Source organism: Pseudomonas sp. MEJ108, assembly GCF_030208985.1.
Lineage (GTDB): Bacteria > Pseudomonadota > Gammaproteobacteria > Pseudomonadales > Pseudomonadaceae > Aquipseudomonas > Aquipseudomonas fragariae.
In genome coordinates, this window is record NZ_JARVSW010000019.1 from 1 (window position 1) to 111667 (window position 111667).

Below are 111667 nucleotides of genomic sequence, written 5' to 3' on the forward strand. Positions count from 1 at the left end.
ACTGCATTCCCACGCTGGAGCGTGAGGAACGATAATCTTAACTTCGTGCTGAAGCTCTGCGTCGGTAATTCAACTCTCGTGCGACGCTCCGCGTCGTCATGCCGTTCCGGACGCTCTGCGTCCTCTTGGCACGCTGAGGTGCTAGCCTCTGTCATGCACCAATCGCCCACCCGACCAGGTCTGCTTCACCGTCCGGTCGTCACCGATGGTCATCAGCACGAACAGAATCTCTTCGATAGTCTTCGCCTGCTTCAAGCGATACGACAGCAGTGGGGTGGCGTTGTAGTCGAGCACCAGGAAGTCGGCCTCGTTGCCGGGCTTCAGGCTGCCGACCTTGTCTTCCAGGCGCAGCGCCCGCGCGCCGCCCAGTGTCGCCAGGTACAGTGATTTGAACGGATTGAGCCGTGCGCCCTGCATCTGCATGACCTTGTAGGCCTCGTTCAGGGTCTGCAGAATCGAAAAGCTGGTGCCGCCGCCCACGTCGGTGCCCAGACCGACATTCACCTTGTGCTTCTCGGCCATCGGCAGGTTGAACAGGCCGCTGCCCAAAAACAGGTTGGAGGTCGGGCAGAAGGCAATCGCCGAACCGGCCTGCGCCAGTCGGGCGCATTGTTCGTCGCACAGGTGAACGCCATGGGCGAACACCGAGCGCTCGCCTAGCAGGTTGAAGTGATCGTAGACGTCCAGGTAATGCTTGCGCTCCGGGAACAGCGCCTTGACCCACTCGATCTCCTGAAGGTTCTCGCTGATGTGGGTCTGCAGGTACAGGCCGGGATACTCGGTGAGCAACTGGCCGGCCAGGCTCAATTGCTCCGGGCTGCTGGTCGGCGCGAATCGCGGCGTCACTGCGTAACTCAAACGACCTTTGCCATGCCAGCGCTCGATCAGTGCCTTGCTGTCGGCATACCCGGATTCTGGCGTATCGACCAGATAATCCGGCGCATTGCGGTCCATCATCACCTTGCCGGCGATCATGCGCAGATCAAGTGCCTGGGCCGCGCTGAAAAACGCCTCGACCGATTCCTTGTGCACGCTGCCGAACACCAGCGCCGTGGTGGTGCCGTTGCGCAGCAGCTCCTTGATGAAGATGTCGGCCACCTGCGCCGAATGCGCGGGGTCGGCGAACTGGCTTTCGCAGGGGAAGGTGTAGGTGTTGAGCCAGTCCAGCAATTGCTCGCCGTAGGAGCCGATCATGCCGGTTTGCGGCAAGTGGATATGGGTGTCGATGAACCCCGGTGTGATCAGTGCGTCCGTGTACTCGATCAGCTCGACATCGTCGTCGAGCCGCTCCAGCAGATCGGCAGCGTGACCCACCGAAACGATCGTGCCGTCCTCGACCAGCAACAGACCGTCGGCAAAGTATTCATAGGATGCTTCCAGCGCCACTTCGGCCGGGTCGGCGAGGCTGTGAACGATGGCGGCGCGGTAGGCTTTACGGCGGGAAACTGAACTCATGGCACTCTCGTTGTAACTCATTGCGACTGACTGCGGCGCGATGCAGGCAGCAGTCTGGCGATAGGTTCGGCGTTGGCGGTGTGTTGGCCAAAGCTGACATTGTAAGTGGCGATTATTTCCGCGGCGATCGACACCGCGATCTCGATGGGCAGCTTGCCTTTGACCTCGGCCAGGCCCATCGGGCAACGCATGCGTTGCAGCAGACTGGCGTCGAAACCGCGTTCCCGCAAGCGATGTTCGAACTTGACCCGTTTGGTTTTCGAGCCGATAAGCCCGAAGTAACCAAAGTCGCCACGCGTGAGGATGGCGGCTGTCAGTTCCAGATCCAGCTGATGGTTGTGGGTCATCACGATGCAATAGGTGCCGACCGGCAGTTGCGCGACCTCGTCGACCGGCTCGTCATTGATGATCTTCGTCACGCCCTCGGGCATCTGTTCGGGGAATTCCTGCTCACGGCTGTCGATCCAGCGTACCCGGCAGGGCAGGCTGGCCAGCAACGGCACCAGCGCGCGGCCGACATGACCGGCACCGAATACGGCGATCTGCGCGACGGGCTCGCCCATCGGTTCGAACAACAGCACGTTCACGCCGCCGCAGCACTGGCCCAGGCTTGCACCCAGGTTGAAACGTTCCAGGCGCGTCTGCCGGGTGCCGCTGGCAAGCATCTCGCGGGCGATTTCCATGGCCTTGTATTCCAGGTGGCCGCCACCGATGGTGTCGTGGATGTGCTCGGCGCAGACCACCATTTTCGATCCGGCATTACGTGGCGTGGAGCCCAGCTCCTCGATGATCGTCACCAGAATGCCGGGTTCTCCACGGGCCTGCAGCTCGGCCAGGGCGCTGATCCAGTTGTTCATTTCTGCTCCAGGACAGAGTGATCCAGGCCAGGCGCCTTCGCGAGCAAGCTCGCTCCCACGGGGGCATCCTGAATAGGTGAAGGCGAGCCTGGCGAAGCTTCACTTGCCCGTGAAGAGGCAGAAACAATCGGCTCGGCGCCTTCGCTGGATGCGCGACGCGCAGCGCTGTTCTGGCGCATCTGTTCACAGCCCCACAACACTTTTTCCGGTGTCGCCGGGGCGTCGATGTTCGGTTGATGACGGTAGTCGCCCAGACTCGCCACGGCGTCCTTGATCGCGCACCAGGCGGCGATGCCGAGCATGAACGGCGGCTCGCCGACGGCCTTGGAATGGAACACCGTGTCTTCCGGATTCTTGCGGTTCTCTACCAGCTTGATGCGCAGATCGAGCGGCATGTCTGCCACTGCCGGGATCTTGTAGGACGCCGGGCCGCTGGTCATCAGCTTGCCCTTGTCGTTCCACACCAGTTCCTCGGTGGTCAGCCAGCCGGCGCCCTGAATATAGCCGCCTTCGACCTGACCGATATCGATGGCCGGGTTCAGCGACGCGCCGACGTCGTGCAGGATGTCGGTGCGCAACATCTTGTATTCGCCGGTCAGCGTATCGACGATGACCTCCACGCAGGCTGCGCCAAAGGCGTAGTAATAGAACGGCCGACCACGCGCCTGGCTGCGGTCGTAAAAAATCTTCGGCGTCTTGTAATAGCCGGTGCTCGACAGCGACACCTGGCCCATCCATGCCAATTGCGCCAGTTCGGCGAACGGCAGGAACAGCTCGCCGATCCGCACATGGCCGTTGCGGAATTCGACCTCCGCTTCGCTCACCTGATGGTGCCTGGCAGCAAACTCCACCAGCCGTTGCTTGAGGATTTCAGCGGCATTCTGTGCGGCTTTGCCGTTCAGGTCCGTGCCGCTCGAAGCCGCAGTCGGCGAGGTGTTCGGCACCTTGTCGGTGTTGGTCGCGGTGATCTGGATGCGCTCGATGTCCACCTGAAACACCTCGGCGACCACCTGCGCGACCTTGGTGTTCAAGCCCTGGCCCATTTCAGTGCCGCCATGGTTCAGGTGGATGCTGCCGTCGGTGTAGATATGAATCAGCGCACCGGCCTGATTGAGAAAGCTGGCGGTGAACGAGATGCCGAACTTGACCGGCGTCAGCGCCAGGCCTTTTTTCAGAACCGGACTGCCGGCATTGAACGCACGAATCGCTTCGCGGCGCTCGGCGTACTGGCTGCTTTGCTCGAGGTCGGCGGTCATCTCTTCCAGCAGGTTGTGTTCGACCGTCTGGTAATAGTGGGTGACGTTACGCTCGGTCTTGCCGTAATAGTTGGCCTTGCGCACGTGCAGCGGGTCCTTGCCCAGGAAACGTGCAATGCAGTCCATGACCTCTTCGATGGCGACCATGCCCTGCGGGCCGCCGAAGCCCCGGTAGGCGGTGTTGGACGCGGTGTGCGTCTTGCAGCGGTGGCCGTTGACGGTGGCTTCGCCCAGGTAATACGCGTTATCGGCATGGAACATGGCGCGGTCGACGATGGACGCCGACAGGTCCGGCGAATAGCCGCAGTTGCCGGCCAGATCCAGCTGTATACCCTGCAGACGACCGTCATCATCGAAACCCACGTCGTACTCGATGTAGAACGGGTGGCGCTTGCCGGTCATCTGCATGTCTTCGAAGCGTTGCAGGCGCATCTTGGTGGGCTGGCCGGTCAAACGGGCAATCACGGCGCACAGGCAGGCCGGGCTGGCCGCCTGGGTTTCCTTGCCGCCAAAACCACCGCCCATGCGGCGCATGTCGACCACGATGCGGTTCATCGGCACGCCCAGTACCTCGGCCACCAGCTTCTGGATTTCCGTGGGGTTCTGGGTCGAGCAATAGACGATCATGCCGCCGTCTTCGGTCGGCATCACCGAGGAGATCTGGGTTTCCAGGTAAAAATGTTCCTGGCCGCCAATGTGCAGGTTGCCCTGCAGGCGGTGGGTTGCGCGCGCCAGCGCAGCGGCAGAGTCGCCACGCTTGTGGGTATGGCTGTCGAGCACGAAGTGTTTCTGGTGCAGGGCCTGGACCACATCCAGCACCGGTTGCAGGTCTTCGTATTCGATGATCGCCGCCATGGCCGCCTGGCGTGCAATGTCCAGGTCGCGAGCCGCCACCGCGAGCACCGGTTGCCCGACGAACTCCACCTTGTCGATGGCCAGCAGCGGGTCGCCGGGCAGCAACGGCCCGATGTCCTTGAGCCCCGGAATATCCTGATGGGTAATCGCGATGCGTACACCTTCGAAGGCGTAGCAGGGCGAGGTATCGATGCTGATGATGCGCGCATGGGCGCGGTCGGAAAGGCGTGCGTACACGTGCAGCTGGTTGGGAAATTCCAGGCGATCATCGATGTACACCGCTTCGCCGGACACGTGTTTGTCGGCACTGTCGTGCTTGACGCTGCGGCCCACGCCGGTGTTCAGACCCTGCTGAAATACCGCCAGCATCTCCGCCTGGGTGCTGTTTGAGGAATGCTCAGACATAGTCAGTCACCCGCGTTGGAACGGCTGGCGTCTGTAACTCGATGAAGTACTTGCGCAGCAGGTTTTGCGCGCTCAACAGGCGGTATTCCTTGCTCGCCCGGAAATCCGACAGCGGGGTGAAATCCTCGCTCAGTGCCGCGCAGGCGCGCTCGACGGTTGCATGGTTCCATGGTTGCCCGATCAGCGCCTGTTCGCAGGCCGCTGCACGCTTGGGAATCGCTGCCATACCACCGAACGCTACGCGAGCCTCGTGGATGACGCCGCCTTCCAGGGTCAGACGAAAAGCCGCGCAGACCGCCGAGATGTCGTCATCCAGCCGTTTGGAGACTTTATAGGCGCGGAAAATCTGTCGCGAAGAGGCAGTGGGCACGATGATCTTTTCGATGAACTCGCTTTCCTGGCGGGCCGTGACCTTGTAGTCGATGAAATAGTCTTCCAGCGCCAGGGTGCGTTGACTGTTGCCTTTGCGCAGCACGATCTGCGCACCGAGGGCGATCAGCAGCGGCGGGGAGTCGCCGATGGGGGAGGCGTTGCCGATGTTGCCGCCCAGCGTGCCCTGATTGCGGATCTGCAACGAGGCGAAGCGCTGCAGTAACTCGCCAAAGTCCGGGTATTCGGCCTTGAGTGCTGCATAGCAATCGGTCAGCGGGGTTGCCGCACCGATCTCCAGGCGGTCATCGAAACGCTTCACGCCCTTCATTTCATCGATGTGTCCGACGTAAATCATCACCGGCAACTGTTTGTGAAACTGCGTGACCTCCAGGGCCAGATCGGTACCGCCGGCCAGCAGGCGCGCCTGTGGATGGCTGTCGTAGAGGTCTGCCAGATCCGCCACGGTCAGCGGAATGAAGCAGCGTTTTTCGCCGTCATTCAGTTCATCGGTGCCGGCCGGGGCGATGGCGCGCAGGCGTTCGACGGTTTGCGTCTGGCGCTGATCGAACTGGTCCGGCAGGCGCTGCGCGCAAGACTGCTCGGCGGCGGCCAGAATAGGGCGATAACCGGTACAACGACACAAGTTGCCGGCCAGGGCTTCGTGGGCCTGATGGGCATCGGCTTCGCTGCTGTTCTTTTGCAGGGCAAACAGCGACATCACAAAGCCGGGGGTACAAAAGCCGCATTGCGAGCCATGACACTCGACCATCGCCTTCTGCACGCAGTGCAACTGCCCCTGATGCTTGAGGTCTTCGACGCTGATCAATTGCTTGCCGTGCAGCGACGCCATGAACGTCAGGCACGAATTGAGGCTGCGATAACGCAGCGTTTGCTCGCCGTCGGTGTCACTGTGCAACTCGCCCACCACGACGGTGCAGGCACCGCAGTCACCACTGGCGCAACCTTCCTTGGTACCGGGCTTGTGTGCCTGCTCACGCAGGTAGGTCAGCACGGTCATGTTCGGATTCAGGCTGCGCTCGGTTTTTAGCTCTTGGTTCAAAAGGAACTGAATCACGGCGCAAAGCCCTCACGTTTATTGTCATCAGACATGTCGATGAATCTATCAGCTCTGTTTATTGGGTCAATTTGTTTCTGACTTCCGAGTCAGGAAATTGAGTTTTTCGGCAATCTGCCGATCAAAGAGCCTCTGGTTCTTGAATCGCCTGTCGGCTGTGATTCAAGGTTTTGCGTATTTCGTGCCAGTTTCCGCGTTTATGGCCCTGCGCCACCCGTGCCGGTTGAGATACACTCCGCGACTTGCATGCGGAACTGGTTTTTTCTGAAGGATAGTCATGACGTTCAAGGCCCCGGACAGCCTCGCTGAGCAAATTGCTCATCATCTTGCCGAGCGGATCATTCGCGGTGAGCTCAAGCCTGGAGAGCGTATCCAGGAACAGAAAGTCACGCAGGCGTTGAACGTCAGCCGTGGCTCCGTGCGCGAAGCATTACTGATTCTGGAGCGCCGCCACCTGGTAGTGATCCTGCCGCGTCGTGGCGCACAGGTCACGGTGCTCAATGCGCACAATGTCATTAGCCTGTGCAGCCTGATGAGCGAGCTGTACATTCTGCTGGCCAATGCGGTGGTCGAGCGCTGGAAGACCGAAGAGGATCTTGCGCCGTTTCTGCAGATACAACAGCGCCTGCAGGCCAGTTTCGAGCAGCAGGACGTCAATGCATTCGTCGAAGAGAGCTTCAATGTCATGCGCGCGGCTTACCCGTTCGCCAGCAACCCGTACCTCGAAGAAACCGTCGAGAACCTGCAGCCTTCCATGAGCCGCAGCTATTTCATCGCGCTCGAGCAACGCAAGGCTGACATGGGTGACTACCTGGCGTTGTTCGGCGATCTGCTTGGCGCAGTGGTGGCGCGGGATATGCCGAAGATTCGTGTCGTGCTGGTCAGCTACTGTCAGCGCAGCTGCCAGCTGGTGCTGGCCGCCCTGGCAGCGGGCTGACGCCGTGCGCCTGAAGTGCATCAAGCTGGCGGGGTTCAAATCTTTCGTCGACCCCACCACGGTGAACTTCCCCAGCAACATGGCGGCTGTCGTCGGCCCCAATGGCTGTGGCAAATCCAACATTATCGACGCCGTGCGCTGGGTCATGGGCGAAAGCTCGGCCAAGAACCTGCGCGGCGAGTCGATGACCGACGTCATCTTCAACGGCTCCACCAGCCGCAAGCCGGTGAGCCAGGCCAGCATCGAGCTGGTCTTCGATAACTCCGACGGCACGCTGGTGGGCGAGTACGCGGCGTATGCGGAAATCTCCATTCGCCGCAAAGTGACCCGCGACAGCCAGAACAGCTACTACCTCAACGGCACCAAATGCCGCCGTCGCGACATCACCGACATCTTCCTCGGCACCGGCCTGGGGCCACGCAGTTATTCGATCATCGAACAGGGCATGATCTCCAAGCTGATCGAAGCCAAGCCCGAAGACCTGCGCAACTTCATCGAAGAAGCCGCAGGGATTTCCAAGTACAAGGAGCGGCGTCGGGAAACCGAAAACCGCATTCGTCGTACCCATGAGAATCTGGCGCGCCTGACCGACCTGCGTGAAGAACTCGAGCGTCAGCTGGAGCGTCTGCACCGGCAGGCTCAGGCGGCCGAGAAATATCAGGAATACAAGGCCGAAGAACGCCAGCTGAAAGCGCAATTGTCGGCCCTGCGCTGGCAGGCGCTGAATGATCTGGTGGGTCAGCGCGAGGCGGTGATCAGCAATCAGGAGGTCGGTTTCGAGGCGCTGGTGGCCGATCAGCGCAGCGCCGATGCCAGTATCGAAAGGCTGCGCGACGGCCACCATGACCTGTCCGAACGCTTCAACCTGGTGCAGGGCCGCTTTTATTCGGTCGGCGGCGATATCGCCCGTGTCGAGCAGAGCATTCAGCACGGTCAGCAGCGGCTGCGCCAATTGCAGGATGACCTGCGTGAAGCCGAACGTGCCCGCCAGGAAACCGAATCGCACCTTGGGCACGACACCACGTTGCTTGCCACCCTAGGCGAAGAGCTGGAGATGCTCGAGCCCGAGCAGGAAATGACCAGCGCCGCCGCCGAGGAGTCGGCCATCGCCCTGGAAGACGCCGAAGCGGCCATGCAGGGCTGGCAGGAGAAGTGGGACGTCTTCAATCAGCAATCCGCCGAGCCGCAGCGTCAGGCCCAGGTCCAGCAGTCACGCATTCAGCAACTGGAACAGAGCATCGAACGCCTGGCCGAGCGCCAGCGGCGTCTGGCCGAAGAACGTCAACTGCTGGCCGCCGACCCGGAAGATGCGGCCATTCTGCAATTGAGCGAAGACCTCGCCACCCGCGACATGACCCTTGAAGAGCTGCACATGGGCGAAGAGCAGGCGGTCGAGCGTCTTGAGCAATTGCGAGAGGCGTTGCAGCACGCCAGCCAGGCACAACAGCAGGCGCAGGGCGAGCTGCAACGTCTCAATGGCCGGCTGGCGTCCCTCGAAGCGCTGCAGCAGGCGGCACTTGACCCGGACACCGGCACCGCCGAGTGGCTGCGTGATCAGCAACTGGCCGAGCGACCGCGTCTGGCCGAGGGGCTGAGCGTCGAAGCCGGCTGGGAACTGGCCGTGGAAACTGTGTTGGGTGCCGATTTGCAGGCCGTGCTGGTCGATGACTTCGACGGGCTCGATCTGGCCAATTTCGAACAGGGCGATCTGCGTTTGCTCAGCGCGGGTGCCGACACGATTCGCGCGCCGGGCAGTTTGCTGGAAAAGGTCGACAGTACGGTTGATCTGTCGGCCTGGCTGGGCCAGGTGATTCCGGTCGAGAACCTGGATGAGGCGCTGGCGCGACGTGCACAACTCAGCGCCGGGCAAAGCTTGATCAGCCGAGACGGCTACTGGGTGGGCCGGCACTTTTTGCGTGTACGCCGCGCCAGTGAAGCGCAGAGCGGTGTGCTGGCGCGCGGTCAGGAATTGCAGCGGCTGAGTCTGGAGCGCGATGAGCGCGAAGCGACGCTGGCCACTTTGGAAGAGCAATTACTGGTCTTGCGCGAGCAACAGTCGCAGGAGGAAGACGCGCGTGAGCAGCTGCGCCGTCGCGTACAGGACGAAACCCGCCAGCAAAGCGAACTGAAAGCACAACTGTCGGCAGTCCGGGTAAAAGTCGAGCAGTTGACCCTGCGCCGCACCCGCCTTGATGAAGAACTGGCCGAGCTGGGTGAGCAGCGCGCGGTCGAGCACGAACACCTTGGCGAATCGCGCCTGCAATTGCAGGACGCACTGGACAGCATGGCCCAGGATACCGAGCAGCGCGAAGTGCTGCAGGCCCAGCGTGATGCGCTGCGTGAGCGTCTGGACCGGATACGTCAGGATGCGCGGCAACACAAGGATCACAGTCATCAACTGGCGGTGCGTCTGGGCTCGATCAAGGCGCAATACGATTCGACCCGTCAGGCGCTGGAGCGCCTGCGCATGCAGTCCGAAAGGCTTACCGAGAAGCGCGAGCAACTGAGCCTGAATCTGGAGGAGGGCGAGGCACCGCTCGAAGAACTTCGCCTCAAGCTTGAAGAGCTACTGGAGCGGCGCATGGTGGTCGATGACGAAATGCGCATTGCCAAGAACGCACTCGAAGACGCTGATCGCGAATTGCGTGAGGCAGAAAAGCGCCGCACCCAGGCCGAGCAGCAATCGCAACTGCTGCGTGGCCAGCTGGAACAGCAGCGTCTGGAGTGGCAGTCGCTGACGGTGCGTCGCAAAGCCTTGCAGGACCAGTTGCATGAGGACGGCTACGACCTGCATGGCGTGCTCGCCACGCTGACGCCGGAAGCCAGCGAACAGGCTGCCGAGCAGCAACTGGAAAGCATCGCCGGGCGTATTCAGCGCCTGGGCGCAATCAACCTCGCGGCCATCGACGAGTACCAGCAGCAGTCCGAGCGCAAGCGCTATCTGGATGCGCAGGATGCCGATCTGGTCGAAGCGCTGGACACTCTGGAAAACGTCATCCGCAAGATCGACAAGGAGACCCGAAACCGCTTCAAGGATACCTTCGATCAGATAAACAGCGGAATTCAGGCACTTTTCCCAAAAGTTTTCGGTGGTGGCTCCGCTTATTTGGAACTGACAGGCGAAGATTTACTCGATACTGGGGTGACAATCATGGCGCGTCCCCCTGGCAAGAAGAACAGCACCATCCATTTGCTCTCGGGTGGTGAAAAAGCCCTGACCGCGCTGGCACTGGTGTTTGCCATTTTCAAACTCAATCCTGCGCCGTTTTGCATGCTTGACGAGGTGGATGCGCCGCTGGATGACGCCAACGTGGGGCGCTATGCACGATTGGTGAAAGAAATGTCACAAACGGTGCAGTTCATCTACATCACCCACAACAAGATCGCCATGGAAATGGCCGATCAACTGATGGGGGTGACGATGCACGAGCCCGGTTGTTCGCGGCTGGTAGCGGTGGATGTGGAGCAGGCGATGGCGCTGGTGGATGCCTGATTCGACGCCTCGTTCTGCGGGCAAATGGCCGCCCGGAGGCCTGAAAATGAGACGCTGGTACATGAGATGGCAATTTGGGCGGCGAAGAGACGTAACAGACGGTGTAAAGTTACCTTTGGTCGTGCTAGTTTAGTGACCACTTTTTATTTTCGCGTGGGCGAATTGCCAGTCAGAACATAGACTTGGCACCACGTATTAAAGGGGTTTAGGCCCTTATTTTCAGATTTCTTCATTAGAGGCACTGGATTACATGGAAATCGGTCTGCGCGAGTGGCTGATCGTCATCGGCATAATAGTCATCGCCGGTATTCTCTTTGATGGCTGGCGCCGTATGCGCGGCAGCAAGGGTAAATTGAAATTCAGACTGGATCGGAGCTTCTCCAACCTTCCGGATGAAGAAGAAACCACGTCTGCTGAAGTGCTGGGGCCGCCCCGTGTGCTGGATACGCACAAGGAGCCGCAGCTCGACGAGCACGATCTGCCGTCCATGAGCGCCAGCCCGCGTGAAGGCAAGCGTAGCAACAGCGACAAACGCAGTGACAAGAAGCGCAAGGACGAGCCACAGCAGGGCGACCTGAACCTGGATCTCGACGGCCCGAGCCTGTTCACGGGCCGCGACGACGATTTCCCGGATGACAAGCCGACCCAGCGCATCACTGAAGACAAGGATCTGCCTCCGGTGGAGGAAGTGCTGGTCATCAGCGTGATCTCGCGCAGCGAAGGCGGTTTCAAGGGCCCGGCACTGTTGCAGAACATTCTGGAAAGCGGCCTGCGTTTTGGCGAGATGGATATTTTCCACCGTCACGAGAGCATGGCTGGCAATGGCGAAGTGCTGTTCTCGATGGCCAATGCGGTCAAGCCCGGCGTGTTCGACCTGGACGATATCGACCATTTCAGTACCCGTGCGGTCAGCTTCTTCCTCGGCTTGCCAGGCCCTCGTCATCCCAAGCAGGCCTTCGACGTGATGGTTGCCGCGGCTCGCAAGCTGGCTCACGAGCTGGATGGCGAACTGAAGGATGATCAGCGCAGCGTCATGACCGCGCAGACCATCGAGCATTATCGCCAGCGCATCGTCGAGTTCGAGCGTCGTGCGTTGACCCAGCGTCGCGGTTAAGCAAGCCCTTGGGCGGGTCCCCGATTATGAGCGTGCTGCGGCACGCCTTGTCGGGACCTGACCTGAACAGAACAGAGCCAACAGATTGAGCAGCCTCGGCTGCTTTTTTGCTTTTTGAGAGAACACCGTATGAAGGCCGTCGAAACCCGAATCCTGGAACTGCGTGCAGAGCTGGATCAGCACAACTACCGCTACCACGTTCTGGATGAACCGAGCATTCCGGATGTCGAGTACGACCGCCTGTTTCACGAGCTCAAGGCCCTGGAGGCGGAAAACCCCCATCTGGTCACCCCAGATTCGCCGACGCAGCGGGTCGGAAGCGCGGCCTTGTCGGCGTTCACCCAGGTGCGTCACGAAATGCCGATGCTCAGCCTGGGCAACGCGTTCGAAGAAAACGACATGCTCGAATTCGATCGGCGGGTCACCGAGGGGCTGGATCTGCCGGCCGGCGACCTGTTTGGCGAAGGCGGCAAGGTGCAGTACAGCTGCGAGCCCAAGCTGGACGGTCTGGCCGTCAGCCTGCTGTATCGCGACGGCGCACTGGTGCGGGGCGCGACGCGTGGCGACGGAACCACCGGCGAAGACATCAGTGTTAACGTGCGCACAGTACGCAACATCCCGCTCAAGCTGCAGGGCAAGGGCTGGCCGGATGTGCTGGAAGTGCGCGGTGAAGTGTTCATGTCCAAGGCCGGTTTCGAGCGCCTCAACGCCAGCCAGCTGGAAATCGGCGGCAAGACCTTCGCCAACCCGCGCAACGCAGCCGCAGGCAGCCTGCGTCAACTGGATTCCAAGATCACCGCCAACCGGCCGTTGGAGTTCTGCTGCTATGGTCTGGGTCAGACGTCCGCAGAGATCGCCGACACTCACATCGGCGTGCTTGAAGCGCTGAAAAAATGGGGCATGCCGGTCAGTCGCGAGCTGAAACTGGCGAATGGCGTCGAGGAGTGCCTGGCCTATTACCGCGATATCGGTGAGCGGCGCCTGACGCTGACTTACGAGATCGACGGTGTAGTGTTCAAGGTCAACAACCTGGCAGCCCAGCGCGAACTGGGCTTCCGCGCCCGTGAGCCGCGCTGGGCGATTGCCCATAAATTCCCCGCCATGGAAGAGCTCACCGAACTGCTGGATGTCGAATTCCAGGTGGGCCGTACCGGCGCCGTCACGCCGGTCGCACGCCTCAAGCCGGTCAAGGTGGCAGGCGTCATGGTCGCCAATGCCACGCTGCACAACATGGACGAAGTGGCGCGGCTGGGGCTGATGATCGGCGACACGGTGATCATCCGGCGTGCCGGTGACGTGATTCCGCAGGTGGTGCAGGTGGTTGCCGAGCGCCGCCCCGAGAATGCCAGGGCAGTGCAGGTTCCGCAGACCTGCCCGGTGTGCGGCTCGCACGTCGAGCGCACGCAGCTGATCAAACGCAGCAAAGGCAAGGAAACCGTCACCGAGGGCGCAGTGTATCGCTGTGTCGGCCGTCTGGCCTGCGGTGCGCAACTCAAGCAGGCGATCATCCATTACGTGTCGCGTCGCGCCATGGACATCGAAGGGCTGGGTGACAAAACCATTGAGCAACTGGTCGATGAGAAACTCATCGGCTCGCCTGCCGATCTGTACAAGCTGAAATACGAACAGATCATCGACCTCGAAGGCTTTGCTGAAATCTCCAGCAACAAGCTGCTCAATGCCATCGCCGACAGCCGACAGCCGACCCTGGCGCGCTTCATTTATGCGCTGGGCATTCCCGATGTGGGTGAAGAGACGGCCAAGGTCCTGGCGCGTTCGCTGGCTTCGCTGGAGCGTGTCAAACAGGCCTTGCCGGAAGTCTTGACCTACCTGCCGGATGTTGGCCTGGAAGTCGCTTACGAGATTCACAGCTTCTTCGAGGATGAGCACAACCGTAGCGTCATCGATGCGCTGCTCGGTGAATGCGGTCTGCAATTGCAGGATCAGGGCGAGCTGGGCGCCGAGTTCGCGGCCAGCACCACGCTGGAAGGGCTGATCGACAAACTGCACATTCCGTCGGTAGGACCGGGTGCTGCGCAGAAGCTGGCGGACCGGTTCGGTACGCTGGAGGCCATCATCAGCGCCGACTGGCTGGACATGCGTCAGGCACTGCCGGAGAAACAGGCCAAGTCGGTTCGTGACTTCTTCGACGACAGCGCAAACGCAGAGCGCGCCCGCGCCATCGAAGCCCAGCTCAAGGACTTCGGCATGCACTGGCGCAGCGAGAAAAAAACCGTCGAAGGCTTGCCGCTGGCTGGCCAGACCTGGGTGCTGACCGGCTCGCTGGAGCGCATGAGCCGCGATGTCGCCAAGGAAAAACTCGAAAGCCTCGGTGCCAAGGTGTCCGGCTCGGTCTCGGCCAAGACCCACACCGTGGTGGCGGGGCCGGGTGCCGGCTCGAAACTGACCAAGGCCAACGAACTGGGCCTTACCGTGCTGGACGAAGATGCACTGCTCAAACGCCTGGCCGAGCTGGGCGTGGCGGTTGATTGAGGAAGGCCGACGCTGCGTATGCCCTGATGATCGTGCGACGCTCCGCGTCGCATGCAGTTCTGGACGCTCTGCGTCCGATCTTGAGTGTGATGGTGCGGCGTAGATCTGTGACGCGGAGCGTCACGCACTGCATTCCCACGCTGGAGCGTGAGGAACGATAATCCCGACTACCGTGCGACGCACCGTTTTGGTCCATGAACACGCCGTCAGCCTCATCATCCATGCCGCTCGATAATATTTTTGAACCCCTTAAGCGTCGGCATGATCTAGTCCATGCAAGGTCAACGGGAGATCGCCATGTATCGCTTTTTCGAGCAACTGAGTTCACGCATCACCGCCCCATTTGTCGGCGAATCCAAACGTAACAGCAAGGTCTGGCAGTGCACCTGTGGCCAGTCGGTGTTTTTCCCCAATACCCAATGCCTGGCCTGTTCGGCAGCGCTGGGCTACCTGCCTGAGCAGGGACGCGTCGCTACGCTCGAAGCAGGGCCTGACCCCACTACCTGGCGCTTGAGCGATGAGCCGGGTGCCGGGCTGTATCGGCGTTGCGCCAACCTCGGCACTCCGGCAGCCTGTAACTGGCTTTTTCCAGAGCACAATGCCGGCGAATTCTGTGTCGCGTGCAGCCTCAATCACACCATTCCCGACCTGTCCGTGGTTGAAAACGGCGAGCGCTGGCGCAAGGTCGAGACCGCCAAACGTCGCCTGGTCGCACAGCTGATTTCCCTGGGGCTGCAGGTCATCCCCAAGACTATCGACGAAGAAACCGGCCTGGCCTTCGATTTTGTCGGTGTCGATCTGGAAGGCAACCTGCCAACCACAGGCCATGCCAACGGCCTGATCACCCTGAACATCGAAGAAGCCGACGACGCACACCGCGAAGCGATGCGTGTACAGATGCACGAACCCTATCGCACCTTGCTCGGCCATTTCCGTCATGAAGTCGGTCATTACTACTGGGATCGGCTCATCGCCAATACCCACTGGCAGGACAGCTATCGCAACCTGTTCGGCGACGAGCGCGCCAGCTATGCCGACGCGCTCGATCACCACTACAAGAACGGCGCGCCGGACAACTGGCAGGAAAGCTTCGTCAGTGCCTACGCGACCATGCATCCGTGGGAAGACTGGGCCGAAACCTGGGCGCATTACCTGCACATGATGGATGCGGTCGACACCGCGCTGGGGTTTGGCATGAGCGCTCGCGACATGGAGCTCGATTACCAGCCGTTTCCGCTGGAAGTGCTCTACGATCCACAGCATCCGGGCGGCCCGGCGTTCCTGTCGTTCGTCAATGCCTGGATCGAGCTGGCGAGCATGCTCAACGAGCTGTCACGCAGCATGGGGCAGCCGGATTTCTATCCGTTCGTGCTGCCTCCAGCAGTCATCGCCAAGCTGCACTTCATCCATCTGGTGATTCAGGATGCCGGTGGCAAGGCCGATGAGGTTCTGCAGGCCCAGTAACGCGGGTCGTGCCTGACACGCTTCGGCGGCGTGTCAGGCGTTTGTTCAAAAACGGTTCAAAGCGTCAGGGTCAGTCTGCGCTCGAAGCCGATGCGCCCGCGGTACGCCTCACCGGTATCGATCCAGCCCTGGCCTGTATAAAGCCCGATGGCGGCCGAGTTGTCCGCATCCACCGACAGCATCAATTGAGTGATGTCCGGCCATTTCAGACGCAACGCCGCAGGCAGCGCTTGCAGGCACGCCTTGCCCAGCCCCTTGCCCTGTTCACGGTGATCGATCTGCAACGCATGCAGTGTTGCCGTCAGATCCTCCTGAGCCCAATGCGGCAGACAATCATCGCGCTTGAGCAGGAAAAACCCCACCGGCTTCTCGTCACCGAGCAGCGCGAAGCCGCAAATATTCGGACTGGGTCTGACCAGAAGCGTATTGAGCGCGGTGTAGATGTCGCCGGAAAACTGTATCTGTTCCTGCGTAACCTCAAGGTATCCGAGCTGCTGGCGTTGAGGGGCGGTGAGGTCGTGGTAGTCGACCAATCGAGTCTGCATGAGCAACCTGCTGGCTGATTATTGTTGAGGCGGGCAGGGTACAGGATCGAATGGGGTCGTTTCGAGGATTTGTAACGCTGATGACCGGTACGCATTTGCCGTTCAGCCCCGGCACACAAGTGCTTGAGCCCCCTCGAAATTTTTATCCGCAGCAACGGTTGTAAACTCGCGCAAGACCGGTACAATGGCGCGGCTCACCAACTGGTGAGTGTCGTTATGGTGACCCCATCGGTCCCCCCGCAACGATTACCCGTGAACCTGGTCAGATCCGGAAGGAAGCAGCCACAGCGGGAACATTGTGTGCCGGGGTGTGGCTGGTGGGGGCACCACCTTAACGAATCTTCAGTCGGTCCTCGACGCAGTTGCACTGCAATCCCCCTATCTCCCAGTACCTCCGAACCCTCGCCATATGCCGAACGCGCTTTAGCTATTCCTGCTTTTGTGTCCGCGCATGGATACCTTTTGCAACGCGTGTGGCCATCCTGATGTAGAGCGGCCGGTAATGCGATCCGAATTCGTCTGAACCCTCCGCGCCATGTGCCACCTAACCCCTTACGCGTCGCTTGAAACCGTTTTACGGCAAGGGGCAATTCAAGTCGCTGCGGGTGTCACAGGCTTTTCGGTCAGGCGTCTCGCAGCAGTGGAGCCGGGGGCCGGATGGAACAGGACATCATCAGATTTTTCACAGACTCGCAATTTCTGGGCATATCGCTCGCTAACTGGATACTGGCTATTTTTGCCTCGACCCTGAGTTTTATTCTGGTCAGGGGCGTGATCGGTTTTGTGCTCAGAAAGATGCGTTCGCGTGCCCAGGCGCCCAGCACGCATATGCGATACATCGTGGTTCAGGTGCTGTCGGGCACCAGTAATACGTTATTGCTGCTGGCTTCGATCCTGATCGGCATCGGCATGCTCGATCTGCCGGAACGCTGGCTCGGGCGGGTCAGCAGCCTATGGTTCGTGGTCGCCGCATTGCAGGTCGGGTTGTGGGCGAACCGGGCGATCGCGCTGGCGTTGCAGCGCTACTTCGTGCGTCACAACGCCGGCGGCACCTTTCAGGGCAGTGCGCTGGCCACGTTGAGTCTGTGGGGCGCGAAGGTGTTGCTGTGGGCCACGGTGGTCATGGCGATGCTGTCCAACGTCGGGGTCAATATCACCGCGTTTGTCGCCAGCCTCGGGATCGGCGGCATTGCGGTCGCGCTGGCGGTGCAGAACATTCTGGGCGACGTGTTTGCCTCGCTGTCCATCGCAGTGGACAAGCCTTTCGAGGTCGGCGACTTCATCGTCGTCGGTGCGCTGTCCGGTACGGTCGAACACGTGGGCCTCAAGACCACGCGAATCCGCAGCCTGGGTGGCGAGCAGATCGTGATGGCCAACGCCGACATGATCAACAACACCATTCAGAACTACAAACGTTTGCAGGAACGACGCATTGTCTTCGAGTTCAGGCTGACCTATGACTGCTCGGTCGATCAGATAAGGGAAGTGCCGAAGAAAGTCGAAGCGATCATCAACGCGCAGAAACTGGCACGTTTCGACCGTTCGCATTTTCGGGGTTTTGGCGAGACATCGCTGGAGTTCGAGACCGTTTTCATCGTGCTCGACCCCAGCTACAACGTCTATATGGATGTGCAGCAGGCGATCAATCTGGACATCATGGAAGCCTTTGCCGAACTGGATGTGCGTTTCGCGTTCCCGTCCCGCACGGTGTACGTGGCGTCCCTGCCACCGGTTAAAACCGCTCGTCCGACTGCGCTTGAAGCAGCCGACGCGACGACCTGATCGAATCAGGCCGGAAACTGCAGCGCGTTGGTCAGGTCGCCCATTGGCGTCTGGCCACGCGCGATCATGGCCTCGTCGCGGCGTTTCAGGCCGTCGAGCTTTTCCAGGCCATGCACGCGGGTGATCAGGCGCAGGATCGAGGCCGTGTCGTAAACCGTGTGGTCGACCTTGCCCTTGCGGGCGAAAGGGGAGATGACCAGGGCGGGAATGCGCGTGCCAGGACCAAAGCGGTCGCCTTTTGGTGGTGCAACGTGGTCCCACCAGCCGCCGTTCTCGTCGACGGTGACGACGATCACCATGTTGTCCCACTGCGGGCTCTTGCGCAGCACCTTGATCACCCGGTCGATGTGCCGGTCACCCGCAGCCACGTCGGCGTAACCGGCGTGCATGTTCAGGTTGCCCTGGGGTTTGTAGAAGGTAACGGCAGGCAACTTGCCCGCTTCGGCATCGGCGAGGAAGCGATTGGTGCTCGACTCGTCACCCAGGCCACCATCACGCAGGCGCTTCTTGCGCTCTTCAGGGTGCTGCGGACCCTGCTGCTTGAAGTAGTTGAACGGCTGGTGATGGTATTGAAAGTTGGGGATTTTCGGGATCCCGGTGGAGTCCTTGAATTCATCCAGCGTCACTTGCCAGGCACCGGCATACCAGGCCCAGTCGACATTCCTTTTCGACAGTTTGTCACCGATGTGCTCGTGGCTTTGCGGAACCAGCACGTTGGGCAGATCCGGTTTCGAGTAATCAGGGTTCTGCGGGTCACGCAGCCAGGTTGGCCAGTACGGCGGGGCCATGGTGTTGACGGCGTAGTTGTCCGGCGTGATGGCACTGGGGCCGAATTGTGGCGGCCCGTCCATGGCGCTGGCTGGCGACTTGTCCAGCGGTTTGAGGCGCGGGTCCTGCGGGTTGAAGCTCTGCAGGGTGGCGATTTGTGACTTGGCCGGCGATTCGGCGGCGTTCGGGTAAACAGGCGCCGTGGCTGAAATCAGGTACTGGTGGTTGAGGAACGAGCCGCCGAAAGCACCCTGAAAGAAGTTGTCACACAGTACGAACTCCTCGGCCACATCCCACAGGCGCAACGAGTACTGAGTCTGTGCGTAGTTGCCCATGGTCAGGCCGCCTGCATCGGCCCAGGCCACGAAGCGGTCGTTCTTGCCGTCGTTGATCTGCATCTGGTTCTGGTAAAAGACGTGCCACAGGTCGCGGGTCACCAGGCTCAGCGGCAGGTCTTCACCGTTTGGTCCCTTGAGCGGGAACGGCGCGTTGGGCAGGTCTTGCTGAAATTGCTCGCCCACCGGATAGGTCACGCCATCGACGGTTTGCGGTCCGACCTGCAGCACGCCGCCCCAGGCCGGGGGCAGTTTGGACAAGCGCGTGCCGTCGCGGTCGCGCTGCTCGTAATCGGAAGGCCTGAGCGAGGAGAGCGGCTTTTCGACACCGGGGAAATCGCCGAACAGGTTATTGAAGCTGCGGTTCTCGGCGTAGATCACCACAATGGTTTTCACATTTTCGCGCAAGGCGCGATCCAGCGCGGGTCCGGCAAGGTGATGATGCCGTTCGTTGTCGCCAGGCGGCTTCTCGTGGGCAGAAACGTAACTGCTAAGGGTGACACCTGCACCCAGGGCAGCCATCCCGCCCAGAAAACGACGGCGGCTGGGGTTTTCGTTGGTCTCTTCGTCGTCTGGTCTGTCGCTCATCGCCAAATACTCGCGCTGGTTAATGTGTTACCAAAGATTTCACGCGAGCGTAACCATGGAATATGACGCTATTGCGACAGCGCAGATCAAGGATCAGGGTGCGGTGGGTGTGGTGTAGTGATCGATGATTTGCTGGATCTCGCCCGACAGACGCATCTGCACCAGCGTGCGCAAAATTCTGCCCACTGGCAGTTCGGGGTTATTGCGGATCATGCAGGCGGCCGGCTGTTCGGCGACCAGTGAGATCGGCTTGAGTTTCTTGCCGTCAGGCAGGTTCCGGTTGGTCCATTCGAGGATCAACTGATTGGTCACCGCGTAGTTGTAGCGCCCGGCCATCAGCTTGCCGAGCGTCTGGTTTTGCGTGCGTGCATCTTCACGGACCAGTTGATGAGTTTCGAAAAGGTGCTCGAGGGCCGGGTAGGTGTAGCCCAGCACGGTGCCGACGGTTTCGTTGTCGAACTGCTCGGGGTAGGGGCCGGCAGCTGTTGCGGCCGAAGCGACCAGCCAGTCGCGCTGATAGAGAATCGGCAGGCTCCACAGGTAGTCGCCGGAAAGGTCGGGGTACCACGCCTGGGCGCTGTAACAGTGCATGTCGACTTCGCCGCGCTCGAGCGCCGACTGGATACGCAGGCGCGGCATCACGTGATAACGGGCTTCGAGGCCCACCTGGTGCGCAAGGCTTTGCATGATGTCGAACAGAATGCCGGATTCGGGACGAAAGTCGGTGATGTGCATCATCGGCATGGTCCAGCCTTCGTTGACCGCAAAGCTCAAGGTCCTCTGCGCCGCGCTGCCGTTTTGCGGCAACAGCAATAGCAGGCAGACCGCCGCTGCACGAGGCAGCCGCGGCGTGGTAAAGGCCCGGATAAAGCGCGTCAATAGAGTCATTTGCACAGCTTAGCCACAATAGAGGCGGACACCAGATGCAATTTTGCCCCTGCTCGGCTAGCATTGGCGGTCTTCCGCTTACCAGTTGCGACGGTTTTAAATGAGTTATCAGGTTCTTGCACGTAAATGGCGTCCGCGCTCGTTCCGCGAAATGGTCGGCCAGGCTCATGTGTTGAAGGCCCTGATCAACGCGCTGGACAGCCAGCGCCTGCACCATGCCTATCTGTTCACCGGCACACGGGGCGTCGGCAAGACGACTATCGCGCGGATCATCGCCAAGTGCCTGAACTGTGAAACCGGCATTACTTCGACGCCTTGCGGCACCTGCTCGGTGTGCAAGGAGATCGACGAGGGCCGTTTCGTCGACCTGATCGAAATCGACGCCGCCAGCCGCACCAAGGTCGAAGACACGCGCGAGCTGCTGGATAACGTGCAGTACGCGCCCAGTCGCGGTCGCTTCAAGGTCTACCTGATCGACGAAGTGCACATGCTTTCCAGCCACTCGTTCAACGCCTTGCTCAAGACGCTTGAAGAGCCGCCGCCCTACGTCAAGTTCATCCTGGCCACCACCGATCCGCAAAAACTGCCGGCGACCATTCTGTCGCGCTGCCTGCAGTTCTCGTTGAAAAACATGACGCCTGAGCGCGTTGTCGAGCACCTCACCCACGTGCTGGGCGTCGAGAACGTGCCGTTCGAAGACGACGCGCTGTGGCTGCTCGGGCGCGCCGCCGACGGTTCGATGCGTGATGCGATGAGCCTCACCGATCAGGCCATTGCCTTCGGTGAAGGCAAGGTCATGGCTGCCGATGTACGTGCCATGCTCGGCACGCTGGACCACGGCCAGGTCTTCGATGTACTGACCGCGTTGCTGGAAGGCGATGCCCGCGGGGTGCTGGAGGCGGTACGCCATCTGGCCGAGCAGGGCCCTGACTGGAATGGCGTGCTCTCGGAAATTCTCAACGTGCTGCACCGTGTGGCGATTGCCCAGGCGCTGCCGGAAGGCGTCGACAACGGTCACGGCGATCGTGACCGGGTGCTGGCCCTGGCGCAGGCCCTGCCTGCCGAAGATGTGCAGTTTTACTACCAGATGGGCTTGATTGGTCGTCGTGACTTGCCACTGGCCCCTGATCCGCGTGGCGGCTTCGAGATGGTCCTGCTGCGTATGCTGGCGTTTCGTCCTGCCGACAGCGAGGACGCGCCGAGGCAGCCGCTAAAGCCAGTGGGGATCAGCCAGGCCACGGTTGATTCCCGAAAAGCAGTGGCTGATGCGACACCTGTTGCATCGGCAGCTCCCGCAGTGTCGAGCGCTCCGGTGATGGCTGCGCCCGATCCGGCCTTCGAAGCGCTGCCGCCTGCAGCGGCGCCGAAGCCGCCCGCCGCCCGGCCAGAGCCCGCGGTGCAGCCGGAATCGAAGCCAGAGCCACAAGCCGCGCCAGTCGAAGACCTCGACCTGCCGTGGAATGAGCCGAAATCCCCGGCTGCCGAACCCGCCGCCGAAACTGCGCCTGATACCGATACCGATACCGATACCGAGCCAGTCGCCGAGCCGGTTCTGGAGACCGTTTCCGAGCAGCCTGACCTGACGCCCATGCCGACGCCTGCGCCCGCCAGCCCGGTGCCGGCCGCACCCGAGGCCGAGCCTGAGCAGCCGGTTGCCGGGCAGCAGGACGCGCCGGCAATGCTCGAAGCCATCCCGGACTCTGCGTATCTGTCCACGCACACCGATTCGATGTCTTCCGACTCCGGGCCGATGGGGCGTGATGACGAACCGCCAGCGGATGATGATTACGTCGAGCCGGATATCGACATAGACCCGGCGTCCTACAGCTATCTGGACGAGCTGGCCCACGAAAGTGTCGTCGAGCTTGAAGCGGTCGAGCCGGAGCCTGCTCCGGCCGCCAAACCGGCCACCGGTCTTGCGGCCGAGTGGCTGGACGTGTTCCCCAAGCTGCCGATCTCCGGCATGACCGGCAGCATCGCGGCCAACTGCACATTGATCTCGGTCGATGGCGATAACTGGCTGCTGCACCTGGACCCGGCGCACAGCGCGCTGTTCAACTCGACTCAGCAGCGGCGTCTGAACGATGCGTTGAACCAGTACCATGGGCGCACGATCAATCTGAGTATCGAGCTGATCAAGCCCGAGCAGGAAACCCCTGCGCAGGCCGCTTCACGGCTGCGTGCCGAGCGCCAGCGCCAGGCCGAAGCCTCGATCCAGGCCGACCCGTACATCCAGCAGATGCTGCAACAGTTCGGCGCTGTGATCCGGGAAGACACGATCAAACCCGTTGACGCGCCTGCGGTGCAGGCTCAATAACTGAATACAGGGTGCCGCTGGCGCCACGCAAACGAACCATCCATTTTCGAGGAGATATCCCATGATGAAAGGTGGCATGGCTGGCCTGATGAAGCAGGCGCAGCAAATGCAGGAAAAAATGGCCAAGATGCAGGAAGAACTGGCCAACGCGGAAGTCACCGGTCAATCGGGCGCAGGCCTGGTCAGCGTGGTGATGACCGGTCGTCATGACGTCAAGCGTATCAACCTGGATGACAGCCTGATGCAGGAAGACAAGGAAGTGCTGGAAGACCTGATCGCCGCCGCCGTCAACGACGCCGTGCGCAAGATCGAGCAGGCCAGCCAGGACAAGACGGCTTCCATGACCGCTGGCATGCAGTTGCCGCCCGGTATGAAGCTGCCGTTCTGACGGTCGCCCGGCTCATGATCAATGCCAGGCCCTGTGCCTGGCATTTTTCTGTCTGCTGTCTGGCCGCGCGCCGCCATCAGCATTTGGCCTGATCGACTGAATTGAGCGACAATCCTCCCCCGTCTCTGGAGTGCCCCATGTCTGAGCCCATTGAAAACCTCACTGTCGACGCCGAGCTGGACGCCGTAGGGCTGTTTTGTCCGGAACCGGTGATGATGTTGCACCAGAAGGTGCGTGATCTGCCTGCGGGCGGTCTGCTCAAGGTCATTGCAACCGATCCGTCCACGCGTCGCGATATTCCGAAATTCTGTGTATTCCTCGGTCACGAACTGGTTGCCGAGCAAGCCGAAGAGGGCACGTTCCTCTACTGGATCCGCAAGAAGTCCGACTGATCGCCATATCGCTGCAACCCGCGCCTGTTCACGACACGCCTGTTCCCGATTCGAGCAGGTCCTTGTTCGCCAGACCCAGAGAGTCTTCCATGCGCATTGTTGCCGACGAAAATATTCCCCTGCTCGACGCCTTTTTTGCTCACTTTGGTGAAATCCATCGCTTGCCGGGCCGCGCCATGGACCGCGCCGCGGTGGCGGATGCCGACATCCTGCTGGTTCGCTCGGTCACCGCAGTGACCCGCGAACTGCTTGAAGGCAGCCCGGTACGTTTTGTCGGGACCTGCACCATCGGCACCGATCACCTGGATCTGGACTGGTTTCAGCAAGCCGGTATCCAGTGGGCCAGTGCTCCGGGCTGCAATGCGCGTGGCGTGGTGGACTACGTGCTCGGCAGCCTGCTGACCCTGGCTGAAATCGAAGGTGTCGACCTTGCGCAGCGCACCTATGGAGTGGTCGGTGCAGGGCAGGTGGGCGCTCGGCTGATCAGCGTATTGAGGGCCCTGGGCTGGAACGTGCTGGTCTGCGATCCGCCACGCCAGGCTGCCGAAGGCGGTGACTTCGTCAGCCTCGACGAGATCCTGCATCGCTGTGACGTCATCAGCCTGCACACGCCGCTGAGCAAAACCGGAGCGTCACCGACCTGGCATCTGCTTGACGACGCGCGCCTGCGTCAGCTTCGGCAAGGCGCCTGGCTGATCAATGCCAGCCGTGGCGCCATAGTGGATAACGCGGCGCTGCATGACGTCCTGCTTGAACGGGAAGACCTGCAGGCCGTGCTGGATGTGTGGGAAGGCGAGCCGCAGGTCAACGTCGCACTCGCTGATCTGTGCGTTCTGGGGACACCGCATATCGCCGGCTACAGCCTGGATGGCAGGCAGCGCGGCACGGCACAGATCTATCAGGCGCTGTGCGGCTTTCTTGATCAGCCTGCGACGATCGAGCTGGACGATCTGCTGCCAAAACCCTGGCTGGCCCAGGTCAGTCTCGACGCGGCCTGCGACCCGGTCTGGGCACTTAACATGCTGTGCCGCGGCGTGTATGACCCGCGACGTGACGATGCGGACTTCCGCCGCAGCCTGACCGGTGACACCGCCAGCCAGCGTCTGGCCTTTGATGTATTGCGCAAGCAGTACCCGCCACGCCGGGAAATAGAAGGGCTGAAGGTGCGCCTGGAGGGCGAGTCCGAGGCGTTGGCGCAACTGGTGCGCGCGCTGGGTGCGGTGCTGGTCTGATCGCCAGCCGGGCTGGCGGACAATAAAAAACCCGACCAAGTGGTCGGGTTTCAACTGTCTGGTACGGCTCGGTTTTATTTTTCCGGGGTTACCCAGTTCTTATCGCATTCCTGGCAGGCAGCCTGAACCATTTCTTCGGTGATCAGGACTTCTTCCCCGTGCTGGTCGAGAACTGCACCGCCAACCGGCAGATTGGGCGTGGCTCGAACGACTTGAACTTCGTTGCTGCGCTCTTGCGGGTTCATGGTGTTTCTCCTTTCATCAGGTAACGGCGTTAAGTTAACCGCGCTTGATGACCGGTCCGTGACACGTACTGTCAGCCGCTCAAACGCGCTCCAAGTGCAACAGATATGATGCAAATCTGCCAGCAGACGCTTAGATCGATGTCTTATAGCGGCCTCTGTAAAGCAGTCATAACCTGACTCTGGAAACCGGCCGCAAGTTCATTCGAAATGATGTTCGGCGCGCCCGGCAACACAGGTGTAGGCTTTGCAATTCAGACAGATCGGGCAGACAGGCAGGTTCATCGTTCATGATTTCACGGATTACCCGACGTCATCGCCAGGCCTTGCGTCTGGCTGCGAGTTTCATCGCGCCGTATCGCTGGCAGGCGCTCGGCGCATTGCTGGCACTGGTCATTACCGCGGGCATCACCCTGTCGATCGGGCAGGGCATCAAACTGATGGTCGATCAGGGTTTCATGACCCGTTCACCGCAGTTGCTCGAGCGCTCGATCGGGTTTTTCATGCTGCTGACGGTCGGCCTCGCCGTCGGAACCTTCGCCCGTTTCTATCTGGTGTCATGGATCGGCGAGCGTGTGGTTGCCGACTTGCGCAAGAAGGTGTTCGATCACCTGATCGAGCTGCATCCGGGCTTCTACGAGAACAATCGCAGTTCGGAAATCCAGTCGCGACTGACCGCCGACACCACGCTGTTGCAGTCGGTGATCGGCTCGTCACTGTCGATGTTCCTGCGCAATGCGCTGATGGTCATCGGCGGCATCGTGCTGTTGTTCATCACCAATCCCAAACTCACCAGCATCGTGGTGGTGGCGTTACCGCTGATCATCGCGCCTATTCTCATGTTCGGGCGGCGGGTACGAAACCTGTCGCGCGAGAGTCAGGACCGGGTCGCCAATGTGGGCAGCTACGTGGCCGAGGCCCTGGGGCAGATCAAGACGGTGCAGGCCTACAATCACCAGCAGCAGGACAAGCAGCGTTTCTCGTATACGGTGGAGCAGGCGTTCGAGACCGCTCGCAAGCGCATCCTGCAGCGTTCCTGGCTGATCACGCTGGTGATCGTCCTGGTGCTGGGGGCGGTGGCGGTGATGTTGTGGGTGGGCGGCATGGACGTGATCAGCGGCCGCATTTCCAGCGGTGAGCTGGCAGCGTTCGTGTTCTACGCGCTGATGGTCGGCATGGCGTTCGGCACGTTGAGTGAGGTGATTGGCGATCTGCAGCGCGCCGCCGGTGCCGCAGAGCGGATCGGCGAGCTGCTTCAGGCGCGCAGCGAGATCAGCGTGCCCACCACCGACCTGCAGAGCCTGCCACCGCGCATCAGCGGGCGTCTGGCGCTGGAGAATGTCACCTTCGCTTACCCGTCGCGTCCCGAGCGCAATGCCCTGGATAATTTGACCCTGAGCGTCGAGCCTGGTGAAACCTTGGCGCTGGTCGGGCCCTCCGGAGCAGGCAAGTCGACCATCCTCGATCTGCTGTTGCGTTTTTACGACCCGATTCAAGGGCGCATCCTGATCGAGGGCGTGCCGATCGCGCAGCTCGATCCCCATGACCTGCGCCGCTGCTTCGCGCTGGTTTCACAATCGCCCGCGCTGTTTTTCGGCACTGTCGAGGACAACATTCGTTACGGTAACGCCACTGCGAGCCTCGAGCAGGTGCAGGCGGCGGCGCGCATTGCCCATGCGCATGAATTCATTCTCGACATGGCCGACGGCTACCGTACGCATCTGGGTGAGGGCGGGGTGGGCTTGTCCGGCGGACAGCGGCAGCGTCTGGCGATTGCCCGAGCCTTGCTGGTCGATGCGCCGATTCTGTTGCTGGACGAGGCGACCAGTGCGCTGGACGCGCAGAGTGAGCACTTGATTCAACAGGCTCTGCCGAGCTTGATGCAGGGGCGTACCACGCTGGTCATCGCCCACCGGCTGGCCACGGTGCAGAATGCCGACCGGATTGCCGTCATGGATCAGGGGCGGTTGGTCGCGGTGGGCACCCATCAGCAGTTGATCGCCAGCAACCCGCTTTATGCGCGACTGGCGGCGTTGCAGTTCAATGCCGGGGTTGAGTAGGAGAGGGCGAGAAGGGCTTGTGGGGAACGTGGGAGGTCAAGCCTCCCACTCGCTGAGCCTCAGCGATATTCGCACAGGTAGGCGGTATCGACTTTGACCTTGATCTGGAACTTGCTGTTGGCCGGTACGTTGAACTGGTTGCCGGTGGCAAAGGTTTCCCAGTCAGTGCTGTCCGGAAGCTTCACGCTCAACTCGCCGGAGATCACGTGCATGATTTCCCGTTGCGCCGTACCGAACTCATATTCGCCCGCTGCCATGACACCGATGGTTGCCTCACCATCGGCCTGGGTGAAGGCGATGGATTTGACGGTGCCGTCGAAGTACTCGTTGACCTTGAACATGGGCGGTTCCTTTTGAAAGGGCTGAAAATGGCTCGCCAGTATGCCCAACACGGTAAAACTCGTCACGCCCCTTGCACGTCGACGCTGACGAAACGTCGACCTGCAGTAGCATTCAATTGGGCAGGATCAACGGCAGCAGCCTGGCAGTATTGCGCGCATCGACCAGGGCGCGGTGTTGTTGCCCGCTGAACTGCATGCCTGCCAGTTGCAAGGCACTGTTCAGCCCTATCGGTTTCTGCAAGTGGCGGGCCTGGGCGAAACGCTGTTTGAGATTGACGTGCGGCATGCTGGACAGCGCACTGTCGAGGTGGTGGTGGCGCCATTCCTCTTCCAGTTGCTGACGATCGTAGTCCCCCCAGCTGGCCCAGCCCACGATGCGTGCCCGATGATGGCTCAACCAGCGCTCGAACTGCGGCCACACCGTCGTCAGCGGCGCGGCGCTGTCGATGCTGCTCTGGTTGATATGGGTCAGCTCGCGGCAGAAATGGGTCAGCAACGGCCTGCGTGCCGGGCGCACGAAGCGTTCGAAATGGTCCAGCTCGCGTCCGTCCTGATTGACCAGCGTCGCGCCTATCTCGATGACTTCCATTTCTGCGACCGGCCATCCACCTTCTTCGGTCGTGGCCTCAAGATCAATCACCAGCCAGTGCGGCATCATCCAGCTTCCTTACGATAGTCAATGGCTTGAGCGTAGCCAGATTAACCCGTTGCGCACACTCAGGGCTTTGCATCGGCATTCTTGTTGTTACAACTGCCCCTACAGTGACCACAGGTGATTGCATTGGTGCCTAGCAGGCGGCGTTCACTTGCCTGTTCGAATACTGCAAGCGCACCGCAGAGCGCTGACGCTGTCGATTTGACAGTTGTTTAAATCCTGGAAACCGCATAGTTTGAATGGCTTTGATTGATGTCGTGTTTTATGAAAAGACTTGCAGTGTTAATTGACGGTATGGCGCGCACGATCGTTACCGGTGTCATGCTCTTCATTCCGTTGATGGCAACGCCGCAGGTCTTCGCCGCGCAGATCGTGCGGGTGGCCGCAGTGCATTTCCCCCCTTATATGGTGCGTCCTGAAAAAGGTGAAGACACCGGTCTTTTACCCCAACTGATCAATGCCCTGAATGGCGAGCAGGACGCCTATGAATTCGTGATGGTCCCCACTTCAGTGCCTCGGCGTTTTCGTGACTTCACGGAAGGGCGTTTCGATGTTGCAGTCTTCGAAAACCCCGGCTGGGGCTGGAAGGACATTCCCCATGAACAGATCGATATGGGGCTCGAGGATGCCGAGGTCTATGTGGCGCGCCGAGTGGAAGGACGTGGGCAGGATTACTTCGACACCCTGGCTGACAAACGTCTGGCACTGTTCAGTGGCTATCATTATGGATTTGCCAACTTCAATACCGATCAGAAGTACCTGAGCGAGCACTTCACCATTACCTCCACGTACTCCCACGACAGCAATTTGCTGATGGTGGTGCGTGGCCGCGCCGATGTTGCGCCCGTTACCCGTTCGTATCTGATTGATTTCATGGCGCGTAACAAGGAAGAAGCGGCGCAACTGATGGTGTCCGAGCGTGTCGATCAGGTCTACCGTCAATACGCGTTGTTGCGTCCGAATGGCAATATTGATGTGCCGCACTTCAAGCAGCTACTGGAAAGGCTGCGTGCAGATGGGCAACTGGCGAAGATTTTCGAGCCGCTGCACATCAAGGTGCTTCCGGTGAATGCCGGGATGCCCGGCAACTAGCAGAGGGGCAGGTTTTGCGCCTGCCACCCGGAGGCACTCAGCGGTCGTTGGTGTCCTTGGCATCCATTTCTGCGTTGCGCTCGTGGACGCGCTTGAGCTGTTCTTCGGTGAGGGGCAGTTTCTTGGCTGTGTCGCGCAGCATCATCAGACCGCCGACGATCGAGCCAATGGCTACGAGCAGAATTAACCAGGCATACCAGGGCATAGCGCTCTCCTTATTGTGATACCGCTTTGAGCAGCACGGCTGCCTAATGGTTCAAGAGTATGCGCCCTGAAGGGTTGCGTGCGAAAGCATTCGCCCGCAACCCCTTGGAACCTGGCAGTTACTCCCCGGTCAGCATCGCGTCGGTCGGCGCGTCGGCACGCAATTTGGCGGTCAGGCTGAAGTAGATGAAGCCGATGGCCATCAGGCCGAGGAAAATCAGGCCGATCAATGCGTTGAACCAGGCCATTGCCACCAGACACACGACGGCCAGCGCCAGGGCGATGCCGGGCACTACCGGATAACCGGGGGCGCGGAACGTGCGCTCCAGGCCAGGCTCGGTCTTGCGCAGTTTGAACAGGCTGAGCATGCTCATGATGTACATGACGATGGCGCCGAACACGGCCATGGTGATCATCGCAGCGGTCAGCGTCATGCCACTCAGGTTGATCAGGCCGTCGCTGTAGATCGCGGCGATGCCGATCAGACCGCCGGCGATGATTGCCCGGTGCGGCGTCTGGAAGCGCGAAAGCCTGGCCAGCGAGGCGGGCAGGTAGCCGGCGCGGGCGAGGGCGAAGAACTGGCGCGAGTAACCCATGATGATCCCGTGGAAGCTGGCGACCAGACCGAACAGGCCGATCCACACCAGCATGTGCAGCCAGCCGGAACTGTCACCGACCACGGCTTTCATGGCCTGCGGCAGCGGATCGTTGATGTTGGCCAGGGTGCGCCAGTCGCCCACGCCACCGGCAAACAGCATGACGCCGATCGCCAGTATCACCAAGGTCAGAATGCCACTGATGTAGGCCTTCGGGATGGTGCGTTTCGGGTCCTTGGCTTCTTCGGCGGCCATTGCAGCGCCTTCGATGGCCAGGAAGAACCAGATGGCGAAGGGGATGGCAGCGAACATGCCGGCAATGGCTTCGGGTCCGAAGGTCTGCGAGCCGGCCCAGCCGTTGAGGGCGAAGTTGCTGAAACTGAAGGCAGGCGCGACGACGCCCATGAACACCAGCAACTCGGCGACGGCCAGAATGCACACCACCAGCTCGAAGGTTGCGGCGAGCTTCACGCCCACGATGTTGAGCGCCATGAAGACGATGTAGGCGCCGACTGCCGCATGCTTGGGGTCCAGCCCCGGGTATTGCACATTAAGGTACGCACCGATCGCCATGGCAATGGCCGGTGGCGCAAAGACGAATTCGATCAGGGTGGCCATGCCTGCGATCAGTCCGCCTTTTTCGCCAAAGGCACGACGGCTGTAGGCGAACGGACCGCCGGCGTGCGGGATGGCGGTGGTGAGCTCGGTAAAACTGAAAATGAAACAGGTGTACATGGTGGCAACCATCAGGGCTGTTACCAAAAAGCCCAGCGTACCCGCAACGCCCCAGCCGTAGCTCCAGCCGAAGTATTCGCCGGAAATCACCAGCCCTACCGCGATCCCCCATAAATGAATCGTGCCGAGCGTCGGCTTGAGTTGTGTGCTCATTGTTCTCTCCCTGGGATTCGATAAACGTTGAAACATCCTGTTGCAGAGGCCGTGCCAGTGCACGGATCACTGTCGTGATGCTTCAAAACGGGTCGTTTACAGAACGTCAGGGTGAATCGATTCAACTCGTTGTACAGGTTTGATCCGGTTTGGTGCGGCGATGACCGCCAGGGGTGCATGGAATTCAGAAGTCTCAGGACGCTGTTCGGGCAAATGCCGATCGATGGGTCCCGCCGGTGCGCCGGTTCGGCTACAATGCGCGCCGATTTCGACTTACCTGAGACCACGCTCATGTCCGCCTGCCAGACTCCTGTCATCGTCGCCCTGGATTTTCCGACCCGCGAAGCCGCCTTGCGCCTGGCTGATCAGCTCGATCCCGAACTGTGCAGGGTCAAGGTCGGCAAGGAACTGTTCACCAGCTGTGCATCGGACATCGTCGAGACCTTGCGGGACAAGGGTTTCGAGGTGTTTCTGGATCTCAAATTCCACGACATCCCCAACACCACGGCGATGGCGGTCAAGGCAGCGGCCGAGATGGGCGTGTGGATGGTCAATGTGCACTGCTCGGGCGGCTTGCGCATGATGGCGGCTTGTCGGGAAGTGCTTGAGCAGCGCACCGGTCCACAGCCGTTGCTGATCGGCGTGACCGTTCTGACCAGCATGGAACGTGAAGACCTGGCCGGTATCGGCCTGGACATCGACCCGCAGGTACAGGTGCTGCGCCTTGCGGCTCTGGCCGAGAAGGCCGGAATGGATGGTCTGGTCTGCTCGGCACTGGAAGCGCAGGCCCTGAAAGCCGCTCACCCGTCGTTGCAACTGGTGACGCCCGGCATCCGTCCGGCGGGCAGTGCGCAGGACGATCAGCGTCGTATCCTGACCCCTCGTCAGGCACTGGATGCAGGCTCTGACTACCTTGTCATCGGTCGCCCGATCAGTCAGGCGGCAGATCCGGCGAAGGCCCTGGCGGCGGTGGTTGCCGAGCTGGCTTGAGTAGATGGATGCGTAACATCACGGCTCTACCCACAGAGTGGCGAAGAGCTGTGACGCTGCGAAAAGCCCGCGGGTTTATTCCACTTTCAGGATCAGCTTGCCCTGATTCTCACCGCTGAACAGCATCTGGAAGGTCTCCGGGAACGTCTCGAGGCCTTCTACGATGTGCTCCTTGCTCTTGAGCTTGCCTTCCTTGATCCAGCCGGCCATGACCTGACCCGCTTCTGCATAGCGTTCCGGATGGTCCAGTACGATGAAGCCTTCCATGCGAGCGCGGTTGACCAGCAGCGACATGTAGTTGGCCGGGCCTTTGATCGCCTTGGTGCTGTTGTACTGGCTGATGGCACCACAGATCACCACACGAGCGCCGACCGCCAGCTGGCTGAGCGCCGCATCGAGGATGTCGCCACCGACGTTGTCGAAGTACACGTTCACACCATCCGGGCAGTGGCGTTTCAGACCGTCCATGACGTCTTCGGATTTGTAGTCGATGGCTGCGTCAAAGCCCAGCTCCTCGGTCAGCAGACGGCATTTTGCCGTGCCTCCCGCGATGCCGACCACACGGCAGCCCTTGAGCTTGGCAATCTGCCCGGCGATGCTGCCGACAGCGCCAGCCGCACCGGAAATCACCACGGTGTCACCGCTTTTCGGTTGGCCGACGTCCAGCAGCGCCAGATAGGCGGTCATGCCGGTCATGCCCAGTGCCGATAGATAAAGGGGCAGGGGCGCAAGGTTGGTGTCCACCTTGTAGAAGCCCTTTGGTTCACCGGCAAAGTAGTCCTGCACGCCCAGGCGTCCCTGAACATGGTCACCTACGGCGAACTTGGGGTTTTTCGATTCTATTACTTCACCCACGCCGATGGCACGCATCACTTCGCCCAGCTCTACGGCTGGAATGTAGGATTTGCCCTCATTCATCCAGCCACGCATTGCCGGGTCCAGTGACAGGTATTTGCTCCTGACCAGAATCTGCCCGTCGGCAAGTGCGCTGACCGGGACTTCCTGATAGGTGAAGTCTTCACGGCGCGCATCGCCCGAAGGGCGTTTGGCGAGCAGGAACTGGCGGTTGGAAAGATCGGTCATGGCAGGGTCTCCTGAAAAGGGTTCAAGAATGGATTCAAACGCTCATCGCGCCATTCGGGCAAGAAGCGATCACCCAGCGAATGCCGTTTGATCCATGTGGTTGATAGGAGTACGTTGCGCCACTGGCGTTCAGACGGATCTGCGGATGAAACATTCTGACGACGGATATGGCTTGAGTCGCCCACCCTCAGTGCTCTAGATTCCTTGTTCGATCAACACTTGGAAGACATCATGCCTGCTACCTCTTCGAACACTCTCCACCCCCGGGCTCTGCGACCTGGCGACGCCGTTGCGCTGGTATCTCCGGCAGGGCCTGTGGACCCCGGCAAGATCCAGGCGGCGGTGGCGGTGCTTGAGGGGTGGGGGTTGCGTCCTCGGGTCTATCCGCATGCGCTGGGCAGCTACTCGTTCTATTCCGGGACCGATGAACAGCGGCTCGCCGACCTCAACGCCGCGCTGGCCGATCCGGAAATCCGTGCGGTCATCTGCACTCGCGGTGGTTATGGCGTGCAAAGGATTGTCCAGCAGGTGGATATGGACGCGGTGCGTTGTGACCCCAAGCTGGTGACTGGCTTTTCTGACATCACCGCGTTGCACGGTGCGCTGTGGAACCACGCGCGCCTGGCGACCATCCATGGACCGGTCGCTTCGCAGCTGGAACGTGGTGGCCTGTTCGTCAGCGGTATGCGCCATGTGCTGATGAGCACCGAGCCGGTCTTGCTCAAGGCTGATCCGGCCTCGCCAACCGCCAGGGTAAGAACCGCTGGCAGCGCACAGGGCCTGCTGCTGGGTGGCAACCTGAGTATCCTCGACACCTCTGTGGGTACGCCGTTCATGCCTGACCTGAGCGGCGCAATCCTGCTCATCGAAGAGGTCAACGAACCCGCCTACCGGGTTGACCGCATGCTCACCCACCTGGGCAACTGCGGGATTCTTGCGTCTCTGGCCGGCATTGCCGTCGGCGAATTTACGCCTGCCGCGAACACTGGCCGCACCATCAGCCCCGCCGATGTGCTGATGGAGCGGCTGGGCAGTCTTGGCATTCCGGTGCTCGGCGGTGTGCCGGTAGGGCATGGAAATCCCAATCAGGCCGTGCCACTGGGCACTCAGGCGATACTCGATGCCGACGCCGGAACTCTGCTGGTAGCCCCCGCCGCGCGTAGCTGATGTCTCTGTCGTGCTGCTGGCGGCTGGCCTAATCGGTCTTGCGTGTGTTCAGGATCAGCAAGGTCAGCAAGCCTGCGACGATGCCCCAGAATGCCGAGCCTATGGAGAACAGCGTCAGTCCCGAAGCGGTCACCATGAAGGTGATCAAGGCGGGTTCGCGCTCCCTCGGTTCGGCCATCGCAACAGTCAGGCCATTGATGATCGATCCGAGCAGCGCCAGTGCGGCAATCGAGAGCATCAGTTCCTTGGGGAACGCACTGAACAGACCCGCCAGGGTTGCACCGAAAATGCCGGCTATCGCATAGAAAATCCCGCACCAGATCGCCGCTGTATAACGTTTTGACTTGTCCTCATGGGCATGAGGGCTGGTACAGATGGCGGCACTGATCGCCGCCAGATTGATCCCGTGGCAGCCAAATGGCGCTGTGAGCAATGAGGCGAAGCCGGTCACCGATATCAGCGGCGAGGTAGGCGGGTAGTAGCCGTCGGCTCGCAACACGGCCACACCGGGCATGTTCTGCGAGGTCATGGCCACCACGAACAGCGGGATGCCGATGCTGACCGTCGCCGCCCATGAAAACTCGGGCGTGGTCCAGACCGGTATGGCGACTTCCAGCGCCAGGCCATCAAAGTTCAGCAAGCCCAGCAGGCCGGAGATGCCGATGCCGACCAGTAGCGCGAGCAGCACCGAATAGCGTGGCGACAGGCGCTTGACCAGCAGGTACGTGAAAAACATGCCCAGCACCAGGCTGGTGTGGTGCTGTGCGGCAATAAAGATCTCGCTGCCGATCCGGAACAGAATCCCTGCCAGCAAGGCCGCGGCCAGCGAGGCTGGGAGGCGTCGCACGATGCGCTCGAAACTCCCGGTCACTCCGCACAGAATCACCAGCAGCGCACTGGTCATGAATGCGCCAATGGCCTGTGGGTAGCTGACACCGCCCAGGCTGGTGATCAGCAGGGCGGCGCCGGGTGTCGACCACGCCACGGTAATCGGCATGCGGTAGCGCAGCGAGAGGCCGATGCTGCACACCGCCATGCCCATGAACAGCGCCCACAGCCAGGATGAAATCTGCACGCTGCTCAGCCCTGCCGCCTGGCCCGCCTGGAACATCAGCACCAGCGAACTGGTGCAGCCGGTCATCATGGCGATGAAACCGGCAACAACCGCCGACGGCGATGAGTCTGTCAGCGGGCGCAATGGCACCTTGAGGGATTGGTTCATGCTGGGCGTTCCTTGAAGCGGGCAGGTAGCAAAGGGCGCCAAGCCTAAACGCATGGCTGCCCGGCCTTGCAATACAGCGACACGAGTAAACGCCAGCACAGTTGCAGCCGTGGCGTTTACTCGGCGTCAGCCCCGGCCGGGCAAGCGCCGGACTGCAGGGTCTGCCCCAGCGCCCGATTGACCATCAGCCAGCCGTCCACGGCATCCTGACCCGCTTCGGCGAACACCCGCTGCAGCAGTTTGACCTGTTCGCGACGCAAGCCCTGTTCAAAAAGGGCGCCTTCATCGGTAAGGCCCAGCAGTCGTTTGCGCTTGTCATTTTCGGGGACCGCGCTGTGCACCAGGTTCATGGCGATCAGCTGGCGCAGCGGAGCATTGAGGGCCTGTTTGCTGACGCCCAATACGGTGAGCAGCTCCTTGACGCTCAGGCCGGGGTAACGGGCGATGAAAAATACGATGCGCTGGTGCACGCGACTGAAGCCGCGTCTGGCCAGCATTTCATCAGCCTTGGCAGTGAATGCCTGATAGCCGAAGAAGAAGGCTTCCATGGCCATTTGTTGATTGGCAGGTTTTTTAAGGTCAAGCATGTTGACGTATCCGGGTTGATCGTCGTAATTTGAGTCAATCAGTTTGACGTATTTCCAATTGTCTCGGCTACAGGTAACTGCCATGGCTTTCTCCGAACGCGTTTCCCGTCTGAAAAGCTCTCTGATTCGCGAGATCCTCGCCGCCGCTCAGCGTCCGGAAGTGATGTCGTTCGCCGGTGGTCTGCCCGCCGGGTCGATGCTGCCCAAAGTGGAGTGGGCCGACATGCCTGTTGCGCTGGGTCAGTACGGCATGAGCGAGGGCGAACCTGCGCTGCGCGAAGCGCTGGCCGCCGATGCTCGCGCCCTGGGTATCGACTGCGATGCCCGTCAAGTCATGGTGGTCAGCGGTTCTCAGCAGACACTGGACCTGGCGGCCAAGCTGTACATCGACAAAGGCACCGAAATTCTCCTCGAGGCGCCCACCTATCTGGCGGCGCTGCAGATATTCCAGCTGTTCGGTGCCGACTGCATCACCGTGCCGCTGCAGGCCGAAGGCCCGGATTTGCTGGCCATGCGTCAGCGTCTGGAACAGCACAAGCCAGCCTTCGCCTACCTCATCCCGACGTTCCAGAACCCCTCGGCGGTGCGCTACAGCCAGGCCAGTCGCGATGCCGTTGCGGCCTTGCTCGACGAGTTCGGTGTCACGTTGATCGAGGACGAGCCCTATCGTGAGTTGAGCTTTGACGGCGGCAGTGCCAGGCCGATCGTCAGCGGTCTGAAGACGGCCAGCTGGATTTACACCGGCACGGTTTCCAAGACGCTGCTGCCGGGCCTGCGAGTGGGCTATCTGATCGCCAGCCCCGATCTGTTTCCGCACTTGCTGCGCCTGAAGCAGTCGGCCGATCTGCATACCAATCGCCTCGGCCAGTGGCAGGCCTTGCAGTGGATTGGTACTGAGCACTATCGTGAGCATCTGGTGACGCTGTGCGAGTTTTACCGGGGCCGTCGTGATGCGTTCGAAAGTGCCTTGCAAACGCATTTTTCCGACCTGGCCACCTGGAACAGCCCGCAAGGCGGACTGTTCTTCTGGTTGACGCTGAAGCAGCCGCTGGACACGCGCACCTTGCTGGATACAGCGCTGGCGCACGATGTGGCGTTCATGCCGGGCGAACCTTTCTTTGCCGATCCGGACGCCAATCACGGTCACTTGCGGCTCAATTTCAGCCATATCGACCCTGCACGGCTCGATGAGGGTATAAAACGACTGGCGTCGGTGGTCCGCGCAGCACACCTTCTGCAAGCCGCCTGATTCAAGACGTCAACATAGACGCAGCAAGGGAGCAGTCTGATGTACAAGGTTTATGGCGATTACAACTCGGGCAACTGCTACAAGGTCAAGCTGATGCTTAACCTGCTGGGCAGCGAGTACGAGTGGGTGCCGGTGGATATTCTCAACGGCGAAACCCAGACCTCGGCGTTTCTGGAAAAGAACCCCAACGGCAAGATTCCGGTGCTGGAGCTGGAAGATGGCACTTGCCTGTGGGAGTCCAATGCGATTCTCAACTTTCTGGCTGACGGCTCTTCGTACCTGCCGAGCGAACCCAGGCTGCGTACCCAGGTGCTGCAGTGGCAGTTCTTCGAACAATACAGCCATGAGCCGTCGGTTGCGGTGGCCCGTTTCATCCAGTTCTATCTGGGCTTGCCGGCCGAACGCATGACCGAGTATCGCGCCATGCAGAAGGCCGGCTATCGCGCACTGGCGGTGATGGAGCAGCAGCTCGACCGTACGCCGTTTCTGGTCGGCGAGAATTTTTCCATCGCCGACATTGCCTTGTATGCCTACACCCACGTCGCGCATCAGGGCGGTTTCGATCTGGCACCCTACACCGGGATCCGCCGTTGGCTGGATCGGGTCAAGGCACAGCCGGGTTATATCGGTATGCTGGACTGACACATCCGTCATTTGAACAAAGGGAAATGTATGCGCGTTCCAATCGTACTGCTGGGTGCTTTCATTGCGCTGGGTATCGGCTGCTCGGCCCAGGCCGAGGACTGCGACGCCAATCAGGCCAGCATGAACCGCTGCGCTGCCAATGAGCAGGCAGCGCTCGATGCCGATCTCAACAAGCAGTACAACGCGCAGATGGCGTGGTTGAAGACCCCGGCGAAAAAGCAGGCACTCAAGGATGCGCAACGAAAGTGGATAGCCCTGCGTGACGCCGATTGCCTGTATCAGACGGGCAAGCCCGAGGATTCAGGCTCTATCTGGCCCTTGCTGCAGTCGCAATGCCTGGCCGAGCAGACCCGCGTACGACTGAAGCAGCTGCAAGCCTATGTGGCCTGTCGCGCGGAAGGTTGCCCGCGCTGAGAGGCGCCGGGCAAACGGCGGTCAGATCGCGCCGAAGCGCTGGTTCAGGTAGTCGATGATCACCTTGGATTCATACATCCATACGGTTTTGTCACCTTCCTCGATGCGCAGGCAAGGCACCTTGATCCTGCCGCCCTCGTTGAGCAGGGTCTGGCGATCAAGCTCGTTGTTTTTCGCATCGCGCAACGCGACCGGAACATTAAGGCGGCGCAGGGCGCGACGCGTCTTCACACAGAACGGGCAGGCATGGAACTGATACAGCGTCAGGTTCTGAGCCGCTTCAGCGACAGCCGCCTGGGCCTGCGGATCACGTTTCTTCCTGCTCGGGCGAGTCAGGAAATCGATGCCGATGACGAGTTGGCCGAGGCCGACTCTTAACGCTTTCATGAACAAGGTCATACCTCTTGCGGGCGGTGGCGTGCCCAGCCGTGCGTTCAGCGTGCCTCACGGCAGGTGAACGCAGGCTGAACGATCACTTGATCAGGCTGAGAAACTCACTGCGGGTGGCCGCGTTTTCACGGAATTCGCCCAGCATCACCGAGGTGATCATGGCCGAGTTCTGCTTCTCGACGCCACGCATCATCATGCACATGTGCTTGGCTTCGATCACCACCGCAACGCCCAGCGCGCCGGTGACCTGCTGGATGGCTTCGGCGATCTGGCGGCTGAGGTTTTCCTGGATCTGCAGACGGCGGGCATACATGTCGACGATACGCGCCACTTTCGACAAGCCAAGCACCTTGCCCTGCGGGATGTAGGCCACATGTGCCTTGCCAATGAACGGCAGCAGATGGTGCTCGCACAGCGAGTACAGCTCGATGTCCTTGACCATCACCATTTCACTGGCATCGGAGCTGAACAGCGCGCCGTTGGTCACTTCTTCCAGGGTCTGCGTGTAACCGCGACACAGATACTGCATGGCCTTGGCGGCGCGCTTGGGGGTGTCCAGCAGACCTTCGCGCGAGACGTCCTCGCCCAGTTGCCCGAGGATGGCGGTGTAATTCTGTTCCAGTGTCACAGAGGGTGATTCCGTATAGGTTTCAGAGCGGTACGTTTGGGTCTGTACCGATTTTTTACCAATCGAGCTGGTGTCCCGTTTGCCGATCCCGCTCCAGTGGAGTTGGGCGATTGCGCATACGTAACCTGCGGATCTCGTCGATTGGCGATGAAAGCGAGGTTTATCCCGGCGATTGGGCACATGTTAGCGTAGGTGTGCTCGCAGTTGTACTGCCGTGGCCTCGTAATGCTTTCGCAATCAGCGCCGGTTTTTAGACTTTGCCCTGCATTGCGCTATAGCCAGGTGCTTTTCAGAGCCGCAGAAAAGCGAATGCAGGGAGCATGTGTTTTGGCTTGGGCTCTCCGACATGCGTTTCTGTTGCCTTGATTGGAGTGCTGGAATGACATATGTCGTAGCTTTTTCAAGCGTTTGCAAAGCAGATCTGAAGCGTATCCTTGCTTCATGAAGGCGGCTTGTGAGATTAAGGTCAGACTCTGATAGGAGGTTGGATGCCGAGTCAAAAGGACGAGCTGGAACTTGAGAAACTCCAGGCTGAGGTTCACAAGTTTGTGGCTGAGGCACGAAAAATGATCGCAGAGACCAATAAGCTCCAGCGCGAAACGAGCTTTTATCCATTCGTGGCGGCTGGTGGGTTGATCACCGTAATAGTTACTGCTGCCGCTTTCATTCACAAGCTCCAGGCAGCCAGTATCCAGTAGCGGACAGCGACTTGCAGCGCTTGAGATTCAGGCTGGACCAAGCGAAAGTGTGTACGCAACGCATGAATCGGCATTTCGAGAGAAGATGAGTATGAGTCACGATCAAGTCATAAAGCGGATGCGCGAAGACCTCGAGCAGTTGGGCAACGAGGTCCGCAACATGCCTGCCCATGAACCACGAAACGTTCTGGTGTCTGCTGCATCCGGTGCAGTATTTGCTCTGGTTTTTTCATGGCTTGCATTCAAGGTCTGGTTCTGAAGGCCTGCGATAGCTATGTCAGGGCAGTTAGTCGCCTGAGTCAGGTCCAAAGTCGTATGGCTTTTTTGTGTCTGGCTGGCTGTTGTTTTGTTTGCCCTGAAAAATCCGCTTTTACAGCTTTTGTATCCTCTCGCTTACACGTTGGCGACCAGATCGCTACCCACTTCCGAGGTCCATTGCGGTCTGAGTAGGCAGGTCATCAATCCATTGCCTGTCTAGAGAGTAAACCCGGATGTTGAGTCGAGTAGCAAAAATAGCGTTGTTCGCGATTGTACTGTCGTCGGTTTCCGGTTGCTGGCCGTTCTGGCCTGGTCCGGGCGGACATGGCGGCGGTGGCGGGCATCATGAGGGCGGTGGTCCTGGTCCTGGCGGTCCTGGCCCGGGTCGCTGAGTCACCAGCGGGGCGGCAACATGCAGCCCGACGACGAGTCTGACTGACTGGAAGGGCGCGGCGGGTTCTACTCGTCGCGCCCTTCCATCATGGTGCGCCTGAGGATCACGTACACCGCACCTGCACCGCCATGTTTGGCCAGGCAGGAGCAAAAGCCCAGTACCTGCGAATGCTGACGCAGCCAGGTGTTGACGTGGCTCTTGATCATCGGCCGCTTGCCGTCCAGGCGTACCGCCTTGCCATGGGTGACGCGTACGCAGCGTATTTCCAGACGGGTTGCTTCAGCCAGAAATTCCCACAGCGTCTCGCGCGCCACTTCCACGCTCATGCCATGCAGGTCCAGGCTGCCCTCGAAGCTGATCTGCCCGAGTTTGAGCTTGCGCATCTGACCTTCCTGCACACCGTCACGCGACCAGCTCAGAACATCTTCAGGACCGACGTCGATCACGAATTGATCCGACAAGCCGTCGACGGTCACCGAGTCGGTGCGCAAGGTCGCCGACTGGCGCAGGCGGGCCAGCATTTTTCGATCGGTCTTGGGTTTGCCGACATCGGCGTGTTCATGCTTGAGCGGCTTGACGCCACGTGTCTCGCTTCTGAACAGGGAAAAATCGTCGTCTTGCATGGGGCCTCCGCGAAGGAGGCCATTCTAACCGGTCCGGCGAGAGGGTCAGTTGTGTTTTTTCATCAGATGCGAAGAGATACTCAAGCCGCCAGCACTGCGCTGACGACGGCAGCGGCGCCATAGCCAGACACCCATGTACAGCACCAGCAATCCGCCGATGGCGACAAACGCCGCGCCGCCGGGACTGGCGTTGAGTTCACCGAGCATCTGCGGATGAACCGTGAGGCTGGATGCACCGGCAATCGTCAGCAACAGGCCCGCGACCACAAGGAGCAGTGCGATCAGCGTGCCGATGCGTTTGCCCCAGTTGCCCTGACCCCTGGGGCGCAGGCGACGTGCATCGAAACCATCTGACGTTTTCATGCCTTTTCCTCAACAGGTATCAGCTCAATGGAGTATCGGCGCTCTGACCCGGGGAAGGAGGGGTGGTTCCCGCCTCCGGGACGATCCATGACGGCACAGGATGGGCGGTTATGTGAACGCTGTCACACGCTTCCTCGCCTGTGTCGCGTCAGACAAGATCTTTGGTCAGTGCCAGGGTGGCGAAGTTGTCGGCCATGATTGCCATCTCGGTTCGGTGCACGACCTCTGCTCTGACCACGCCGTGCGGGCTCGGCAGGTCGCGGGTTGCGCAGGCATCGTCGACCAGGGTGCAGCGATAACCGTAGTCCTTGGTGGCGCGAACCGTGGTGCTGATACTCGAATGACTCATGAAGCCACAAACGATCAGGTCCAGGTGCCCCAGACTCTGCAGCAGTTCATGCAGCCCGGTGCCATTGAAGGCATTGGGCAGGCGCTTCTCGACCAGATGTTCATCGCCCTGCGGCAACAGCTCCGGCACCAGTTCACCGCGCTCGCCATGGGGGTCGAACGGGCCGCCCACAGTGCCCAGATGGCGGATGTGAACGATCGGGCACTTGACCGCACGTGCCTTCTCGACCAGCCGGCCGATGTTGGCCATGGCTTCTCTGACGCCGGTCAGGGCCAGCGGGCCGCGGAGGTATTCTTTTTGCGCGTCGATGATGATCAGCGTCGCGTTACTCAGATGGGCGGGCGCATGCACCCTGCCACTGAGTTGAAACATGGTCTTTAAATCGGACATTCACGGGCTCCTTGGTGTGGGGCTTTTGCGACATTGTCCTCTGGCTGAAGCGTTCTGGGAATGGCAACCATCGCAGGCCACGGTTTTTATGGCCTGCAGGGCAGTTGCAGGAGGGGGTGGCTGGCGGTTTGCCTTGATGGCGGTAGACGAATCATGGAAACTTCCCCGCCTATCGGGTACGAAGAATGCACGTTGTTCGTAACCAGACTGTTCACCGAGGCTCGTCTTACAGCAGTTCGTTGCCTTTCAAGGAGTTTGTCCATGATCACTTCCCGTCTGCGTACCGTGCGCGACCATATACGCTGGGCCGTCAGCCGCTTTCACGAGGAAGACGTATTTTTCGGTCATGGCACCGACAATGCCTGGGATGAAGCACGGCAACTGGTGCTGGGCGCACTGCACCTGCCTTGGGAAATTGCCGACAGCTACCTGGATTGCCGTATGGAAGTCGATGAAATATCCGAACTGCAACGCTTGATCAAGCGTCGCATCGATGAGCGTGTGCCAACTCCTTATCTGCTGGGCGAGGCCTGGTTCTGTGGCATGTCGTTCATTGTCGATGACCGCGTCTTGATCCCGCGTTCGCCCATCGCCGAGCTGATCGAAGAGCGTTTCGCCCCCTGGCTGGCCGACGAGCCGGCGCGGATTCTCGACCTGTGCACAGGCTCCGGTTGCATCGGTATCGCCTGCGCCGAGGTGTTTCCCGAAGCCGAGGTGGCCCTGGCCGACCTGTCCTACGACGCACTGGAAGTGGCCAATCAGAACATCGAACGTCACGGCATGGAGGATCGCGTCTACACCGTTCAGGGCGACGGATTCGACGGCCTGCCGGGTCAGCGCTTCGACCTGATCGTGTCCAACCCGCCCTATGTGGACGCCGAAGACTTTGCCGATATGCCCGACGAGTATCAGCATGAGCCGGAGCTGGCGCTGGCCTGTGGCAGCGACGGTCTGAACCTGGTCCGCCGCATGCTCGCCCAGGCCGCCGATCATCTGAACGAGAAGGGCCTGTTGATCGTCGAGGTCGGCAATAGCCAGGTGCACGTGCAGGCGCTGTACCCGGAGGTCGATTTCGCCTGGCTGGACTTCCAGCGCGGCGGGCATGGTGTGTTCATGCTCACGGCAGAACAGTGCCGCGACCATCAGGCACTGTTCCAGTCGAAGGTTTGAGCTCAACAGCCGCGATAAGCGGCTGAGGCTGAGACAAAAGGGAGGCTGATATCAGCCTCCCTTTTTTATCGGCTTTATCGGCGCGTCTCTTATCGGTGCGTTGCGATCCAGATCAGCAGCCCGGCCTGGAATACCGCGAAGGTCACCAGGCAGGCAATCGTGAAGCGCAGGCCGCTGTCTTCACGCTTGTATTTGCTGACCCGGTCTTCATGCTGGCGAATCGTCACTTCCTGCTCGATCAGATTTTTCTCGGCCTTTTCCAGCATCTGCGAGGCTTCGAGAATCTCGATGATCTGCACCTTGTCGTTGTTCCAGGTGCTGTGCAGGTTGCCAACGTGTACATCCTTGATCGCGCCTTTCATGTGCTGGGCATCGGCATACGTCACTTCAAAGCCCAGCGTGCGCAGAAAGTGATCGCGACGCAGACGTGTGTCTTCGTTCAGACCGTCCTTGCTGGCCAGCGCCACGCCTTCAATCTTGTAGGAAGACCATCTTTTCTGCGCCCAATGCACCGCATGAGCAATCATGAAGCGTCCGATACCGCGGTTCCATGGCTCGATCTGCAAGCCTGACTCGGGACCGAAGCGCACCATGCGTTTTTCGTGGTCGGCCCAGATATCCAGATGGTTCTGTTCCTTGCGCACCCGCTGACCTGGCAATTGCACAGTGATGCGCAGCAGGCTCAACGCCTTGCTGTGCCGCTCGGCACGGCCAAACTGTACGAAGCGCAGGGGGCGGCCGCCTGTGGCTCGGTCGGTGGGCAGTGGCGACAGACGCAGCATCTGAAAGCTTTCGGGCAGAACGTCTTCCCACGGCTGCGGGGGCACCGGCACTGCGACTTCTGCGCTGGCCGGTTCTGCGGGGGGTTCAGTCATGGTAGTTGCGTCTGTCATAAGGGTGTCCTTTCCTGGGCCTTGCCCCGGAGCACGTTCGCCGGGGCATAAAGGTGCCGAAACACTAAGGTGCCGGAACACAGGGCCAGCAAATCGCTATCGGCCAGATTCGCTAGGACTGAAGGGCTTTTGACTAACGCGCGTCAGATCTTTTTCCCGGGTGTGGCATCCGGGTGAGGCAGCGCCTTGATGAAGCTCAGGATCCGCTCGGTCACTTCACTGGCCAGCGGCTGGGTCGGATTGCGGTAGGAGAGCAGTTGTTGCTGCAAATCGTCCGGGACGATGCGCAGCACATGATTCATGCCGTCGATCAGGGACAGCTGTGCATCCGGCTTGGCCTTCTGCAACAGCAGCGCATCACCCACACCGACCTGAATGTCGTTGCGACCCTGAACGATCAGCGCCGGAATGTGCAAGGCACCGAAAGCCGCCGCCGGGTCCTGGCGGAACAGCGAGATCAGGTACGGCTGGACACTGGGGCGGAACACCACTTCCAGCTCGGCGGGCACGTTGTCATCGGTCTTGCCGGCCTTGAGTTCGTCGAGCAACTGATCGCTGCGCTGCAGCAGGTCCGGTGGCAGGCGCTCCTGAAACTGTTCGCGCAGCACCTGATCCACCGGTCGCCCGGTGCCGGCCACGGAAATCAGCGCCGCTGCACCTACCTTTTCAGCCGCCAGCGTCGCCACCAGCGCACCTTCGCTGTGGCCCAACAGAATCAACTGGCCCAGGCGCGGGTTGGCTTTCAGCGCTCTGGCCCAGAGCTGCACATCGGCCACGTAGCGCTCGACGCTCAGGTTGCGTTCATCCGGCGTGACCGCCTTGCTGGCCGCGACGCCGCGTTTGTCGTAGCGCACGCTGGCGATATTGTTGCTGGCCAGGATCACCGCCAGGCGTTTCATGCTGTCGTTGCGTCCACCCTCCGGGTTGTTGCCGTCGCGGTCGGTGGGGCCGGAACCGGCGACGATCAGCACCACCGGCACCGGTTTGTCGGAACGCGGCATGAGCAGCGTGCCGTACAGCTTGCCGTTCTCGGTATCCACGCTTATCGGCCGCTGCACCGTACCGGGCGCCGCAGCGCTGGCGGTTGCGGCGGCCAGGCTCAGGATCAGGGTTATCGGCAGGGCCAGCAGACGCAGCGCGTTGGGAACTCGAAGCAGGGAAATACCGGATAACATCGCAAGGCCATCATTGGGGGAGTCACGCTTGGACGCACGCGGTGACAGAAGGTTCGAGGATGAACTGAACCGCGAGCCTGCGTATACTGGCGCGCTTGGTTTAACGATCTGGTTTTTTGGCTGATTTTTCGGAGCGCCCGCATGTCCGGCAACACTTTCGGCAAGCTGTTCACTGTCACCACCGCCGGCGAAAGCCACGGCCCGGCGCTGGTCGCTATCGTCGACGGCTGCCCGCCGGGGCTGGAGCTGGACCTGCAAGACCTGCAGCGCGACCTGGACCGGCGCAAGCCGGGCACCAGCCGCCATACCACGCAGCGTCAGGAAGCCGATGAGGTCGAGATACTCTCGGGTGTCTTCGAGGGCAAGACCACCGGCGCGTCCATAGGCCTGCTGATCCGCAACACCGATCAGAAATCCAAGGACTATTCGGCGATCAAGGACCTGTTCCGCCCGGCCCACGCCGATTACACCTATCACCACAAGTACGGCATCCGCGACTACCGCGGTGGCGGACGCAGTTCGGCAAGGGAAACCGCCATGCGTGTGGCTGCGGGGGCCATCGCCAAGAAGTATCTGGCAAGCCAGGGCATCGTCATTCGCGGCTACATGAGCCAGCTTGGCCCGATCCAGATCCCGTTCAAGACCTGGGATTCGGTAGAAGACAACGCGTTTTTCTGCCCCGACCCTGACAAGGTGCCGGAACTGGAAGCCTACATGGACCAGCTGCGACGTGATCAGGACTCGGTCGGTGCGAAAATCACCGTGGTCGCAGACGGGGTAATGCCGGGTCTCGGCGAGCCGATCTTCGATCGTCTGGACGCTGAGCTCGCGCACGCGCTGATGAGCATCAACGCGGTCAAGGGTGTGGAAATCGGTGCCGGTTTCGACTGTGTTGCCCAGCGCGGCACCGAGCACCGCGACGAGATGACGCCACAGGGTTTCCTGTCCAATCACGCGGGCGGCATTCTCGGCGGCATTTCCTCCGGCCAGCCGATCATCGCGCATCTGGCGCTCAAGCCGACCTCCAGCATCACCACGCCAGGGCGTTCGATCGATGTCGATGGCAACGCCGCCGATGTCATCACCAAAGGTCGGCATGACCCGTGTGTCGGCATCCGTGCCACACCGATTGCCGAGGCAATGATGGCCATCGTTCTGCTCGATCACCTGCTGCGCCATCGCGGTCAGAACGCCGACGTCAGCGTCAACACACCTGTGCTGGGGCAGGTGTAATGCACGCCGTCACGGTTGCGGATTGCTAGCGTGGCGCAACCTGGCGGCGGACAGCTGCCTTACTGGCGGCTGTCCGGGTTCTACGTATGCTATTTCGCCTTGCTGGGCCTGTCGGCGCCGTTCATGGCCCTTTACCTGCATCATCTGGGTTTTTCCAGCGCACGGATCGGCGAGCTGGTCGCCATTCCCATGCTGATGCGCTGCGTCGCGCCCAATCTCTGGGGGTGGCTGGGTGATCACACCGGTTGGCGTCTGACCATTGTGCGGTCTGGCGCCATCTGCACGTTGCTGGCGTTTTCGCTGATTCTGGTCGAAAAAAGCTATGCCTGGCTGGCGATGGTCATGGCGCTCTATGCGTTCTTCTGGCACGCCATCCTGCCGCAGTTCGAAGTCATCACCCTCGCGCACCTGCAAGGCCAGGCCTCGCGTTACAGCCAGGTTCGGCTGTGGGGTTCGATCGGTTTCATTCTGGCCGTCGTGGTGCTGGGGCGGGTGTTTGAATGGTTCAGCCTGGACCTGTTCCCCTACATCGCGCTGACGATCATGTCCGGTATCGTTATCAGCAGCTGGTGGGTGCCGAATGCGCAACCCTCACCGTCGAGCCGCGAAACCGGGTCGGGCGGCTTTCTCAGGCAACTGGCGCGCCCCGGTGTATGGGCGTTCTACCTCAGTGTTGCGCTGATGGTGCTCAGCCATGGGCCGTATTACACCTTTTTGACCCTGCACCTCGAAGCGCTCGGTTACAGCCGCGGCCTGATCGGCCTGCTATGGGCGGTCGGCGTGGTGGCTGAAGTGCTGATGTTCATGGTCATGAGCCGGATTCTGCAGCGCTTCACCGTGCGCCAGGTACTGTTCGCCAGTTTTCTGCTGGCCGCACTGCGCTGGCTGCTGCTGGGGCTGTTTGCCGATCACCTCACCGCGCTGCTGATTGCCCAGGTGATGCACGCCGTCACGTTCGGCAGCTTTCACGCCGCTGCCATTCATTTCGTGCAAAGTAGCTTCGGTCCGCGTCAGCAAGGTCAGGGGCAAGCGCTTTATGCTGCCTTGTCCGGGGTCGGCGGGGCGTTGGGCGCTCTGTATTCCGGTTACAGCTGGAACGCGCTGGGGCCGACCTGGACCTTTGCCATCGCCAGCCTTGCAGCCTTTGCCGCTGCCGTCATGATTGTCACACCCAAGAAAGAGGAAGGTGTATGAGCCGCGAACAATTGAGCCTGGAAATCATTGAGGCCGGGCGTTTTCTGTACGGCCGTGGCTGGTCGCCTGCCACCAGCAGCAATTATTCTGCGCGCCTTTCTGCCAGTGAGGCGTTGTTGACCGTATCCGGCAAGCACAAGGGCCAGTTGGGCCCTGACGATGTGCTGGCCACCGATCTGGCTGGCAACAGCCTGGAGCCCGGTAAAAAGCCGTCTGCCGAAACCTTGCTGCATACCCAGTTGTACAGCTGCAGGCCGCAAGTCGGCGCGGTGCTGCACACCCATTCGGTGAACGCGACCGTGTTGTCGAGGCTGACCACGGCCGATCATCTGGTGTTCGAGGATTACGAACTGCAGAAGGCCTTTAGCGGCGTGGTCACTCACGAGTCGCAGGTCGTGGTACCGATTTTCGACAACGATCAGGACATTGCCCGTCTCGCGGCAAAGGTGCAGCCTTGGCTGGACACCCATCCCGAGTGCGCCGGCTACCTGATCCGCGGTCATGGCCTCTACACCTGGGGGGCTAAAATGAGCGACGCCTTGCGCCAGATCGAAGCGTTCGAGTTCCTGTTCGAGTGCGAACTGAAAATGCGCGCGGTAATGAACCGCTGACAACGTCTTGCCAAACCAGTCTGTAAGCCTGACCGGCCTGTAAAAGCCGGAAGGCGTTGCACCAAACCGAGGATTCACGCATGAGCAGCCTGTCCGTTTATCACGTTTCAAGCCCTGATATGCCCAACAAGGTGCTGACCCATCTGGAAGACATCGCGTCGACACTGGCCGAGCACGGCGTGGCGTTCGACCGTTGGGAAGCCGCGACGCCGATCACTCCCGGTGCCAGTCAGGAAGAGGTGATCAGCGCCTATCGCACGCAGATCGACACGCTGATGACCGAACGCGGTTATGTCACCGTGGACGTCATCAGTCTCAACAGCGATCACCCGCAAAAAGCCGAATTGCGCGCCAGGTTTCTTGAAGAGCACCGCCACGGCGAAGACGAAGTACGCTTTTTCGTCGCCGGGCGGGGCTTGTTCACCTTGCACATCGACGACTATGTGTACGCCGTGCTGTGCGAAAAGAACGACCTGATTTCCGTACCGGCCGGCACGCGGCACTGGTTCGATATGGGCGAAAACCCGCACTTCGTGGCCATCCGCCTGTTCAACAACCCGGAAGGCTGGGTGGCCAATTTTACCGGTGAAGACATTGCCGGCCGTTTTCCACGGCTGGAAGACTGACAGGAGCCCGATTCTGATGCCCATCAAAGCTATCCTCACGGATATCGAAGGCACCACCAGTGCAGTGAGTTTCGTTTTCGACGTGCTGTTTCCGTTCGCCAGAAAGCACCTGCCCGCATTCGTTCGCGAACATGCCGAGCAACCGGCCGTGGCGCAGCAGTTGCAGGCGGTGCGCGACCTGGCCGGTGAGCCGGACGCCGATGTCGAGCGCGTCATTGCACTCCTGCTGGAATGGATCGCCGAGGACCGCAAAGCCACACCGCTCAAGGCCCTGCAGGGGATGGTCTGGGAGCAGGGTTACAACGCCGGACAGCTAAAGGGGCATGTTTATCCGGATGCTGTCGATGCCTTGAAACACTGGCATCAACAGGGCTACCGGCTTTACGTTTATTCCTCGGGCTCTATTCAGGCTCAGCAATTGATTTTCGGCTGTTCCGAGGCGGGCGATCTGTCCGGCCTGTTCAGCGGTTACTTCGATACGACCTCCGGCCCCAAGCGCGAAGCGCAGTCCTACCGGACGATTGCCCAGGCAATGGACTGTCCTGCCGGGGACATTCTGTTCCTGTCGGATATCGTCGAAGAACTCGATGCCGCACAGGCCGCCGGCATGGCCACCTGTGGTCTTGCGCGTGATGGCGGGGCACTTGCCGGGCACCGGTATGTGACCAGTTTTGCGCTTATCGACCCAGCCGCTTTCTAGAAGACTCCCGCCTGCTGTGCGCGGCATCGTCCTGATGCCGCTGCATTGAAAACTGCCTGCCGCAAGGCTCACGCACTACGTCTGTAGGACTTTTCCTGCTTTCTGGTGAGCTGTTGCCGGGTTGAAAGTGCGTTGAATCTGTTTGTTCTGTTCGCCGTTTTTCAACGTGATTATTCGTGTAAGTTCTGCGCCATCGCCAACGGGGTCACGGACAACACCTGTACCGATTCACGGGCGAACAAGGAGCGGCAGCGATGTGCAGTGCCATGACAGAAAGCGCAACCAGGGACTTATTGATACAGCAGATGGTGAGCACGATTACCGAGCTCGATGGGCAGACCGCCATCGAAAATGCACTCGAGTGGTTACGGCGCGAATGCAACAGCGAGCGCGCGATGTTCTTTCAGTTCAAGGGGCCGCTGTTGCTGACGTTCATCACCTCCAACGTCGACGAAGCGTGGGGCGATGCCTACCGTCAGCACGATCTGATCATGCAGGACCCGGTAATCCGTTGTTATCGCAATCAACTGGGCTTCCTTAACTGGCAGGATGCGTTCAGGCAATACCCGGTATCCGCCTTTTATGACGAGCTGGTCGATGCCTGTGAACTGCTTCCGGCCATCTCCTACGGCTACACCAATCATTGCCGCGGTGCCGACAGCGTGACATCGGTGTGTAGCCTGGGCGAAGTGGCGCGGCCCATCAGCGCTGAACAAAAGTACCTCATGAGCAGTCTCATGCCGGTGCTGCACAGTGTCGCGCGGGGTCTGAAGTTCTGTTCGCGCGGTCTGACCCATCGTGAGCTGGAAGTCTTGCAGTGGGCCAGAGACGGGAAGACGGCCTGGGAGATCTCGATGATCCGCGACGTGTCGGAGTCGACGGTGAAGTATCACCTCAAGACCATCTACTCCAAGCTCGGCGTTGCCAACAGGGCACAAGCGGTGGGCGAAGCACTGTGTCGTGGCCTTATCAGATAGTCGGCGGACAAAACGCAGGCAAAAAAAAGCCGCGAGAACAAGGTGTAATCGCGGCAAACAAGGGATGAGAGAGCGTACAGCGGGTGCCACCCAAGAGGGTGGCGGGCAAATCAACGTGTGTGATACGTCGGCAGATCAAAACGGTGCTGGCTTTGCAGCATCGAGATGGCTGGCAACTCGCTGGCTTGTGCAGCCAGGTCACGGCGGATGGCACTGATTACCCATTCCAGTTGAACCGGAGTGTGCAACTGAGCATAAGAGACTGAGCGACGGATCTGCTTACCATCCTGGGTACGCAGTGACAACAGAACACCACCATCGGGACGCGGTTGAGTGGTGACGGTGTAGTCGGAGAATACGGAAGCGAATTTTTCTTGAATAAAAGTCATGTGAGGCGGCTCCATTGCTCATGGGATAACAAGCTTGCAAGTACTATTGCAGTGTCTGTGCCAGACTTTCCTTGAAATTTAATCCTTTAAAATCAATAACTTGAAATATCTCTTGTTTTCAGGCTTCGTGCATTTTGCATGAACGCCCGTCGTGCGCCCTGCATTTTGCCGTTTCTTGCACGATGGGCATCGGGCAGAAGGGCGATTGCATGCATTGCGGCGATCATGAGCAGGCATTGCGCATGGGGATCGATGCCAATCGAACAGCTGGCGAGAGTTGAGGTCAGTGTGTTTATCGATGCCGGGTCAACGCATACCCGGAGTACCGTGCGCCAAGGAGTAGTTAATGACCGATACAGATATCAGCGCTTCGAAAACCATGACTGAAGACGAAGCTGCCGAGTTCGCCGAGCAGGTATTCGATGTGGCTCGCCAGGGGAATGCCGTCATGCTTGAGCGTCTGCTTGAAAAGGGCCTGCCGGCAGATCTGCGCAACCACAAGGGCGATACGCTGCTGATGCTGGCCAGCTATCACTGCCATGCGGATGCGGTCCGTGTGCTGCTGAACCACAAGGCTGATCCTGAAATCCGCAACGATAATGGCCAAAGCCCCATCGCCGGCGCAGCGTTCAAGGGCGATCTGGCAGTGGTCAGGTTGCTGGTCGAGGCGGGTGCCGATATAGACGGTGCCTCTGCTGATGGGCGTACCGCATTGATGATGGCAGCGATGTTCAATCGCAACGAAATAGTCGATTATCTGATCAGTCAGGGCGCGGACCCGCATGCCACCGATGCCAAGGGCATCACTGCACTGGGCGCCGCTCAGGCAATGGGCGCGACCGTCACCATCGAGCAGTTGAGCAAAATGGGCGTGCAGCCAGCCCGGTCCTGACGGCGAGTGCATTGACCGCAAGGCATGAACACATAGAGGCGCGATGGATTTACCGTTATCCTTCGCGCCTCTTTTTTTGCCCGCTATCAGGATCGCCCCCATGAAAGACTCACTGGTCGAATTAATCAGCAAAGTCAGCTCCGGCTGCATGGGCGACGATGAGATCGTGCATATCGCCGATGAAGCCGCGCAGGCGTATGCCGATCCGCAGGCATTTCTGGCGGCCAACCCTGATATCAACTACGACGATACATTCCCGATCCCGCTGGGCGAGTGGGTCGTGGTGGGCAGCCTGCCGGAAACCGTACTGTTCCAGGCCGACAGCTACATGGACCTGTTCGAGCAGATCGTGCAGTCGTTTGGCAAGGACGTGACCTTCAACATCAAGCCCAGGCAGCTGGCCAAGGTAGAGCCGCTGGTCGCGCTCAATCGCATTCAGATTCAGTTGAGCAGCATGAACAAGGAGATGGGCGGCTATGTGCTGATGAACTTCAGCCAGCCACTGGATGACGAGTTGCAAGCGGTGCTGGTGTATGGCCGTGACGAAGCACGCGTAGTCGAGCTGGCAGCAACGGCCGGCATCCATGCCGCACCTGCACTGCAAGCCTTGCGCGGTTAGCCCAGCGCCGTATCGAGAAACATCATCACCGCAAAGCCGCCCATCAGGCCCAGGGTTGCCGAGGTCTGATGGCCATTGCGGTGGGTTTCCGGGATGACTTCATGAGAGACCACGAAGATCATCGCGCCTGCCGCCAGCCCCATGCTCAACGGGTAGGCGATGGCAAAGCCGCTGGAGATGCCCAGGCCCACCAGTGAGCCCAGCGGCTCCATGAGGCCGGAACCGATGGCCACCAACATCGCCTTGAAGGCCGACAGGCCGGTCGCACGCAGGGCCAGCGCAATGGCCAGACCTTCGGGAATGTCCTGAATGGCGATGGCCGTGGTCAATGGCAGGCCGACGTTCATGTCGCCGCTGGCGAAACTGACGCCAATCGCCATGCCCTCGGGCAGGTTATGCAGGGTGATCGCCAGCACGAACAGCCAGACCCGACTGATTCGATCCGAATGAGGCCCCTGGCGGCCTACGCTTTCATGTTCGTGCGGGGTGAACCTGTCCAGCCCCAGCATCAGCAGCACCCCCAGCCCCAGGCCGGCGACAACCGTCGCAGCTGCCCACGGCCCGCTGTCGGTAATGTCCCGGGCGGCTTCCAGGCCTGGAAGAATCAGCGAGAACGAACTGGCCGCCAGCATCATCCCCGCAGCGAACCCGAGCATGATGTCCTGAGCGCGTTGCGAGACGTTGCGCAGGGCAACCGCCATCACTGCGCCTAGCGCCGTCGCCAGAAAACCAGCGATACCGCCCAGCAGGGCGTGATTGAAGTTGACCTGACTGGTGCCATAGAAGGCGTTGTAAAGGCTGATGCCACCGAGGCCGACGACGATCAGCAGGGCGAGGGCGAAGCCCAGGCTTACCAGCGGGCTGCCCTGAAGCTGGTTTAACCAGGCCGCCCAGGGCGTTCGGGATGATGCGGGCGTAGGCATTGATAGGGCTACCTTTGTAAAGGGGGAGAAGCAAGGGTGACTGAAATATAAAGTCGACCCCGTCTGGGAGCCCGAGAATATAAGGTTGGTTCAACGGAACCCCCGAACGGCGCGACTATCCTAGGAGGGTAAGCATTTAATTTAGGGGCAACACCATGGGTTCTAGCTTCAACGGCCTGGTCGGCTTGATCATTCTGGCGCTCGATATCTGGGCCATCATCAACGTCTTGAAAAGCGGTGCCGAGACGGGCAAGAAAATCCTTTGGGTATTGCTGATCGTACTGCTTCCCGTGGTGGGCCTGATCATCTGGGCAATCCTCGGGCCGCGTGGTAACGTACGCATGTGATACGTCCATACGCTGGGCAAATAACGCTTGATTACCTTGGGTAGTCAGGCGTTTTTCGTTTCATGCGGCGGGCATTTGCAGCGGCAATGCCACGCCAGGCTGCATAGAGGTTCGACCTGTCATGTTCCTCGACGTAGAATGCGCGCCTTTGTTGTGGGCGGTCGGCCGTCCTGTCATCAGTACCCAGCGGGAGCTTACCCATGAGCGATTATCAGGAAACGTTATACGAAGGCTACGGCCAACGCTTTCGTATGGAAAAAATGCTTCACGAAGTACGTACCGATCACCAGCACCTGGTGATCTTCCAGAACCCGCGCATGGGCCGCGTCATGGCGCTGGACGGCGTCATTCAGACCACCGAAGCGGACGAATTCATCTACCACGAAATGCTCACCCATGTGCCGATTCTGGCGCACGGTGCAGCCAAGCGCGTACTGATCATCGGCGGTGGCGACGGCGGCATGCTGCGTGAAGTCGCCAAGCACATGAGCGTCGAACATATCACCATGGTCGAGATCGATGCGACCGTGGTCGAGATGTGCAAGGAATATCTGCCCAATCATTCCAGCGGTGCCTTCGACGATTCGCGTCTGAACCTGGTGATCGACGACGGCATGCGCTTCGTCGCGACCACCGAAGAGAAGTTCGACGTGATCATCTCCGACTCCACCGATCCGATCGGCCCGGGTGAAGTCCTGTTCTCGGAAAACTTTTATCAGGCCTGCCATCGCTGCCTCAATGAAGGCGGCATTCTGGTCACCCAGAACGGCACGCCTTTCATGCAGTTGAGCGGTGTGCAGACCACGGCCGGGCGCATGAACGGTCTGTTTGCCGACTGGCATTTCTATCACGCAGCGATCCCGACCTACATTGGCGGCGCAATGACTTTCGCCTGGGGTTCGACCGACAAGAGCTATCGCAAACTGCCGCTGGAAACCCTGCGTCAGCGTTTCTCGGGCAGCGGTATTGTTACGCGTTATTACAATCCGGAAGTCCACATCGGCGCATTCGCCTTGCCACAGTACGTTCTGCAGGCCGTAGGCAAGGCCAGCAACGACTGATGAGTCGGTCCGGCTCCTCGAGCCGGATTTTCTCGAGCGTGGCCTGTGAGGCTTTATAAGCGCTTAATTCGCGACAGAAATTTCACACGGTCTGTCACAAAATTGCGCGCGAAGCTGAACAGGCACGCGTCTTCATGGGCCGACCTGGCCCCTGGCGACCCGCAATCAAGTAATATCTGCGCCCTGTCGCGCGCCGTCTCCCTCAAGAGGAGGGCGGCGCTGCACTCTGAACCTACCCCTGAATCCACCGGATCCTGACAACCATGGCCAAAACGGACGCCCAGATTCATCGGCAAGCCCGCCTGCAAAACCCCACTGTCAAATCGCATCTGGCGTACATCCTGCTCAGCGGCTTCGCCCTGATGGTGATGTACACGCTGTTGCGTATCGGTCTGCTGGTCTACAACCGCGAGATGATTGGCGACACGCCTGCCTCGACGTTCCTTGAAGCACTGTTCAACGGCACGCGCTTCGACCTGCGCCTGACCATGTACCTGTTGATTCCGCTGGTGCTGTCGCTGTTCAGCGCACGCGCCATGGCGGCCCGCGGGTTCTTCCGTTTCTGGCTGACCCTGGTCGGCAGCATCACGCTGTTCTTCGGCTTGATGGAAATGGACTTCTACCGTGAGTTTCACCAGCGCCTGAACGGCCTGGTGTTTCAATACGTCAAGGAAGACCCGAAGACTGTTCTGAGTATGCTCTGGTACGGTTTCCCGGTGGTCCGCTACCTGCTGGCATGGGCCGTGGTGACCTGGCTGCTGAGCCTGGTGTTCAAGGGCATTGACCGTGCAACCCGTCCACGTGTCGCTGCAAAAACCGGTCCGCAAGCCACTCGCTCCGTTGCGCCGTGGTATGTGCGCGCCGGCGTATTCGTGCTGGTGTTGCTGGTCATGGTGGTCTGCATCCGTGGCACTTTGCGCCAGGGCCCGCCGCTGCGCTGGGGCGACGCTTACACCACTGATTCCAATTTCGCCAACCAGTTGGGCCTCAACGGCACACTGACGCTGATCACTGCGGCCAATAGCCGTATGTCCGAAGATCGCGACAACATCTGGAAAGCCACGCTGCCACAGAACGAGGCCCAGCAGACCGTGCGCGACATGCTGCTGACCCCGAACGACAAGCTGGTCGAGCCGGATATTGCGGCTGTGCGTCGTGACTTCACGCCACCGGCAGAGAACACCTTGCCGATCCGCAATGTGGTCGTGATCCTGATGGAAAGCTTCGCCGGTCACTCGGTGGGCGCGCTGGGCAACGATGCCAACATCACGCCGTACTTCGACAAGTTGTCCAAGGAAGGCCTGTTGTTCGATCACTTCTTCTCCAACGGTACCCACACCCACCAGGGCATGTTCGCCACCATGGCGTGCTTCCCGAACCTGCCGGGCTTCGAGTACCTGATGCAGACGCCGGAAGGCAGCCACAAGCTGTCGGGTCTGCCGCAATTGCTGAGCACGGGCCGCAACTACGATGACGTCTACGTCTATAACGGCAACTTTGCCTGGGACAACCAGTCGGGTTTCTTCAGCAACCAGGGCATGACCAACTTCGTCGGCCGTGAAGACTTCGTCAACCCGGTGTTCTCCGATCCGACCTGGGGTGTTTCCGACCAGGACATGTTCGACCGTGGCGCGCAGGAGCTCAAGGCGCGTCAGGACGGCAAGCCGTTCTATGCGTTGCTGCAGACCCTGTCCAACCACACGCCGTATGCGCTGCCGGATCCTCTGCCGGTCGAGCGCGTCACCGGACACGGCTCGCTGGACGAGCATTTGACCGCCATGCGTTATGCCGACTGGGCGCTGGGCCAGTTCTTCGAGAAGGCCAAAAAAGAGCCTTACTACAAGAACACGTTGTTCGTGGTGCTGGGTGACCATGGTTTCGGTAACGACAAGCAACTGACCGAAATGGACCTGGGCCGTTTCAACGTGCCTCTGCTGCTGATCGGCCCTGGTGTGCAGGAGAAGTTCGGCCAGCGCAGCAGCATCGTGGGTACGCAGGTCGACGTCGTGCCGACCATCATGGGCCGTCTGGGTGGTCTGAACCGCAACCAGTGCTGGGGCCGCGATCTGCTGAACCTGCCTGAGGGTGACAAGGGCTTCGGCGTGATCAAGCCGTCGGGCAGTGAGCAGGTGGTCGCTATCATCAGCGGCAACCGTATCCTGATCGAACCGACCGAGATGCCTGCCAAGCTGTTGACCTACACCCTTGGCGCCAAGCCGCATGCCGAAGAAGTGCCTGATGCGCCCGACACGCAGGAGCTCAAGCGCAAGCTGGAAAGCTTCCTGCAGACGGCCACCAAGAGCCTTCTGGACAACACGGCAGGTGTAGAAGCCAGCAAGAACCGCAACTGATGACAACTGACTCGTCCGGCTGACCGGCGAGTCGGATCAGTCAAGCGACGAAGGCCCTCGGCATTGACTGCGAGGGTCTTTTTTTTTGCCCGGCATGGCTGGCCCGGCGGCGTAATCGGTTGAACGAATACGCGGGCCAAAAGGTCCAGATCACATAAGCCAGAGTGCCTGGCTTCGTACGGGAGGCATTGATGAAACAGTGGGCCATTGTGTATCTGGACAAGGATGGTGTGCAGCAACGCCGCGAGGCTGGTTTTGATCAGCGTCCCAGTGAGGAGGAGGCCGCGCGTTTCCTGCGCAAGGACCTTTACCCGGTCACCGACGAGCTGGATCTGAATGATCTTGATGGGCGCACTGAGGAACCTACCGTGAAGACGCTCAAGGACCATAACAGTGTGCAGATCGTTTCCATTACAGAAGTCGCCTGATCTGCGCTGATCAAAAACCTTTTCGTGGCAACCACTTGGCATCCGGCCCACGATAGGGCTACTCTGCAGATGAGGCTGTTCAGGCAGCCTCTGACATCTCGATACCCGACCGGCGCCAAGCCTGGTCCGGTCAGCTACATGCTTGATTCCCCGCGCCGGATTATCTGTCGTGAGGCGACCTCCGAAGACTCGGCGGTCGCTCTGGAAGAGTTGAAACTCTATCTATCGTTGCATAGGAGGACGTTTCATGAGCACAGCCTATCAAGAGGACATCAGCAGTAATGTACTGCGCCGCATGAAAGAAGGCGGTTTTGACTTCGCACGAATCTATCCCATCGAGTTCTACGCCATCTTCCCGGACGAGGAGCGGGCACGGCAGGCCGCAGAGCAATTTCGCGGCGAATCCCTCAACACTCAGGTAAACGTACGTGATGACGGCCATTGGCACCTGCAATTGAGCAAGGTCATGTACGCGACTTATCACGGCATTGGTGACTTCGAGCAGGACTTCCAGACGGTCATTTCACCTATGGACGGCGAAGTCGAGGGATGGGGCGTTACTCAGGAGATCAGAAGACTGCACGCTTGATGGCTGCGGATTGTCAGGCAATACACCACCGGCTGATTCGGGACACGTTCCGGATCGGCCGGTTCTGTTTCTGGTCCTTGTTCATGAACAGTGGTCAAAAAAAAGCCACTCAAATGAGTGGCGCAAAGGGAAGTCTGTTTAAAATCCGCAGGCATTTCTCGCCTGCTGGACAAAATATCGGTTGCGGCAAAAGCGGCGTTTGGTGCCCTGTTTGCTCGGTTGCTATGGAGTGTGGCGAACTAATGTCGTTGGCGGAAATCAACTCTGACTATGCTGATCATAGATTTCACGGTTGAATGACGCCTCCGAATGAAGCGCGAAAGAATTGGCTTGGGCGTTTAGTGCACAGGAATGGTGCATGGAACGTCGAGTGTTTACCTAACCTTTTGAAATCAAAGCGTTTATGCCGGTGGCACGGGCTTTGCGATGGTCTTGGTGTCCATGGTGACAAGGAGTACGGCATGATCCGCACCTTTTATGACGAGATGTACGATGCGGGCGGCGTAGTCCGTCCGCACTATCGGGAGTTCGCCCGCTGGCTGGGTGATACACCTCCCGAGCTTTTGGCTCAACGCAGGCGCGAAGCTGATCTGCTGTTTCACCGTGCCGGGATCACGTTCACACTCTATGGTGATGAGCAGGGCACCGAGCGGCTTATCCCTTTCGATACCATCCCGCGCAGCATCCCGGCCAGCGAATGGCGGGTTGTCGAGCGTGGCTGCATTCAGCGCGTCAAGGCGCTGAACATGTTTCTGGCCGATCTGTATCACGACCAGCGGATCATCAAGGCCGGGATAATTCCCGCCGAACAGGTGCTGGCCAACGAGCAGTACCAATTGGCAATGCAGGGCCTGAATCTGCACCGCGATCTGTACTCGCATATTTCCGGCGTCGATCTGGTGCGCGACGGTGACGGCACCTATTACGTGCTGGAAGACAACCTGCGCACCCCGAGCGGCGTGAGTTACATGCTCGAAGACCGCAAGATGATGATGCGCCTGTTCCCGGAGCTGTTTTCCGCGCAGCGCATTGCGCCGATTGACCACTACCCGAATCTGTTGCTCGACACGCTCAAGAGTTCCAGCCATCTGGACAACCCGAGTGTCGTGGTGCTGACGCCTGGCCGCTTCAACAGCGCTTTTTTCGAGCATGCATTTCTGGCTCGCGAGATGGGCGTCGAACTGGTGGAAGGTGCTGATCTGTTTGTCCGCGATGACCGCGTGTTCATGCGCACCACTGATGGCCCGAAAGCCGTTGACGTGATCTATCGTCGTCTCGATGACGCATTCCTCGATCCGCTGGCCTTCAACCCTGACTCGATGCTGGGCGTCCCGGGGCTGCTGTCTGCCTATCGATCCGGCAACGTGGTGCTGGCCAATGCGATTGGTACCGGCGTTGCGGATGACAAGTCGGTTTATCCCTACGTCACCGATATGATTCGCTTCTATCTGGACGAAGAGCCGATTCTCAAGAACGTGCCGACCTGGCAGTGCCGCAAGCCCGAAGAGCTGTCGCATGTGCTGGCCAACCTGGGCGACCTGGTCGTCAAGGAAACCCAGGGCTCCGGCGGCTACGGCATGCTGGTCGGCCCCGCAGCGACCGCCGCCGAGATCGAAGCCTTCCGGGCGCGCCTCAAGGCCAAGCCGCATGCGTACATCGCCCAACCCACCTTGTGCCTGTCGACCTGTCCGACCTTTGTCGAGAACGGCATCGCCCCGCGACATATCGATTTGCGCCCGTTTGTTCTGTCCGGTCGTGAAACCCGCGTTGTGCCTGGCGGGCTTACCCGAGTGGCCTTGCGTGAAGGCTCGCTGGTGGTCAATTCGTCACAGGGTGGCGGAACCAAAGACACCTGGGTGGTCGAGGATTAAGGATGCCTGCCAATGTTAAGTAGAACTGCCTCTGATCTTTTCTGGATGTCGCGTTACCTGGAGCGAGCGGAGAACCTCGCCCGCATGCTGGACGTGAGCTATTCGCTGTCGCTGATGCCGCAGGACGGGCGGGGCGACGGGCTGGATGAAATAGCCATGCCGTTGCTGATCACCGGAACGCTGGAAACCTATATCGAGCGTCATGGCGAGCTGCATGCCGAGCGCATGCTGCATTTCTTTGCTCTGGACGCCACCAACCCGGCCAGCATCTACAGCTGCCTGGGCGCAGCAAGGGTCAGTGCGCATGCCGTGCGCGGTCGCATCACCGCAGACATGTGGGAGAACATCAACTCCACCTGGCTGGAGATTCGCGGCATCGCCCAGCAGGGGCTGACCCGCTACGGCATGAGCCGTTTCTGCGAATGGGTCAAGGAGCGTTCGCACCTGTTCCGTGGCGCGACCTACGGCACCATCATGCGTAACGATGCGTTCCGCTTCATCCGTCTGGGTACGTTCATCGAGCGCGCCGACAACACCATGCGCATGCTCGATGCCCGCTATGAAATGCTTGAATTACGCGGGCCACAGGCTAACGCTGCGGCGGACAACTCGGCGGCCGGTTATTACCAGTGGAGTGCCTTGTTGCGCGCACTGTCTTCGTTCGAGGCTTACACTGAAGTCTATCGGGATGCGCCAGGCGCGCGTCAGGTTGCCGAACTGTTGCTGCTGCGTGCCGACATTCCGCGTTCGCTACGCGCGTGTCTGGAGGAGATGGACGTCATTCTGGCCAGCCTGCCCGGCGTCAACGGTCGACCTGCGCAGCGCATGGCGGCCGAGATGGACGCGAGATTGCGCTACACCAGCATCGACGAGATTCTGGCTGAAGGCCTGCACGAGTGGTTGAACGAATTCATTCCGCTGCTGGCTCAACTGGGTGATGCCATTCACACTTCGTACCTGGAGGCTGCATGAGACTTTCGATAAGCCATGAGACCACCTATCACTATGATGACCAAGTGCGCTCGAGTATCCAGTATCTGCGTCTGACGCCTCACGACAGTGAACGTCAGCAAGTGCTCAGCTGGCAGTTGACGTTGCCACGTCCGGTGCGCGCGCAGATCGACCCCTTTGGCAATATCCTGCATGTTCTGAGCCTGGAAGAGCCGCACGAAGCGATCATCATTGGCGCGCGCGGGCAGGTTGAAATCGACGAGACCCGCGAGGCCGAGCACGAAAGCCAGTCGGCATTGCCGTTCTTGCGCGTGACCCGACTGACCGAGCCTGACGAGGCGATTCGCAGTTTTGCGGCCATGGAGTGCCGCAAGCGCGCTGACCGCACGGGGTTGATCGACCTGATGCAGGCGCTCAACCAGCACATGACCTACACCCAGGGCGCAACCGAAGTGGACACCAGTGCCGCGCAGGCCTTCGCCGGACGCTCGGGCGTGTGTCAGGACCATACCCACGCGTTTCTTGCCTGTGCCCGTAGCCTTGGGGTACCGGCTCGTTATGTCTCCGGCTATCTGTGCAGCGAAGACAGCGAGCATCTGTCCAGCCACGCCTGGGCCGAGGCCTGGATAGACGACGCCTGGTACAGTTTTGATGTCACCAATCAGCTGGCCATCCCCGAGCGTCACTTGAAACTGGCGGTAGGGCTGGACTATCTGGACGCCTGTCCGGTACGCGGCATGCGGCGCGGCGGCGGATCCGAGCAGATGCACGCCAAGGTCGTGGTGTCGCCCATGACCGGCACGCCGAAAGTGAAAACCCGCGTGCAGGTCCAGACGCAGCATCAGTAATCCGCAGCGGGTCTGCGCATCATGAAGTGGCCGGGCTCAATTGCCTGGCCATTGTTCATTCGGCGGGGTCGTCGGTGATGTCGTAGAGCGCGTTGTGCAGCTCTTCATAGTTGCCGCCATTGATGACGCTGAAGTAGCCGGCAGCCCGGAGCTTTTCCTGGGCCTTGTCGGCCTTGCTGTCCGTGCTGCTGAAAATCACGAACACCGCATTGCGGTCGGTGAGCACCTGTTTCATCTGATTGACCAGCCGTCGATCATCGACGCGTACCGCGTTCAGTACCGTACCTGCGTCATAGTCGGTCTGGCTACGCACATCCATCGCCAATTTGCCTTCCTTAAGCGCCGCCACGGCTGCAGCCTGATCGACCATCCCCGCGTGTGCTGCGAAACTGCTGACAAGTGCACAAACAGCAATCCATTGGCGCATACATTCAACCTCCCTCAGTGCGAAGGGAAAGAGTGGCACAGATGAACGTTGATCGAAAGCGCGTGGATCAACCAAACAATCGATTCAGGTTAGGCACGATCAATAACAGCGCAGTAGTGAAGAGGATCAATCCCGCCTGACGTATTTTGGAGTGTTTGAACTTGAACATGGCTGACCGCCTTTTGTTGTTATTCCTGAGCGACAAAAGCAGGCCCGATCTGCAAAACAGATAATCGACTGCTGGCAAGGTTGTGCATTGAACAGGTGGGTCCGGTCATTCGACCGCTGGCCCGAGCGCTGAAAGGATTTTGCGCGCCTCCTGTTACAGATATAACCATAGAGCCGAGGTGCCCTATAGTTTAGAACTGTTGGGAATCTAAACGTGTTTATCTAGAATCGAAAGCTATTACCGCGTGGGGCGCTGAATGCTCAGGCCTTTTCTAGACGCTTCGTCGGTGGCCTGCAGTTTTGCACCGTTCGTCCGGGACAGAATTTTCCTACATGGAATAAACGTCTGAAACGGGCCGGGGTGCTGCTTGATTTGCCGAGGTCTTCAAGGCAGGCTCTGCCGGTGCGCTACTGCCTCATTACTGCTTCAGGGTCTCTCTTATGTCTTTACGCATCTGTATTCTGGAAACCGACAATCTGCGACCTGAACTGGTCGAGCAGTATCATGGGTATGGGCGGATGTTCGAATTACTCTTCGCTCGCCAGCCCATCGCCGCAGAGCTGACGGTTTACAACGTGGTGCAAGGGGACTATCCACCTGCAGATGAGCAGTTCGATGCTTACCTGGTGACCGGCAGCAAGGCCGACTCATTTGGCACCGACCCGTGGATTCAGACCTTGAAGGTCTATCTGCTGGAACTGTATCAGCGCGGCGAAAAACTGCTGGGTATCTGCTTCGGTCACCAGTTGCTGGCGTTGCTGCTGGGCGGCAGGACCGAGCGTGCGGTGCAAGGGTGGGGCGTCGGCATTCACCATTATCAACTGGCCCCCGCCAGGCCGTGGATGACGCCGGCGATGGACAAGCTCACGCTGCTGATCAGCCATCAGGATCAGGTCACTGCTCTGCCCGAAAACGCGACGGTGCTTGCGTCCAGCGAGTTCTGCCCGTTTGCGGCCTACCATATCAATGATCAGGTGCTGTGTTTCCAGGGGCATCCCGAGTTCATCCATGACTTTTCCCGCACCTTGCTTGACCTTCGTCAGGAAGCGCTGGGCGAGCAGATTTACAAGCAGGGTGTCGCCAGCCTGGATCACGACCATCATGGCGCGACAGTGGCGGAGTGGATGATGCGCTTCGTGGCGCATAAACCGGAAAAACAGTCCGTCTGACCCGGCGCATGGCGCATTGTCATGCGCTGGCCGGACTGTCTGGATGGGAATGCGGTGGCGGAGTTATAGCCAGCCGGAGCGCTTGAAGCTGGCGAACAGCGCCGTACACCCGCCCAGAATGACACCCAGCACGATGAAGTAGCCGTGTTCCCACTTGAGTTCAGGCATGTTCTCGAAATTCATGCCGTAGATGCCGGCAATGGCCGTCGGGAACGCCAGAATCGCCGCCCAGCCGGCAAACTTGCGCTGCACGATGCTTTGTCGCGAAGACTCCAGCAGCAGGCCGATTTCGATCGTCTGGCTGGCGATGTCACACAGGTTGCCGAGGTCTTCCATCTGCCGCTTGACGTGAATTTCGACATCGCGAAAGTAGGGGCGCATGTTCTTGTCGATGAACGGAAAACTGAGTCTCTGCAATTCTTCGCCCACTTCCACCATGGGTGCCACGTAGCGGCGCATGCGTAACAGGTCGCGGCGCAGGGCATGAATGTGCTGGATGTCGGACTCGCGCAACGAACCACCAATGACGCTCTGCTCCAGTTGCTCGAGCTCGGCGTGGATGGCTTCGGTCACCGGCTGATAGTTCTCGGTCACGAAGTCCAGAAGCGCGTAGAGCACGAAGTCTTCGCCGTGCTCCAGCAGCAGTGGTCTGGCCTCGCAGCGCTGACGCACCAGTCCGTAGGACTTGGAGTGGCCGTTGCGCGAGGTGATGATATAGCCCTTGCCGGCGAAGATATGGGTTTCGATGAACAGCAGCTTGCCGTTGTCGCGTACGGGGGCGTAAGTCACGATGAACAGCGCATCACCGAAGGTTTCCAGCTTCGGACGGCTATGCACCTCCAGCGCGTCTTCAAGGGCCAGCTCATGCAGATTGAACTGATCCTTGAGGCTGGTCAGCTCCGCGTTGGTGGGCTGCTCCAGTCCTATCCAGACGAAATGATCGGGCTTGGCCGCCCAGGCGGCGCCCTCATCGAGGGTGATATCACGGACTTTTTTGCCCTTGCTGTACACCGCTGCTGCAACAACTCGGCCCATGGCGCTATCGCTTCTTCAATTTGTCAGTGGCGCAAAAACATGCGCGGTCGCTGATCAGATTGATCAAATGCGTATGAGTTCGCCGATAAACGAAAGCCCGTTTGCGCGGGCTTCGGTTGAGGATCACAGCATGTGCTGTCGATCCTGTTCGATCGCGGCCTCCAGCGTGTCGAGCAAAGCCTTTCTGACCTTGAGCTTGGTCTTCTTGTGCGCGCTCATATTGATCTTTTTCAGCTGCCCGGCGACGGTCAGCGCGGTGCTCTGCAATTCCTCGACGCTGACCACCCGGTCCAGAAAGCCAGCAGCCATCGCGGCCTCGGGGTCGAACATCTCGGCGTTGATTACCGAGCGATTGAAGGCCGACTTGCGCAGGCGGTCGCGCGCCAGTTCGATACCGGCGTGGTGCATGGTCATGCCGATCTGCACTTCGTTCAGGCCGATACTGAACGGCCCGGCGACACCGATTCGATAATCGGCGGACAGCAGCAGAAAGGCGCCCTTGGCAACCGCGTGGCCGGGGCAGGCGACGATGATCGGGAAGGGGTGCGACAGCATGCGCCGTGCCAGCGTCGAGCCCTGTGCGACCAGCTCGATCGCGGCCTCGGCGCTGGAGGTCATGACCTTGAGGTCGTAGCCGCCCGACAGAATGCCCGGCTGGCCGGTGAGAATAACGATGGCCCGATTCTTTTCGGCCTGATCCAGTGCGGCGTTGAACGCAACGATCACGTCCGGGGAAATGGCATTGACCTTGCCGTTGTTCAGGGTCAGCGTGGCGACACCGTCGTCCAGATGGTACGAGACCAGATCACTCATGGCGTGATTCCTTTATTGAAGTGAGCAGACGTTACTCATCCATAAGGAACAGGTAAAGCGCTGACTGCCGGGTCACTGAACAGTGTGCCGATCAATGGCTGATTCAGCGCCGACTGCGCTCCGCGTCATGGCTGGATATCGTTGAATCCGCAATACTCTTCCCAGTCCATCCCCAGCGCTTCGGCGACCTGGCGATGGGCTTCAAGGCGCATGCTCTGCAACTGTTCGGGCGACTCGGCAATCAGTTCCAGCGCCAGCTCCCAGGTCTCGATACCCTGGCTCTCGGCTTCGTCTTCGAACGCCCACTGCACTTGCTGCTTTTGCTCCTTGGGGCTCAAGGCGCTGATTTCATCCTTCAGGGTCGGATGGGTCGCGAGGTATTTCGCCAGCGCGGCCTCGTTCCACTCAAGTGTATTCATGCGGTTTTTCCTCAAACGTTTCGATAGCCAGGCTGTCTGTTGAAATAGTCTGGCAAGACGGCGTGATTGTGAGGGAGGAGGCCTTTGGTGTCAGCACTTGCAAGCCGCTGTCCACACGAATTTATTGACCACTTGAACAGGAGCCTGTCGTTATGATCAAAGTCAGCGTGCTGTATGCGTATGAAGAGGGTGCCCGTTTCGACCACGATTACTACCGTGATAAACACATGCCGCTGGTGCAGGAAATGATGGGCAAGTACTGCAAGGGTTACAGCGTGGACCGGGGCATAGGCGGAGCAACGCCAGGCTCGGACCCCGTGTATATAGGCATGTGCCACATTTACTGTGATTCCATTGAAGACTTTGAAGCCGGCATGGGCCCGCATTCAAAGCAGATCAATGCCGATATCATCAACTACACCGACCTGATCCCTGAAATTCAGATCAGCGAAGTGCGTGCCGATGTGAAAACCGCTCTGTAAGTTATCGAGCGGTATCCCGAGAGGCCGCCTGTTTTTTCGAGGACATTCCACCCGATGGATCGAAACACTGACTGTCGTAATGCGGGCTTTGGCACTGCGAAGGAATGTTCGGCGGAGGCGGGCGGTTTCTCTGGAAGGCCTTGTAGCGCTCGGTCTCGATCACCTGCACTCGAGTGCGACCGCCGACCTTCAGGTATTCGGTAGCCTTGAGGTTGGTCTTGTGAACGTAGTCCAGCGGCTCGTCTTCCCATCGCATGTATGACGGCCCCTGGCGTTGCAATGCGCTTTGCGCGTTTTCATCGCACGGGATCGATGCATAGCTCACCTTGCCTTGGGGTGATGTGCATTTGAAGATCTCGCCGTACGCTGCGCCGCTACCCAGTAAAGCGGTCATTGCCAGTGTGATCGAAAGCCTTTTCATGATTCTCTCCTTACATGGCGCAAGGCTACCATTTGCCCTTGACTGCCGCCAGATGCCTCTTTGCAATGTTCCGTTCGTCAGACACATCGCACGGCTATGGCCACAGGCTCTCTGAATATCAGGTCCTGAATTTAAAAACGGAGGCGCATATGACCGGCACCCAGCCAGGCAGCAGCAACGGAAACAAGAATGATCCGGGTTTTGACGAGAAGTCACCGAACACCGAAGACCCGCAGATCGACCCTACCGAGCCGGCGAAGACTCCTGCCACCGATAAAGGCAGCAAGGACGATTACCCGCCTTACACGCCGGACAAGTAACTGACAGATTGCCCTCGGTGAGTACCGGGGGCGATTCATATCCGAACCTCGCTTTACCCCGGCGTACTACTTGTTGGCGTCAAGGTATTCCAGCAGATCCTCCATTCGCTGATCGTTACCCATCCACCACAGCTTCATGCGGGTGCCAGGTACAACGGCGCTCGGGTCCTTGATATAGGTGCGCAACTCTTCACGCGTCCAGACCAGCCCCGAGTTCTTCATCGCGTCGGTGTAAACGTAGCCTTCCTGTTGCCCCGCCTGACGACCAATGATGCCGTTGAGGGGCGGGCCAAATGCGCTGCGTGCAGAGGGGCCGATCTTGTGGCAACCCGAGCAGAGGCGGGTGAACACAGCTTTCCCGGCCTCCGCATCGCCCGCGCCCTTGGCAAGCGCAGGCAGGGTCAGTGCCAATAGGAGTAACGTGGTTTTTTTCATCGATAATCCACAGCGCGTTCTGCCTTGCGCTCAAAAGTGGCAGATTTTAGCGCAATTATCGGCGGATCACTTGCTGGCCGGTATCTGGCTCGACAGTTCGTCGAAGTCGCGCTTGTAACTCGCCATCTCGGCTGCGCTGACAAAGCTCTGTTCAAGCACCACTTTCTTCGCTCCGGACTCGATAGTGTCCAGTTGATGAAGGAAGCGCTTCTTCTTTCTGGCCTCCATCCGTGTACCTGCCGCATCGATAGCCGTGCGTAGCTCTGTTGCCCGCTGGTTTACAAAATCCTGGCCGCGACGGTCAACCGTGAGCCCGTCATTTTCGACATAGCCTTCCAGCCCGGTTTTTTTCAAAACCAGCCACAACGCCTGATCCGGGGTGAACGTACCCTTGAATTTCTTGACCTTTCTGCTGCTGTCCGCGCCCAGGTCGACCGTCACCGGGCAGCCGGATCGATGGGCTAACTGCTGCAAGGCCTCGTCCAGACGTTGCGAAGGCATGTCGTACTCCACCGGCGTCATCTGACACGCAGCGAACGCAGGAGCCGTCGCCAGACACGCAACAGCGAGAAGCAGTTTTTTCAGGGTGTTTTTCATGATTGACGGGTTTCATCCGGGAGGTAGGGCTTGGAAATCGTTTTCTGCATGATGTTCCCTGTCTGCCCGACGCTTGCTTGAGCAGTCGTGTCCCTGATGTCTCTTGACCCATGCCAGACGTTGCATGCTCAAATCGCAGACAAAGAAAAGCCCGCGATGGGGGGTAGCGGGCTTAAGGTCTTGCTGGGAATTGAGTTAACAATAAACCCGCGAACGTGAAAAAAGCGTGAACTGCCGGATACAATTTACAAACAATTCAAATCAGGGCTCGCCGTCCCAGTAATCGAGGTTTTCCGTGGTCCGCTGGTTGGCAGTGAACACTCGGGTCCCTTGAACGGACACCATGGCCTGGTACTTGCCCGAGTCCGGGTACTCACACACTTCCGGTGTTTCCCGGGTGCTGATCGACAGGTATTTCAGCGGCGCCTGCGAGGTATTGATTATCTGGTGCGGGTGATCGGCACCCGCGGGGATAAACAAGACGTCCCCCGCCTTGATCGGCAGCATCTCACCCGCAACACGCAAACTGCCTTCGCCCTCGATGATCACGAACATCTCTTCCTGCACATGATGAAAGTGATAAGGGCAGGAGCGTTTGCCCGGCGCCACCACGTCAATCGACGCCCCCAGCTTTTGCGCTGCCGTGCCTGTGCCCAGGCGAGCTGCAGAGCTTTCATAGAGCGGTTCACGAACTTCATGTTCGAGGGGAGCTTCGTTGAAATTGCGAATCAGACGAGACGCCAGCTCACGTGCGCGTTCATTCATATCGGTCGAGGCTCGGGGAGTTCAGGAGAGGGTACTTTAGACCAGAGAGCGTGAGGTGTTGCAGGCAGTTACCTCGATCAGGCAAAAACAGCCCCAGACATTCACCACAAAAAACCGTGCGCGACGCATGCGTCCGTTGCGCGGGTCGGAAACCTATTCGCCTGAAACTCGTCTACACTTCACATCACGATTTGGCCCCCTCCAGAGGACGCACCATGTTTTCAAAACCCGATATTCAGCGAGTTCTTGAAACAGCTTTTCTGCCTTCAAAGTGCGAGTGCGTCGTAGCGCCAAATGAAACCTTCTCGGTGAAGCTTCTCCACCCCGAGTCAGGTGATATCCAGCTCTACGTAACGGGGCTGTCCCTGTCCGAGGTAGACAGTAGCCGATCCATCGCACGGCTGGTGCTCTCCCTGAGAGAACAGAGAGATTTGATGGGGCAGATGAATTTGTCCCTGAGGCGGATGGCGTAAGGACTGGGCTCGTATTTTGATTGCGGTTTTTTGATCGCATTCAGGAAGGCCTATCGTTTCCAGCAGGCTAATAGCGGGCATTCGCCTATGCAGCGTCGTACAGCCGATTTTTGAGGCGTCAGAAACCGCAAAGCCCCTGAATTTCTTTCAGAATTTAAGGGCTTTGCGTTGTATCGATATGGCGGTGAAGGAGGGGGTCTCAAGTAGTCGTCAATGGCGTGCTGGTCGAGCCGCTACCATTAAGCGAATCGTTCAGTTCCTGGGCGAAAATGTGATCACCTAGTTTGCTAAGGTCGTAAAGCTCCAGCCCTAGACACGACACAAAACTTTGTCATGGCTACATCATCACCTAAACCCAGATGTCCCATAGCACGCCGAATACCTTTCCGAACTGGACGAGATGTCTAGCAAAGCGCTCATCACGTTGAAAGCCAAGCTTCGGGGCGACTCGGCCATTAGGCTGCGTATAGATCCCAGAGACGAATGCACCATCGCTCTCAACGACGAAATGCGTTCGAATTTGCGAGTATCGAAAGGAAAGTACAAATGGCACTGCCTGTACGTAGGGCTTGCAACTGGCCACACGTTCTATGACGCCTCACGGCTCCGCAGGTGGAGGGATATTTGATGGTGACTTGATTGTCGTCGACCGCTCCTTGACTGCAGTGCATGGCAGCATTGTCATCGCCTCTGTGAATGGCGAACCGTTGTGTAAACGGTTGACCATACAAGGGCAGAGCGTCGTTTGATCTCGGAGAATCCTGGCTATGCGCCGCGCTACATTCTGGAAGGGGAGGAATTGGTAATTTTTTTGGGGGGCAAGCATGGCGTGCGTACCTTCGACCTCACCTCCTGACCAGGTCTTCGCTCTGATTGATTGCAACAGCTTTTACGCCAGTTGCGAGCGCGTATTTCGCCCTGATCTGGCAAAGGTCCCGATCGTAGTGCTGAGGAACAACAATCTGAGCGATACCGATTGTTAGGAAATCTTGAGCCACAATCACGGTCTGTATGATGCTGTAATGAGTGCGCTCATCGATGTGAGCCCTTGCATTCAGGCAGGGCCGAGCAGTCCATCCATGGGAAATTTCCGTCCTGTTCAGGCGAACTATCATGTCTACCGTCTTACAATCTGCTCTGTCATCAGAACTAGATGAACAAATTACGTTTCATAAACGGCCTTCTTTCAATACCTACACGGGTACGTCAGGCGACGACGCACTTGCCGGTACGTATTGGGACGATCACCTGCTCGGCGGCGCCGGGGATGACACCCTGGATGGACATAGTGGCAGCGACACATTGATAGGCGGCGCTGGGGTAGATACCCTCACCGGCGGAGAAACCTACGGATACGGGGTGAAATTCGTGTTCACGTCGCTTACCGATAGTTACGCCAACGCCCAAGGCTCCCACTCGGACCTGATTACCAGCTTCAGCGAATACGACGTATTGGACCTGACCACCCTGCACTTGGAGCGGATCGGTAACGGCCATAATGGCGACCTGGCCGTAAGCTATGACGCGGCCTCGGATATGACCTACCTGCGCTCGCTGGACAAAGACGCCAGCGGTAATTTCTTCGAGGTACGCCTGGCGGGCGATTATCAAGGCAAGCTAAGCACCTCCAACTTTGTACTGCGTAATGACGGCACGGCCGGCAACGACACGCTCTATAGCCTCAGCACCAAGCAATACGTGCTCAATGGCCTGGACGGCGACGATACGCTGTATGCCGGGAAAACCGGCAGTGTACTGGACGGTGGCGCCGGTGCTGATCACCTGATCGGCAATACCAACGCCGAAACCTTCCTCTATCACCAGATCAGCGACAGTTTCGTCAATGACGCCTCGGGTGTGGCCAGCGTTGACCTTATCAGCGATTTCAACCTGTTCCGTGGGGATGTATTGGACGTTTCCGCGCTAGGCTTCACTGGCCTGGGCGATGGCTATGACGGCACGCTGAATTACGCCTATGACAAGACCCTTGGGCATATCGTGGTGCAGTCTTTCGAAGCTGATGCCCAGGGCAACCGCTTCGAAGTGTATATCGACCAGTCCAACCGCCACGGTAGCATTGCTTACCAAGATGCCGATGGTTTTATCTTCGCCGGTGACAACAGCCATGACGATGCAGACCAGACCCTGACCGGGAAGCCGGGTTGGGATTCGCTGCACACGCAAGACGCGGGCGGTGTTCTGATTGGTGGCGGCGCGGGCGATGCGCTGACAGGCGGTTCAGGGGTAGATACCTTCCGCTATCTGGACAGCAGCGACAGCGTCCATGGCGCCGCCGACCTGATCAAAAACTTCGATGTAGCCCACGACAAGATTGACGTGGCCGCCCTCGGCTACACGGGCCTCGGTGACGGCACCAACGGCACCTTGAAGCTGGTCTACGACAAGGAGCTCCACCACACCTACCTCAAGGATTACGACTTGAACGCCGACGGTCAACGCTTTGAGATCGGTTTGGTCGGTACCTTCACTAAGACCTTCACAGCAGACAACCTGATCGTTGCAGGCACCGTTTCAACAGCCGAGCACGCTACCGTTGAATTGGTAGGCGTTGCGCCAGCAGATAACCATCTGGTGGGATAGTGCAATAATCCACACTGGCTGATCGTCGAGATGTTAGTGAATCGCGGCGAGCTCAGCCAGTGTCTCTTGGACAGGCACTGATACGTGGCTTCTCGGCCAATGACAAAGAGCCCGGTAGCCTTCATGGACCACCGGGCTGTCTGGATCAGACCTGCATGATCTAACCGGAATATCTATTAATGAATAATTTAACTTGAATATCAGTAGGTTGTGAGCTGCTAGCAGTTAGTATCATTCATATATAACGACGGCTGTGTGATCGCCCGCAGCTATGATGCGAAAGATCACGTCAAGATGGGCGCGCCTTATTATCAGGTCAAGGATTTGTTGAAGCGCAAGGGCATCCTGGCGTTCAGCAGTAACTATGCCCTCTAGTAAGTTAGGTGGAATGCTTCTGAGCTACCCTGATTCTGTCGACGTTCTGGGGGATCGCCATGGCCTCTACAACTGCCTCTTATGAGCACGTGCTTCACCGCTACCCAAGCGTTCAGGAATGGCTGACACTGCTCGATAACCTGGGAAGAGCGCCGGCTACTTTGGATGCGTACGGCAGGGGATTGGCGCATTTACTTGCTCCACTGCGAAGCCTCCGGTCTGGAGGCTGAATCCGTCACATTTGAGCAAGTAACGCTCTACATCCGTCGGCTACTGCCCGGGCAAGAAAACGCGGTGGCGAATTCGACCTTGCACCAGCGCCTCACCGCGATCCGCCTGTGGTACGACTACCTGGTCTTTCAGGGGCGTTGCGCACAGAATCCGGTACCTCGCGGCCAGCACGGCCGCTTGTGTCAGGTCCCTGGACATTCAGGCTTTGTGAGAGGGCTGGTATCTCGCTTGATAAAGCTGCCCGACATCCCCACGGATGAGCAGTGGCGATACTTTCTGAGTATCGCGGCCAGGTCGTCTATTCGTGATCGGCTTATGCTCTCGTTGGCGTACTGCGGTGCGCTCCGTCGTGCCGAACTGGTGGCCCTGAGAATCGAAGACCTGGATCTCGCCCATCGACTCATTTCAGTGCGCGCAGAGACGACCAAAGGCCGACGCAGCCGCGTCGTGTGCTACAGCCCGGACATTGCGCCGATGCTTGGAACGCATCTTCATGCGCTTCGTCTGGCCGGTTGGTCAAAAGGAGCCCTGTTTCGATCCGAGTCTGATCGCAATCGTGGTTTGGCACTCACGCGGTGGACGTGGAGTAAAACGGTAGAAAGATGGGCCACAGACTCAAATCTGTCCTGCCTTAGCACACACACTTTTCGTCATCTGCGACTCACCCCATTTGGCCCGTGCGGGGTGGAAACTGCATGAATTGACAGCCTATGCAGGTCACCGGGATCCGAAGACCACTTTGAATTTACTTACAGTAGGTTGTCCTATTGATGTGGCCTGTACTTCATGCGCAGAGGCAGACCGTGTTCAGCACGGATGGAGTTCTCTGACGGTTTTTTTGTAAGTGAATAGCGGTACTTGTCTAATCCAACGGCCCTAAGTTCCTCTTTGCCAGATCCCGTACGTGGATTATAGCGATCTCCGCCATCCGCTAAGGAACTCCCACTTAACACGTGTCGAGCATGAACGAGCTCATGAGCCAAGGTCGTGATTTTGTCGTCGTTATCCATTCCAAGGTGTAACGGTGAGCCATTCTGATTTAAGCGTATGCTTGCTTTGTCTGGTGACCAGCCAATAATCGCATTGCTTCCTTCACCTTTGGTAAAGGTCCCCTTTCGTGATAGCTGTGATGCAATGTGTCGATTCTCGTTAAAGTTTTCTGGTTCGTACTTTTCCAGTTGCCTCCTGCTCAGAACAGCTTCGGTATAACACTGGTTATTTATTTCAATCTCTTTTAGTGTGACTTTTCTATCTTTTTGACTGGCAAGAGTGGATATTTTTCGCAATAGCTTATCGCCAGAGGGGCCGGCGCTGATATGGTCAAGCGCTTCCTCTGCCTGTTCTTTGAATGTGTGAGCTGCTGTCGGTTCGCTACTGAGGGGGGCGATATAGATGCCTGGGTATCGAGACGGAGTGATCATGACTATCCTAAGAAGTTAATTGAGCTATATGATCGCTTGAAATTGCAACTATTGGCGCTACCCCAATTGTTGCTGACATGGTTTGGCAGGGAGTCCAATGGACCATCCAGGATTACCTGAAAATTACACTCCCGTGTGCATACATCTATGTCGTAGATATGTTGCGCTGCTTGAGTGGCCCTTGAGATGGGTTCGGTTCCATACAAAGGTAACGTAGTGTGCAATCAGTCGAAAAAGGCATCCTCTGCGTGATGCTAAGGTGGCATTGATGTTGGGGAAACGCTTTTTTCACGCCTCATCGGCCTCTAAAAACGGGTCCTATGCGACTTTACGACGTGTTTCGTTAATGTCAGGCGCACTTCCCCCCCTCAGGTCCTCAGATACTTGGGGGTGAGAGAGAAAACGGACAAAATAGGGGGGGGGGTTGCGGCTGGGAGCGAAATGACACCCTAAGCCGCTTCGCGATGCCTGCGCGCAATTTCAGTGAAGGTGCTTTTGTTGATATCAGGATCTCAGGCGATTCACCTGTAGCTGCGGCATGCTTCAATTGCGTCCATGACTTTTGGGTCAAGCTTGTCGGATTTTGGACGTACTCCCGCTTGGCTCCCTAGTTTACGTCCTCGAGCACGAGCAGCCGCGAGACCCGATTTGATTCGCTCGCAGATCAGATAACGTTCGAACTCCGCAATGCCGGAGAGAAACGTCGCCAGCATCCGACCATGCGGGGACGAGAGGTAAGAATACGGCGCAAGGGCTGATGCTGCTTGTGCTGATCCGTGGATGGTGCGCGGGCAATTGCTGCCGACCATGAAGCTGCCTGGCGACAGCCAGAACCGCCACGTAGCAAAGAGAAGAGGGGAGCGCCCACAGAATTCGGGAACATCGTGCGCTAAGCCTACGGCACCTATGCGCACGATGTTCCATGGCTCCCCATACCCATCAACGCCAGCTACAAAGCCGCCCGGTACTCCATCAGCTGGATTACATATCTGACCAGCGTCTGGCGTTGAGCGATCTGAGCCGTGCCTCCGTATATTGCGAGTTCCGTTCAGGCGGCTCACGAAGATTTGTTCCTGTATTCCCTGAGTAACTTGTGCGAGGCGCCAATCCATGCTCGCGACGTATTGCGTTTTCTGACGGATATTCGTCTTCGTACTGCCCGATGCCAACCGTTCGGAGTTCTTCCTCCGCCGCTCCGCTATCTTCGTCGACATCCGGTCGGCCTCGACTCACTCGGTATTGAGTACCTTGTAACGTTCTGGATGCATGAATAAGTTCATGACCGAGAAAGACGTAAGCAAGGCTTGGGTCAGGTTGCCCATTGACAGACTGGTCATCGAACCGTCTACCAAACCTAGAGTTATATCGTACCGCGACAGACTCGCCTCTCCCGGCTACAAAGGGTACAAAAGGGTCGCGAGTCGGCCGCGCGCAGCCAGTCCAGTGCCCTGGCATGTTGGCTTCCGAGCCCTGATCTGTCTTGGAGATGACCACCCGCTTCTCCGGATCCATTTCACAGGCGGCCTCAATATTGCGAATTACCGTCCGACCGGCGTGTCCTCTATTCAGCTCATCCAACGCAGATGTGGTCTCCTTGTAGTAGTCACTTCGATTCGGATTGCCTGTCGTTTCAATATAGATTCCAGTAAAGCTAGTCGGGTTAATGCGAGGCATGGGGGGGCTCCAGTGATCATGGATAGGTTGAGTGGCTTAACGTGGAAAATAGTTCCAGCCTCAACGGACTCGCTTCAGAGAGCTACAAGGGCTGTATGTAGGGCCAGCGCTGCACATGCTTGACTTGCGCACTTAATGGCAGCAGTCAGCGAGTCTCTGGGGCGCGGTCACAAGACGCCAAAGCATGATCCTGCTTACCAAGCTCCACTGTCTCTCCGGACCTTTGGTTGATTTTCCATTCCACATAAACGGCGACATGAGCCAAAGGGGCATGGCAATTCTGAATTGCTCGGGCAGCTCAGGCACTTCAGGAACATTGGCAAAAACGAGACGATTATTAATTGCTAGATAAAGCCGAGTTTTAACATCGCTTTTGTGGGTCGCGAGTATTTCCACGGAATCCCGCAGGCGGCATCTGAAATTCCCTAAAGCCATGGCCTGCGTTCCTCGTCAGTCGATGCGCTGCGCCGGACCAGCGCTTTTCAGGCCTCACTACAGCTGAGAGCAGCAAGACAGCGAATCTTGCTGTTCTGTCCCATATCTGTCCCATGGAGCGTCCCACGGCCATTTTTTCAGACCCCAGAAACCACAAAACCCCTGAATTCCTTTCAGAATTCAGGGGTTTTGTGTTGCATCAATATGGCGGTGAAGGAGGGATTCGAACCCTCGATACAATTTCTTGTATACACACTTTCCAGGCGTGCTCCTTAAGCCACTCGGACACCTCACCGTATCTCGACGACAACGTTGTGTCTGCCGAGGCGCGCTAATGTAGTCGAAAGCTTTTCCTAACGCAAAACTTTTTTTCAGATTTTTCATGCGCTTAAGCAAATAAACGCTGATTCGCCAGTAAAAGGCCCTGGCGGGGGATGCGGCCCTTGGGCAAAGGGCCGCTTGTGGTGGTGGCGTCAGGCGCTGAAGCCGCCGTCGATGGTCAGGCTGGCACCGGTGATGTAGCCCGCTTCAGGGCCTGCGAGGTAGGCGACGAAGCTGGCGATTTCTTCGCTGGTGCCGTAGCGGGGCAGGGCCATCAGCGCTTTCAGTGTTTCGGCGAATTCGCCCTGCGCCGGGTTCATGTCGGTGTCCACCGGGCCGGGCTGAACGTTGTTGACGGTGATGCCTTGCGGGCCGAGGTCGCGGGCCATGCCTTTGGTCAGGCCGATCAGCGCCGATTTGCTCATGGCGTACGTGGCGCCGCCCGCAAAGGGCATGCGGTCAGCGTTGGTGCTGCCGATGTTGATGATGCGGCCGCCTTCTTCCATATGCCGGGCGGCTTCCTGGCTGGCGATGAATACGCTGCGCACGTTGATGGCCAGGGTCTTGTCGAAGTCCTGCATGCTGAATTCATTGAGCGGCGCGATGGCCAGAATGCCGGCGTTGTTGACCAGGATATCCAGCCTGCCAAGGGTCTCGGCAGTGGTCTGCACGGCCTGGCGGATGGCTTTTTCGTCGGCGCTGTCTGCGCGAATGGCCAATGCGCGGCCGCCATTGGCGACGATGCTGTCCTGAATCTCCAGAGCGCTGACCTCGGAGCTGACGTAGGTAAACGCCACGGCAGCGCCCTCTTTGGCCAGGCGCTGGACGATGGCTGCGCCGATGCCACGTGAGCCGCCCTGCACGAGCGCTACTTTGCCGGCGAGTTTAAGGTGTTCGATCATGATGTTCTCCTTGGGGGCAGGTCTCGGACAAGCCTGAGCCTGTCGACGATTGCGACCAGAATAGACCTTGATTGCGATAGTCTTGCTGAACCAAAAGTTCGGACTGATTCATCATGGATATTCAAGGCAACAGCGCGCTGATCCTGATCGACCTGCAGCAGGGCATCCATCATCCCAGGCTCGGACGGCGCAATAACCCGCTGGCGGAGAGCCATGTCAGCGCTCTGCTCGATGCCTGGCGGCAATCCGGGCGGCCGGTGATTCACGTCCGGCATTTTTCGACATCACCCGAATCAGTGTTCTGGCCGCAACAGTCAGGGGTCGAGTACCAGCCAGCGTTCGTGCCGCAAGCCGATGAGCGTGAGCTGAGCAAGCAGGTCCCCGATGCGTTTTGCGGGTCCTTTCTGGAAATGTGGTTACGCTCCGACGGGATCAGGCAGCTGGTGATCGCCGGTGTGGTCACCAACAACTCTGTCGAGTCGACCGCGCGCAGTGGCGGTAATCTGGGGTTTGACGTGCTGGTTGCGCACGATGCCTGCTTTACCTTTGATCAAAAGGACTTCTTCGGCACGCCGCGCAGTGCCGAAGAGGTGCACGCAATGTCGCTGGCCAATCTGCATGGCGAGTACGCTACGGTCCTGTCGACGGCGCAGATTCTCCAGCAGGTGGCGGTCGAATAAGCGCCTGACACGCCTACTTGCGGGTTTTCTTCGGTGCGGCGGGCAATGGCGCGAACAGCGCCTGCAAATCTTCGTCGCGCAGCTTCCAGTCGCCGGTTGTGCGTCCGTCGAGCACACCTGAGGCCAGCGCTGATTTTTCCCGCTGCAGGCGCTGGATTTTCTCTTCCACGGTGCCACGCGCAATCATCTTGTAAACGAACACCGGCTTGTCCTGGCCGATACGGTACGCACGGTCGGTCGCCTGATTTTCCGCTGCCGGGTTCCACCACGGATCGTAGTGGATCACGGTATCGGCGGCGGTGAGGTTGAGGCCGGTGCCGCCGGCTTTCAGGCTGATCAGGAAGATCGGCAGCTTGCCGCTCTGGAAGTCATGAATCGGCGTGCGGCGATCGCGGGTCGAGCCGGTCAGCAGGGCGTAGGCGATACCGCGTTGCTTGAGCTCTTCCTCGATCAGGCTGAGCATCGAAGTGAACTGCGAGAACAACAGAATCTTGCGACCTTCGGCCAGCAGTTCTTCGAACATCTCCATCAGGCTGTTGAGCTTGCCCGAGGTGCCCTGTTTGCTGTTGACCGGCATGTCCTGATTGACCAGGCGCAGGTCACAGCAGACCTGACGCAGCTTGAGCAGCGCTTCGAGAATGATGATCTGGCTGCGTGCCACGCCTTTGCGGGTGATTTCGTCCCTGACCTTCTTGTCCATCGCCAGGCGCACGGTTTCGTACACATCGCGCTGCGCGTCGTTGAGGTCGACCCAGTGGATGATCTCGGTCTTGGGTGGCAGTTCGGTCGCCACCTGTTCCTTGGTACGACGCAGCAGGAATGGCTTGATACGCGCATTGAGGTGATGCAGGCGGTCCTGGTTGCCATGCTTTTCGATGGCGGTGCGGTAGTTGCTGTTGAATTCCTTGCTGTTGCCCAGCCAGCCGGGCATCAGGAAGTGAAACAGCGACCACAGCTCGCCCAGGTGGTTTTCCAGCGGCGTACCGCTCAGGCACAGGCGCTGGCGGGCGTTGAGGTTGCGTGCGGCCTGGGCGGCCTTGCTGTTGGGGTTCTTGATGTACTGCGCTTCATCGAGAATCAGCACGTGGAAGGGCTGCTTTTCGAGCAACTCCAGGTCCCGGGGTAGCAGCGCGTAGGTGGTCAGAATCAGGTCGTAATCCTGAAGATTGCCGGCATCCTGATGGCGGTTGGCACCGTACAGGGCCAGCACTTTGAGGTCCGGGGTGAAGTGCTCGGACTCGTCCAGCCAGTTGGGGATCAGGCTGGTCGGCATGACCGCCAGTGCCGGGCGATCGAGGCGTCCGGCCTGTTTTTCCATCAGCAGGTGGGCCAGGGTCTGCAGGGTCTTGCCCAAGCCCATGTCGTCGGCCAGCACGCCGCCGACTTCCAGCTCGCGCAGCGATTGCATCCAGCTCAGGCCTTCCAGCTGATACGGGCGCAGCGTAGCGTTCAGCCCGTCGGGCAGGCTGACCGGCGCGTCCTTGATGTTGATCAGGCGTTCGGCAAAGTGACGCAGGCGGTCGCCGCCCTGCCAGGTCAGCGGCAGGTCTTCGAGCTGGGTAAGGCGTGCCGCATCGGCTTTGCTCATGCGCAGCGCGTTGTTGCCCTCCTGACGCCAGTAGAAGTCCCCCAGCGTCGCCAGTACCGGCTTGAGCCGGCCGTAGGGCAGGGCGATCTGTACCGGGCTGCCGCCGCTTTGCGTGAAGTGATTGAGCTGCACCAGCAGTTGTTCTTCGTCCCCGCGCTTGGCCACGGCTGATGGGCTCATCAGTTCGGGATGGCTGCGGATCAGGTTGATCAGGATCGGCAGCAGGCTCAGGCGCTCGCCGTTGACGATGATGCCCAGCTCCAGGTCGAACCAGTCGCGTTCGTTCTCTTCATCGATGACCGCGTACCAGTCTTCCACCGGCGTGACGTCGAAGCCGAACTCTTCCTGAATGTCGATTTCCCAGCCTTGCTCGCGCAGCCGCGGCAGGTCATCGAGGACAAAATGCAGCCAGGCCTTGTCGTTGGGCAGTTCGTACATGTCGCCGGCGCTGTCGGGCAGTGCCTTGCTTTGCCGGGTGGCAACCTTGAAACCCAGATCGGCCAGTTCCTGACGCAACTGCCGCTCCCGTTCGCCCTGACGACGGATGCGCAGGGTTTCAGTATCGGTGTGTTCGATGATGTCGCTTTTCTGGTTCACCAGATCGCTGCCCAGCGAACTGACCAGAATGCTGACGTTGGTGGTGCCGACCGCGTAATGCTTGCCGTAGGCAAAGGCCAGCGCGGCACGGTGCTGAATGTGCCGCTGCATGCGCCCGTTGCGTGGCTCGTAGGCACTGAACTCGATGCTGGCCAGAATCAGCCTGGGCCGTGGCTGCAGGTCATCGATCAGGCGCTCCGGCAACCTGGGCTTTTGTTCGACAGGCTTTTCCATCTCTTGCTGGTGCGAGGCCAGCGCGGCCTGCAGCAGCGGACGGTTGTGCGGGTCCTGCAGAAACAGCAGAGCGGCCACGCAGTGTTTGCAGTCGTTGCGAACCGGGCAGGTGCATTTGCAGGTCAGGTAATTTTTGTAGCGATCGGGGTCCTTGAACAGCAGCGTCTGGGTGTAGATTTCCAGGCCCGAGCCCCGACAGGCGGTGCGGATGATCTGCGGGCTGGAGTCTTCCAGCACGATGCGTTTTTGCCGGGCGTAGTCGCGCCCTCGCTCAAGCGTTCGCTCGTGGAATAGGTCTGTCCAGGCCGCAGCCAGGACTTTTTCGAGAATGGACGACAAGTTTTAAAAAGCCCTACGCCGCAGCGATGCTCAAAAAGAAAGGGGACGCTTGGGCGTCCCTTGCGTACGTAAAGATCAAAGAGGAGAAACCTTGATCAGCAACGCGAGGTTGCCATTGTCCAGATAGGTCAGCTCACCGTTCTTTACCCTGGCAGTCTGCTTCAATCGTTCACTGCTGATGACCACGCCATGCGGGTCCAGCTGGTTGACCCAGAATTGTGCACCAATATCGGTGAAGCGTGCCATCGCCAGACTCACGGTACCCTCGATCGGGAAATGCCCAAGCCGCTCTTCACCACTGGTGATGGCGACTTTTCCCGGTTCGGTGCCGATGCTCTGCTGCCAGGCGCGCTGCATCAGTACTTCATAGTGGCCGCTGCCTTGCAGTTTGCTCGCCAGATCATTGAGCGCGGGGCTTCGTTCATCGTTCGCGTCGATCTTCTGTGCGCCTTTGTCCCAGTTTTCCGGTACAAGCTGGCGGGTCGAGGCCGGCTCGCCGCTCTGGCGAAACAGCAGAATCTCGACCTGATACAGGCCATCGGCGAACGCGGCCGGCGCGATCAGCGTCAGCAGCAGGATCAATGAACGAAACAGAAGCATGCGTGAATCCTTCAAGCAGTTTTCGGGGTCAGGCGCTCAAGCAGCGCTTCGATCGTGTTGAAGCGCTCTTCCGGGCGCTCCATGGGAACCATGAATTTGAACAGCGTGGCGCCTTCGAACTTGTAGCGGTTGGGCTGGCTCTGGATCAGCTTGATCAGGGTCAAAGGATCAACCGGCGTCTCGGCCGCGAACTCGATACGGCCACCTTGCGGGCCACCGTCGATTTTCCGGATGCCCAGCTGTTCGGCGTGCAGTTTGAGCAGCGTGATACGCACCAGATTCTTGGTCGGCTCCGGAAGCAGGCCGAAGCGGTCGATCATTTCGACCTGCAGGTCCTTGAGGGCCTCTTCGTCAGCGGCGTTGGCAATGCGCTTGTAGAGAATCAGGCGCGTGTGCACATCCGGCAGATAGGCTTCGGGGATCAAGGCCGGCACGCGCAGGTTGATTTCCGGTCCGCCGCCCAGCGGCTGATCGAGATTGGGCTGTTCGCCCTTGCGAATCGACTTCACCGCGCGCTCGAGCATTTCCATGTACAGGGTGAAGCCCACCGCCTGGATCTGGCCGCTCTGGCCGTCCCCGAGCAGTTCGCCTGCGCCACGGATCTCCAGGTCATTGGTGGCGAGCACGAAGCCCGCGCCCAGGTCCTGAGTATTGGCAATCGCTTCCAGACGCTTTTCGGCGTCGTGGGTAATCTGTTTGCGTGGCGGGGTCAGCAGGTAGGCGTAAGCCTGGTGGTGACTGCGCCCGACACGACCGCGCAACTGGTGCAGCTGGGCCAGACCGAACTTGTCGGCGCGCTCGATGATGATGGTGTTGGCGCTCGGCACGTCGATGCCGGTCTCGATGATGGTCGAGGCGATCAGCACATTGAAGCGCTTGTGGTAGAAGTCGCTCATCACCTGTTCGAGTTCGCGCTCGCGCATCTGCCCGTGGCCGATGCCGATACGCGCTTCCGGCACCAGCTCGGCCAGATCGGCGGCGCATTTCTCGATGGTCTTGACGTCGTTGTGCAGGTAATAGACCTGGCCGCCGCGCAACAGCTCACGCAGCAGGGCTTCCTTGATGGTCGGCTTGTTCTGCTCCATCACGAAAGTGCGCACCGACAGCCTGCGCGCCGGTGGCGTAGCGATGATCGACAGGTCGCGCATGCCCGACACGGCCATGTTCAGGGTGCGCGGGATCGGCGTTGCGGTCAGGGTCAGAATATCGACCTCGCTGCGCAGCGCCTTGAGCTGTTCTTTCTGGCGCACGCCAAACCGGTGTTCTTCGTCGATGATCACCAAGCCGAGGTTCTTGATCTTGACGTCATCCTGCAACAGCTTGTGCGTGCCGATGACGATGTCGATCTTGCCCTCGGCCAGATCGGCAACTGCGGCGCTGACTTCCTTGGCCGACTTGAAGCGGCTCATCACCTCGACGGTCACCGGCCAGTCGGCGAAACGGTCGCGGAAACTGTTGTAGTGCTGCTGCGCGAGCAGGGTGGTCGGCACCAGAATGGCCACCTGACGCCCGCCATGCACGGCGATGAAGGCGGCACGCATGGCCACTTCGGTCTTGCCGAAACCCACGTCGCCACAGACCAGACGATCCATCGGCTTGGGCGCCAGCATGTCGGCGCGCACGGCGTCGATGGTGGTCTGCTGATCCGGTGTCTCTTCGAACGGGAAGCCTGCGCTGAAGGTCGCGTAATCGGCTTTCGGGTCGGCAAACGCATAGCCTTCGCGGGCCGCGCGACGCGCGTAGATATCCAGCAGTTCGGCGGCCACGTCACGGACCTGCTCGGCAGCCTTGCGTTTGGCTTTCTGCCAGGTTTCCGAACCCAGGCGGTGCAGCGGCGCGGTTTCGTCGTCGCTGCCGGTGTAACGCGCAATCAGGTGCAGGTTGGCGACCGGGACGTACAGCTTGGCGTCTTCGGCGTAGGCCAGCATCAGGAATTCGGCGACCTGGTTTTCGACTTCCAGCGTCGCAAGCCCGAGATAACGACCCACGCCATGATCGATGTGCACCACCGGCGCGCCTTCGCGCAGCTCGGTGAGGTTCTTGATGACCGCATCGTTGTTGCCGCCGTCGGTGCGCTTTTCGCGGCGACGGCGCTGCATGACGCGCTGGCCGAACAGCGGGCTTTCTGCGATCAGCGCCAGGGCTGGTTGTTCCAGCAGCAGGCCTTCGTCAAGCGGTGCGATGGTGATTGCCAGTCGGTCCTTGCCGTCGACGAAATCCAGCCAGCTGTCGACGGTTTTGGGGCGCAGCTTGAGGCGTTCGAGCAGTTCCAGCAGTACTTCCCGGCGTCCGGCGGACTCGGCGGTGAACAGCACGCGACCGGGGAAGTCATCCAGAAACGTCGACAGGGCCGCCAGTGGTTGAGTGGCCTTGGCTTCGATGGACAGGTCCGGCAGGGACTGCGCCGGGAAGCGCTCGCGTCCGGCACCGGCGTCGACATCCTGCTGGCTGGCAACCACGCGCGGCCAGTTTTTCAGGCGCGCGAAACAGTCTTCTACCGGTAGAAACAATTCTGCGGGCGGCAGCAGCGGCCGCGCAGGGTCGACGCGGCGTTCTTCATAGCGATTGCGCACATCGTTCCAGAAGTTCTCGGCAGCCTGTTCGATGCCCGGCAGGGAAAACACCTGGGTGTCCTGCGGCAGGTAATCGAACAGCGTCGAGGTTTCCTCGAAGAACAACGGAATGTAGTACTCGATGCCGGCAGGCGTGATGCCGCTGCTCAAGTCCTGGAAAATCGGGCTGCGTCGGAAGTCCACATCGAAGCGCTCGCGAAAGCGCGCCTTGAAGCGTGTGACTTCTTCTTTCTGTAACGGGAATTCACGGGCAGGCAACAGGCGCACCGACTCGACCTTGTCGATGGAGCGCTGGGTGTCCGGATCGAAGGTGCGCAGCGTTTCGATTTCATCGTCGAACAGGTCGATCCGAAACGGCAGCTTGCTGCCCATCGGGAACAGATCGATCAGCGCCCCGCGCACGGTGAACTCGCCATGTTCGTAGACCGTATCCACATACCGGTAGCCGCTGGCTTCCAGGCGCGTACGCATGGCTTCCACATCGAGCTTCTGGCCGACATCCAGCACCAGGCTGCTGCCGAGCAGAAATTTGGTCGGCGCCAGTCTATGTAGGGCGGTGGTGATGGGAACTACCAAAACGCCATGCTCCAGTTCCGGCAGGCGATAGAGGCTGGCAATACGCTGGGAAATGATGTCCTGGTGCGGCGAAAACAGGTCGTAGGGCAGAGTTTCCCAGTCCGGGAAGTGCAGAACCGGCAGCGTAGGTGCAAAAAACTTCAGCTCTTGCTCGAGCCGCTCGGCGCTTTGGCTGTCGGCGGTCAGCAGCAGGGTGAAGCGCTTGGCCGCGCTGGCGGCTTCGGCAATGGCCAGGCTCAGTGTGGCACCGGGAAGATTGCCCCAGTGTTGTTTGCCTGCAGCGGCAGAAAGATGCGGTAGACGCAGAACTGGCACGGGAAGGTCGGGCTCCAGGCGTTGCAACAGGGGCGGCGATTGTAACGGGGGAAGGTGGTGGCTGTCAGTTTTCCGGAGTATTACCGAGTATTTACGGGCGAAAATTATGTAGTGCGCGTCGATATGACAGCCGTGCATTGCTCATAAACAAAGGCGCAGTCATAATGTAGCCCCTTTTTTCAGCCCCTACATGTGGAAGGTTCCCGTGACTCAGAAGCCCGACCAGTGTCTTGGTGAATGGATTGATCGTGAAGCTCTCGCCGAAGCGATGATCCCGCTCATCGGTCAGCTCTACCGCAATAATAATGTGGTGAGCTCGATCTATGGCCGTAGCCTGATCAACCGTTCAGTCATCGCGATTCTCAAAGCTCACCGCTTTGCGCGTCATCGTCAGTCCGATGCGGTTGAGTTGTCCGTACACGAGACGTTCCCGCTGATCAAGGCGATGAGCGAGCTCAAGCTGGGTGCCGCTTCGGTGGACCTGGGCAAGCTGGCGGTGAAGTTCAAGACCGAAGGCAATGGCCGCACGCCAGAGCAGTTCGTCCGTGAAGAACTGGCCAGTGTAGTGGGTCAGCAAGGCGCCAGCCCACGCAAGGGCACCGACGTCGTGCTGTACGGTTTCGGTCGTATCGGTCGCCTGCTGGCGCGGATCCTGATCGAGAAGACCGGTGGTGGCGACGGCCTGCGTCTGCGCGCCATCGTGGTCCGCAAGGGCGCGGAAAACGATCTGGTCAAGCGCGCCAGCCTGCTGCGCCGTGACTCGGTTCACGGTCCGTTCGATGGCACCATCACCATCGACGAAGCCAACAGCACGCTCACCGCCAACGGCAACCTGATTCAGGTGATCTACGCCAAGAACCCGTCCGAGGTGGATTACACCCAGTACGGTATCAAGGACGCTCTACTGGTGGACAACACCGGTGTATGGCGCGATGCCGAAGGTCTGGGTCAGCATCTGGCCTGCCCGGGCATCGACCGCGTGGTCCTGACCGCGCCGGGCAAAGGCAAGCTGAAGAACATCGTGCACGGTATCAACCACGGTGAAATCACTGCGGACGACAAGATCGTCTCGGCGGCATCCTGCACCACCAACGCCATCGTGCCGGTGCTCAAGGCGGTCAACGACAAGTTCGGCATCACCAACGGTCACGTCGAAACGGTTCACTCGTACACCAACGACCAGAACCTGATCGACAACTTCCACAAGGGCGATCGTCGCGGCCGTAGCGCCGCGTTGAACATGGTCATCACCGAAACCGGTGCGGCCACCGCTGCTGCCAAGGCATTGCCCGAGCTGGCCGGCAAGCTGACCGGCAACGCGATCCGCGTTCCGACGCCGAACGTGTCCATGGCCATTCTCAACCTCAACCTCGAGAAGCAGACCACTCGCGAAGAAATGAACGAGTACCTGCGCTACATGGCGCTGCACTCGGACCTGCACAAGCAGATCGACTTCGTGAACTCGCAGGAAGTGGTCTCCACTGACTTCGTCGGCTCGCGTCACGCCGGTGTGGTGGACGCCGAAGCCACCATCGTCAACGACAACCGCGTTGTGCTGTATGTCTGGTACGACAACGAGTTCGGTTACAGCCATCAGGTGGTTCGCGTGATGGAAGACATGGCAGACGTCAATCCGCCAGCTTTTCCGCAGTAAACGTTGAACGCTTGAGCTGCCCGGTCTGACCGGGACAGCAGATAAACGGGCCGAACCCTGCGCAAGCAGGCTTCGGCCCGTTTTGTTTTGTGGCTGACCATGAGAATCTGTCACGCGCAGATTTTCTGGACGATGGAGTCAGCAAGGATGAGCAGTTCGGCCCTGGACGGTTCGCAACACCCCCTCAAAAGCAGCTTCTTCCTGCTGTTTCTGACGATCTTCATCCCCTTTGGGCTGGGGCATTTTGTTTCCTACCTGTTTCGCACCGTCAACGCAGTGATTTACGTCGACCTGCAGACCGACCTGAGCTTGCCCGCCAGCAGTCTGGGCTTGCTGACTGGTGTGTATTTTCTGACCTTCGCAGCCGCGCAGATTCCGCTCGGCGTCCTGCTGGACCGCTATGGGCCACGCAGCGTTCAGGCGCCGATGCTGCTGTTCGCGGTCGCCGGTTCGGTCATCTTCAGTATTTCCAGCACCGAGACAGGGTTGTTGATCGGGCGAGGGCTGATTGGCCTGGGGGTAGCGGGCTCGCTGATGAGTGCGATCAAGGCGTGCGCCATCTGGTTGCCGGTCGAGCGTTTGCCACTGAGTACTGCCTGCCTGCTGTCGATCGGCGGGCTGGGTGCGATGGCGTCGACCACGCCTTTGCATGCGCTGCTGAGCTGGTTGACCTGGCGAGAGGCGTTTCTGGTTCTGGCGCTGCTGACCTTTTGTGTGGCGGTGGTCATACACCTCAGCGTTCCCAAAGCCTACGAGAGCAAAAACACTCGCTACAGCGATATGTTTGCTGCGGTCGGCAAACTGTACTCGTCGTGGACGTTCTGGCGTCTGGCGCTGTACTCGGTGTTCGCGCACGCCATCTACATGTCGGTACTGTCTCTTTGGATGGGGCCGTGGCTACGCGATATGGCCGGCCTGAGTGATTCCGCTATGGCCAATGTGCTGTTGTTCGGGGCCATCGCGATGGTGGCAGGGTCTCTGACGTTCGGCGCGATCACCGATTATCTGCGCAGGTTCGGCGTACAGCCGATCATGATCTGTGGCACCGGTATGCTGATCTTCATCGGCTTTCAGGTGCTGATGGCCAGCGGCTTGCCGGTATCGCCTTACCTGATTGCCATGGGCTTCAGCTTCTTTGGCATCTCGACGACCATGAACTACGCCATTGTGGCGCAATCGGTGTCGCCGGAGCTGGCGGGCAGGGTCAGTTCCTCGTTCAATCTGGTGGTGTTCGTGCTGGCGTTTTTCCTGCAGTGGCTGATGGGAGCAGTACTTAATCTGTGGCCAGCGCCCCAGGGTGCCGGTCACCCGCTTGAGGCTTATCAGTGGTCGTTGGGCCTCATGATTACGCTGCAATTGCCTGGCGTGCTGCTCTGGCTCAGCTTTCGGCCCTGGAAACGCAAGGTCTGAAAACGCAAAACCCCGGCCGAGAGACTCTCGAGCCGGGGTTTTCTTGTTGCAATGCCGCGATCGATCAGCTGGCGGAAGCCGCGACAGGCGCTTCAAGCTTTTGCCCACCCTTGCGGAACAGTATCAGCGTCGCAACCAGACCCAGCACCGCTGCGCCGGTCAGCCAGATACCTGGCGCTGCCTTGTTGTCCAGTACGTGAATCAGGTAAGTACAGGCCGCCGGGGTAAAACCACCGAAGGTTGCAGTCGCCAGGCTGTAGGCCAGCGAGAAGCCGGTGGTGCGGACGTCGACCGGCATGATCTCGGTCAGCGCCACAACCATTGCCCCGTTGTAGGAGCCATACAGGAACGACAGCCACAACTCGACCATCAGCAGGTTGCCGAAGCTTGGGTGTGCGACTAGCCACGACAGGGCAGGGTAAGCGGTGGCGATAGCCAGTACGGTCGCCGCAATCAGCAGCGGCTTGCGGCCGATGCGGTCCGAGAACGAGCCCATGATCGGCAGCCAGATGAAGTTGGACACACCAACGCAGACCGTCACCAGCAGGCTTTCAAGGTCGGTCAGGTTCAACTCGTTCTTGCCGAAGGTCGGGGTGTAAGCGGTGATCAGGTAGAACGTCACGGTGGTCATGACCACCAGCGCCATGCCGCCCAGCACCAGACCGAAGTTCTGGCCGATAGAGCGCACCACTTCACTCAGCGTCGGGCGATGCGTGCGGGCTTCGAACTCCGGCGACTCTTCCAGCGAGCGACGGATGATGAAGATGGCCGGTACGATCAGGCAGCCGATCAGGAACGGTACGCGCCAGCCCCATTCACCCATCTGCTCTGGGCTCAGCCAGTGGTTGAGACCCACGCCCAGCAAGCCGGCGAAGACCACGGCGGCCTGTTGGCTGGCGGACTGCCAGCTGACGAAGAAGCCTTTGCGACCCGGCGTCGAGATTTCAGCCAGGTACACCGAAACACCACCCAGTTCCACACCTGCCGAGAAACCTTGCAGCAAACGACCGAGCAGCACCAGCAAGGGGGCGATGACGCCCAATGTCGAGTAGCCCGGCACGCAGGCAATCAACAGAGTGCCCATTGCCATCATCGCGAGGGTGATAATCAGCCCTTTGCGACGCCCGTGACGGTCGATGTAGGCACCGAGAAAGATTGCGCCCAGCGGACGCATCAGGAAGCCTGCGCCGAAGGTCGCCAGCGACAGCATCAACGAAGCGAAAGCGCTGTCGGAAGGGAAGAAGGTTTTTGCGATGGCCGTGGCATAGAAGCCATAGACCATGAAATCGAACATCTCGAGGAAGTTACCGCTGACAACGCGAAAGATCGCTTTGCCCTTACTTGTTGTGGAGGCCATTTAGTTACTCGCTCAGGCTCGTCGGCTTGGAGTCCGTTGTCGTTTTTATCCCGTTCGCATCGCCATTTCGTGTGTGCAACTGGCGATGCACACTTGTAACAGTATGTGTAACAGGGCTCAAAGACAACCGTTTCGGCGATTTGCTATCAGTTAACTGACGCTTGACAGGTCAAGACAATTGAGAACGTGCGGCGTGTCGTTTTGATGAAACTTGATGAACAGACCGGGCGCGCAGGGAGCATTAATGGCCCTCGACCACTCAATATGAGGGTCGGCCTTGTATCGGGACGGTTCACTGGGTGTCAGAGCAGGTTATGGACGCTTTTCTGGCTTGTTCGCCAATGGCAGCAAGTCACTCTGAAGGTTTTTTATAGTGCGGGGCATGGGTTTGCGTAGGTTTGGCAAGGTTGCAGGGTGCCTCGTGTTGCTGGTGTGCAGTGGTTGTGGTCAGGAACGCAAGCTGGAAAGCTTTGGCGGGCCGACTATGGGCAGTCATTATTCCGTGGTGTATGCGCGCGCTTCCGGGCAGCCGGAGCCTGCGGCTGTGCGTCCCGAGGTCGAAGCGATTCTGGACGAGGTCGATCAGCAGATGTCGCTCTGGCGCGCGGATTCGGATATCGAGCGCTTCAATGCATTACCTGCCAATAGCTGCCAGGCGATGCCGGAACCGGTCTTGAAACTGATCGGCGTGGGCGAACAGTTGGCGCAGGAGAGCGACGGAGCCTTCGATCTGACGGTCAAGCCGTTGATGGACCTGTGGGGGTTGGGGCCTCATACGCTGTTCGAGCAGATGCCGCTGGTGCGGCAACTGGCCCGGACTCAGGCGCTGGTCGGTTATCGCAACCTGCGCATCGTCGGCGACCGGTTGTGCAAGAGTGCCGCCGTGCAAGTGGACCTCAACAGCATCGCCGCCGGCTATGCGGTCGATCGGATCAGCGAACGGATGGACGCGCTCGGCTTGCACGATTATCTGGTGCAGGCCACGGGTGAACTGAAAGTCAGCGGGCTCAAGCCCGACGGCTCGCCCTGGCGGGTGACCCTGGACGCGCCGCTCGATAATGGCACTGTCACGCAAAAAGTTTTTCCGCTGAAAGGTTACGCCGTGTCTACGTCGGGCGACTATCGTCGCTACGTCGACCATGCCGGGTGGCGCATTTCCGATACGCTCGATGCCTTGAGCGGTAAGCCGATCAGCCACAGTCTGGCGTCGGTGACGGTCATTCATCCCTCGGCGCTGATGGCTGACGGTCTGTCTTCCCTGCTGTTGATTCTCGGCCCGCAGCGCGGTTGGGATTATGCGCAAGAACATAAAATCCCTGCTTTTTTTGTGATTCGTGCCGATAAGCGCTTTATCATCCGCAGCAACGCGTCGTTTGATCATCTGGTTGTGCAGCAGCCGCGCTAAGTCAGCGGGCCGGATCATCCGGTCAGTTGCGCCATGTGCAGACAAAAATTGGCCTTCGACGCGACCAAGGGTTAATCTTCGCCGCCTCGGTGCAGCGCTAGACTGCGCCGCGTGATTTAGCCAGAGATGCCAAAGTGGCGCCTCGGTCTGTTTAAAGGAGTACGCATGGCTGTCTACAACTACGACGTAGTGGTACTGGGTTCCGGCCCTGCCGGAGAAGGCGCGGCAATGAACGCCGCCAAGGCGGGGCGCAAGGTCGCCATGGTCGACAGCCGTCGGCAAGTGGGCGGTAACTGCACCCATTTGGGCACCATTCCGTCCAAGGCCCTGCGTCACTCGGTCAAGCAGATCATTCAGTTCAACACCAACCCGATGTTTCGTGCCATCGGCGAGCCGCGCTGGTTTTCGTTTCCGGATGTGTTGAAAAACGCCGAAATGGTCATCTCCAAGCAAGTGGCCTCGCGCACCAGTTACTACGCCCGCAACCGCGTCGACGTGTTCTTCGGCACCGGCAGTTTTGCCGACGAGACCAGCATCAACGTGGTCTGCACCAACGGTGTGGTGGAAAAGCTGGTGGCCAACCAGATCATCATCGCCACCGGTTCGCGCCCCTATCGGCCGGCCGACATCGATTTCAGTCACAAGCGCATCTACGACAGCGACACCATCCTCAGCCTGGGCCATACCCCGCGCAAGCTGATCATTTATGGCGCCGGTGTGATCGGCTGTGAATACGCCTCGATCTTCAGCGGCCTTGGCGTGCTGGTCGAACTGGTGGATAACCGTGACCAGTTGCTGAGCTTCCTGGATTCGGAAATCTCCCAGGCGCTGAGCTATCACTTCAGCAACAACAACGTCATGGTTCGCCACAACGAAGAGTACGAGAAGGTCGAAGGCCTGGATAACGGCGTTATCCTGCACCTGAAGTCCGGCAAGAAGATCAAGGCCGATGCCTTGCTGTGGTGCAACGGCCGTACCGGCAACACCGACAAGCTGGGTCTTGAGAACATTGGTCTGAAAGCCAACGGTCGTGGTCAGATCGAAGTGGACGAGACCTACCGCACCAGCGTTTCCAACGTCTACGGCGCAGGCGATGTGATTGGCTGGCCAAGCCTGGCCAGTGCTGCTTACGACCAGGGTCGTTCGGCCGCGGGCAGCATGGTCGACAATGGCAGCTGGCGTTATGTCAACGATGTGCCGACCGGGATCTACACGATTCCCGAGATCAGCTCGATCGGCAAGAACGAACACGAACTGACGCAGGCCAAGGTGCCTTACGAGGTGGGCAAGGCGTTCTTCAAGGGCATGGCGCGCGCGCAGATTTCCGGTGAGCGGGTCGGGATGCTGAAGATCCTGTTCCACCGCGAGACGCTCGAGGTGCTGGGCGTGCATTGCTTCGGCGACCAGGCGTCCGAGATCGTGCACATCGGTCAGGCAATCATGAGCCAGCCGGGTGAAGCGAACACCATGAAGTACTTCGTCAACACCACGTTCAACTACCCGACCATGGCCGAAGCCTATCGGGTAGCCGCATACGACGGCCTCAACCGGCTTTTTTAAGCGACTCCGGCCGGTGGCCTGAGCCGGCCGGGGAGACCGATTTCAGTGATTCCCGAGCGTGGCGGTGGCCAAACCGGGAAAGTCTGTAATCAGGCTGTCGACGCCGAAATCAGCGAGCCTGCGCATCAGTGCAGGCTCGTTGACTGTCCATACCGACACATGCAGGCCCTGACGCTGTGCTTTCTGCAGGCGCTCCGGGGTACACAGTGTCCAGTTCAATGCCAGAATTTCACAGCCGTAGCTCTGGGCGACCTTCAACGGGTCGAGCCAGGCGTACTCGGCTACCAGCCCGCGCGAGATGTCCGGCGTCAGGTCCAGAGCGGCGCGCAGCACTTCGCGTGAGCTGGAGGTGATCGTCACCTTGTCCAGCAAGCCATGGCGCTGAGCCATTTCACGAATCGCCAGCACGGTATTGGCGGCGCGAGTGCGTGAGGCGCTTTTGACTTCCAGCTGCCAGTGCTCGAAAGCGCATTGTTCGAAGAGTTCTTCCAGGCGTGGAATCGGGCACGGCGAGACCCAGCCGGGGCCACCCTTGCGCGCGTCATAGGTCACCAGGTCGGCGGCCAGGTGTTCATTGACCTTGCCGCGCCGGTCGGTGGTGCGCTTGAGGGTCGGGTCATGAATGACCATCAACTCTCCATCCTTTGAAAGATGCAGGTCCAGTTCACAGCGGCGCACGCCGTGCTTGAGGCATTCCTGAAAGCTGGTCAGGGTATTTTCCGGTGCTTCGCCCTTGGCGCCGCGGTGGCCGTAGATAAGGGTCACGTTTACTCCTGGCTACTGATAGTGATAAAGGGGCCGGGCGTTCAATTTCCGGAGGGCTGGCCTTGTTCCAGCGCCTGACGCCGCTGCTGAGCCTGACGCTGCAATACATGGCGGGCGAGTAACTGGCGCTGCGCATCCGGGAGATTGACGAACTCGGTACTGATATAGAAATTGCCGTCGGCCAGCGTGTCGCATTGCGAAACCCTGGCGCGCAGCATCAGACCCGCGGCCTGGGGCATGAGCACCATCTTGATCGACAGTTGTTCGCCGACGGCAAAAGCCTGTTGCGAATTGAACTGAATCCCGCCTTCAGACAGCTTGACCGGCTGAGGCGCGCCCAGCTTGCCCAGTGCGGTGTGGGCAACCACTTCGCCCAGCAGGTCGATGCGCTTGCTCAGCGACTTGAGAAAACTGTTCAGCACCCGGTCGCGCTCGTCGAGCTGGCGCATCAGATGCTGCGACTCGAACTCGCTGACATGCAGCTCGCTGAGCAGGTCGAACAGCGTCGAGGTGTCCTGCATGGCATCCTGGCTTGCCTGGTCGGCGGCAGACAGGGGGTTAATTTCCAGTGCGACGCTGTCGTCGATACGGTAGTATTCGCGGCGTCCTGCTTCATCTAATGTCGACATGGCGAACCCAAGCTAGCGGCGGTGGTCAGAGAGTTTCGAGTGTAAAGCTGCACGTCAAGGCCCGCCACACGGACGTCCTCATTCCTGCGAACAAATTCCTACATGTTCAGACCTCTTTTTGTATTTATCGGCACGCGCTACACCCGTGCGAAGCGACGCAATCATTTTGTTTCCTTCATCTCCCTGACCTCCATGATCGGCCTCGCCCTGGGCGTTGTGGTCATGATAGTCGTGTTATCGGTGATGAACGGTTTCGATCACGAAATGCGTACCCGCGTGCTCGGCATGGTGCCGCACGCGACCATCGAATCGGCTGACCCGATCACCGACTGGCGCGGTCTGGCCGCGAAGGTTCAGGAAAACCCGCAGGTGCTGGCCGTTGCGCCGTTCACCCAGATGCAGGGCTTGCTGACCCACGACGGCAAGGTCCAGAAAGTGCTGCTCAACGGTATCGACCCGCTTGAAGAGCGCAAGGTCTCGATCATTGACCACTTCATCAAGCAGGGCCAGCTCGACAGTCTGTCGCCCGGCAGCTTCGGCATCATGATCGGCGACAAGGCCGCGGCCAAGCTGGGCGTCGGCATCGGCGACAAGCTGACCTTCGTTGCGCCTGAAGTGACGGTGACGCCAGCCGGGATGTTCCCGCGCATGAAGCGCTTCGAGGTGACCGGCATCTTTCACGTCGGCGCCGGCGAAATCGACGGCTTCCTGGGGCTGACCAACCTTGATGACCTGGGCCGTCTGCACCGCTGGAAGCCCAATCAGGTGCAGGGCCTGCGTCTCAAGTTCGACGACCTGTTCGCCGCGCCACGCACTTCGTGGGAAATCGCGCAGAAGCTGGGCGAAAACAATTTCTACTCGCGTGACTGGACGCGCACCCACGGCAACCTGTATCAGGCGATCCGCATGGAAAAAGCCATGATCGGTCTGTTGCTGCTGCTGATCGTGGCGGTGGCGGCCTTCAACATCATTTCCACGCTGGTGATGGTGGTCAATGACAAGAAGGGCGACATCGCGATTCTGCGTACCCTGGGTGCTACGCCGCGACAGATCATGGCGATATTCATGGTCCAGGGCACGGTGATCGGCGTGGTTGGCACGCTGATCGGCGCGGCACTGGGGATTCTGGCGGCGCTCAATGTCAGCGCAGCCATTTCCGCACTCGAAGGGCTGATCGGCCACAAGTTTCTCAACGCCGACGTCTACTTCATTGATTACCTGCCTTCGCAACTGATGGCCCAGGACGTGTTCCAGGTCTGTGGTGCAGCGTTGGTCCTGAGTTTCCTCGCCACCCTGTATCCCGCCTGGCGTGCTGCGCGCACCCAGCCGGCGGAGGCGTTACGTTATGAGTGAGTCGGGCATGTCTGATAAAGCAGTATTGAGTTGCCGCAACCTGGGTAAATCCTACGAGGAAGGCCCGGAGTCGGTGGTGGTGTTGTCCGGCCTGCAGCTGGAATTGCACCCTGGCGAGCGTGTCGCGATCGTCGGCAGTTCGGGGTCGGGCAAAAGTACCTTGCTCAACCTGTTGGGCGGTCTGGACACGCCGTCCGAAGGCAGTGTCTGGCTGGCGGGCGAAGAGTTGTCGGCGCTGGGCGAAAAGGCTCGCGGCCTGCTGCGTAACCGGGCGCTGGGCTTCGTCTACCAGTTCCACCACCTGCTGCCCGAATTCACCGCGCTTGAAAACGTCTGCATGCCGTTGTTGATCGGCCGTACGCCGATCCCCGAAGCCCGCAAGCGCTCCACTGCATTGCTGGAGCGTGTCGGCCTCGGTCATCGTCTGGCGCACAAGCCTTCGGAGCTGTCTGGTGGCGAGCGTCAGCGCGTGGCGATTGCCCGCGCCCTGATCAATCAGCCGGGTCTGGTGATGCTTGACGAGCCAACCGGCAACCTCGATCACCACACCGCGCAGGGCATTCAGGACCTGATGCGTGAATTGAGCACGTCATCGCGCACGGCGTTTCTGATCGTGACCCACGACATGAGCCTGGCCCGGCAAATGGACCGTGTCCTGCGTCTGGAAGACGGCCGCCTCGTCGAGGCCTGATCGACCCGGCCCGGCGCAATTCATCGCGTCGGGTTCCAGTTTTTATACGGTGTATTTTTCCACGGTGCTTCGCGAATGTTCAGACCGTTACCCATCTTCATCGGCATGCGCTATACCCGCGCCAAACGCCGCAAAAGCTTCATCTCGTTCATTTCGATGACCTCGATGATCGGTCTGGCACTCGGTGTCCTGGCGATGATCGTGGTGCTGTCGGTCATGAACGGTTTCCAGCGGGAAATGAGCTCGCGGATTCTCGGCATGGTGCCGCACGCGGTGATTGCCGGTAGCACTCCGGTCGATGACTGGAAACCGCTGGCCGACGCGGCGCTGAAAAACCCTGAAGTGACCGCTGCCGTGCCGTTCACCGACATGGAAGGCATGCTCTCCTACAAGGGCTCGATGCAGCCGATCCAGATCAGCGGCGTAGACCCGGCGCTGGAACATGAGGTGTCGATCGTCACGCAGCACATCACCCGCGGAAACCTCGAAGACCTCAAGCCGGGCGAGTTCGGCGTAGTGCTCGGCGACATCACCGCGCGCCGCTTTCGCCTGAGCATCGGCGACAAGCTGACCCTGATCGTCCCGGAAGTCAGCAGCGCTCCTGGCGGCATCACGCCGCGCATGCAACGCCTGACCGTCGTGGGTATCTTCAAGGTCGGTGCCGAACTGGATGGTTCGATGGGCCTGATCAACATCGCCGATGCGGCGCAGATGCAACGCTGGCAGCCCAATCAGGTTCAGGGCGTGCGGCTGGCGCTCAAGGATCTGTACAAGGCACCCCAGGTGTCCACCGCCATTGCCGCCGGTCTGGGTGAGGGCTATCGCGCCGATGACTGGACCCACACCCAGGGCAGCCTGTTCAGCGCCATGAAGATGGAAAAGACCATGATCGGTCTGTTGCTGCTGATGATCGTCGCCGTGGCAGCGTTCAACATCATTGCCACGCTGATCATGGTGGTCAACGACAAGGGCGCAGACATCGCCATACTGCGCACCATCGGCGCCACGCCGCGGCAGATCATGGCGATCTTCGTGGTTCAGGGCACCGTCATCGGCATCGTCGGTACCTTGATCGGCGGCATCCTGGGGATTATTGCGGCGCTGAACGTCAGCAGCCTGGTGGGCTGGGTCGAGCGGGTCAGCGGTCAGCACATCTTCAGTTCCGATGTGTATTTCATCAGCAACCTGCCTTCCGAACTGCAGGCCGGTGACGTGCTGTTGATCTGCAGTGCCGGGTTTATCCTGAGCTTTCTGGCGACCATCTACCCCGCATGGCGCGCCGCGCAGATCCAGCCAGCGCATGCACTGCGTTACGAGTGACAGGGCCTGAGTCACCTTCGTCGAGGCCGCAGGGCGGCCTGCGAGGGTGGCGGGGCAGAGCGGATTTTCGCTGAAAGCCGCAGGCAAACGCTATAAACTCGCTGCGTTCATTCATGATCCAGGTATCGCCATGCATCCCGCAGCCGAACACTCGCCGCTGGGCAAGTCCAGTGAATACATCGCCACCTACACGCCGTCTCTGTTGTTCCCGATCCCGCGTGCCGCCAAATGGGCCGAGCTTGGGCTCACCGCGCAGACGCTGCCTTATCAGGGTGTCGATTTCTGGAATTGCTACGAGCTGTCGTGGTTGCTGCCTTCCGGCAAGCCGGTGGTGGCCATTGGCGAGTTCAGTATCCCGGCCGAATCGCCGAACATCATCGAATCGAAGTCATTCAAGTTGTACCTCAATTCGTTGAATCAGACGGCTTTCGCGACCGTCGAACAGCTGCAGACCACCCTCGAACAGGATCTCTCGGCTGCTGCGGGCAAGCCGGTTGGCGTGCGTATTCGCAGCCTGGCGGAAATCGAAGAGGAGGGTGTTGCTGCGTTGCCGGGCGTGTGTATCGACGACCTGGACATCTCGGTCAGCAGCTACGACCGACCGCAGCCCGAGTTGCTGCGTTGTGATGACTCGCGGGTGGTGGAAGAGAGCGTGCATAGCCATCTGCTCAAATCCAACTGCCCGGTCACCAGCCAGCCTGACTGGGGCAGCGTAGTGGTCGAATATCGCGGCGCAGCGCTGGATCACGCCAGCCTGCTGGCGTATATCGTCAGCTTCCGCCAGCACTCGGATTTTCATGAACAGTGCGTGGAAAGAATCTTCCTCGACCTGCAGCGCCTGCTCAAGCCGGCGAAGCTCACTGTGTATGCGCGCTACGTGCGCCGCGGTGGGCTGGACATCAACCCGTACCGCAGCACTGAAACGCTCGACGTAGACAACCGCAGGCTGGCGCGGCAGTAGTGTCTGAGGCCCGCGGAGCGGACGCAGAGCGTCCGGAGCGACATTCCCACGCGGAGCGTGAGGAACGATAGGTGTGTGGTCATCAGCGCAGGTGCAGCGCGTCGGCGCCCACTGGCTGACGTTTCCAGGTTCAGGATTATCGTGCCGACGCTCCGCGTCGGCATGCATTGGGTGACGCTCTGCGTCACAACTCCGCCTCGCACCGCGCATCAGCGGCCGGGCGCAGAGCGTTCAGAACGGCATTCCCCAATCAGACCCCGATATTGCCCAGCGTCTGCACGATGTTGCGCAAGGTCCCGGCAATGGTCGGATGCTCCAGCTCGAAACGCTCGACGGCCAGATTCACACCATCAGCCAGGCTGCTGTCCTGCTCGTGGGTGGCCTGTTCCAGCTGAATTTTAGTTTCAATTTGTTGCATGAGTTCGCGCAGATTTTCCCGCTCGGACTCTGACATCGGCGGGTTGTGCTCCAGTTGCTCGCGCAGGGTATCGAGTTGTTCTTGCAGTTCGCGGGCAGGCATGAGGTGCTCCTTGATTGATAAGTCTGTCTCATGGACTTCGCCGAAGAGCTAAAGGTCCATGTTCACTCAAGACTAATCCAGTCTGCACCTGGCTGCATATGTATCAGGGTTTTTCGCCTTTGCTGCGACGCAGTGCGATGTCGGCCAGGCAGGATTCCAGTTCGCCCAGGTGGTCGATCACCGAATGCACCCCCAGCGAATAGAGTTTGAGTGTGGCCTGCGCGCGTCGCCGTTCGCGTTCGGCATCACTGAGTGCCTGCCATTGTGAAGGCGAGAGCCCGCACAGTGGGCCGCAGGATGCCAGGCCAATGGTCCACAGCCCGGCGTTCAGCCCGGACTGCAACAGGCGCGGGTCGCCGCTGATCAGTACGCAGCCATCCAGGTGGCTGACTTTCAGGGCCATCAATGCCATCCAGCAGGCATCCGGGGCGGGCCAGCCTGCGGTCGGGCGTGGGGCGGGAATCATCCAGTCACTCACCGGTGCAGCCAGTGCAGCGCTCACGTTTTCAGGCAGTTCATCGAGCCAGGCGCAAGGCATGCTCTGGTCACGCAGGGTCTGCAGAATAGCCTTTGCACCCGGTGTGAGCTGCGTGTGCTCATGGCCGGGTGCGCGCGAGTTTGCGGCCTGCGCACCGAAGTCCACCAGGCAGCCGCTAAGGCCGAACAGCAGGGCAGGGAAGGTTGGCAGAGGCGTGAGGACCGGGGCGAGCATGAGGATCTCTCTGAAATATCGAGAAACGCTACCGATCTTTTGTGACACTTCGATGAAGGTGCGATGACGGAGTTTATCCGGAACCCTTTGCTGACAGACCTGCCTTATTCTCGACAGAAGGCTTTATACTCCCTGTCCTAGCGTGTGGGGCGTAGCACCCGCGTCATTATTTCGATATCTCGATCAGGAGTGTCAGCTATGCCCGTGACCGGTGCAGGCTTTATCAAACGTTTGCTGCAATTGTCCCTGTGTGCCGGCATCGCGCTGGTGCCGGTGGCCGTGCAGGCCGCTGAAGATGATCCGTGGGAAGGCATCAACCGTCCCATTTTCAAATTCAACGATATCCTTGACGCTTACACGCTCAAGCCGTTGGCCAAGGGATATCAGTACATCGCACCGCAATTCGTCGAAGACGGTATCCATAACTTCTTCAGCAACATCGGCGATGTCGGCAATCTGGCGAACAACGTGCTGCAAGCCAAGCCTGAAGCGGCTGGCGTCGACACTGCGCGTCTGATCGTCAACACCACCTTCGGCCTGCTGGGCTTCATCGACGTGGGCACCCGCATGGGCCTGCAACGCAATGATGAGGACTTCGGTCAGACGCTGGGCTACTGGGGCGTGCCGAGCGGCCCGTTCGTGGTCATTCCGTTGCTGGGGCCAAGCACTGTACGTGATGCAATCGCCAAGTACCCGGACACCTACACCTCGCCCTACCGCTACATCGATCACGTCCCGACCCGTAACACCGCACTGGGCGTCAACCTGATCGATACACGTGCCAGCCTGTTGTCTGCCGAGCGCATGGTAAGCGGTGATCGCTACACCTTCATTCGCAATGCCTACCTGCAGAACCGCGAGTTCAAGGTCAAGGACGGCAAGGTCGAAGACGATTTTTAATCGCTACCTTGCATCGGCTTGAATCAATAAAGGCGACCTTGGGTCGCCTTTATTATTTTGTAAAAGTGTGAACCTGTTCCGCCCGTTTTCACTTCATCGAGATGATTGAAAGCCCCAGTTTCTGTCCACCACCTTCTTCATCATTCACCCAGACCACCTCGGTTTCGGCTTCAAGCCCCTTGAGCGCAGGATGGTCGGAGTCAATGCTCACGCTGAGTTTGTCTCCCACCTGGAACGAGCGTGGCGCCTGAACCTGCATGCCCGAGCTGGAAAGGTCAATGCACACGGCGGGAATCACTTGGCCGGCATGGATCAGGTTGACGTCTGCATCGACGCGCATGCGGATGTAATCCCGTTTTTCCTCGTAGTCGCGATCATTTCGACTCATGTACAGTCCTTCGTTTTAGTTGCTGATTTGTGAGTTCTTATAACTCTGGGTGATTTGCGATGTAAAGAGCGCAAAGTGAGGGTAGGAGCATGCTTGAAACACCCGTCGGATGGGAGTACCGTCTGCGCCTTGAAGGGCACCTCTGAAACACGACAGACTTATCAAGTTGTTGCGTGTTATTGCGGAGAGGCTAGAAGCGAATCCAGTAAGCGGGTTCCGGTAATCCCGGGCCGCCTACGCCAACCTGATCTGGCGCCGTTTGCCCCCATGCCAAAAACCAGTGCCAAGCTGCTGATTATCGATGACGACGACGTAGTGCGCGCAAGTCTTGCCGCCTACCTTGAAGACAGTGGCTTCAGCGTTCTGCAAGCGAGTAATGGCTTGCAGGGAATTCAGATATTCGAGCAGGAGAACCCCGATCTGGTGGTCTGCGATCTACGCATGCCACAGATGGGCGGGCTTGAGCTGATCCGTCAGGTGACGGCCATTGCTCCGCAGACGCCTGTCATCGTCGTCTCCGGCGCGGGCGTGATGAGCGATGCAGTCGAAGCTTTGCGTCTCGGCGCTGCCGACTACCTGATCAAGCCCCTCGAAGATCTTGCTGTACTTGAGCATTCGGTGCGTCGTGCGCTGGATCGGGCTCGCCTGCTCACTGAAAACCAGGTCTATCGCGAAAAGCTGGAAAAGGCCAATCGCGAACTCGAAGCCAGTCTTCATCTGTTGCAGGAAGACCAGGACGCGGGTCGGCAAGTGCAGATGAACATGCTGCCGATCACGCCGTGGTCAATTGACGCGTTCAAGTTCGCGCACCAGATCATTCCATCGTTGTACCTGTCCGGCGACTTTGTCGATTATTTCAGGGTCGACGAACGGCGCGTCGCCTTCTATCTGGCTGATGTTTCAGGGCATGGTGCGTCATCGGCGTTCATCACCGTACTGCTGAAGTTCATGACCACTCGGCTGCTGTTCGAGTCCAAGCGTGGCGGCACGCTTCCGGAATTCAAGCCGTCTGATGTGCTGGGGCATATCAACCGTGGCCTCATCAGTTGCAAGCTGGGCAAGCACGTTACGATGGTCGGCGGTGTCATCGACGAAGAGTCAGGTAAACTGACGTACGCAGTGGGCGGACATCTGCCATTGCCTGTGTTGTATTCCGAAGGGCAGGCGCATTATCTGGAAGGTCGTGGACTCCCGGTAGGGTTGTTCAACGAGGCCACCTATCAGGATCACGAAATCGATCTGCCCGAGTCCTTCAGTCTGACCATGTTGTCTGATGGCATACTGGACTTGTTACCCGGTGATACACTCAAAGAGAAAGAAGCCGTCCTTCCCGAATTGGTCAAGGCGGCTGGCGGCAGCCTGGATGGCTTGCAGCGGGTTTTTGAATTGGCAACGCTAGGGGAGATGCCGGATGATATCGCCTTGTTAGTGTTAAGCAGGAATCTTGAATGAGTACCGGTAGAATCCAGTTCGCCGAGCAGGAAGGCACCTTCGTTCTCAAGTTCGTGGGTGAAGTGCGGTTGACGCTGTGTTCGGCCCTGGATGCGACTATCGAGCGCATCTTCACTGCGCTGAATTTCTCGGCGGTGGTCATTGATCTGACCGAGACGCGCAGCATTGACAGCACCACGCTTGGCTTGCTGGCCAAACTGTCGATTCTGTCGCGCCAGAAGGTAGGCCTGTTGCCGACCCTTGTGACCACTCACGAGGACATCACGCGCCTGTTGCAGTCGATGGGCTTTGACCAGGTCTTCAACATCGTTGACCGGCCTCTGCCGCGGCCTGAGTGCCTGACTGATCTGCCTTCACAGGACCAGTGCGAAGAAGTGGTGAAAGCCAAGGTGCTCGAAGCGCACAAGATCCTCATGGGCCTCAACGACTCCAATCGTGAAGCGTTCCATGATCTGGTCAATGCACTGGAAGGTCAGCGCTAGGCATCAGTTGCGTCTGTCTCTTTGATCTCAGAACGGCAGGCAGCAAAAAGGGCGACACCTGCGAAGGTGTCGCCCTTTTTCATGTTCAGGCTTTTTTGGCGGAGAGCAGTGCTTCCAGCTTTTCCTGATCGCGAGCGAACTGGCGAATACCTTCAGCCAGCTTTTCAGTAGCCATGGCATCTTCGTTGGAAGCCCAGCGGAACTGGCTTTCGGTCAAGTTCTTGACCGTATCCGAACGTTTCTCACCTGCTTTATCCGGGGTAAGCTTACGCTCCAGAGTGCCGGTATCTTCCGCCAGCTTCTTGAGCAGATCGGTGCTGATGGTCAGGCGATCACAACCGGCCAGCTGTTCGATCTGGTTCAGGTTGCGGAAGCTCGCACCCATGACCACGGTCTTGAAGTCGTTGGCCTTGTAGTAGTTGTAGATGCGCGTTACCGACTGCACGCCCGGGTCTTCTGCGCCGGTGTAGTCGGTGCCTGTCGACTTCTTGTACCAGTCGTAGATACGGCCCACGAACGGCGAAATCAGGAACACCCCGGCCTCGGCGCAGGCGACTGCCTGGGCGAAGGAGAACAGCAAGGTCAGGTTGGTCTGGATGCCATCCTTCTCGAGTTTCTCAGCTGCGCGGATACCTTCCCAGGTGGCGGCCAGTTTGATCAGCACCCGATCACGCTTGATGCCTGCGGCGTCGTACAGACCGATCAAACGCTCACTGCGCTCGATTAGCGCGTTGGTGTCGAACGAGAGGCGTGCGTCCACTTCAGTGGATACGCGGCCCGGAACCACCTTGAGAATCTCCTGACCGATGGCGACTGCAAAGCGGTCGCAGGCCAGGCCGATGTCGCCCTTGCTACCGTCGAACGCTTCGCCCAGCATCTTGGCGTTGTTTGCGTCGGAAGCGGCCTTGAGCAGCAGGGAAGGGTTGGTGGTGGCGTCCTCGGGTTCGAGGCTCTTGATTGCGCCGAAGTCGCCGGTGTCAGCAACAACGGTGGTGAATTTCTTGAGTTGATCCAGCTTGGAAGTCATGAGCGTGCTCTGTCCTGTGCGGTTGGATGACATTACCCGAGCGCTGTCGACCACTCAAGGCCGCAGCGTTTACTGCTGCCGATGATAGGCCTTGAGGGACGGCATTGTCGTGAATACCTTTGTCTAGACTGTTTTTGAGCCTCGCACTGACCGCTTGTTCCCTCGATATGAATTTAACCTCTGCCGAGCGGCCTGCGCGCTGCAGGATTCACAGCGACCACTTCAGCGAGACCATCAGGTTGCGCGGGTCGCCGTAAACGCCGCTGCCGGTCGCCAGGGGAATACCTTGCCAGTATTTTTCGTCGAACAGGTTATTGAGGTTGACCCGTGCGTCCCAATGCTCGTCGAACCGGTAGCCTGCCATCAGCCCCACCACCGCATAGGCATCCTGCACGGAGTGACCGTTGCCGACCCGGTTGTAGGTCTCGCTTTGCGCCAGGACATCTGCACCCACGCGCCATTTGTTCAAGTTGCCGGGCAGGTGATAGGACGTTGCTGCCTTGAACAGGTGTTTCGGCTGATTGGGCGCAAACAGGTCGCCCTTGTCATTGGTGCGGTCCTTGACGTACTGGCTCAACACCAGTGTGTAGGAGGCTGAAGCCTGCCAGTCAGGTGTCAGTTGGCCGGTGATTTCTGCGTCGATCCCCCGGCTGCGCACTTCCCCGGCGGCTTCGTAACAGACGCGATTCTGCTGCTGGCAGGTGGCTGGCGGATTGACGATGGCATACGCGCGGTTTTCCTGGGTCATGTCAAAGACGGCCAGCGAGGCATTCAGGCCGCCGTCGAAGTATTCGCCTTTCAGACCGATTTCGTAACTTTCGCCGGTCATCGGGTCAAGCACGCCGCCTCCCACGTCCAGCTGATTCTGCGGCTTGAAGATCTCGGTATAGCTGGCGTAGGCCGAGTAGGTGTCGTTCAGGTCATAGACGACACCGGCGTAGGGCGTGACTTCCCGAATAACCTTGTAGTCGCCATTACTGGCCGAACGGTTCTGGTAGTCATACCAGCTCACCCGGCTGCCGACGATGACGTGCAACCGATCAATCGGGTTGAAACGCGCGGCGGCGTAGACACCTTCCTCGGTGGCAGTGTTCTGGCTGACATAGGCCGTGCGCGTGGCAGGATCCGGCTTTGCAATCACGCTGGGATTGAAGTGGTAGATATCGATTGGCGTGGCGCCGTAGAAGCCGCCTTTCTGATCGAACTTCTCTTCGCGACGACTGACCCCGAGCATCAGCTCATGCTGCCGGCCGAACAGCTGGAACGGGCCGGACAGTGAGCCGTCGAGACTGGTCTGCACATCCGTGGTGTCGTACTGGCCGGCGGCCTGGCCGTAGCCGGTGCCGTTGGCGGTCAAATAGTTGGAGTACATGTCTGACTCCGCCCAGATTCTGGTCGCTGCCAGCTTGCTGCTCCAGCCGTTGTCGAAATGATGGGTCAGGTCAGTGAAAAGGCTGACGTTGTGTCTGTCCCAATAGGCCCAGTCGTTGCTCAGGAACGTCGAGCGCGGCAGGTCAAGATTCTCGCCGTTCGGACCTGATGGCAGGCTGCCCCAGTCGGAGGTCGCGTCATCGCGCTGCCGCGAGGCGCCGAGGGTCCAGGTGGTCGATTCGCTGAGATCGGCTTCCAGCACGCCATAGAATGTCTGGCGCTCTTTATCGCGCTCATCGACAAAACTGTTGCCCGTTTCATAGGCCGTCACCACCCGGCCGCGCAACGTACCGGAATCGTTGAGCCGGTTCGACGCGTCCACTTCGGTACGGTAACGGTCCCAACTTCCTGCGCTGGCGGTCACGCTGACTTGCGGGGTCGCGGTGGGGCGCTTGCGGATCAGATTCAGCGTCGCCGATGGACTGCCCGCGCCGGTCATCAGCCCAGTTGCCCCGCGCACCACCTCGACGCGGTCGTACAGGGCCAGATCGGCACCGGAAATGGTGTCCAGTGTAAAGGTGCTGACGATTGTCGGCAGACCGTCATACATCAGGTTATCGATGGAAAAGCCGCGCGCCAGAAACTGCTGACGGTCCGAGCCGAACTTGCGCAGCGTCACGCCGGGTGCATATTTGACGACATCATTGAGGTCGTTCATGCCTTGATCTTCAATGCGCTGGCGGGTGATCACGCTCACCGACTGCGGCGTCTCGCGAATCGAGAGAGGCAGCCTGGTCGCGCTGCTCATCGACCCGGTCGTATACGAACCACTGCCTTGCGTAGTGGCCATTCCAGCGATTCCCGATTGAGCGCTGATATCCACGTTGCCCAGCGTCATCGGGCCATCGCTGACTGGCTGGAACACCTTCGCGGCATTGCCCTGCACCTGCGCATCAAGGCCGCTGCCCAGCAGCAGTCGGCTCAATGCCTGAGCCGGCTCCAGGCTGCCTCTGACAGCCGGGGCCTGCCTGCTTGCAACCAGGTAATCATCAACCGATATCTGCAGGCCGCTTGCCTGACTCAGTTGCGTCAGTGATTTGGAGAGCGGCTGTGCGGGCAGATCGAGTTGAACGGGGGATGCCTCGGCGGCGGCTGACAGACCGAGTACTACAAGACCGGTCAGCGAAGGGAGATACGAACGAAGCATCAGGGTCATTCCTGCAAGGGCTGAGGACGTGGCGGTACATCTGGCAGATGGCGTGCCTGTCGACAGGAGGTGACAGGCAGTGGCGGGGCGAGACTAACAACTTTTTCACACTTTACTAAACGCTAATCACTATCAGTTACATTCTCATACATATTTGCTGCACAAGCCTCGCCTGTGGCGTCGAGCGGCGCATTGGGGTAAAGATGCTGTTCAACTCGCGATCATCTGAAGGAACCAGCATGCATTCACGACGCTTCCCCATCACTGCCGCAATCGGACTTTACCTGGTGTCCATGGGCGTGTTTTCCATGGTTGCCGACGCCGCCGAGCTGTCACCCGATCAGTTGCTGAAAAAAGCCCAGGCCGAACAACCGGCCTACCTCGACACTGTCCGCCAGCTCGTTGATGTCGATACAGGCACCGGCCAGGCTCCCGGGCTGAAGACCGTCAGCGCAATGCTGGTCGAACGTCTCAAGGCGCTGGGTGCAGAAGTCTCCACCACGCCGGCAGAGCCTTCGGCGGGGGACAATATCGTCGGTACTTTCAAAGGCACCGGCACACGGTCTTTTCTGTTGATGGTTCACTACGACACGGTGTTCGGGCCGGGCACCGCCGCCAAGCGTCCGTTCAGACTCGACAGCGAGCGCGCCTATGGCCCAGGGGTGGCAGACGCCAAGGGCGGCGTGGCGATGATTCTGCATGCGCTGCAGCTGTTGCAGAATGAGCGGTTCAAGGCGTTCGGCACGCTCACTGTGCTCTTCAACCCGGACGAGGAGACCGGCTCCAGCGGCTCGAAAAAAGTCATCGCCGAACTCGCCCGCCAGCATGACTACGTGTTTTCGTTCGAGCCGCCTGACAAGGATGCCGTCACCGTCGCCACCAACGGCATCAATGGCCTGATTCTCGAGGTCAAAGGCAAGTCGTCACACGCAGGCTCTGCTCCCGAGGCCGGACGCAATGCGGCCATCGAGCTGGCGCACCAACTGCTGCAGCTCAAGGACCTCGGCGACCCGGGCAAAGGCACCACTGTCAACTGGACGCTGATCAAGGGCGGGGAGAAGCGCAACATCATTCCATCCAGCGCGTCGGCCGAGGCGGACATGCGCTATTCCGACCTCAGCGAGAGCGATCGCGTATTGGCTGACGGACAAAAGATCGTGAAGAAGACGCTGGTCGATGGCACCGAAGTGACCTTGCGAATGGAAAAAGGCCGGCCGCCGCTGGCCAGAAATCCTGGCTCCGACCAGTTGGCGAAAACCGCGCAGACGCTTTACCAGAAAACCGGTCGCACTCTGGAGCCGATTGCCATGCGTTTCGGTACCGACGCTGGCTATGCCTACGTGCCGGGCAGTGCAAAGCCTGCGGTGCTCGAAACCATGGGCGTGGTCGGTGCCGGCCTGCATGCCGACGATGAATACATCGAATTATCGAGCATCGCACCCAGGCTTTACCTGACCGTGGCGTTGATTACGCAGTTGTCGAAGGGTGATGCAACGCCCTGATGGCCTGTGAGGTGAGCGCTGAAAGGCGTGGTCTTCGGTCCGCGCCATCTGTCGAGGTATCTGGCATTGCGATTGACCTGAGCGCCGATAAACGATTAACTGTATATGTATACAGTTAATCAGAAAAGGCTCGCCTCATGAGTGTTACCTTCCTTGGCCCGTTGTCGGCAGGGGGCATCAAACTCCCGTTCATATCGCTGTCGTCCGTTGGCTCCAGATCGCCAGTGGTCGAGAAGCATGTTTCCATCTCCGAGCTTTGTGAGGTCCGTGAGCCACACGCCTACCTGGCCAGGATCGAAGACCAAGGCATGCAGGGGGGCGGCATGTGCAGCGGGGATATGCTGGTGGTCGACCGCAGCCAGTACGCCGAGCACGGTGACATCGTCGTTGCCTCGCTCAATGCACGGCAGATCTGCCGACGTTTGCACATGCGCGGCGATGTGGTGATTCTGGAATCGCAAAACCCGGATTACCCACCACTGCATGTCACCGACAACGATGACCTGATCATCCTGGGCGTGGTGACCTACAGCCTGAAAAACCTGCTGGAGGGCCGCGCTGCATCATCAGCTCATCGATGAACAGACGCATGTTCTTGCATTGCACGCCGCTGCATGATCTGCTGCCCACTCTTTGGCTTTTAGCGGAATACCGAGCGCATGCAAGAACGACTTGACCAGTTACGGCTCCCCAAGCCTCTACAGGGAGCAATCAGTGATCTGGTAAGGGCGCTCGACGCAACCAGCACTCGCGCCGACGTGGAAGCCGAAGCGGCGTTGCAGATCGAATACATTCACGGTCTGGAGACCAGCAGAAAGCTGCGCCCAGCCGATGCCGAAGCGCTTTACATCATTTTCGACGATGCAGTTCAGGCTCGTTTACAGGCACTTGCCGATTAAATTCGGTATTCCGTTATACCCTTGCCTGTGTGAACTTCACTCCATATTGTATCTGTCCGCCTGATCGGGACGGATACTTGGCTCACCCTACGAATCTGCAGTCTGCCGGGTTCATGTTCAGGTTTGAATGGCTATGCGGTTATCAGGCTTCATCCTCGACAACATCGAGCCTATCGTGCGCGAATGGACCGATTTCGCACGCACCCTGTCCACGCTCGGCGAGCCTCTGGATACCGCAGAGCTCAGGGACCATGCCGAGCGAATGCTGCGGGCCATCGCCACTGATCTGCAAACGGATCAGTCGTCGCAGCAGCAGGTCGACAAGTCGCAAGGGCACGGCGCGTCAGATGAACAGACCGCAGCGAAAAGCCACGCGATCACTCGATTGATGTCGGGCTTCACCATCGATCAGGTGGTCTCGGAGTTTCGGGCATTACGGGCGAGCGTGATCAAACAGTGGATGTCGCGAGAGGCGCTGGACACTCAACAGCAGATCGAAGACATGATCCGTTTCAACGAGGCGATAGATCAGGCCCTGGCCGAGTCTATCTCCAGCTATACCAGCGCGATCCAGGCGTCACGCAACATCTTTCTGGGCATTCTCGGGCACGACTTGCGCACCCCGCTAAGCGCCATACTGCTGGGTGCCGACGTGTTGTTGCGCACCCATGATCTGGGCGCGCGGCCAACCAAGGTCGCATCGAGGATCTATTCCAGCGTTAAGCGGGCCAACCAGATCGTTGGCGACCTGCTCGACTTCACGCGCTCACAGATCGGTCCCGGCATCCCGCTGAAAAAGACCGAAGTAGACATGCAACCCATCTGCGCGCGGATCGTTGAAGAGTCGAGTACGGTCCACCCTGAGGCAGACATTCGTCTGACTTCAGATGAACCGGTCATTGGCCGCTTCGATGGCGATCGCCTGGAGCAGGTCTTTTCCAACCTCATCGGCAACGCTATACAGCACGGCAATAGCAGCGATCCCGTCGAAGTGACGCTGGCCGTCTCGGAGAGCGAGCTGCGTTTTACCGTCCACAACACCGGCAGCCCGATTCCCGAAGACGTGCTTCCGTTCATCTTCAACCCGATGGACCGCTATTCACCCGAAAAGATGACCGACAACGGACCTTATTCAAGCCTGGGGCTGGGCCTGTTCATCGTCGACAGGATTGTCGATGCGCACGGCGGGCATATCGAGGTGACGTCGAAAGCGGATCTGGGGACTACGTTTGCGGTTGTTATCCCGTTGAGTGCGGGGTGAGGTCGCGTAGCGGCGATAGAGTTGCGAGGCAACTGAAGAGCATTCGGATCAGAGCTGCCTGTCCCTGATAACGCGCCCGTCATGGCCTGAAAGTCAGCGCAGGATAATCACACCCTGACGTGCCACACGGATGAGATGCCTGTAGGTATCCGATCTGCTGCCGTCGGGGGGAAGACGAATGATCAACAGGTCATACGCATCATCGTCCCATAGACCCATGTCTGCACACCCGTCAAAAAGCCGCATGGCCGGGCTCAGTACCGTCGCCAGACCTGTCGTTGAAACGGGCAAGTTTTCAACGCCTGCCATCTCAGTTGCCAACTGCTCTGCTTTACCAAACCTCAGCGTCCGCCAAGCCAGACGAAAGGAGCTACGGTTGATCGTCACGCCGTTCTCGAGACCAATAACGGGATTTCGGTTTCTATCGGATATCACATGTATGCTCCATGCAAACACTCGATCCTGGCTAACGCATCACTTCATCGAGCTGATTCAGACTCAGTCCCGATTGTAGAAAATCCAGCCCCTCTGGTTCTTCCAATCCAAGTAAAACAGTGGAGATCTGCCGGTAGGCGTTACGAAACAATGAACTGCCCAGGCTGATCCGGCGAACGCCGACTGTCCTGAGTCTGTCAATCGTCATACCGAAAACAGGCAGGACGTTGAGAGGTTTGCTGATCGCTCTCTGAATCGCCTCAAGGTCCTCGATCGACTTCACGCCGGGTGCGAACAGACAATCGGCTCCAGCTTCTTCAAACGCGACCAGCCGTTTAATAACCTCGGTCAACGAATACGCGTGCGCTCCAAGCAGATAGTCGGTCCTGGCGGTGACGATGAAATCGGCATCGAGCGCGTGGGCGGCCTCACTGGCAGCGCGCACTCGATCGCACGCTTCTTCGATGGAGAAATACAGCGGGGTGTCCGGGTCATGATAGTCGGATATATCCTCAATGGACGCACCGGCGCAGCCGACGGTCAGGGCTCTTCTGAAGTGCTCCTCGACCTTGCCCAGTGTTTTCGCCAGACCGTTCTCCAGGTCTGCCGTCACGGGTATGTCCACTGCCCGAACGATGCGCTCAATCGCCGCAAAGCGATCTTCATTGTCCATCGAGGGAGATGAATCGCGGTAGCCCTGTGCATAGGCAATCCCCGCGCTGGTGGTGCCGAGGCTGGCGTAGCCCAACTGCTGAATGAGGCGCGCGCTTCCCTCACACCAAGCATTGGGCATGACGAATAACTCATCGTGTTCATGTAACTTTCTGAATGCCTGGCTGGTGTTCATGGCGCCTCCCTGAATGGCCAAGCATAGTCCTCTTCGCAGCACGCATGATTAAAAAAAAGTGAAGGGGCTTAAAAAAGTTTGAACAGACAACAAGCAGCCCCTGTGGAATGCTTTTATCCACTTTATCGCAAGGACGTCGACTGATGAAAAGGATTGCTTCTGCTGCGTTGTTTATTGCGTCCTGT

109 protein-coding genes, 1 tRNA gene, 1 other RNA gene and 4 pseudogenes (1 of these 115 cut by a window edge) are annotated in these 111667 nt (G+C 59.4%); 65 read left to right on the plus strand and 50 right to left on the minus strand.

Annotated elements, in window-relative coordinates:
• Positions 1-141 precede the first annotated feature (141 nt).
• From guaD to xdhA, 4 genes are read right to left on the minus strand one after another with little or no spacing between them, the layout of a single operon-like run.
• Positions 142-1455, minus strand: coding sequence for a guanine deaminase (gene guaD, locus QRN50_RS09935; protein ID WP_054092510.1), 1314 nt, complete (start codon positions 1453-1455; stop codon positions 142-144).
• 17 nt (positions 1456-1472) lie between these two features.
• Complete coding sequence (xdhC, locus tag QRN50_RS09940) at positions 1473-2312, minus strand: xanthine dehydrogenase accessory protein XdhC (RefSeq protein WP_024640636.1); 840 nt, start codon at positions 2310-2312, stop codon at positions 1473-1475.
• Positions 2309-4828 (minus strand): xanthine dehydrogenase molybdopterin binding subunit, encoded by a 2520-nt coding sequence (gene xdhB / locus QRN50_RS09945; RefSeq protein ID WP_096127153.1) that lies wholly within the window; start codon positions 4826-4828, stop codon positions 2309-2311. Before xdhB ends, xdhC begins: the two co-directional genes overlap by 4 nt.
• Entirely contained in the window at positions 4821-6275 is a 1455-nt protein-coding gene (xdhA, locus tag QRN50_RS09950; protein ID WP_096127152.1) for a xanthine dehydrogenase small subunit, read from the minus strand. Before xdhA ends, xdhB begins: the two co-directional genes overlap by 8 nt.
• Positions 6276-6552: 277 nt before the next feature.
• On the opposite strand from xdhA, the gene QRN50_RS09955 reads away from it, so the two are divergent.
• The 5 genes from QRN50_RS09955 (at position 6553) to QRN50_RS09975 (ending at position 15776) form a co-directional block, all read left to right on the plus strand.
• Positions 6553-7212 carry a GntR family transcriptional regulator gene (locus QRN50_RS09955; protein WP_011267259.1) on the plus strand — a complete coding sequence of 220 codons (660 nt, stop codon included), beginning with the start codon at positions 6553-6555 and terminating at the stop codon, positions 7210-7212.
• Between the two features lie 4 nt (positions 7213-7216).
• A complete protein-coding gene (gene smc, locus QRN50_RS09960) occupies positions 7217-10705 on the plus strand; it encodes a chromosome segregation protein SMC (RefSeq protein ID WP_058399257.1) in 3489 nt (1162 codons plus the stop codon).
• Positions 10706-10955: 250 nt separating this feature from the next.
• Positions 10956-11819: a cell division protein ZipA gene (gene zipA / locus QRN50_RS09965; protein ID WP_003405868.1), complete on the plus strand. Its 864-nt coding sequence runs from the start codon at positions 10956-10958 to the stop codon at positions 11817-11819.
• 129 nt (positions 11820-11948) lie between these two features.
• Positions 11949-14312 carry an NAD-dependent DNA ligase LigA gene (ligA, locus tag QRN50_RS09970; RefSeq protein ID WP_058399258.1) on the plus strand — a complete coding sequence of 788 codons (2364 nt, stop codon included), beginning with the start codon at positions 11949-11951 and terminating at the stop codon, positions 14310-14312.
• 297 nt (positions 14313-14609) lie between these two features.
• Entirely contained in the window at positions 14610-15776 is a 1167-nt protein-coding gene (locus tag QRN50_RS09975) for a zinc-binding metallopeptidase family protein (RefSeq protein ID WP_060400682.1), read from the plus strand.
• Between the two features lie 56 nt (positions 15777-15832).
• On the opposite strand, the gene QRN50_RS09980 is transcribed toward QRN50_RS09975, so the two are convergent.
• Positions 15833-16321, minus strand: a complete 489-nt coding sequence (locus QRN50_RS09980) for a GNAT family N-acetyltransferase (protein ID WP_057457045.1) — start codon at positions 16319-16321, stop codon at positions 15833-15835.
• Positions 16322-16547: 226 nt separating this feature from the next.
• Between QRN50_RS09980 and ffs the strand changes: the two genes are divergently transcribed.
• Both ffs and QRN50_RS09990 read left to right on the plus strand, forming a co-directional pair.
• An RNA gene (gene ffs / locus QRN50_RS09985) (signal recognition particle sRNA small type) lies at positions 16548-16644 on the plus strand.
• A gap of 334 nt (positions 16645-16978) precedes the next feature.
• Complete coding sequence (locus QRN50_RS09990; protein ID WP_096127151.1) at positions 16979-18103, plus strand: mechanosensitive ion channel family protein; 1125 nt, start codon at positions 16979-16981, stop codon at positions 18101-18103.
• Positions 18104-18108: 5 nt separating this feature from the next.
• Here QRN50_RS09990 and QRN50_RS09995 read toward each other — a convergent pair whose 3' ends face one another.
• Together QRN50_RS09995 and QRN50_RS10000 are read right to left on the minus strand one after the other, a co-directional pair.
• Positions 18109-19794 (minus strand): acid phosphatase, encoded by a 1686-nt coding sequence (locus QRN50_RS09995; protein WP_024643164.1) that lies wholly within the window; start codon positions 19792-19794, stop codon positions 18109-18111.
• 93 nt (positions 19795-19887) lie between these two features.
• Complete coding sequence (locus tag QRN50_RS10000) at positions 19888-20682, minus strand: substrate-binding periplasmic protein (protein ID WP_060400649.1); 795 nt, start codon at positions 20680-20682, stop codon at positions 19888-19890.
• Between the two features lie 100 nt (positions 20683-20782).
• Between QRN50_RS10000 and dnaX the strand changes: the two genes are divergently transcribed.
• The 4 genes from dnaX (at position 20783) to pdxB (ending at position 25011) form a co-directional block, all read left to right on the plus strand.
• The gene (dnaX, locus tag QRN50_RS10005; RefSeq protein ID WP_060400648.1) at positions 20783-22999 is read left to right on the plus strand and encodes a DNA polymerase III subunit gamma/tau; all 2217 of its coding nucleotides are present in this window, start codon (positions 20783-20785) and stop codon (positions 22997-22999) included.
• 61 nt (positions 23000-23060) lie between these two features.
• Entirely contained in the window at positions 23061-23387 is a 327-nt protein-coding gene (locus tag QRN50_RS10010) for a YbaB/EbfC family nucleoid-associated protein (protein WP_002552818.1), read from the plus strand.
• Between the two features lie 137 nt (positions 23388-23524).
• Positions 23525-23779 carry a sulfurtransferase TusA gene (gene tusA / locus QRN50_RS10015; protein ID WP_003371482.1) on the plus strand — a complete coding sequence of 85 codons (255 nt, stop codon included), beginning with the start codon at positions 23525-23527 and terminating at the stop codon, positions 23777-23779.
• An 89-nt stretch (positions 23780-23868) separates the two neighbouring features.
• Positions 23869-25011 carry a 4-phosphoerythronate dehydrogenase PdxB gene (gene pdxB, locus QRN50_RS10020; protein ID WP_060400647.1) on the plus strand — a complete coding sequence of 381 codons (1143 nt, stop codon included), beginning with the start codon at positions 23869-23871 and terminating at the stop codon, positions 25009-25011.
• A 74-nt stretch (positions 25012-25085) separates the two neighbouring features.
• Here the strand turns inward: pdxB and QRN50_RS10025 are convergent, their stop codons facing one another.
• Positions 25086-25256 carry a PA1571 family protein gene (locus QRN50_RS10025; RefSeq protein ID WP_003315168.1) on the minus strand — a complete coding sequence of 57 codons (171 nt, stop codon included), beginning with the start codon at positions 25254-25256 and terminating at the stop codon, positions 25086-25088.
• 287 nt (positions 25257-25543) lie between these two features.
• Between QRN50_RS10025 and QRN50_RS10030 the strand changes: the two genes are divergently transcribed.
• The gene (locus QRN50_RS10030; RefSeq protein WP_096127150.1) at positions 25544-27313 is read left to right on the plus strand and encodes an ABC transporter transmembrane domain-containing protein; all 1770 of its coding nucleotides are present in this window, start codon (positions 25544-25546) and stop codon (positions 27311-27313) included.
• Between the two features lie 59 nt (positions 27314-27372).
• On the opposite strand, the gene ppnP is transcribed toward QRN50_RS10030, so the two are convergent.
• Positions 27373-27654 carry a pyrimidine/purine nucleoside phosphorylase gene (gene ppnP, locus QRN50_RS10035; RefSeq protein ID WP_003343080.1) on the minus strand — a complete coding sequence of 94 codons (282 nt, stop codon included), beginning with the start codon at positions 27652-27654 and terminating at the stop codon, positions 27373-27375.
• Positions 27655-27766: 112 nt separating this feature from the next.
• Positions 27767-28309, minus strand: a complete 543-nt coding sequence (locus tag QRN50_RS10040) for a 3'-5' exonuclease (RefSeq protein WP_003405835.1) — start codon at positions 28307-28309, stop codon at positions 27767-27769.
• A gap of 252 nt (positions 28310-28561) precedes the next feature.
• On the opposite strand from QRN50_RS10040, the gene QRN50_RS10045 reads away from it, so the two are divergent.
• A complete protein-coding gene (locus tag QRN50_RS10045; protein ID WP_024643167.1) occupies positions 28562-29401 on the plus strand; it encodes a substrate-binding periplasmic protein in 840 nt (279 codons plus the stop codon).
• A 37-nt stretch (positions 29402-29438) separates the two neighbouring features.
• Here QRN50_RS10045 and QRN50_RS10050 read toward each other — a convergent pair whose 3' ends face one another.
• Together QRN50_RS10050 and eat are read right to left on the minus strand one after the other, a co-directional pair.
• A complete protein-coding gene (locus tag QRN50_RS10050) occupies positions 29439-29606 on the minus strand; it encodes a DUF2897 family protein (protein ID WP_032608059.1) in 168 nt (55 codons plus the stop codon).
• Positions 29607-29724: 118 nt separating this feature from the next.
• Positions 29725-31089, minus strand: a complete 1365-nt coding sequence (gene eat / locus QRN50_RS10055; RefSeq protein ID WP_024643168.1) for an ethanolamine permease — start codon at positions 31087-31089, stop codon at positions 29725-29727.
• Between the two features lie 291 nt (positions 31090-31380).
• Between eat and pyrF the strand changes: the two genes are divergently transcribed.
• Positions 31381-32079 carry an orotidine-5'-phosphate decarboxylase gene (gene pyrF / locus QRN50_RS10060; RefSeq protein ID WP_024640624.1) on the plus strand — a complete coding sequence of 233 codons (699 nt, stop codon included), beginning with the start codon at positions 31381-31383 and terminating at the stop codon, positions 32077-32079.
• Positions 32080-32154: 75 nt separating this feature from the next.
• On the opposite strand, the gene QRN50_RS10065 is transcribed toward pyrF, so the two are convergent.
• Entirely contained in the window at positions 32155-33162 is a 1008-nt protein-coding gene (locus tag QRN50_RS10065; RefSeq protein WP_024643170.1) for an NADP-dependent oxidoreductase, read from the minus strand.
• Positions 33163-33393: 231 nt separating this feature from the next.
• Between QRN50_RS10065 and QRN50_RS10070 the strand changes: the two genes are divergently transcribed.
• Positions 33394-34329, plus strand: coding sequence for a S66 peptidase family protein (locus tag QRN50_RS10070; protein ID WP_060405901.1), 936 nt, complete (start codon positions 33394-33396; stop codon positions 34327-34329).
• Between the two features lie 28 nt (positions 34330-34357).
• Here the strand turns inward: QRN50_RS10070 and QRN50_RS10075 are convergent, their stop codons facing one another.
• Together QRN50_RS10075 and QRN50_RS10080 are read right to left on the minus strand one after the other, a co-directional pair.
• A complete protein-coding gene (locus tag QRN50_RS10075; RefSeq protein ID WP_060405876.1) occupies positions 34358-35551 on the minus strand; it encodes a benzoate/H(+) symporter BenE family transporter in 1194 nt (397 codons plus the stop codon).
• A 116-nt stretch (positions 35552-35667) separates the two neighbouring features.
• A complete protein-coding gene (locus tag QRN50_RS10080; RefSeq protein WP_024640620.1) occupies positions 35668-36138 on the minus strand; it encodes a MarR family transcriptional regulator in 471 nt (156 codons plus the stop codon).
• Positions 36139-36220: 82 nt separating this feature from the next.
• Between QRN50_RS10080 and QRN50_RS10085 the strand changes: the two genes are divergently transcribed.
• The 3 genes from QRN50_RS10085 to QRN50_RS10095 are packed head-to-tail and all read left to right on the plus strand — an operon-like array spanning position 36221 to position 38446.
• Entirely contained in the window at positions 36221-37387 is a 1167-nt protein-coding gene (locus tag QRN50_RS10085) for an aminotransferase-like domain-containing protein (protein ID WP_060405875.1), read from the plus strand.
• Positions 37388-37426: 39 nt separating this feature from the next.
• Positions 37427-38029, plus strand: coding sequence for a glutathione S-transferase family protein (locus QRN50_RS10090; protein ID WP_024651613.1), 603 nt, complete (start codon positions 37427-37429; stop codon positions 38027-38029).
• A 30-nt stretch (positions 38030-38059) separates the two neighbouring features.
• Positions 38060-38446 carry a lysozyme inhibitor LprI family protein gene (locus QRN50_RS10095; RefSeq protein ID WP_011267277.1) on the plus strand — a complete coding sequence of 129 codons (387 nt, stop codon included), beginning with the start codon at positions 38060-38062 and terminating at the stop codon, positions 38444-38446.
• 21 nt (positions 38447-38467) lie between these two features.
• On the opposite strand, the gene QRN50_RS10100 is transcribed toward QRN50_RS10095, so the two are convergent.
• Both QRN50_RS10100 and folE read right to left on the minus strand, forming a co-directional pair.
• Positions 38468-38845, minus strand: coding sequence for a glutaredoxin family protein (locus QRN50_RS10100; RefSeq protein ID WP_003405811.1), 378 nt, complete (start codon positions 38843-38845; stop codon positions 38468-38470).
• Between the two features lie 73 nt (positions 38846-38918).
• Entirely contained in the window at positions 38919-39464 is a 546-nt protein-coding gene (gene folE / locus QRN50_RS10105; RefSeq protein WP_003343112.1) for a GTP cyclohydrolase I FolE, read from the minus strand.
• 488 nt (positions 39465-39952) lie between these two features.
• On the opposite strand from folE, the gene QRN50_RS10110 reads away from it, so the two are divergent.
• Complete coding sequence (locus QRN50_RS10110; protein ID WP_003343114.1) at positions 39953-40162, plus strand: hypothetical protein; 210 nt, start codon at positions 39953-39955, stop codon at positions 40160-40162.
• A 91-nt stretch (positions 40163-40253) separates the two neighbouring features.
• Entirely contained in the window at positions 40254-40421 is a 168-nt protein-coding gene (locus QRN50_RS10115; RefSeq protein WP_003405800.1) for a hypothetical protein, read from the plus strand.
• Positions 40422-40879: 458 nt separating this feature from the next.
• On the opposite strand, the gene QRN50_RS10120 is transcribed toward QRN50_RS10115, so the two are convergent.
• From QRN50_RS10120 to QRN50_RS10130, 3 genes are all read right to left on the minus strand, one after another.
• Positions 40880-41437 (minus strand): Smr/MutS family protein, encoded by a 558-nt coding sequence (locus QRN50_RS10120; RefSeq protein WP_003405798.1) that lies wholly within the window; start codon positions 41435-41437, stop codon positions 40880-40882.
• A gap of 45 nt (positions 41438-41482) precedes the next feature.
• Complete coding sequence (locus tag QRN50_RS10125; RefSeq protein WP_003405796.1) at positions 41483-41800, minus strand: hypothetical protein; 318 nt, start codon at positions 41798-41800, stop codon at positions 41483-41485.
• A 148-nt stretch (positions 41801-41948) separates the two neighbouring features.
• Entirely contained in the window at positions 41949-42539 is a 591-nt protein-coding gene (locus tag QRN50_RS10130) for a cysteine hydrolase family protein (RefSeq protein ID WP_096127149.1), read from the minus strand.
• Between the two features lie 261 nt (positions 42540-42800).
• Here QRN50_RS10130 and prmB point away from each other — a divergent pair, with 261 nt between their 5' ends.
• A complete protein-coding gene (prmB, locus tag QRN50_RS10135; protein WP_024651614.1) occupies positions 42801-43709 on the plus strand; it encodes a 50S ribosomal protein L3 N(5)-glutamine methyltransferase in 909 nt (302 codons plus the stop codon).
• Between the two features lie 89 nt (positions 43710-43798).
• On the opposite strand, the gene QRN50_RS10140 is transcribed toward prmB, so the two are convergent.
• Together QRN50_RS10140 and QRN50_RS10145 are read right to left on the minus strand one after the other, a co-directional pair.
• Positions 43799-44602: a hypothetical protein gene (locus tag QRN50_RS10140; protein ID WP_011267281.1), complete on the minus strand. Its 804-nt coding sequence runs from the start codon at positions 44600-44602 to the stop codon at positions 43799-43801.
• Positions 44603-44745: 143 nt separating this feature from the next.
• A complete protein-coding gene (locus tag QRN50_RS10145) occupies positions 44746-45777 on the minus strand; it encodes an alpha/beta hydrolase (protein ID WP_058822461.1) in 1032 nt (343 codons plus the stop codon).
• Positions 45778-45918: 141 nt separating this feature from the next.
• Between QRN50_RS10145 and aroC the strand changes: the two genes are divergently transcribed.
• From aroC to QRN50_RS10175, 6 genes are all read left to right on the plus strand, one after another.
• Positions 45919-47010 carry a chorismate synthase gene (gene aroC, locus QRN50_RS10150; protein WP_003405788.1) on the plus strand — a complete coding sequence of 364 codons (1092 nt, stop codon included), beginning with the start codon at positions 45919-45921 and terminating at the stop codon, positions 47008-47010.
• A gap of 30 nt (positions 47011-47040) precedes the next feature.
• Entirely contained in the window at positions 47041-48204 is a 1164-nt protein-coding gene (locus QRN50_RS10155; protein ID WP_096127148.1) for an MFS transporter, read from the plus strand.
• Complete coding sequence (locus QRN50_RS10160; RefSeq protein WP_003405783.1) at positions 48201-48815, plus strand: methylthioribulose 1-phosphate dehydratase; 615 nt, start codon at positions 48201-48203, stop codon at positions 48813-48815. Before QRN50_RS10155 ends, QRN50_RS10160 begins: the two co-directional genes overlap by 4 nt.
• Before the next feature lie 80 nt (positions 48816-48895).
• The gene (locus QRN50_RS10165; protein WP_011267284.1) at positions 48896-49441 is read left to right on the plus strand and encodes a 1,2-dihydroxy-3-keto-5-methylthiopentene dioxygenase; all 546 of its coding nucleotides are present in this window, start codon (positions 48896-48898) and stop codon (positions 49439-49441) included.
• 16 nt (positions 49442-49457) lie between these two features.
• Positions 49458-50141, plus strand: coding sequence for an acireductone synthase (mtnC, locus tag QRN50_RS10170; protein ID WP_024640613.1), 684 nt, complete (start codon positions 49458-49460; stop codon positions 50139-50141).
• A 254-nt stretch (positions 50142-50395) separates the two neighbouring features.
• A complete protein-coding gene (locus QRN50_RS10175; RefSeq protein ID WP_024640612.1) occupies positions 50396-51118 on the plus strand; it encodes a helix-turn-helix transcriptional regulator in 723 nt (240 codons plus the stop codon).
• Between the two features lie 110 nt (positions 51119-51228).
• Here the strand turns inward: QRN50_RS10175 and QRN50_RS10180 are convergent, their stop codons facing one another.
• The gene (locus QRN50_RS10180; protein WP_003315128.1) at positions 51229-51507 is read right to left on the minus strand and encodes a DUF3509 domain-containing protein; all 279 of its coding nucleotides are present in this window, start codon (positions 51505-51507) and stop codon (positions 51229-51231) included.
• A 346-nt stretch (positions 51508-51853) separates the two neighbouring features.
• On the opposite strand from QRN50_RS10180, the gene QRN50_RS10185 reads away from it, so the two are divergent.
• Together QRN50_RS10185 and QRN50_RS10190 are read left to right on the plus strand one after the other, a co-directional pair.
• Positions 51854-52399, plus strand: a complete 546-nt coding sequence (locus QRN50_RS10185) for an ankyrin repeat domain-containing protein (RefSeq protein WP_003405774.1) — start codon at positions 51854-51856, stop codon at positions 52397-52399.
• Between the two features lie 100 nt (positions 52400-52499).
• Complete coding sequence (locus QRN50_RS10190) at positions 52500-53018, plus strand: hypothetical protein (RefSeq protein WP_003405772.1); 519 nt, start codon at positions 52500-52502, stop codon at positions 53016-53018.
• Here the strand turns inward: QRN50_RS10190 and QRN50_RS10195 are convergent.
• Entirely contained in the window at positions 53015-53941 is a 927-nt protein-coding gene (locus tag QRN50_RS10195; protein ID WP_003405769.1) for a ZIP family metal transporter, read from the minus strand. The genes QRN50_RS10190 and QRN50_RS10195 overlap by 4 nt on opposite strands.
• 155 nt (positions 53942-54096) lie before the next feature.
• On the opposite strand from QRN50_RS10195, the gene QRN50_RS10200 reads away from it, so the two are divergent.
• From QRN50_RS10200 to QRN50_RS10240, 9 genes are all read left to right on the plus strand, one after another.
• Positions 54097-54288, plus strand: coding sequence for a PLDc N-terminal domain-containing protein (locus tag QRN50_RS10200; protein WP_003315122.1), 192 nt, complete (start codon positions 54097-54099; stop codon positions 54286-54288).
• 200 nt (positions 54289-54488) lie between these two features.
• Positions 54489-55349 (plus strand): polyamine aminopropyltransferase, encoded by an 861-nt coding sequence (speE, locus tag QRN50_RS10205; RefSeq protein ID WP_003371548.1) that lies wholly within the window; start codon positions 54489-54491, stop codon positions 55347-55349.
• 263 nt (positions 55350-55612) lie between these two features.
• The gene (locus QRN50_RS10210; protein ID WP_096127147.1) at positions 55613-57700 is read left to right on the plus strand and encodes an LTA synthase family protein; all 2088 of its coding nucleotides are present in this window, start codon (positions 55613-55615) and stop codon (positions 57698-57700) included.
• 191 nt (positions 57701-57891) lie between these two features.
• Entirely contained in the window at positions 57892-58128 is a 237-nt protein-coding gene (locus QRN50_RS10215; protein ID WP_003405762.1) for a hypothetical protein, read from the plus strand.
• Positions 58129-58375: 247 nt separating this feature from the next.
• Entirely contained in the window at positions 58376-58717 is a 342-nt protein-coding gene (locus QRN50_RS10220) for a ribonuclease E inhibitor RraB (protein WP_003371555.1), read from the plus strand.
• Between the two features lie 83 nt (positions 58718-58800).
• Positions 58801-59013 carry a hypothetical protein gene (locus tag QRN50_RS10225; protein ID WP_162492738.1) on the plus strand — a complete coding sequence of 71 codons (213 nt, stop codon included), beginning with the start codon at positions 58801-58803 and terminating at the stop codon, positions 59011-59013.
• A gap of 165 nt (positions 59014-59178) precedes the next feature.
• Positions 59179-60588, plus strand: coding sequence for a circularly permuted type 2 ATP-grasp protein (locus QRN50_RS10230; RefSeq protein WP_003371557.1), 1410 nt, complete (start codon positions 59179-59181; stop codon positions 60586-60588).
• Positions 60589-60600: 12 nt separating this feature from the next.
• A complete protein-coding gene (locus QRN50_RS10235; RefSeq protein ID WP_003405759.1) occupies positions 60601-61560 on the plus strand; it encodes an alpha-E domain-containing protein in 960 nt (319 codons plus the stop codon).
• Entirely contained in the window at positions 61557-62387 is an 831-nt protein-coding gene (locus tag QRN50_RS10240; RefSeq protein WP_003371560.1) for a transglutaminase family protein, read from the plus strand. Before QRN50_RS10235 ends, QRN50_RS10240 begins: the two co-directional genes overlap by 4 nt.
• A 55-nt stretch (positions 62388-62442) precedes the next feature.
• Here the strand turns inward: QRN50_RS10240 and QRN50_RS10245 are convergent, their stop codons facing one another.
• Positions 62443-62814: a rhodanese-like domain-containing protein gene (locus tag QRN50_RS10245; protein WP_011267291.1), complete on the minus strand. Its 372-nt coding sequence runs from the start codon at positions 62812-62814 to the stop codon at positions 62443-62445.
• Between the two features lie 609 nt (positions 62815-63423).
• On the opposite strand from QRN50_RS10245, the gene QRN50_RS10250 reads away from it, so the two are divergent.
• Complete coding sequence (locus QRN50_RS10250; RefSeq protein WP_011267292.1) at positions 63424-64152, plus strand: amidotransferase; 729 nt, start codon at positions 63424-63426, stop codon at positions 64150-64152.
• A gap of 63 nt (positions 64153-64215) precedes the next feature.
• Here the strand turns inward: QRN50_RS10250 and QRN50_RS10255 are convergent, their stop codons facing one another.
• The 3 genes from QRN50_RS10255 to QRN50_RS10265 all read right to left on the minus strand — a co-directional run bounded on the left by QRN50_RS10255 (position 64216) and on the right by QRN50_RS10265 (position 66419).
• Positions 64216-65187: a magnesium and cobalt transport protein CorA gene (locus tag QRN50_RS10255; protein WP_003405754.1), complete on the minus strand. Its 972-nt coding sequence runs from the start codon at positions 65185-65187 to the stop codon at positions 64216-64218.
• Between the two features lie 123 nt (positions 65188-65310).
• Positions 65311-66000, minus strand: a complete 690-nt coding sequence (locus QRN50_RS10260) for a crotonase/enoyl-CoA hydratase family protein (RefSeq protein WP_024641414.1) — start codon at positions 65998-66000, stop codon at positions 65311-65313.
• Positions 66001-66125: 125 nt separating this feature from the next.
• A complete protein-coding gene (locus tag QRN50_RS10265) occupies positions 66126-66419 on the minus strand; it encodes a DUF6388 family protein (protein WP_003405751.1) in 294 nt (97 codons plus the stop codon).
• A gap of 152 nt (positions 66420-66571) precedes the next feature.
• On the opposite strand from QRN50_RS10265, the gene QRN50_RS10270 reads away from it, so the two are divergent.
• The gene (locus QRN50_RS10270; RefSeq protein ID WP_024641415.1) at positions 66572-66901 is read left to right on the plus strand and encodes an EthD family reductase; all 330 of its coding nucleotides are present in this window, start codon (positions 66572-66574) and stop codon (positions 66899-66901) included.
• Position 66902: 1 nt separating this feature from the next.
• On the opposite strand, the gene QRN50_RS10275 is transcribed toward QRN50_RS10270, so the two are convergent.
• Positions 66903-67322 (minus strand): hypothetical protein, encoded by a 420-nt coding sequence (locus QRN50_RS10275; protein WP_003405745.1) that lies wholly within the window; start codon positions 67320-67322, stop codon positions 66903-66905.
• A 149-nt stretch (positions 67323-67471) separates the two neighbouring features.
• Between QRN50_RS10275 and QRN50_RS10280 the strand changes: the two genes are divergently transcribed.
• A complete protein-coding gene (locus QRN50_RS10280) occupies positions 67472-67642 on the plus strand; it encodes a DUF6021 family protein (RefSeq protein WP_003405741.1) in 171 nt (56 codons plus the stop codon).
• A 66-nt stretch (positions 67643-67708) separates the two neighbouring features.
• Here QRN50_RS10280 and QRN50_RS10285 read toward each other — a convergent pair whose 3' ends face one another.
• The 3 genes from QRN50_RS10285 to QRN50_RS10295 all read right to left on the minus strand — a co-directional run bounded on the left by QRN50_RS10285 (position 67709) and on the right by QRN50_RS10295 (position 69439).
• Positions 67709-68077: a c-type cytochrome gene (locus tag QRN50_RS10285; protein WP_024641416.1), complete on the minus strand. Its 369-nt coding sequence runs from the start codon at positions 68075-68077 to the stop codon at positions 67709-67711.
• Positions 68078-68143: 66 nt separating this feature from the next.
• Positions 68144-68674 (minus strand): hypothetical protein, encoded by a 531-nt coding sequence (locus QRN50_RS10290; RefSeq protein ID WP_003405737.1) that lies wholly within the window; start codon positions 68672-68674, stop codon positions 68144-68146.
• Between the two features lie 261 nt (positions 68675-68935).
• Complete coding sequence (locus QRN50_RS10295; protein WP_096127146.1) at positions 68936-69439, minus strand: cupin domain-containing protein; 504 nt, start codon at positions 69437-69439, stop codon at positions 68936-68938.
• A gap of 215 nt (positions 69440-69654) precedes the next feature.
• Between QRN50_RS10295 and QRN50_RS10300 the strand changes: the two genes are divergently transcribed.
• From QRN50_RS10300 to QRN50_RS25865, 7 genes and pseudogenes are all read left to right on the plus strand, one after another.
• Positions 69655-69912, plus strand: a complete 258-nt coding sequence (locus tag QRN50_RS10300) for a DUF1652 domain-containing protein (protein ID WP_011267297.1) — start codon at positions 69655-69657, stop codon at positions 69910-69912.
• Between the two features lie 590 nt (positions 69913-70502).
• Positions 70503-70661, plus strand: coding sequence for a LexA family protein (locus tag QRN50_RS25855; protein WP_225650781.1), 159 nt, complete (start codon positions 70503-70505; stop codon positions 70659-70661).
• 75 nt (positions 70662-70736) lie between these two features.
• A pseudogene (locus QRN50_RS10310) lies at positions 70737-70874 on the plus strand (Y-family DNA polymerase); the annotation flags it as partial.
• A 151-nt stretch (positions 70875-71025) separates the two neighbouring features.
• Positions 71026-71241 (plus strand): annotated as a pseudogene (locus QRN50_RS25715) (hypothetical protein); the annotation flags it as partial.
• A gap of 39 nt (positions 71242-71280) precedes the next feature.
• Positions 71281-72513, plus strand: coding sequence for a M10 family metallopeptidase C-terminal domain-containing protein (locus QRN50_RS10315; RefSeq protein ID WP_240875440.1), 1233 nt, complete (start codon positions 71281-71283; stop codon positions 72511-72513).
• Positions 72514-72756: 243 nt separating this feature from the next.
• Positions 72757-72885, plus strand: a pseudogene (locus QRN50_RS25860) (DNA polymerase V subunit UmuC); the annotation flags it as partial.
• 62 nt (positions 72886-72947) lie between these two features.
• A pseudogene (locus tag QRN50_RS25865) lies at positions 72948-73861 on the plus strand (tyrosine-type recombinase/integrase); the annotation flags it as partial.
• 22 nt (positions 73862-73883) lie between these two features.
• Here the strand turns inward: QRN50_RS25865 and xopG are convergent.
• The 5 genes from xopG to QRN50_RS10340 all read right to left on the minus strand — a co-directional run bounded on the left by xopG (position 73884) and on the right by QRN50_RS10340 (position 77872).
• Positions 73884-74540 carry a XopG/HopH/AvrPtoH family type III secretion system effector gene (xopG, locus tag QRN50_RS10325; protein WP_079998110.1) on the minus strand — a complete coding sequence of 219 codons (657 nt, stop codon included), beginning with the start codon at positions 74538-74540 and terminating at the stop codon, positions 73884-73886.
• 521 nt (positions 74541-75061) lie between these two features.
• Positions 75062-75349, minus strand: coding sequence for a recombinase family protein (locus QRN50_RS10330; protein ID WP_129398593.1), 288 nt, complete (start codon positions 75347-75349; stop codon positions 75062-75064).
• Between the two features lie 172 nt (positions 75350-75521).
• On the minus strand, positions 75522-76214 hold the full coding sequence (locus QRN50_RS25720) for a M91 family zinc metallopeptidase (RefSeq protein ID WP_161633377.1): 693 nt from the start codon (positions 76212-76214) through the stop codon (positions 75522-75524).
• Between the two features lie 640 nt (positions 76215-76854).
• Positions 76855-76944: transfer RNA gene (locus tag QRN50_RS10335), tRNA-Ser, on the minus strand.
• A 178-nt stretch (positions 76945-77122) separates the two neighbouring features.
• Entirely contained in the window at positions 77123-77872 is a 750-nt protein-coding gene (locus tag QRN50_RS10340; RefSeq protein WP_003315093.1) for a 3-oxoacyl-ACP reductase family protein, read from the minus strand.
• A gap of 113 nt (positions 77873-77985) precedes the next feature.
• Here QRN50_RS10340 and QRN50_RS10345 point away from each other — a divergent pair, with 113 nt between their 5' ends.
• Positions 77986-78552, plus strand: a complete 567-nt coding sequence (locus QRN50_RS10345; RefSeq protein WP_024641419.1) for a cysteine hydrolase family protein — start codon at positions 77986-77988, stop codon at positions 78550-78552.
• A gap of 13 nt (positions 78553-78565) precedes the next feature.
• On the opposite strand, the gene QRN50_RS10350 is transcribed toward QRN50_RS10345, so the two are convergent.
• From QRN50_RS10350 to mfd, 3 genes are all read right to left on the minus strand, one after another.
• Entirely contained in the window at positions 78566-81310 is a 2745-nt protein-coding gene (locus QRN50_RS10350) for a DEAD/DEAH box helicase (RefSeq protein WP_011267302.1), read from the minus strand.
• 75 nt (positions 81311-81385) lie between these two features.
• Entirely contained in the window at positions 81386-81910 is a 525-nt protein-coding gene (locus tag QRN50_RS10355) for a CsiV family protein (RefSeq protein WP_011267303.1), read from the minus strand.
• Positions 81911-81921: 11 nt separating this feature from the next.
• Complete coding sequence (gene mfd, locus QRN50_RS10360) at positions 81922-85374, minus strand: transcription-repair coupling factor (protein WP_011267304.1); 3453 nt, start codon at positions 85372-85374, stop codon at positions 81922-81924.
• Between the two features lie 190 nt (positions 85375-85564).
• Between mfd and QRN50_RS10365 the strand changes: the two genes are divergently transcribed.
• Together QRN50_RS10365 and QRN50_RS10370 are read left to right on the plus strand one after the other, a co-directional pair.
• Positions 85565-87028 carry a glyceraldehyde-3-phosphate dehydrogenase gene (locus tag QRN50_RS10365; RefSeq protein ID WP_024640601.1) on the plus strand — a complete coding sequence of 488 codons (1464 nt, stop codon included), beginning with the start codon at positions 85565-85567 and terminating at the stop codon, positions 87026-87028.
• Between the two features lie 147 nt (positions 87029-87175).
• Entirely contained in the window at positions 87176-88438 is a 1263-nt protein-coding gene (locus QRN50_RS10370; RefSeq protein ID WP_096127145.1) for an MFS transporter, read from the plus strand.
• A 64-nt stretch (positions 88439-88502) separates the two neighbouring features.
• On the opposite strand, the gene QRN50_RS10375 is transcribed toward QRN50_RS10370, so the two are convergent.
• Positions 88503-89795 carry an MFS transporter gene (locus QRN50_RS10375; RefSeq protein WP_003405709.1) on the minus strand — a complete coding sequence of 431 codons (1293 nt, stop codon included), beginning with the start codon at positions 89793-89795 and terminating at the stop codon, positions 88503-88505.
• A 382-nt stretch (positions 89796-90177) separates the two neighbouring features.
• On the opposite strand from QRN50_RS10375, the gene QRN50_RS10380 reads away from it, so the two are divergent.
• Both QRN50_RS10380 and sthA read left to right on the plus strand, forming a co-directional pair.
• The gene (locus QRN50_RS10380) at positions 90178-91200 is read left to right on the plus strand and encodes an FAD:protein FMN transferase (RefSeq protein ID WP_192873900.1); all 1023 of its coding nucleotides are present in this window, start codon (positions 90178-90180) and stop codon (positions 91198-91200) included.
• Between the two features lie 165 nt (positions 91201-91365).
• The gene (gene sthA / locus QRN50_RS10385) at positions 91366-92760 is read left to right on the plus strand and encodes a Si-specific NAD(P)(+) transhydrogenase (protein ID WP_003436620.1); all 1395 of its coding nucleotides are present in this window, start codon (positions 91366-91368) and stop codon (positions 92758-92760) included.
• 42 nt (positions 92761-92802) lie between these two features.
• On the opposite strand, the gene QRN50_RS10390 is transcribed toward sthA, so the two are convergent.
• Together QRN50_RS10390 and QRN50_RS10395 are read right to left on the minus strand one after the other, a co-directional pair.
• Positions 92803-93525 carry a glycerophosphodiester phosphodiesterase gene (locus QRN50_RS10390; protein WP_003405702.1) on the minus strand — a complete coding sequence of 241 codons (723 nt, stop codon included), beginning with the start codon at positions 93523-93525 and terminating at the stop codon, positions 92803-92805.
• 41 nt (positions 93526-93566) lie between these two features.
• On the minus strand, positions 93567-94154 hold the full coding sequence (locus QRN50_RS10395) for a PilZ domain-containing protein (protein ID WP_003405698.1): 588 nt from the start codon (positions 94152-94154) through the stop codon (positions 93567-93569).
• A gap of 102 nt (positions 94155-94256) precedes the next feature.
• Here QRN50_RS10395 and QRN50_RS10400 point away from each other — a divergent pair, with 102 nt between their 5' ends.
• The 4 genes from QRN50_RS10400 to queF all read left to right on the plus strand — a co-directional run bounded on the left by QRN50_RS10400 (position 94257) and on the right by queF (position 98479).
• Positions 94257-95507, plus strand: a complete 1251-nt coding sequence (locus tag QRN50_RS10400; protein WP_003405692.1) for a lipoprotein-releasing ABC transporter permease subunit — start codon at positions 94257-94259, stop codon at positions 95505-95507.
• A gap of 7 nt (positions 95508-95514) precedes the next feature.
• Positions 95515-96198 carry a lipoprotein-releasing ABC transporter ATP-binding protein LolD gene (gene lolD / locus QRN50_RS10405; protein WP_172452211.1) on the plus strand — a complete coding sequence of 228 codons (684 nt, stop codon included), beginning with the start codon at positions 95515-95517 and terminating at the stop codon, positions 96196-96198.
• Positions 96199-96273: 75 nt separating this feature from the next.
• A complete protein-coding gene (locus QRN50_RS10410) occupies positions 96274-97518 on the plus strand; it encodes a lipoprotein-releasing ABC transporter permease subunit (RefSeq protein WP_003405690.1) in 1245 nt (414 codons plus the stop codon).
• Positions 97519-97648: 130 nt separating this feature from the next.
• Complete coding sequence (gene queF, locus QRN50_RS10415) at positions 97649-98479, plus strand: NADPH-dependent 7-cyano-7-deazaguanine reductase QueF (RefSeq protein ID WP_024650963.1); 831 nt, start codon at positions 97649-97651, stop codon at positions 98477-98479.
• 250 nt (positions 98480-98729) lie between these two features.
• Here the strand turns inward: queF and QRN50_RS10420 are convergent, their stop codons facing one another.
• On the minus strand, positions 98730-98999 hold the full coding sequence (locus tag QRN50_RS10420; protein ID WP_032655219.1) for a DUF4404 family protein: 270 nt from the start codon (positions 98997-98999) through the stop codon (positions 98730-98732).
• Positions 99000-99102: 103 nt separating this feature from the next.
• Complete coding sequence (gene pcrP, locus QRN50_RS10425) at positions 99103-99711, minus strand: HAD superfamily inactivated hydrolase PcrP (RefSeq protein WP_003407024.1); 609 nt, start codon at positions 99709-99711, stop codon at positions 99103-99105.
• A 198-nt stretch (positions 99712-99909) separates the two neighbouring features.
• On the opposite strand from pcrP, the gene QRN50_RS10430 reads away from it, so the two are divergent.
• Positions 99910-100611: an MlaA family lipoprotein gene (locus QRN50_RS10430; RefSeq protein WP_003407022.1), complete on the plus strand. Its 702-nt coding sequence runs from the start codon at positions 99910-99912 to the stop codon at positions 100609-100611.
• Between the two features lie 88 nt (positions 100612-100699).
• Here the strand turns inward: QRN50_RS10430 and QRN50_RS10435 are convergent, their stop codons facing one another.
• Positions 100700-100999: a PilZ domain-containing protein gene (locus tag QRN50_RS10435; protein WP_003407020.1), complete on the minus strand. Its 300-nt coding sequence runs from the start codon at positions 100997-100999 to the stop codon at positions 100700-100702.
• 267 nt (positions 101000-101266) lie between these two features.
• Here QRN50_RS10435 and rssB point away from each other — a divergent pair, with 267 nt between their 5' ends.
• Together rssB and rssC are read left to right on the plus strand one after the other, a co-directional pair.
• Positions 101267-102451: a two-component system response regulator RssB gene (gene rssB / locus QRN50_RS10440; protein ID WP_003407019.1), complete on the plus strand. Its 1185-nt coding sequence runs from the start codon at positions 101267-101269 to the stop codon at positions 102449-102451.
• Positions 102448-102933, plus strand: a complete 486-nt coding sequence (gene rssC, locus QRN50_RS10445; RefSeq protein WP_003315067.1) for an anti-sigma factor antagonist RssC — start codon at positions 102448-102450, stop codon at positions 102931-102933. The genes rssB and rssC overlap by 4 nt, the downstream gene beginning before the upstream one ends.
• An 85-nt stretch (positions 102934-103018) precedes the next feature.
• On the opposite strand, the gene tal is transcribed toward rssC, so the two are convergent.
• Positions 103019-103960: a transaldolase gene (gene tal / locus QRN50_RS10450; RefSeq protein WP_011267310.1), complete on the minus strand. Its 942-nt coding sequence runs from the start codon at positions 103958-103960 to the stop codon at positions 103019-103021.
• Between the two features lie 208 nt (positions 103961-104168).
• A complete protein-coding gene (locus QRN50_RS10455) occupies positions 104169-106538 on the minus strand; it encodes a TonB-dependent siderophore receptor (RefSeq protein WP_024642153.1) in 2370 nt (789 codons plus the stop codon).
• Positions 106539-106777: 239 nt separating this feature from the next.
• Between QRN50_RS10455 and QRN50_RS10460 the strand changes: the two genes are divergently transcribed.
• The 4 genes from QRN50_RS10460 (at position 106778) to QRN50_RS10475 (ending at position 110200) form a co-directional block, all read left to right on the plus strand.
• Entirely contained in the window at positions 106778-108040 is a 1263-nt protein-coding gene (locus QRN50_RS10460) for a M20/M25/M40 family metallo-hydrolase (RefSeq protein WP_054092461.1), read from the plus strand.
• Positions 108041-108177: 137 nt separating this feature from the next.
• Positions 108178-108621 carry a LexA family protein gene (locus tag QRN50_RS10465; RefSeq protein WP_054092462.1) on the plus strand — a complete coding sequence of 148 codons (444 nt, stop codon included), beginning with the start codon at positions 108178-108180 and terminating at the stop codon, positions 108619-108621.
• A gap of 78 nt (positions 108622-108699) precedes the next feature.
• Complete coding sequence (locus QRN50_RS10470; RefSeq protein ID WP_011267313.1) at positions 108700-108939, plus strand: hypothetical protein; 240 nt, start codon at positions 108700-108702, stop codon at positions 108937-108939.
• A gap of 133 nt (positions 108940-109072) precedes the next feature.
• Positions 109073-110200: a sensor histidine kinase gene (locus QRN50_RS10475; RefSeq protein WP_003407010.1), complete on the plus strand. Its 1128-nt coding sequence runs from the start codon at positions 109073-109075 to the stop codon at positions 110198-110200.
• A gap of 93 nt (positions 110201-110293) precedes the next feature.
• Here the strand turns inward: QRN50_RS10475 and QRN50_RS10480 are convergent, their stop codons facing one another.
• Positions 110294-110635 (minus strand): hypothetical protein, encoded by a 342-nt coding sequence (locus tag QRN50_RS10480; protein WP_003407008.1) that lies wholly within the window; start codon positions 110633-110635, stop codon positions 110294-110296.
• 31 nt (positions 110636-110666) lie between these two features.
• Positions 110667-111482 (minus strand): isocitrate lyase/PEP mutase family protein, encoded by an 816-nt coding sequence (locus tag QRN50_RS10485; RefSeq protein WP_011267316.1) that lies wholly within the window; start codon positions 111480-111482, stop codon positions 110667-110669.
• Positions 111483-111625: 143 nt separating this feature from the next.
• Between QRN50_RS10485 and QRN50_RS10490 the strand changes: the two genes are divergently transcribed.
• A protein-coding gene (locus QRN50_RS10490) for an alpha/beta fold hydrolase (protein WP_011267317.1) crosses the window boundary here: on the plus strand, positions 111626-111667 show its start. It continues 1068 nt past the right edge of the window; the window shows 42 of its 1110 coding nt (coding positions 1-42); the start codon lies at positions 111626-111628; its stop codon lies beyond the right edge, outside the window.

What these genes read in the sequence shown, in the direction of transcription:
- guaD (WP_054092510.1), bottom strand. Translation starts at nt 1,455, where the DNA reads ATGAGTTCAGTTTCCCGCCGTAAAGCCTACCGCGCCGCCATCGTTCAC.
- xdhC (WP_024640636.1), bottom strand. Translation starts at nt 2,312, where the DNA reads ATGAACAACTGGATCAGCGCCCTGGCCGAGCTGCAGGCCCGTGGAGAA.
- xdhB (WP_096127153.1), bottom strand. Translation starts at nt 4,828, where the DNA reads ATGTCTGAGCATTCCTCAAACAGCACCCAGGCGGAGATGCTGGCGGTA.
- QRN50_RS09955 (WP_011267259.1), top strand. Translation starts at nt 6,553, where the DNA reads ATGACGTTCAAGGCCCCGGACAGCCTCGCTGAGCAAATTGCTCATCAT.
- zipA (WP_003405868.1), top strand. Translation starts at nt 10,956, where the DNA reads ATGGAAATCGGTCTGCGCGAGTGGCTGATCGTCATCGGCATAATAGTC.
- ligA (WP_058399258.1), top strand. Translation starts at nt 11,949, where the DNA reads ATGAAGGCCGTCGAAACCCGAATCCTGGAACTGCGTGCAGAGCTGGAT.
- QRN50_RS09975 (WP_060400682.1), top strand. Translation starts at nt 14,610, where the DNA reads ATGTATCGCTTTTTCGAGCAACTGAGTTCACGCATCACCGCCCCATTT.
- QRN50_RS09980 (WP_057457045.1), bottom strand. Translation starts at nt 16,321, where the DNA reads ATGCAGACTCGATTGGTCGACTACCACGACCTCACCGCCCCTCAACGC.
- QRN50_RS09990 (WP_096127151.1), top strand. Translation starts at nt 16,979, where the DNA reads ATGGAACAGGACATCATCAGATTTTTCACAGACTCGCAATTTCTGGGC.
- QRN50_RS09995 (WP_024643164.1), bottom strand. Translation starts at nt 19,794, where the DNA reads ATGAGCGACAGACCAGACGACGAAGAGACCAACGAAAACCCCAGCCGC.
- QRN50_RS10000 (WP_060400649.1), bottom strand. Translation starts at nt 20,682, where the DNA reads ATGACTCTATTGACGCGCTTTATCCGGGCCTTTACCACGCCGCGGCTG.
- dnaX (WP_060400648.1), top strand. Translation starts at nt 20,783, where the DNA reads ATGAGTTATCAGGTTCTTGCACGTAAATGGCGTCCGCGCTCGTTCCGC.
- QRN50_RS10010 (WP_002552818.1), top strand. Translation starts at nt 23,061, where the DNA reads ATGATGAAAGGTGGCATGGCTGGCCTGATGAAGCAGGCGCAGCAAATG.
- tusA (WP_003371482.1), top strand. Translation starts at nt 23,525, where the DNA reads ATGTCTGAGCCCATTGAAAACCTCACTGTCGACGCCGAGCTGGACGCC.
- pdxB (WP_060400647.1), top strand. Translation starts at nt 23,869, where the DNA reads ATGCGCATTGTTGCCGACGAAAATATTCCCCTGCTCGACGCCTTTTTT.
- QRN50_RS10025 (WP_003315168.1), bottom strand. Translation starts at nt 25,256, where the DNA reads ATGAACCCGCAAGAGCGCAGCAACGAAGTTCAAGTCGTTCGAGCCACG.
- QRN50_RS10030 (WP_096127150.1), top strand. Translation starts at nt 25,544, where the DNA reads ATGATTTCACGGATTACCCGACGTCATCGCCAGGCCTTGCGTCTGGCT.
- ppnP (WP_003343080.1), bottom strand. Translation starts at nt 27,654, where the DNA reads ATGTTCAAGGTCAACGAGTACTTCGACGGCACCGTCAAATCCATCGCC.
- QRN50_RS10040 (WP_003405835.1), bottom strand. Translation starts at nt 28,309, where the DNA reads ATGCCGCACTGGCTGGTGATTGATCTTGAGGCCACGACCGAAGAAGGT.
- QRN50_RS10045 (WP_024643167.1), top strand. Translation starts at nt 28,562, where the DNA reads ATGTCGTGTTTTATGAAAAGACTTGCAGTGTTAATTGACGGTATGGCG.
- QRN50_RS10050 (WP_032608059.1), bottom strand. Translation starts at nt 29,606, where the DNA reads ATGCCCTGGTATGCCTGGTTAATTCTGCTCGTAGCCATTGGCTCGATC.
- eat (WP_024643168.1), bottom strand. Translation starts at nt 31,089, where the DNA reads ATGAGCACACAACTCAAGCCGACGCTCGGCACGATTCATTTATGGGGG.
- pyrF (WP_024640624.1), top strand. Translation starts at nt 31,381, where the DNA reads ATGTCCGCCTGCCAGACTCCTGTCATCGTCGCCCTGGATTTTCCGACC.
- QRN50_RS10065 (WP_024643170.1), bottom strand. Translation starts at nt 33,162, where the DNA reads ATGACCGATCTTTCCAACCGCCAGTTCCTGCTCGCCAAACGCCCTTCG.
- QRN50_RS10070 (WP_060405901.1), top strand. Translation starts at nt 33,394, where the DNA reads ATGCCTGCTACCTCTTCGAACACTCTCCACCCCCGGGCTCTGCGACCT.
- QRN50_RS10075 (WP_060405876.1), bottom strand. Translation starts at nt 35,551, where the DNA reads ATGAACCAATCCCTCAAGGTGCCATTGCGCCCGCTGACAGACTCATCG.
- QRN50_RS10080 (WP_024640620.1), bottom strand. Translation starts at nt 36,138, where the DNA reads ATGCTTGACCTTAAAAAACCTGCCAATCAACAAATGGCCATGGAAGCC.
- QRN50_RS10085 (WP_060405875.1), top strand. Translation starts at nt 36,221, where the DNA reads ATGGCTTTCTCCGAACGCGTTTCCCGTCTGAAAAGCTCTCTGATTCGC.
- QRN50_RS10090 (WP_024651613.1), top strand. Translation starts at nt 37,427, where the DNA reads ATGTACAAGGTTTATGGCGATTACAACTCGGGCAACTGCTACAAGGTC.
- QRN50_RS10095 (WP_011267277.1), top strand. Translation starts at nt 38,060, where the DNA reads ATGCGCGTTCCAATCGTACTGCTGGGTGCTTTCATTGCGCTGGGTATC.
- QRN50_RS10100 (WP_003405811.1), bottom strand. Translation starts at nt 38,845, where the DNA reads ATGACCTTGTTCATGAAAGCGTTAAGAGTCGGCCTCGGCCAACTCGTC.
- QRN50_RS10110 (WP_003343114.1), top strand. Translation starts at nt 39,953, where the DNA reads ATGCCGAGTCAAAAGGACGAGCTGGAACTTGAGAAACTCCAGGCTGAG.
- QRN50_RS10115 (WP_003405800.1), top strand. Translation starts at nt 40,254, where the DNA reads ATGAGTCACGATCAAGTCATAAAGCGGATGCGCGAAGACCTCGAGCAG.
- QRN50_RS10120 (WP_003405798.1), bottom strand. Translation starts at nt 41,437, where the DNA reads ATGCAAGACGACGATTTTTCCCTGTTCAGAAGCGAGACACGTGGCGTC.
- QRN50_RS10125 (WP_003405796.1), bottom strand. Translation starts at nt 41,800, where the DNA reads ATGAAAACGTCAGATGGTTTCGATGCACGTCGCCTGCGCCCCAGGGGT.
- QRN50_RS10130 (WP_096127149.1), bottom strand. Translation starts at nt 42,539, where the DNA reads ATGTCCGATTTAAAGACCATGTTTCAACTCAGTGGCAGGGTGCATGCG.
- prmB (WP_024651614.1), top strand. Translation starts at nt 42,801, where the DNA reads ATGATCACTTCCCGTCTGCGTACCGTGCGCGACCATATACGCTGGGCC.
- QRN50_RS10140 (WP_011267281.1), bottom strand. Translation starts at nt 44,602, where the DNA reads ATGACAGACGCAACTACCATGACTGAACCCCCCGCAGAACCGGCCAGC.
- QRN50_RS10145 (WP_058822461.1), bottom strand. Translation starts at nt 45,777, where the DNA reads ATGTTATCCGGTATTTCCCTGCTTCGAGTTCCCAACGCGCTGCGTCTG.
- aroC (WP_003405788.1), top strand. Translation starts at nt 45,919, where the DNA reads ATGTCCGGCAACACTTTCGGCAAGCTGTTCACTGTCACCACCGCCGGC.
- QRN50_RS10160 (WP_003405783.1), top strand. Translation starts at nt 48,201, where the DNA reads ATGAGCCGCGAACAATTGAGCCTGGAAATCATTGAGGCCGGGCGTTTT.
- QRN50_RS10165 (WP_011267284.1), top strand. Translation starts at nt 48,896, where the DNA reads ATGAGCAGCCTGTCCGTTTATCACGTTTCAAGCCCTGATATGCCCAAC.
- mtnC (WP_024640613.1), top strand. Translation starts at nt 49,458, where the DNA reads ATGCCCATCAAAGCTATCCTCACGGATATCGAAGGCACCACCAGTGCA.
- QRN50_RS10175 (WP_024640612.1), top strand. Translation starts at nt 50,396, where the DNA reads ATGTGCAGTGCCATGACAGAAAGCGCAACCAGGGACTTATTGATACAG.
- QRN50_RS10180 (WP_003315128.1), bottom strand. Translation starts at nt 51,507, where the DNA reads ATGACTTTTATTCAAGAAAAATTCGCTTCCGTATTCTCCGACTACACC.
- QRN50_RS10185 (WP_003405774.1), top strand. Translation starts at nt 51,854, where the DNA reads ATGACCGATACAGATATCAGCGCTTCGAAAACCATGACTGAAGACGAA.
- QRN50_RS10190 (WP_003405772.1), top strand. Translation starts at nt 52,500, where the DNA reads ATGAAAGACTCACTGGTCGAATTAATCAGCAAAGTCAGCTCCGGCTGC.
- QRN50_RS10195 (WP_003405769.1), bottom strand. Translation starts at nt 53,941, where the DNA reads ATGCCTACGCCCGCATCATCCCGAACGCCCTGGGCGGCCTGGTTAAAC.
- QRN50_RS10200 (WP_003315122.1), top strand. Translation starts at nt 54,097, where the DNA reads ATGGGTTCTAGCTTCAACGGCCTGGTCGGCTTGATCATTCTGGCGCTC.
- speE (WP_003371548.1), top strand. Translation starts at nt 54,489, where the DNA reads ATGAGCGATTATCAGGAAACGTTATACGAAGGCTACGGCCAACGCTTT.
- QRN50_RS10210 (WP_096127147.1), top strand. Translation starts at nt 55,613, where the DNA reads ATGGCCAAAACGGACGCCCAGATTCATCGGCAAGCCCGCCTGCAAAAC.
- QRN50_RS10215 (WP_003405762.1), top strand. Translation starts at nt 57,892, where the DNA reads ATGAAACAGTGGGCCATTGTGTATCTGGACAAGGATGGTGTGCAGCAA.
- QRN50_RS10220 (WP_003371555.1), top strand. Translation starts at nt 58,376, where the DNA reads ATGAGCACAGCCTATCAAGAGGACATCAGCAGTAATGTACTGCGCCGC.
- QRN50_RS10225 (WP_162492738.1), top strand. Translation starts at nt 58,801, where the DNA reads ATGAACAGTGGTCAAAAAAAAGCCACTCAAATGAGTGGCGCAAAGGGA.
- QRN50_RS10230 (WP_003371557.1), top strand. Translation starts at nt 59,179, where the DNA reads ATGATCCGCACCTTTTATGACGAGATGTACGATGCGGGCGGCGTAGTC.
- QRN50_RS10235 (WP_003405759.1), top strand. Translation starts at nt 60,601, where the DNA reads ATGTTAAGTAGAACTGCCTCTGATCTTTTCTGGATGTCGCGTTACCTG.
- QRN50_RS10240 (WP_003371560.1), top strand. Translation starts at nt 61,557, where the DNA reads ATGAGACTTTCGATAAGCCATGAGACCACCTATCACTATGATGACCAA.
- QRN50_RS10245 (WP_011267291.1), bottom strand. Translation starts at nt 62,814, where the DNA reads ATGCGCCAATGGATTGCTGTTTGTGCACTTGTCAGCAGTTTCGCAGCA.
- QRN50_RS10250 (WP_011267292.1), top strand. Translation starts at nt 63,424, where the DNA reads ATGTCTTTACGCATCTGTATTCTGGAAACCGACAATCTGCGACCTGAA.
- QRN50_RS10255 (WP_003405754.1), bottom strand. Translation starts at nt 65,187, where the DNA reads ATGGGCCGAGTTGTTGCAGCAGCGGTGTACAGCAAGGGCAAAAAAGTC.
- QRN50_RS10260 (WP_024641414.1), bottom strand. Translation starts at nt 66,000, where the DNA reads ATGAGTGATCTGGTCTCGTACCATCTGGACGACGGTGTCGCCACGCTG.
- QRN50_RS10265 (WP_003405751.1), bottom strand. Translation starts at nt 66,419, where the DNA reads ATGAATACACTTGAGTGGAACGAGGCCGCGCTGGCGAAATACCTCGCG.
- QRN50_RS10270 (WP_024641415.1), top strand. Translation starts at nt 66,572, where the DNA reads ATGATCAAAGTCAGCGTGCTGTATGCGTATGAAGAGGGTGCCCGTTTC.
- QRN50_RS10275 (WP_003405745.1), bottom strand. Translation starts at nt 67,322, where the DNA reads ATGAAAAGGCTTTCGATCACACTGGCAATGACCGCTTTACTGGGTAGC.
- QRN50_RS10280 (WP_003405741.1), top strand. Translation starts at nt 67,472, where the DNA reads ATGACCGGCACCCAGCCAGGCAGCAGCAACGGAAACAAGAATGATCCG.
- QRN50_RS10285 (WP_024641416.1), bottom strand. Translation starts at nt 68,077, where the DNA reads ATGAAAAAAACCACGTTACTCCTATTGGCACTGACCCTGCCTGCGCTT.
- QRN50_RS10290 (WP_003405737.1), bottom strand. Translation starts at nt 68,674, where the DNA reads ATGAAAAACACCCTGAAAAAACTGCTTCTCGCTGTTGCGTGTCTGGCG.
- QRN50_RS10295 (WP_096127146.1), bottom strand. Translation starts at nt 69,439, where the DNA reads ATGAATGAACGCGCACGTGAGCTGGCGTCTCGTCTGATTCGCAATTTC.
- QRN50_RS10300 (WP_011267297.1), top strand. Translation starts at nt 69,655, where the DNA reads ATGTTTTCAAAACCCGATATTCAGCGAGTTCTTGAAACAGCTTTTCTG.
- QRN50_RS25855 (WP_225650781.1), top strand. Translation starts at nt 70,503, where the DNA reads ATGACGCCTCACGGCTCCGCAGGTGGAGGGATATTTGATGGTGACTTG.
- xopG (WP_079998110.1), bottom strand. Translation starts at nt 74,540, where the DNA reads ATGATCACTCCGTCTCGATACCCAGGCATCTATATCGCCCCCCTCAGT.
- QRN50_RS10330 (WP_129398593.1), bottom strand. Translation starts at nt 75,349, where the DNA reads ATGGTCGGCAGCAATTGCCCGCGCACCATCCACGGATCAGCACAAGCA.
- QRN50_RS25720 (WP_161633377.1), bottom strand. Translation starts at nt 76,214, where the DNA reads ATGCCTCGCATTAACCCGACTAGCTTTACTGGAATCTATATTGAAACG.
- QRN50_RS10340 (WP_003315093.1), bottom strand. Translation starts at nt 77,872, where the DNA reads ATGATCGAACACCTTAAACTCGCCGGCAAAGTAGCGCTCGTGCAGGGC.
- QRN50_RS10345 (WP_024641419.1), top strand. Translation starts at nt 77,986, where the DNA reads ATGGATATTCAAGGCAACAGCGCGCTGATCCTGATCGACCTGCAGCAG.
- QRN50_RS10355 (WP_011267303.1), bottom strand. Translation starts at nt 81,910, where the DNA reads ATGCTTCTGTTTCGTTCATTGATCCTGCTGCTGACGCTGATCGCGCCG.
- QRN50_RS10365 (WP_024640601.1), top strand. Translation starts at nt 85,565, where the DNA reads ATGTGGAAGGTTCCCGTGACTCAGAAGCCCGACCAGTGTCTTGGTGAA.
- QRN50_RS10370 (WP_096127145.1), top strand. Translation starts at nt 87,176, where the DNA reads ATGAGCAGTTCGGCCCTGGACGGTTCGCAACACCCCCTCAAAAGCAGC.
- QRN50_RS10375 (WP_003405709.1), bottom strand. Translation starts at nt 89,795, where the DNA reads ATGGCCTCCACAACAAGTAAGGGCAAAGCGATCTTTCGCGTTGTCAGC.
- QRN50_RS10380 (WP_192873900.1), top strand. Translation starts at nt 90,178, where the DNA reads ATGGGTTTGCGTAGGTTTGGCAAGGTTGCAGGGTGCCTCGTGTTGCTG.
- sthA (WP_003436620.1), top strand. Translation starts at nt 91,366, where the DNA reads ATGGCTGTCTACAACTACGACGTAGTGGTACTGGGTTCCGGCCCTGCC.
- QRN50_RS10395 (WP_003405698.1), bottom strand. Translation starts at nt 94,154, where the DNA reads ATGTCGACATTAGATGAAGCAGGACGCCGCGAATACTACCGTATCGAC.
- QRN50_RS10400 (WP_003405692.1), top strand. Translation starts at nt 94,257, where the DNA reads ATGTTCAGACCTCTTTTTGTATTTATCGGCACGCGCTACACCCGTGCG.
- lolD (WP_172452211.1), top strand. Translation starts at nt 95,515, where the DNA reads ATGTCTGATAAAGCAGTATTGAGTTGCCGCAACCTGGGTAAATCCTAC.
- QRN50_RS10410 (WP_003405690.1), top strand. Translation starts at nt 96,274, where the DNA reads ATGTTCAGACCGTTACCCATCTTCATCGGCATGCGCTATACCCGCGCC.
- queF (WP_024650963.1), top strand. Translation starts at nt 97,649, where the DNA reads ATGCATCCCGCAGCCGAACACTCGCCGCTGGGCAAGTCCAGTGAATAC.
- QRN50_RS10420 (WP_032655219.1), bottom strand. Translation starts at nt 98,999, where the DNA reads ATGCCTGCCCGCGAACTGCAAGAACAACTCGATACCCTGCGCGAGCAA.
- pcrP (WP_003407024.1), bottom strand. Translation starts at nt 99,711, where the DNA reads ATGCTCGCCCCGGTCCTCACGCCTCTGCCAACCTTCCCTGCCCTGCTG.
- QRN50_RS10430 (WP_003407022.1), top strand. Translation starts at nt 99,910, where the DNA reads ATGCCCGTGACCGGTGCAGGCTTTATCAAACGTTTGCTGCAATTGTCC.
- QRN50_RS10435 (WP_003407020.1), bottom strand. Translation starts at nt 100,999, where the DNA reads ATGAGTCGAAATGATCGCGACTACGAGGAAAAACGGGATTACATCCGC.
- rssB (WP_003407019.1), top strand. Translation starts at nt 101,267, where the DNA reads ATGCCAAAAACCAGTGCCAAGCTGCTGATTATCGATGACGACGACGTA.
- rssC (WP_003315067.1), top strand. Translation starts at nt 102,448, where the DNA reads ATGAGTACCGGTAGAATCCAGTTCGCCGAGCAGGAAGGCACCTTCGTT.
- tal (WP_011267310.1), bottom strand. Translation starts at nt 103,960, where the DNA reads ATGACTTCCAAGCTGGATCAACTCAAGAAATTCACCACCGTTGTTGCT.
- QRN50_RS10455 (WP_024642153.1), bottom strand. Translation starts at nt 106,538, where the DNA reads ATGCTTCGTTCGTATCTCCCTTCGCTGACCGGTCTTGTAGTACTCGGT.
- QRN50_RS10460 (WP_054092461.1), top strand. Translation starts at nt 106,778, where the DNA reads ATGCATTCACGACGCTTCCCCATCACTGCCGCAATCGGACTTTACCTG.
- QRN50_RS10465 (WP_054092462.1), top strand. Translation starts at nt 108,178, where the DNA reads ATGAGTGTTACCTTCCTTGGCCCGTTGTCGGCAGGGGGCATCAAACTC.
- QRN50_RS10470 (WP_011267313.1), top strand. Translation starts at nt 108,700, where the DNA reads ATGCAAGAACGACTTGACCAGTTACGGCTCCCCAAGCCTCTACAGGGA.
- QRN50_RS10475 (WP_003407010.1), top strand. Translation starts at nt 109,073, where the DNA reads ATGCGGTTATCAGGCTTCATCCTCGACAACATCGAGCCTATCGTGCGC.
- QRN50_RS10485 (WP_011267316.1), bottom strand. Translation starts at nt 111,482, where the DNA reads ATGAACACCAGCCAGGCATTCAGAAAGTTACATGAACACGATGAGTTA.